Below are 113,921 nucleotides of genomic sequence, written 5' to 3'. Positions count from 1 at the left end.
CTGCGCGAGGCACCGCCGATGCTGGAGGAGGTGACCGGCGGGCGCACCGATATCGGGCCGATGGTCGCCCGCATCGCCGCCGCGATCGCCTACGAGCAGGAGCCGGACGTGTTCGCCGTCTCGGTCGACGGCGGCTTCGGCAATGCCGACATCGCCGAGACCGGGCCGACCGTGCTGGTCACCTGCCAGGGCGATCTTGCCCGCCATCGCGCCTTCGCACACGGCCTCGCCCGCGACATGTGGGACCGGCGCCACGAAAGCCCGAACGTCTTCCTGACCGTCGAGGCCGCGGCCGCCGAGGCGCGCGACTTCGATGCCGCCAGCGGCCCGCTGGTGATCGCCGACTATGCCGACAATCCCGGCGGCGGCGCCTATGGCGACAGCACCACGCTGCTCGCCGCGCTGCTCGCCGCCGGCGTGGAGGATGCCGCGCTTGGCGGGCTTGTCGATGCGGAGGCCGTCGCCGAACTGGCGCGCCATCCGGTCGGATCGCAGGTGCGCGTCGCGCTCGGCGGCAAGACTGATCCGCGCATCGGTGGCGGCCCGCTGGTGCTGGAGGGCGAACTGCGCCACCTCTCGGATGGCCGCTATGTCGGCGAGGGGCTGATGATCGGCGGGCTCGAAGGCAGCTTCGGGCCGACCGCTGTGCTGCGCGTCGGCGGTCTCGACCTGCTGGTCATTTCGAACGCGGCGCAGATGCTCGATCTCGGACAGTTCCGCGCCTTCGGCATCGTGCCCGAAGACAAGCGCGTGCTCGCGGTCAAGTCGATGCAGCATTTCCGCGCCGCCTTCGAACCGATCGCCGGCCGCGTGATCGTCTGCGACGGCGGCGGCCTGTGTTCGCCCGACCTGACCAAGCTCCCCTACCGCCGCGTCCGCCGTCCGATCTATCCGCTCGACGCCGCCGCGGCCTGGCCGGCCTGATTGCCGCATGGCGTCCCTGCCGTTCCGCCGTGGCCGCCGGCTTGACGAACCGGCGGGGCTGGCGCACCGATGGCTTCAGGCCCGGATACCGCTGGCCGACAAGGGGCCGGCCGGCGCTTGACGGCGGCCTGCGGCATGCGCGTCCGCATGAGGCGGGTTCCGGGAGCCGGTGCCGATCGAACAGACGGACGTCATGGAAAAGAAGCGCATCAGTCGCGGCACATTGGGGATGATGACCCGTCATCGGCCGACCATGCGCGCGCCGACCGTGCATCCCGGACCGGAGCGCGGGCCGGAGGATCCCGGACGTACCAAGACCAACGAGGCGCACGCGCTCGCCAGCTCGGTCGGCGAGCAAATCCGCTCCCTGCGACGGGCGGCCGGGTTGACGACGGTCGAACTGGCGGCCCGGGCGGGCCTGTCCAACGGCATGCTGTCGAAGATCGAGCGCGGGACGGCACACCCCTCCTTCATGTCGATCGCTTCGATCGCGCGAGCTCTGGAGGTGCCGGTCGCGCGCCTCTTCGCGAGCTATGACAACCGGCGCGACTGCTCTTTCGTACGGGCAGGACAGGGCTTGATTGTCGATCGGCGCGGATCGAAATCGGGCCATTCCTACGAACTTCTGGGCCATCTTCTGTCAGGCGAAATCTATGTCGAACCCTATTTCGTGAAGATCGAAAAGACCGGTTCCGGCAGTGCAAGCTTCCAGCATACCGGCATAGAGTTCATGTATATTCTGTCCGGGTCGATGAAGTTCCGCTATGCCGACCGCATGCTCGACGTGGGGGCCGGGGACTCTCTTCTGTTCGATGCCAACGCAGTGCACGGGGCCGAGGAAATCCTCAAAGGTCCGGTCAACCTGCTGTCGGTCGTGATCAATCTGCGCGCCTAGAATATCATCCGATCTGAAAGGATCGGACGATGCGCGTTCCATCATGGGCTGCGCACGCCCTTTCTCCGATCAGGGCGGGTCGCTCAGATCGGACCGTGCTCCCGCTTCCGCTCGGTCCTGCAGGCGATGGGCAGGCGACCAGGAAAGCCCGCAGCAGGCTGGCGGCCGAGACAAATTCTTCATGCCATGAAAATTTATCTTCCCATGTTGACGCCGCGCCATGGCGTCCAGCACCCTGGTCTCCAGTTTTCGGAATCCGGAGCATAGCGAAAGCAATTTCGCGGCCCGCTCCGAATTGTTCTCATGCGAGGGCAAGGAGAGATCGATGCGAAATACTCGTCACGGCATGTCGATCGCCGCCTCTCTGGCGGCCATGATCATGATATTCATGATGACGGCGGTTTCTGCTCAGGAACGCCTGAAGCTTGCAACCGAAGGAACCTACCCGCCGTGGAACTACCGGGAGACGTCCGGCAAGCTGGTCGGCTGGGATATCGATATCGGCAACGCGATCTGCGACCGCATGAAGGTGCAGTGCGAATTTATCGCGCAGGACTGGGACGGGATCATTCCGGGGCTGAACGCCAAGAAATACGATCTCATCGTCGCCAGTATGGGAATTACTGCGAAACGGAAGGAGCAGGTTGCCTTTTCCAACCGGTACAAGGAAACCATCTCCCAGTTCGTCGCACGCAAAGGCGCCATCAAGGATGCCTCGCCGGACGGCCTGGCCGGCAAGCGGATCGGCGTGCAGCGTGGATCGATCCAGCACGACTTCCTGATCAAGACCTACCCGAAATCGGAGATCGTCGTCTACGACAAGACGACCGATGTCGAGCTTGATCTCCTGGCCGACCGTATCGATCTCATGCTTCAGAACAAGCTGACGAGCTATTCCGGTTTCTTCAAGAAGCCCGAGGGCGCCGATTACGAGTATGTCGGCCCGGATCTGAAGGGCGGCCTCCTCGGCGAAGGCAACGGCATTGCCATGCGCAAGGAGGATACCGACCTGCGCGACCGGGTGAACAAGGCACTCGCCGAGATCATCGCCGATGGTACCTACGAGACCATTTCCAAGAAGTACTTCCCCTTCAAGCTGATGGGCGAATAAGGATGCGGAGAGCCGGGACCTTCCGGCTCTCCTTTCCTCAAAAAGATGGGGAGATGCTCAGTGATCACTTTCGCAACGCTCGGCCCGAGCGGAACCAATCATGAGTTGGTAACGAAGCGATATATCGATTTTCATCGCATTGTCGGTGCCCGGATCGTCTTTGTCGACGACTTTTCTGTGGCGGCAGACGGTCTTTTGAACGGGCGGATCGACTACATCATCCAGTGCGCGGTGCATCCGGATACTCCGAAAACAATGGGAGCGCACTTCAAATCCATGTTCGTGGTCGACACCTTCATTTCGCCCAGCAAGGAATTGGCGATCCTGACCCGGAAGTCGGTCGAGACCCCGACATCCATCGGATTGTTGCGGCCCGCGACCGAAAGCTACGCCGATCTGTCGCGCTGGACGCATCGGTTCCACGAAAGCTCGATCCCGTTCATCTACGAGAAGCTATTGTCCGGGGAGTACGACTCCGGCCTCGTCTATCTCGAATATGCCAGCCAGCATCCGGATCTCTTCCGGATCGACGAGGTCATCGGCAGCCCGGACGATGCCTGGATCGTCTACGGCCGCGAGCGGACCTATCGCGACCGTGTCCTGGCCTGGCCGGACAGCCCGGTCGTCGAGCAGTTCCGCCGTCTCGAAAAGCGGGATGCGGCCTGAGGCCGACCCGTCCCTCCTTCCAGCAAGGCACGGCCGCACCGATGGGTTATCTGCCGCAGCTGATGTTTGGCGCGCTGATCACGCTGGGCGTCGCGCTATCCGCGATCCTCTTCGGCGCGGCCTTCGGCCTCTTGGGCGCGATGGCGAAGCTCTCGACGTCGCGTCCGCTGCGCACCGTCGCGGAGGCCTATACGATCGTGGTCCGGGGAACGCCCGATCTGATCATCATCCTGATCGTGTTCTTCGGCGGCACCATCGCCCTGACCCGGCTGTTCGGCCGCACCGTGGAGGTGAGCGAGTTCGCTGCCGGGGTCGCGTCGCTCGCCTTCGTCTTCGGAGCCTACGCAACCGAGATCTTCCGCGGTGCCATCCTGGCCGTCCCGATCGGACAGATCGAAGCGGCGCGCGCCCTCAGCCTGCCGGCTCCCATCCTCTTCCTGCGGATCGTTCTGCCGCAGGCGTGGCGGGTCGCGTTGCCGGCCTTCGGCAATCAATCGATCATCCTGCTCAAGCAGACATCGCTGATTTCGGTCGTCGGCCTGGAGGAATTGATGCGCTCGGCATCGATGGCCGCCGGGGCCACGCGCGAGCCGTTCAAGTGGTACCTCGCTGCGGCGTGCCTCTATCTCGTCATGACGGGTCTCTCGACAATCCTGCTCCGGTATGCGGAGCGCCGGGCCAACCTCGGTTTCGAGAGGCGCTGAGATGCTCGACTTCAGCCTGATGGTCGAAGTGCTGCCGAAGCTCTGGCAGGGCGTCGGCATGACCGGCCGCCTTTCGCTTCTGATCCTTCTGCTCGCACTCGTGATCGCCGTCCCGCTCGCCTTCGCGCGCAACGCACGGACGCCGCTCCTGAACGTTCCGGCACAGGCCTATATCCTGTTCTTTCGGGGCACGCCGGCGCTGATCCAGGTCTTTCTCGTCTACTATGGCGCCGGCCAGTTCGTCTGGGTCCGGACTTCCTTCGCCTGGACGGTCCTGCGCGATCCCTTCTGGTGTCTGATCATCGCATTGGGGCTCAACGGCGCGGCCTATAGCGGCGAGCTGTTCGCCGGCGCCATGCGCAACGTGCCGTCCGGTCTGGTCGAAGCCGCCCGCGCCCTCGGTCTCAGCTGGTATTCGACCATGCGGACCGTTGTCTTGCCGCTGGCGATCCGCTCTGCGCTTCCCGCCTACAGCAACGAGATCGTGCTGACGATCAAGGCGACTTCGCTCGCCAGCACGATCACGATTCTCGACCTGACCGGAATGGCACGGCTGGAAGTGGCGCGAACCTACGCACCCTATGAAGTTTTCCTGGTGGCGGGCCTGATCTATCTCGCGATCATCCTCGTTCTGACCCGCGGCCTGCGGGTGCTGGAACGCAGATGGACCGTGACGCGCTGAGGATCATCATGTTCGGCTCCGGGCGGGCCGGAACGGTATCGGGGGGCGACGCGCCGCCGTGGACGATCGGCGTCACGCCGGCCCGACGCCGATCGTCGGCTGCAAGTCTGGCGCCGGTCGATTGTGCATGGGCATGCGACTCGAACCGCCTGATCAGGCGCCTATGGCCGCAGCGTCCTGCCGAGACAGGGTCCGGGCGCCGCTCTGCACCGCCTCAAGTCCGGCCCTGAGCAGGCGCAGGAAGTTGCGGGCCGGGATCGACAACTCCCCTTCGCTGGAGGTGATCAGGCCGAATTCGTAGCGGATGGCCGGCACGAAGCGGCGGAATACCGCCCGGCCCGCGTAAGTGCCGGCCGTGATCGGATCGATAATGCCGACGCAGTTGCCGTCGGCGATCAGCGCGGCGGCCGACATGAAATACTGCACCTCGGCCACCACGCGTCGCTGGGCGTTGGCGGTCTGGAAGGCGGCGGCGATCTGCGGAAAGGTCATGTGGTCGCGCAGGATAGAGACGAACGGAACGCCATCGAGATCGTGCGGCGTGATCGTTTCCCGGGATGCCAGCGGATGGCCCAGCGGCATCATGCACAGGCATTCGAGCGCGACCGGCTCGATCGCCATTTCGGAGTGGGACACCGGCAATTCGCTGATCGTGATGTCGAATTGCCTGGCCGAAGCGAAATCCCGGATGACATGCGAACTGCGGGTGACCAGCCGAATCTCGATGTCCGGATGGTCGCGACGGAACTGTGTCAGGAGGCTCGGAACGAACGCCACCGAGATGCTTGGATAGGCCGCGATGGCCAGCGTGCCGAGGCGGCCTTGGCGAATCTGGTCGGCCGCCAGCCGCGTCTGGCTCATCGCCTCCAGCGACCGGATCGCATAGGTGAAGAGGTTGCGGGCCTCCTCCTTCGGCACCAGCCGGCCTCCGCGCCGGTGGAACAGGGCAAAACCCAGATCGCGTTCGAGGCCGGCAATCGCGACGCTGACGGCCGGCTGGGTGATGCCGAGCAGTTCCGATGTCCGGGTCATGGTCCCGGCGGTCATCAGGGTGCAGAAGACTTCGAGCTGATTGAACTTCATGGGACCGAACTATTAGCAGAGTTTATAGCGACCTCGGAATCCGGAATTGGAAATGAGTGTCGCCCTGTGGTCACAATCGACGCCGTCAGAGGGTCCGCCCGCGAATGGGGATCCGCGAGCCAGGCAGGAGGGCGACATGAGTGACGTAACGCCAGATCAGGAGATGCGGGACACCGCTACGGAGGGACAGAATCGGCGCGAGGCACTCGGCTTGGCGCTCGGCTTCGGCACCCTCGCCTCCCTTGCGGCGGCGGCGCCGGCGAAAGCCCAAGTCGCCACGGATTCGACCTTTGAGCGGGTCCGCTCCAGCAAGGTGGTCCGGATCGCTGTGCTGCCGGGCGAGCTGCCCTATTTCCAGAAGAACCTCTCGACCGGCGAATGGTCCGGCTTTGCCATCGAGATGGCCAAGGACATCGCCAAGACGCTCGACGCCAAGCTTGAATTCACCGAATCCACCTACGGCAATTCCGTTCTTGAGCTGCAGTCGGGCAAGATCGACATCGCCTTCGCCTTGTCGGCCACGCCGCAGCGCGCGCTGGTGATCGATTTCACCCGCCCGGTCTTCAACCATCCGTTCGGTGCGATCCTGCGCAAGGGCCTCGATCTGAAGACCTGGGGCGAGATCAACAACCCCGATCTGCGGCTTGCCGTGGATGCGGGGTCGGCCAACGAGACGGCGGCCCGGCGCTTCGCCCCCAAGGCGCAGATCAAGACGCTCAAGACGCGCGACGAGGTCATGCTCGAGATCGCCTCGGGCCGTGCCGACGGCACCGTGATCGCGCTGATCCTCGGCCTCACGGCCGTTGCCAAGAACCCGAATCTCGGGACCTACCGCATCCTCGACAAGCCCAAACTTGCCATTGCCAGCTGCATGGGCATCCGGCGCGAGACGGACCAGCGCTGGCACGACTTCCTGTCGACCTGGGTCGACTACAATCGCGGTATCGGCCAGATGCGCGAGTGGTTCCAGTCGGGTCTGCAGCTGAGCGGCGTCAGCCCCGACGCGCTGCCGGTCGATCTCGACATCTGATGCCGCCGGTCCGCGATGCCGAGGCACCGGACCGGCGAAACCACGCGGATGTCTCTCCTGCGATGGCGGCCTGAGACATTCGCGTGCCGAACGACCGCCGCCCCCTCGGCGGCCTCGAAACGACCTCCGGCGACGGATCGCCGGAACTTCAACGCCAGGACGACACTTCGGGCGATGCTGGACCGGATGGCGGCGCGGACCCACACTGCTCGATGCCGCGATCGGCGCGGCGTCGAAGGCGCGGCGGAACCATGAATTACATTTGGGACTTCGGCATCCTCTGGAAGTACTCGCACCTGTTCTGGCTCGGGGCGGCCTACACATTCCTGTACACGATCGGCACGGCCTTTCTGGGGATGATCATCGGCTTCCTGTGCGCGGCCATCCAGTTGAAGCGCTGGCGGCTGGCGAACTGGCTGGTAATGGGCTACGTCGAGATCTTCCGCTGCACGCCGCTGCTCGTGCAGATCATCTGGTTCTACTATGCCTTCCCGGTCGTCATCGGGGTCAACATCCCGCCCCAGGTCGCGGCCGTGGGGGTGCTCTCGCTCTATGTCGGCGCTTTCTATGCGGAAATCTTCCGCGGCGGCATTGAATCGATCGAACGCGGCCAGTGGGATGCGGGACGGGCGCTCGGCCTGCGGCCCTGGTATGTCCTGCGCCTGGTCGTGTTGCCGCAGGCGGTCAAGCGGATGCTGCCGCCCTTCGTGAACCAGACTATCATCCAGCTGAAGAACACGTCGCTGATCTCGGTGATCGCGGTTCCCGATCTGGTCTACAATGCGACGCTGATCACGGCGGAGACCTACCGGCCGCTCGAAGTCTACACGATCATCGCCGCTATTTACTTCCTGATCCTTTTTCCCGCCACGCTTATCGCACGCCGGCTCGGAAACGCGCTGTCCGGCCAAAGAGAGACCGCATGATCTACGCAGACACGATCCGCGCCCTCGACGTCCGTTTCGTTCGCTGGCCTCTGAAGATGAAACGGCGCCACGGCGTCGGCGATGTCGAGAAGGTGCTGCCGGGTGTCGTCCTGCGGCTCGAAGCCGAGGACGGCAGCGTCGGCTGGGGCGAGGCGGCGCCCTGGGCCGTCTTCTCGGGCACCGCGGAGGCGAACGCGGCCGCGATTGACGTCTATCTCAGACCCTTGCTGATCGGTCGGCGGGCCAGCGAGGTCGCGCGGATCATGGACGAGGCAGCCCATGCCATCGTCGGTCATGGCGAGGCCAAGGCGGCCGTCGAAATGGCGCTCTACGATCTGTGGGGCCGGATTGCAGGCGTTCCGGTGGCGGCACTGCTCGGCGGGGTCTTTCGGGATCGGATTCCGCTTTCCGTCTCGATCGCCAATCCGGACTTCGAGGCCGATCTTCTGTTTCTGGAGGAGCGGCTGGCCGACGGAGTCCGTCTTTTCAAGGTCAAGACCGGCTTCCTGACGCATCGGGAGGACCTCGTCCGCCTGGAGGCTTTGAAGACGCGGCTGCCCGACGATGCCGAGATCCGGATCGACTACAACCAGGGCCTCGAACCCTATGGGGCGGTCGCCAAGCTGCGCGACATGGAGCGTTTCGCGCCGGGCTTCATCGAGCAGCCGGTGAAGCGCGACCAGCGCGATGCGATGGGCGATCTCGCCCGCGCGATCGACACGCCGATCCTGGCCGACGAGAGCGTCTTCTCGCCCGCGGAGGCGATCGATCTGGTCTCGCGCCGCTATGCGGATGCGGTGTCGATCAAGCTCATGAAGGCCGGCGGCTTCACAGCGGCGCGCACGATCGCCGCCATCGCGGGCGCGGCCGGCATGCCGGCCTATGGCGGCACGATGTACGAGGCCGGCATCGCGCTCGCGGCCGGCATCCACCTCGTCGCCGCGACGCCCAACATCTGTCTCGGTGCGGAATTCTACACCTCGCGCTACGTGCTCGGGGTGGAGATCCTGCGCGAGCCGATCCGGCTCGATGACGGCGCCTCGCATCTGCCGGCCGGATCCGGCTTCGGCATCGAGGTCGACGAGGAGGCGCTTGCAAGCGTCACGGTCGACAGGCGGACCTGACCAGGCCCGGCACGGAGCGGCGAGGCATGGCCTGCGCCGCCCGGTCAGATGGAGAGGCCGCCAAGCGACTTGCCGCCGTCGACGAACAGCGTCTGGCCAGTGACGAAACGCGTCGCCGGATTGGCAAGAAAGGCGATGGCGTGGGCGATCTCGGCGGGGCTCGCGGCCTTGCCGGACGGCTCAAGCGCCTCCCAGGCGGCAAACATTTCGGTCGGGGCCGAGCGGGTCATCGGCGTGTCGGTGAAGCCGGGCGCGACGGAATTGACCGCGATGCCGGCCGTGCGCAGTTCCATCGCCATGGCGCGGGTAAGCCCGATCACGGCTGCCTTCGAGGCGACATAATGGGCGAAGCGGGTGCCGCCGAGCGCACCGCGCGACGAGATGGTGACGATCCGCCCGCCGGGCTTCATCCGTCGTGCGGCCTCCTGGGCCGGGATGAAGGTACCGACCACATTCACGTCGAGCATGCGGCGGAAGGAGTCCTCGTCGAGGTCGAGGAAGGCGGCGTCCTGGTAGAGGCCCGCGACCGTGACCATGACGTCGACGCGCGCCTCGGCGGCGAGCACGGCGGCAACACCCGCGCGATCGCAGATGTCGACCGGACGGGCGACGATGTCGAGGCCCGTGGCGGCAAGCCCGGCGACGGCTTCGCCGAGCCGTTCGGCCGAACGGTCCATGGCGACGACCCGGAAGCCGTCGCGGGCCAGCCGTTCGGCGGTGGCCCATCCGATGCCCTGGGCGGCACCGGTGACGAAGGCGGTCTCGATGGTCGGTTCGGACATCGCAATCTCACTCGTAGCCGAACAGGTGCGGCAGGAAGAGGGTGATCGACGGGAACAGCGTCAGCATCGCCAGCACGCCGCCGAGCGCGAGCACGAAGGGCCAGATCTCGCGGATGATCAGCACGAGGGGCACCCGGGTCAACGAGGCCATGACGAAGAGCAGCAGGCCGTAGGGCGGCGTGATCAGCCCGATCATGAAGTTCAGCGTCACGATGATGCCGAAATAGGTCAGGTCGATGCCCAGCGCCTTCGCGCTCGGCAGGATCAGCGGCACGAAGACCAGCATCATGACCGACCCGTCCAGGAAGCAGCCGAGCACCAGGAAGAGCAGGTTGACGAGCCCCATGAACTGCAGGGGGCCGAGCTGCAAGTCCGTGATGGCGAGCGCCAGCCGCGCGGCGAGGCCCTCGTTGGCGATCGCGTAGTTGAGGATGAAGGCGCTGGCGATGAGCAGCATGGTGCCGGCCGACTGGCGCGCGCTCTCGCCGAACACCGAACCGAGCGTCGCGAAGCCGATGCGGCGATAGACGGCCGCGCCCAGGATCAGGGCCCAGAAGGCTGCCACCGCGGCGGCTTCCGTCGGCGTGAAGATCCCGGTCCAGATGCCGCCGAGCAGCACGACCGGAAGCGTCAACGACAGGGCGGCGCGGCCGAACACCGCCGGCATCTCGCGGATCGGCACGACCTCGCCGACCGGAAGGTCCCGGCGCCCCGCCACGGCCCGGATCGCCAGCATCAAGGCCCCGCCCATCAGGACACCGGGCACCAGGCCGGCGAGGAAGAGCGCACCGATCGAGGCGCCGGAGATCAGCGCGTAGATGACGAGCGGAATCGAGGGCGGGATAATAGGCGCGATGGTCGCCGAGGCCGCCGTGATGGCGCAGGCGAGACCGGCCGGATAGCCGCCGATCTTCTGCATCTGGCGCGTTGCGACCAGGCCGGGACCGGCCGCGTCGGTGACGGCGCTGCCGCTCATGGAGGAGAAGATCATGCTGACCACGACGGTCACGTGGCCCATCCCGCCGCGGAACCGGCCAACCAGGGCATTGGCGGCGGCCCAGAGGCGATCCGAGATCGAGGCTGCATTCATGAAATTGGCGGCCAGGATGAACATCGGGATGGCGACCAGGACATACATGGCCGTCATCTGGTTCATCACCTGCCCGACCAGCAGGCCGATATCCTGCCTCGTGGCGAAGAGATAGGCGGCCCCACCGGCGAACATGACCAGCGCCAGCGGCAGCCTGACCAGTCCACCGATCACCACGGTGGCGAGGAGCGTCCAAAGGCCCGTGGTCATGCGCCACCTTCGCTTGTGTTGCGTGTCGTGTCGGGGCCGTCGTCGCCGCCGTCGAGGTCCGCGCCCGACCAGTGCGCCACCTCGGCACGCCAGCCTGCGCCGACGAGGCGGCGGATGACGAGGACGAAGCGCAGGAGCATGACGGCGAAGAAGGCGGGGAAGACCGCGTAGACCCAGTCGAGGCGGAGCAACATGACGTCGGTCCGCTCGCGCCAGAGGAACAGCGTGTAGTCGACCATGCCGGGCATCGCCGCGCCCATCAGGATCACGAAGCCGGTCGCCCCGGCGAGGAGGAGGACCCGCTGCGCCGGCGCCGCGACGTTCGCATAGACCACGTCGAAGGCGATGTGCTCCGGCCATTTCAGCACGAAGGCGGCGGTCCAGAAGGTCGACCAGACGCTGATCAGCGTGACCGCCTCGTCGACGAAGCCGACCGGGCGGTCGAACAGGTAGCGCATGGCGACGCCGTAGACGAAGAGCGCGAAGACGACTGCGATGCCGGCGGCGGACAGGAAGCCGGCCGCGCGGCGAAACGAGGAGGCGAGGCCGCACCCCCTCGTGCCGGCCGCCGTCACCGGATTGCCGTGATGCGGTCGAGGAGGCCCGCCTTCCACTTCTCGGTCATGCCGGCCTTGCGGTATTCGTCCATGACCGCGGCCCGGAAGGCCGGAACGTTGGGATCGACCACCTTGATGCCGGCCTGCGTGAAGGTCTCGATCGCCGCCTTTTCGTCGGCGAGCGTCTTGGCGATCTCCTGGTCGGCCGCCTCGCGGGCCGCCGCGCGCAACTCCGTCTGCTGGGCGGGCGAGAGCCTGTCGAAGGCCGGCTTGGCCATGGCGATGAAGACCGGCTGGACGAGATGACGGGTCAGGATCACCTGCTTGGTCACCTCGTGGAACTTCCAGTCACGGGTCATGTTGGTCGGGTTGTCCTGGGCGTCGATCGAACCGGTCTTGAGGCCGAGATAGACCTCGGTGATCGGCATCGACACCGCCGTGGCGCCGAGCGCCTTGGCGAGCGTCTGGAAGGCCGGCCCGGGCGGCATGCGCATCTTCACGCCGGCAAGATCGACGGGTTCCTTGACCGGCTTGTCGTTGCGCAGATTGACGTTGCGGGTGCCGAGATAGGCGGTGTCGAGGATGACGATGCCCATCTTGTCGGCGACGTCTTTGGTGAACTCGGCACCGATGTCGGACCGGAAGGTCTTGATCAGGTGGTCGGCGTCGCGGAACAGATAGGCGGCGCTGAAAACCCCGTATTCGGGAAGTTGCGCCTCGATCTCGAAAGTGACTGGGCTCGCCATTTCCAGGTTGCCGCGCTGCATGGCGGGCAGTTCGGTGCCCTGGCGGAACAATGCGCTGGCGGTATGGACGGAGATCTTGAGTTCACCCGGGAACTTCGCCTCCATCCGGGCCTTGATGGCACGGAAGGCATCCGACAGCGGCGACTGGTCGGGCGCGGCGGTGGAGATGCGGATCTCGGTTTCGGCGGCGGCGGGTGCCGCGCCGGCAAGGCACAGCGGAGCCGTCAGAACGACGGCAGCGGCGGCGAAGGCGAGGAATTGTCTCATCGGTCTACCCCTCTCGGATATTCGCCGCCGGACGGATCTCGTCGGGCAGCCTGGCCGCTTCCGCGGCCGCTGGCAGCCTTTGCCGCTCGGGCAAGGCCGCCGCTTGAGTTCCTCGAGCCGCTCCCGCCTTTCGAACCGGACCGATCCGAGCGGAATGGGCTCTCCTGGTTCAGGCGTGAGCGGCTCGGTGCCATCCGTCTCGGCATCCGAACCGCTCACGCCATGACTGCGTCGTCCGTTCAACCCGACCTTTGCCGGACGCAAGATCGCGGGCCGATCGCTAGCGCGGCGCCTGGATCGTGACGGAAAGCCGGCCGATCGCCTCGATCTCGGCATCGACCCGATCGCCGACCTTGAGGAAGGTCTGCTTCGGCATGCCGACGCCGGCCGGCGTACCGGTCAGGATCAGGTCGCCCGGGTCGAGCGTCATGATCCGCGACGCGATCGAGATCTGTTCGGCGATCGAGAAGATCATGTCGGCGGTACTGCCGTCCTGCTTGATCTCGCCGTTGACCGAAAGCTTCAGCCCGATCGCCTGCGGGTCGGCAAACGTCGAGGCCGGCACCAGCCGAGGACCGATCGGACAACAGGTGTCGTTCGCCTTCCCGGCCACCCAGTCGAGCTTGTAGAAGGTCTCGGGCGCCCGATTGTGGTCTCGGGCGGAGAAATCGACCGAAACCGTGTAGGCGGCGACGTGGTCGAGCGCCGCTTCCGGACTGACATTGCGGGCCGTGCGGCCGATCACGGCGGCCAGTTCGATTTCCCAGTCGAAGGCACGGGTGCCGATCGGCATATGCACGGTCGGGCCCTCGCCCACGATGGCGTTGCGCGGCGGCTTCATGAAGAAGAACAGGCGCTGTTCCTCCTTCTTGGCCCCCGGCATGCCCATCTCGGCGAGATGGTCGAAATAGTTCGCCCCCGCGCAGAGGATCTTGCCCGGATACTGCAGGGGCGCGAGGCGGCGGTCGAAGGCGATCCGGTCGGTCTCGTCGACCAGGCTGGCGGCGCGGTCGAGCGCGGTGCTGGAGCGGTCCCAGTCGTCGAAGAGGTCGATGACGCGGGTCATGCCCGCAAGGCCGGCCCTGGCGAGGCTCGGCTCCAGCGCATAGGCGGCGTCCCCGACTTCCAGGCACGCGATCGCGGTTCCCGCGCGGTCCACGGTCGCAAGCGACCAGCGGCCCGGGGCAATGTCGTTCGGCATGTCGATTTTTCCTTTGCTATGAAGGAAGGATGATTTTATAAAATCTGACTGTCAACACAAATTCTGCCGGAACCGGATTCGGCCTGCCATGAACGGCCTGCTCAACACGGACGACCTCGAATCGCTCTCACAGGCCGAGCGGGCCTATCGCCGCCTGCGCGGCGAGATCCTGCATGGCGACCTGATGCCCGGCGAGCGTCTGCGCGCGGCCGACCTGCAGGACCGCTACAGCCTGGGCCTGACGCCGATCCGCGAGGCCTTGATGCGCCTCGCCTCGGAGAGCCTGGTCGAGGGCGAGACCAATCGCGGCGCGCGCGTGACGGATGCTTCGCTCGACGAACTCGCGGACATCATGGCGACCCGCCGGGCGATCGAGCGTTTGTGCCTGACCGCCGCCATGGCGCGGGGTGGGGCGGACTGGGAGGCCGAGATCGTCGCCAGCATGCATCTGCTGTCACGCACGCCGCTGCCTGCCGATCCGGGCGACCGGGAGGCCGCCGCGCGCTGGGAAGCGCAGCATCGGCGCTTCCATCTCGCGCTGGTGTCGGCCTGCGGATCGAAGTGGCTGCTCCGATTCTGGGCGACGCTGGCGGACCACTCCGAGCGCTACCGCAAGGTCCGGCTTCTGCATCATCACGAGGCAGAGGCGGAAGTGCGCGACATCAACGCGGAACATGCCGCCATCATGGCCGCCGTGCTCGACCGCGACCCGGTCCGTGCCACCGATCTGATGGACCGCCACCTGACCAACACCGAGACGTCGGTCGCCCGTCTCCTCGCCCCGAAGGGATCGAAGCCTTGATCATCCGTACCGCCGTCCTGGAAGGCACCGTCCCGCCAGCCGAACGCGCCGGCTTCGACGCCCGCATGCGCGACGGCGTGCTGCCGGCCATCGCCCGCTATCCGGGCCTGCGCCGCGCGACGCTCCGGCGGGCGGCCGAGCAGGAGCCCGGCGCGCCGAGCGTCTACATGACCTTCGAACTCTGGTTCGACGATCTCGCCGCCATGGAGGCCGCCCTGGCGAGCCCGGTCCGCCAGGAGGTGCGCGCGCGCATCGCCGAGGCGATGGGGCCGTTCGATGGGCGCGTCTATCATCTGGTGATGGAGGAGGCCGGCGAAACCGGTCCAGTCGCGTGACGATCCTGGTCACAGGCGCCGGCCTGATCGGCCGGCTGACCGCCGAGCGGTTGGCGGCGCGCGGCGAGGCGGTCGTGCTCGCCGACGTGAAACCGCCGCCGCCGGTCGCCGGCGATGTCACGGCGGTCGTCGCGGATGTGACCGACTTCGCCGCGCTGGCGGCGATCCTCCACCATCACCGCATCACCCGCATCGTCCATACGGCCGCCATGCTGTCGACCGGCATCCGCCAGGACCCGCGCCGCGGCGTCGAGGTCAACGTGCTCGGCACCACCAACGTGCTGGAGGCGGCGCGGCAGGCGGGGATCGGACGGGTGGTGGTCGCCAGCTCGACCACGGTCACCTACTCGGTCTTCGGTTCGCTCGGGCCGGAGCCGATCGGCGAGGATGTCCGCATGGCGGTCGTCTCGGAGCGGCCGGGTAGCATCTATGCCGCGACCAAGCTTGCCGGCGAGCATATGGCGCTGGTCTATCACGACCTCTACGGCCTCGACGCCATCGTTCTGCGCTACGGCGCCGTGATCGGTTCGGACGGCGGGCCGTCGACCAGCGTGCCCGGCCGCCTGCTCGACAGCCTGATCGCGGCCGGCCGGTGCGGTCGGCCGATGGCGCTCGACGATCCCTATCTGCTCTGGGGCGGCGAGGAGGAGTTCGTCGACGCGCGCGACTGCGCCGATGCCAATGTGGCGGCCCTGGATGCGTCGCACCCGGAAGCCCGGGTCTATACCATCGCGACGGGTCGGACGGTCACGCTTGCCGGCTTCGTCGATGCGGTGCGGACGGTCCTGCCCGACCTTGCGGTCGAATGCGGCCCCGAACCGTCGACCGGCTTCGCCGGCTTCCGCCATCGCCGCCCGGCACCGTCCTCTCCGGACGCGGCCGCCCGCGATCTCGGCTTCCGCTGCCGCCACGATCTCGCCTCCACAATCCGCTGGACCGCCTTCGGCCGCGAGCAGCCGACCTGAAGCAAGGCCCGACCAGAACGACCGGCTCCGATCGGAAAACGCTGGCTGCATCGGGAGCGCCGGGGAGCATGTGCGGATCCGGCAGCCAGGGTCGCATCGGACGGACAGGCGCCTGAGAAAAGTTAGCCGCCCGGGTAACTGTCTCTTCCACACCGTCCATCGACGTGATAGTTAGCTGTATGACTAAGCATGATCCCGATCTCTCGCAGGTCTTCCATGCCCTCGCGGATCCGACCCGACGGACGATGCTGACCCGGCTCGCCCGCGGGCCGGCGCCGGTCAAGGAACTGGCCGATCCGACCGGACTGCGCCTGCCGACGGTGATGCGTCACCTCTCGGTCCTGGAGGCGGCGGGATTGATTGCGACGTCCAAGGATGGGCGGGTCCGAACCTGCGCACTCGTGCCCGAAGCCTTGTCGGCACCGCGGACCTGGATCGACGACCAGAGGGCGCTCTGGGAAGCCCGGCTCGATCGTTTGGACGCCTGCGTGATGGCCTTGATGAAGGAAAGCCGGACATGATGACGACCCTGAGCCTTGGACATGCGCCCGGCTGCGGTGCACCGCCTTCGTCCTCCGCCCGTCGCGGCGCATTACAAAGCCAGAAGACGCGCACGGCAGGGAGCACCGGCCGTGGCCGGACGATGCGACGGCGGGACGCCGATGCGGAAGGGGCGAGCCGATGAGCGGCCGCTTCGCCACGCTCTCTTTCGAACGCTCGGTAGCCGCGCCCGTATCGGCACTGTGGGCCGCGTGGACGGCACCGGCTGCGCGGGCGCTGTGGGCAGCGCCTGCGGCATCGGTCACGATCGAATGGCTCGAGGCCGACACCAGGGTGGGCGGTCGCGAGGTTTCGCTGTGCAAGATCACAGGCGAACCCGCCATTCGCTGCGAGGTGCGCTGGCTGGTGCTGCAGGCCGAAGCCCGGAGCGTCAATTCCGAGGCCCTTTCCGTCGACGGCGTCCCCCAATCGGCGGCGCTGGTGACCGCCGATCTTACGCCGGCCGGCGACGGAAGTCGGATCGCCGTGACGGTACAGCTCTCTTCGCTCGCCGAAGATATGGAAGCGGGTTATCGGCAGGGCTTCGGCGCGGGGATGGACAATCTGGCCGACGTGGCGGCGCGAACCATGGTGCTGCGACGGGTCATTCAAGCGCCGCGCGCCGTGGTCTGGGGTGCCTGGATGAACCCCGAGACGCTTCCGCTCTGGTGGGGGCCGGATGGGTTCTCGTGCCGGACCCAGCGGATCGACCTCCGCGCGGGCGGCGAATGGGTCTTCGATATGATCGCGGCGGACGGTACCGTCTATCCGAACCACCACCGTTATGGCGAAGTCCGGCCGCTGGACGGTTTCGCCTATACGCTGCACTGGGGCGAGAACGGACCGAAACATGCCGATGCCTGGGCCTCGTTCGAGGAGCAGGACGGTGCGACCGTGGTGACGCTCGGCATGGTCTTCAACACCGCTGCGGAATTCCGGGAAGCCAAGGGATTCGGCGCGGAGACCCTGGGCCTTCAGACGCTCGGCAAGCTGGCCCGCTTCGTCGGTGCGACTTGACCGCGCGCTGCGTCAAGCGATCGCGCTCCTCGACGATGATCGGTTTGCTCCAGAGCGGTCACGCATCGTGCATCGAACCGCCGCCCGGGCCGCAGCGGTCCGGCCCAGGAGGGGTTGGCCCGGGGGGACCTGATCTGGGCGTGGCGTGAGCGGCGAACCGGCAGGTCCGGTCAGGCCGGGCCGGAGATCAGCAGACGAGCAGGCGGGCCTGGCGCAGGGCCGCTGGGTTCGGCGAGGCGGTGCAGAAACAGGCGGCGCGGAGCTGGTCTTCCATGATGCGAAAATGCGCCATCACAGCCTCCGTGGAGGCGACCGCGCCGTCCAGCACGGCGGCCGCCTGACCGACCAGATCGGCGCCGAGCGCGATCGCCTTGGCGGCATCGAGCCCGGTGCGGACGCCGCCCGATCCGATCACGACCGCACCCGGCACGGCCTCGCGCACCGCGCGGATCGCCATTGCGGTCGGGATGCCCCAGTCCGAGAAGACCGCGGCGACCCGGCGCTGGTGCTCGGTCTCGGCCCGTTCGCCCTCGATCGCCGCCCAGCTGGTGCCGCCGGCACCAGCCACGTCCAGGATGCCGACCCCGGCCTCCGACAGCCGGCGCGCAACGGGGGCAGACAGGCCGCAACCGACCTCCTTCACGACGATCGGCACATCGAGGGCCGTCACCAGGCGTTCGATGGCGGCGAGCGCTCCGCGCCAGCGGCGGTCGCCCTCCGGCTGCAGGATCTCCTGCAGCGGATTGAGATGGATGATCAGCGCGTTGGCATCGATCATCTCGACGGCGCGGCGGGCTTCGTCCAGGCCGTATTCGGCGACGATCTGCGCGCCGCCCAGATTGGCCAGGAGCGGGATGGTCGGCGCGAGGCGACGCAGTTCGCGCGTCACGCCGCCGTCGCCCGAACCCGACAGTGCGACCCGCTGCGAGCCGACCGCCAACGCGAGGCCGAGGGCCTCGGCGGCCTCCGCAAGATGCCGGTTGATGGCGGCCGCGCGCTGCGGGCCGCCGGTCATGGAGCTGATCAGGAACGGCGCCTGCAGCGTCCGGCCGAGGAACGGCGTGGCGAGGTCGATCTCGTCGAAATCGAGTTCGGGCAGGGCGCAATGCTCGAAGGCGATCGCCTCGAAGCCGGTTTCGGCCTGCCGGTAGCGGGCCGTCCGGCCATCGAGCACGATGTCGAGATGCTGGTCCTTGCGGTCCAGGATGCCGCCCTCCGCGCCGCCGGCCAGACGCAGGGCCGCTGGCTTGCCGGACCGGTCGCGGTCCGGGCGGCTCACGGCCGGGTTCCCCAGGGCGTGATCATGCCGAACAGATGGGCGAAGTCCTTCATCATGATGCGCAGATGGGTGCCGAATTCATGGCGCACCAGTTCCTTCTCCAGATAGGAGGACCAGGTCAGCCGCTGCACGTCGGGATCGCGGCAGATGCTGACGAAGCGCTCGCGGCGCTTGTCGGAGCCGTACCAGAAATGCTGCATGATGCGCAGGATCAGGAACACCTTGCCGTGCTGGCGCATGAAGCCCCGGCGCGCCTCGGCGAGCCGGCGCGGATCGTTGCGGGTCAGCGCTGCATCGACCGCCTCGGCGGCGAGCCGGCCGGTCGCCATCGCGTAGTAGATGCCCTCGCCGGAGGCCGGCGCGACCACGCCCGCGGCGTCGCCGGCGACCACGACATCGCGGCCGTTGTCCCAGCATTTCAAGGGCTTCAGCGGCAGCGGCGCGCCTTCATGGCGGATCAGACGGGCCTGGTCGAGGCCCATCCGGCAGCGCAGCCGCGCGATCGTCTCGCGCAAGGGGAAGCCCTTCTGCGCGCTGCCCGTGCCGATGCTGGCCGTGGCGCCATGGGGGAAGATCCAGGCGTAGAAGTCCGGCGAGACGGAATCGCCATAGAGAATGTCGCAGCGCGTGCGGTCGTAGTCGGCCGGCATGACGCCGTCGGTGGCGACGATCTCGTGATAGGCGAAGACCAGCGGCGGCCGGGCCTGCGCGGGCAGCAACTGGCGGGCGACCTGCGAATTGGCGCCGTCGGCGCCGATCACCTGGTGGGCCAATGCCGAGACTTCGCGACCGGCCGCGTCGGCCCAGACGATGCGCAGGCGACCACGCGCGTCGCGCTCGCACCGCTTGAACGTGCCGGTCCGCCGCTCGGCGCCGTCTGCCTCGGCCCGCTCGCGCAGGAATTCGTCGAAGCTCTCGCGGTCGACCATGCCGACCTCGCCGCGTTCGATCGCCATGTCGACGGTCCGCCCGGACGGCGCGACGATGCGCGCGGACCGTGCCTTGGCGACCAGGAGCCGATCAGGGATGTCGAAATCGCGGATCGCCCGCGGCGGGATGGCGCCGCCGCAGGGCTTGATCCGGCCGCCGCGGTCGAGCAGCAGAACGGCCCGGCCGGCGCGCGCCAGATCGGACGCCGCCGTCGCTCCGGCCGGGCCGCCGCCGATCACCACCGTCTCGAAAACATCCTCGGTCATCGGACCCTCCCGGTCGTCATTCCGCGGGCGTGATGCGCTCCCCCGCGCCGAGCGCCGTCTGGTCCGTCGATGGGCGCGCCACGATGGCCAAGGCCAACAGGGCGGACGCCAGGAACATCACGGCCTCGGCCAGAAAGACCGCCTGATAGGCCGTCACGGTGAGCCCGGTCGCCCATCGCACGGCATCGACCGCGACCGTTCCGGCCAGCCCTCCGGCCCCGAAGGCGATCGCCTGCGCGGCGCCCCACAGGCCCATGCGGGTGCCGCGAGACTGCTGCGGTCCGCTGCCGGCGAGATCCATCATCATGCTGATCGCCGCCACCGCGAAAGCGCCGTTGGCGAAGCCGAGCGCGGCGACCAGTGGCCGGATCGGCAGATTCAGCGCCGGGCTCTCGGCAATCGCCGCCAGCGCGGCGGCCGAGGCGACGCAGCCGGCGATCATCATCGCGCCGATGAAGCCCGGACGCCGGCCGGCGAGATGTCCGGCCAGACCGACCGTGACCATGCCGGCCAGGACGCCGCCATTCTGCAGGCCGCCGAGGCGCGTCGTTTCGCCGGGCGTCATTCCGAAGACGATCCCGGCATAGGGCTCCAGGATCAGATCCTGCGCGCTATAGGCCAGCATCGAGGCGAAGATGAAGAGCGTGAACCGGCGCGCGACTGGATCGGCCCAGACTGTCCGCAGCATGGCCGAGAAGCCGCCCTCGCGCTCTGCCCGGTTCGCGGTCGCCCCGGGCACCCGGGCGCGGACCGGTCCTTCAAGCCCGGCGACGGCGAGTACGGAAAGCAGGAAGGCGAGCAGGCCGACCACCGCCGCGACCTCGATCAGCCGCTCCGGCGAATAGGGATCGAGCGCGCGGCCGCCGAGCGCGGCGGTCACGATGAAGCCGGCGATCATCATCACCCAGACGATGGTGGCGGCCGGTGCCCGGCGGTCGTCCCCGACCCGTTCCGCGAGCAGGATCAGTGTGTTGGTCCCGGCGGCGCCGACTCCGAGCCCGATCAACGTGAAGGCCGCGACGGCCAGGACGAGCCCGGCCGCCGGTGTCGTCGCCATCCAGGCGGTCGCGATCGCTGCGAGCAGGCCGCCCGCGGCCAGCACGGCCATCCCGCCGACGATCCAGGGCGTGCGCCGGCCGCCGCGATCGGAGGCGTAGCCCCAGCGCGGGCGCAGCGCCTGACAGGCATGATGGAGGGCGACGAGCAGGCCGGGCACCGCCGCCGGCATGGCATATTCGACCACCATGACGCGGTTGAGGGTCGAGGTGGTCAGCACCAGGATGGCGCCGAGCGCGGTCTGCAGGAGGCCGAGACGGAGGATGCCGAGCCAGCCGAGAGGGTGCGGGGTCATGGGGCCGCTCCATTGAGCGTCGAGATGGCGAAGGCAGCGGCCAGCATGCCGAGCACGTAAAGCGTGGTGCCGGTGGCGTTGTACCAGGGCGCCCGGGCGCGTGGGGAAGCCAGAAGCCGAGCCATCAGGACGATCTGGACGGCAAGCAGGAGGCCGATCAGCGCCGCATGGTACGGCCGGCCCCAGGATATCAGGAGCAGGATCACCACGCCCTGCGGCACCGCCATCACCCAGCAGGCGAAGCGGGCGGCCTGGTCGACCCCGAGCTGGGCCGGCAGCGAGCGGATGCCGGAGCGCAGGTCGCCCTCGACCGACTTGAAATCGTTGAGCGTCATGATGCCGTGCGCGCCGACACTGTAGAGCAGCGCCAGGGTAACGGCCTGCGGGGTCGGCATGGCGGCGGACGCCAAGGCGGCGCCGACGAACCATGGTAGGCCCTCGTAGCAGACCGCAACCGCAGCATTGCCCCACCAGCCGTTCTGCTTCAGCCGGAACGGCGGCGCGCTGTACGACCAGGCGAGCACGAGACCGAATACAGCGGCGGCGAAGATCATCGAGCCGAGTGCGGCCGAAACGACGAGCGACAGGACCGTCCAGGCGAGCGCGATATAGAGCCCCCAGCGGCCCGGAATGCGGCCGGACGGGATCGGCCGGTTCGGTTCGTTGATGGCGTCGACATGCCGGTCGAACCAGTCGTTCGCCGCCTGGCTGGTCGCGCAAACGAGCGGGCCGGTCAGAAGGATGCCGCCGGCAACCAGAACCCAGTGTTCGCCGAGCGGCCGCCCTGCCGAAGCGAGGCCGCAACCGAAAGCCCACATGGGAGCGAACCATGTGATCGGCTTGAGGAGCTCAACGCTTGCCTTGAGGGAAGGGAGGGACATAAGGACATGGTAGACTTGACAGTCATGAGCGTCAAGTCAACCTTACAGTCAGGCGTCGATCCAATGCGACATGATGATGCCCGCCGCAACTTTTCCCTGCCGAATAAAATCGTCTCAGGCTAGTCCTGACTTGAAAGGTCGCCGAGCCCGAAACGATGCAGCTTCGCATAGAGGCTTTGCCGGCTGAGGCCGAGAATCTGGGCGGCAGACGCGCGGTTGTCGTCGGTCAGCTTCAAGGCGGCTTCGATGCACATCTGCTCGATCATGTCGGTGGTCTCGCGGACCAGATCCTTGAGCGGCATGGTTCCGATCAAATGGGACAGGTTCTCGACCGTCGACTGGACGCCGGCCTCGCGGACCAGCGGCAGGGCCGAGCGACGGCGCACCGGCCGGATCAGCATGCCGACGCAGGGTTCGTCGACATCCTGAACATAGACTGCCGTCACGTCGACCTCTTCGCGGGCGCCGAGCTCGCCTCGGATGAGGGTGGCGAAATCGCGCAGCGAGCCATAGTCGCGCAGGTTGGTGGCGATCAACGAGTAGTCGATGCCCGGCCGTCCGAGCCAACGCTCCAGATGGGCACCGCGCGCTAGGTCGGCGGATGCGAGCTGGCAGAGGTCCACGAAGGCGTTGTTGACCTCGAGAATTTCGCCGTCGAGTTTGAAAGCCACAAAGGCGTCCGGAAGACGTTTCAGGACTTCAAGCGCCGTCGACGGGAAATCCGTCTCGCCTTCCGGCGTATTCGTCACGGAAAGCCGCATCAGCAGGAATTGGCGGTTATCCTGCCGGTATTGCGACACCGCCATGATGATTTCCCGCCCGGAATCGGCGAGGCGCAGCGATTGGTCCTGCAGTTTTCCCATCGACCGGGCGATGGTCATGGCGCTCTGAAGACCGCTCGCCGAGGTCGGTTCGAACAAGTCCCGAACGGACTTGTCAACCAGACGTGACGGTGCCACGCCGAGGAAACGGGCGGCCGCCGGGTTGGCTTCGGTGATCCGACCATTCTCGGCGTCGATGACCAGCACCGGCTCGCTCGCCATATGGAAGAGCAGGCGGTAGCGCGATTCCGCGTTGCGGAGCCGCGCATAGTCGGCCTCCATCTCGCGCTGGATGTCGATGACGCGCTGCTGCAGGCGGGCTTCGGTGGCGAGATCCCGGCCGAACAGCACGACATCCCCGTCCGCTGAAAGGCGAACCGCGGTGAAATTTAACGGGATGCTGCTGCCCGACGGGATCACGACATTCACTTCACGCCAGCGCGTGCGGGCGTCAAAGGTGGCATCGCGCAACAGCGCCGCTGCCTTGCTGCGACTGTCGATATTGACGATGTCGTGCAGCGTCTTGCCAATCCAGGATTCAAGGTCAAGCGGATAGTAATCTTCGTTGCCGAGGGCGATATCCTGGACGACACCTTTGCCGTCGATGATCAGACTGACATCGGACGAGGCGGCGAACAGTGCGGCTGCATGGCGCGCGTCGACGGCCGAGAACCAGGATTCGGGCGATTTGAACCGCTGCAGCGACTTCAAGGCGGTCGTATCCATGACGGTGTCAGCCTTCTCGCCTCAGGATCTGTCCGAGATGTACGCTTCCTCTGACATATAGCTGTGTATGTGGCTGATCGCCTGACTTCCGTCAATGGCGGTGAAATCCGCCCCCACCGCTTTCACCATGTCGGGGTTGTCGACGAAATAACGACCGCCGACCATGATCACGGTGCTATTCGCCTCGGGGAGGCTACGTAGTTCCGCGATCAATCCCTTCATTTCTTCAAAGCGCTCGTCCGTGGAAAGCGACAGCCCGATGGCGCGGGCGGGGAGACTTTTCATTGATGCGATGATGTCCTCCCGTGTGCATCCAGGCAGGCATTCCACGTCCCAGCCGTCACGCCGGAAGAACTCCTCAAGCATCAACAGGCCAAAGACATGTTGTTCCGACGGAACCGTCGCCAGAATGATGCGCCCGCCGGGCCTGAAACGATCGGCCGCGGCAGACATCGAGTTGGCGAGATTCCGCATCAGGCGCTGAAGACGGCTCAGTGCCATGGTGACTTCGGTGAAAGACAGTTCGTCCTCGCTCCAGCCATGTCCGAGCCAACGGGCCGTCGGCGCGAGCAGGTCCAGAAATACAGATTCGAGTGGTAGGCCACTGGCCAGCAGTTGATAGATAAAATTGAGCGCCGCGTCGTCGTGGCGCTTCAAAACAATGCGCGCAAGTGTCTCAGGTGTCGAAGCATCAAAGTCGACGGCCTCAACGTCGTTCGCCGTGTGACGCAAGTCGCTCCGGTAGGTCAAGAGCAGCCGCGGAATGATGCCGCTTTCTATGGTCCGGGCCAGATGCATCCAGCGATCCGGGGAACCAACACGGTCGTCGTTGCAGCGTACATGACCTTCGCGCGGTCGCGGCCTCGCCGCTGGCGCTTCGAAACAACCCGTGTCAACGGACGCCAGGTCAACATCGACCATTGGTGTCCTCCCATGGATCCCGACTTTTCAATGGCGCGGGAATGACCACTAGGGCACACCCGTCCAGTCATCCTGTCAAGGTGGGGAATCGCAGGCGTCGCTGCAGGTGACAAAAAAACATGACAGTCTCACTGTCAGATGAGCGATCGAGTGTCATTTTAAAAAAACGTCAAACCAGATTGACACTCGTGCCCCCTCGGTCCTAGCCTTCATAAAACGGCTAGGGAGGCCGCGTGATGAACCGGCAGCCGAAGCAGGGACAGACAGGTGGGGGGCTCTACAGCGCGGCGGAACGCGTCCGCCGGGACGCCTCGCCCTGGACGCTGGTGCAGGGCATCCTGGCGCCGGTCCAGTTCGCCGTCTTCCTCGTCAGCCTCGGCCTGGTGCTGCGCTTCCTGGCCACCGGCGAGGGCTATGCCGCCGCAACCGCCTCGATCGTGCTGAAGACCCTCGTGCTCTACACGATCATGGTCACCGGGGCGATCTGGGAGAAGGACGTGTTCGGCCGCTACCTGTTCGCGCCGGCCTTCTTCTGGGAGGACGCGGTCAGCATGGTGGTGATCGCGCTGCACACCGCCTATCTGGCCGCCCTGTGGACCGGCACGCTTGATGCCGCCGCCCAGATGGGCCTCGCGCTCGCCGCCTACGCCACCTATGTGGTCAATGCCGCGCAATTCCTCTGGAAGCTGCGCATGGCCCGCCTGCAGGCGTCCGCCGCACAGACCGAGACCCTGCTGGAGGTGCGGACATGACGGCGCAACCGCTTCTCGCCCCCCGTTCCGCCTGCGATCTGCCGGTCCTGCGCCAGCGCGGCCAGCGCGAGGTGTTCTGCGGCCTGACCGGTATCGTCTGGCTGCACCGCAAGATGCGCGACGCCTTCTTCCTGGTCGTCGGCTCGCGCACCTGCGCCCATCTGCTCCAGTCCGCCGCCGGCGTGATGATCTTCGCCGAGCCGCGCTTCGCCACCGCCGTGATCGACGAGCGCGACCTCGCCGGGATGGCCGATCTGCATGACGAACTCGACCGCGTCGTCGGCCGGCTGATCGACCGGCGCCCGGACATCCGGACGCTGTTCCTGGTCGGCTCCTGCCCGTCGGAAGTGATCAAGCTCGACCTGTCCAAGGCGGCCGCGCGGCTCTCGCTCGGCTTCGGCAACCGGCCCCGGGTCCTGTCCTATTCGGGCAGCGGCATCGAGACCACCTTCACCGAGGGCGAGGACGCCTGCCTGGCCGCGCTGGTGCCGGATCTGCCGGCCGAGAGCCGCGATGCGGAGGCCTCGCTGCTGGTGGTCGGCACGCTCGCCGACGTGGTCGAGGACCAGTTCCGCCGCCTCTTCGCCGATCTCGGCATCGGCCGCGTCGCCTTCCTGCCCGGCCGCCATCGCGAGGATCTCCCCGCCGTCGGCCCGGCGACCCGCATGCTGCTGGCGCAGCCCTATCTCGCCGAGACCGCCCGGCGGCTTGAGGATCGCGGCGCCCGCCGGCTCGCCGCGCCGTTCCCGCTCGGCGCGGAAGGCACCACCGACTGGCTCTGGGCCGCCGCGACCGCCTTCGGCGTCCCGGCCGAGCGCTTCGAGACGGTCATCCGTCCGGCGCGCCAGCGCGCCCGCGCCGCCGTCGCGCGCCACCGGGCCGCGCTGGAAAACCGCCGCATCTTCTTCTTTCCGGACTCGCAGCTCGAGATCCCGCTCGCCCGGATGCTCAGTTGCGAACTCGGCATGATCCCGGTCGAGGTCGGCACGCCCTACCTGCACCGCGCCCATCTGGAGCCGGATCTGTCGCGCCTGTCGCCCGATCTCGTCCTGTCCGAGGGGCAGGACGTGGAGGCCCAGCTCGACCGCTGCCGCGCGGCCAAGCCCGACCTGGTGGTGTGCGGCCTCGGCCTCGCCAATCCGCTGGAGGCGGAGGGGTTTACGACCAAATGGTCGATCGAGACCGTCTTCACGCCGATCCAGGGCTACGAGCAGGCCGGCGATCTCGCCGAGCTGTTCGCCCGCCCGCTGGACCGCCGCAACCGGCTGGAGGTGTGACATGCAGCTCACGGTCTGGACCTATGAGGGACCGCCCCATGTCGGGGCCATGCGGGTCGCCACCGTGCTGACCGATGTCCACTACGTGCTGCATGCGCCGCAGGGCGACACCTATGCGGATCTGCTGTTCACGATGATCGAGCGGCGCGGCGCCCGCCCGCCGGTCACCTACACCACCTTCCAGGCGCGCGACCTCGGCGGCGATACCGCGGAGCTTTTCAAGCAGTCCGTCCGCGAGGCCTGCGAGCGGTTCAGGCCTGCGGCCGTCCTGGTCGGGGCCTCCTGCACGGCCGAACTGATCCAGGATGATCCGGGCGGGCTCGCCCGGGCGCTCGGCCTCGGCATCCCGGTGATCCCGCTGGAGCTGCCGGCCTATCAGCGCAAGGAGAACTGGGGCGCGTCGGAGACCTTCTATCATCTCGTCCGCGCGCTGGCCGGCCCGTCCGCGCCGCCGCCCGGCACGCCGCGCCCGGCCCGTCCGGCCGACCGTCGGCCCCGCTGCAACCTGCTCGGGCCGACCGCGCTCGGGTTCCGCCATCGCGACGACGTGGTCGAGGTGACCCGCCTGCTCGCCTCGATGGGCGTCGACGTGTCCGTGGTCGCCCCGCTCGGCGCCTCCGCGGCCGATGTCGCCCGCCTGGGCGAGGCCGATTTCAACGTCGTGCTCTATCCGGAGACCGGCCGCCAGGCCGCGACCTGGCTGGCGCGCAGCTTCTGTCAGCCGATGGTCGATGTGGTGCCGATCGGCGTCGGCGCGACGCGCGACTTCATCGCCGCCGTCGCCGCCGTGGCTGGGGTCGACCCGGCGCCGGCGCTGGCCGCCGAAACGGCGCGCAGCCCGTGGTACGCGCGCTCCGTCGACAGCACCTACCTGACCGGCAAGCGCGTCTTCGTCTTCGGCGATGCGACCCACGCCGTCGCGGCTGCTCGCGTCGCCCGCGACGAACTCGGCTTCACGGTGGTCGGCCTCGGCACCTACCAGCGCGAATTCGCCCGCGAGGTGCGCACGGCCGCCGCCCTCTACGGCCTGGAGGCGCTGATCACCGACGACTATCTCGAAGTCGAGGCGAGCATCGCCGGCCTGCATCCGGAACTCGTGCTCGGCACGCAGATGGAACGCCACATCGCCAAGCGGCTCGGCGTGCCCTGCGCGGTCATCTCCGCGCCGGTCCATGTCCAGGACTTCCCGGCGCGCTACTCCCCGCAGATGGGTTTCGAAGGCGCCAACGTGCTGTTCGACAGCTGGGTCCATCCGCTGATGATGGGCCTCGAGGAGCATCTCCTCGGCATGTTCCGGGACGATCCGGAATTCGCCGATGGCGCCGCGCCCTCGCATCTCGCCTCGGTGGCGCCGATCGCCGCCGCGCCCGCCGAGCCGATCCTCGCGCCGGTCGCAGCATCCCCCGTGCCCGTGCCCGCGCCGGTACCCGTGACGGGCCCGGTCGCCGCTACGGGACCGGACTGGACCGCAGAGGCGGAGCGCGAGCTGCGCAAGATCCCCTTCTTCGTTCGGGGGAAAGCACGCCGGAACACGGAAATCTTCGCCCGCGACAAGGGTTGCGCGTCGATCACGGTGGAGACACTTTACGATGCCAAGGCACATTTCGGTCGCTGACCCGACGCCTGTGCGCGTCGTCATCGTAACGCTCGACCACCACCTCTCCAGCGTGGTCGACCGCGCTGCCCTTCGGCTCGCCGCCGAACTGCCCGGCCTCGTGCTCGACCTGCACGCCGCGGCCGACTGGGAGGGCGACCCGGCGTCGCTCGACGCCGCCCGCGCCGCCGTCGCCAAGGCCGACATCGTCATCGCCAGCATGCTGTTCATGGAAGACCACGCCCGCGCCATCCTGCCGGCGCTGCAGGCGCGCCGGGATGCGTGCGACGCCATGGTGATCTGCATGTCGGCCGCGGAGGTGACGCGCCTGACCCGGATCGGCGGCTTCGACATGTCGGCTCCGAAGGGCGCGGCCATGTCCTTCCTGAACAAGCTGCGCCCGAAATCCTCGCAGACGCGCGGCGGCGCCGGCCAGGGCCAGCTCAAGATGCTGCGCCGGATCCCGCAGTTCCTGCGCTTCATCCCCGGCACGGCCCAGGATGTGCGCGCCTATTTCATGGCGCTGCAATACTGGCTCGCCGGGTCCGAGGACAACATCGCCAATCTCGTGCGGATGATGGTCGAGCGCTATGCCGCTGGCCCGCGCGCCGGCCTGCGCCGCGCCGTCAAGGCCGGCGCGCCGGTCGAGTATCCGGATGTCGGCCTCTACCATCCGCGCCTGCGCGGTCGCATCGGCGCGGAAGTGACCGCGCTGCCGCGTCCGGCCGGGCCGGTTGTCGGCACCGTCGGCGTGCTGGTGATGCGCTCCTATGTGCTCGCTGGCAATACCGGCCACTATGACGGCGTCATCGCGGCGCTGGAGGCGCGCGGCCTCACCGTCGTGCCGGCCTTCGCGCACGGCCTCGATGCCCGGCCGGCAATCGAGCGCTTCTTCGTCGCCCCCGGCCCGGGCGGCAAGCCGCGGCCGATCGTCGATGCGGTCGTGTCCCTGACCGGCTTCTCGCTGGTCGGCGGCCCGGCCTACAACGACGCCAAGGCGGCGGAAGAGGTTCTGGCAGGGCTGGACGTGCCCTATGTGGCGGCCCAGCCGCTGGAGTTCCAGACGGTCGAACAGTGGCGGGAGTCGCCGCGTGGCCTGCATCCGGTGGAATCGACCATCATGGTGGCGATCCCGGAGCTCGACGGCGCGGTGGTGCCGATGGTGTTCGGCGGCCGCTCCTCCACGTCGGCCCCCGGGGCAGCGCGCGACATGACGGCCGATCCCGAGCGCGCCGCCATGCTGGCCGCCCGGGTCGCGCGCCTGGTCGCCCTGCGCCGGACGCCGGCCGCGGAGCGGACGCTCGCGATCGTGCTGTTCAACTTCCCGCCCAATGCCGGTGCGACCGGAACGGCCGCCTATCTGTCCGTCTTCCCCTCGCTCTTCAACACGCTCAAGGCCCTGGCGGCGGAAGGCTACCGCGTCGACCTTCCGGCCGACGCCGAGGCGCTGCGCTCTGCCATCCTCTACGGCAATGCCGCCTTCGCCGGCACGGCCGCCAACGTCCATTGCCGCATCCCGACCGACGACCATGTCCGCCGCGAGCGCCATCTGCGCGAGATCGAGGCGCAATGGGGCCCGGCGCCGGGACGCCAGCAGGCGGACGGACGCGGCATCCAGGTCCTGGGCGCGCGTTTCGGCAACATCTTCGTCGGCGTCCAGCCGGGCTTCGGCTACGAAGGCGATCCGATGCGGCTGCTGTTCGAGCGCGGCTTCGCCCCGACGCATGCCTTCTCGGCCTTCTACCGCTGGATCCGCGAGGATCTCGCCGCCCACGCCGTGCTGCATTTCGGAACCCACGGCGCGCTCGAATTCATGCCCGGCAAGCAGACCGGCCTGTCCGGTGCCTGTTGGCCCGACCGGCTGATCGGCGACCTGCCGAACATCTACCTCTATGCCGCCAACAACCCGTCGGAAGGCCTGATCGCCAAGCGCCGCGGCTCCGCGACCCTGGTCAGCTACCTGACCCCCTCGATCACCCGGGCCGGCCTCTATCGCGGCCTCATCGACCTGAAGGCGGCCATCGCCCATTGGCGGGCGCGTGACGGCGAAGCGGGTGCCGCGGATGCGGCCGATACGGCCGAGCTGATCCAGGCCCTCTCCGCCGCCGTCGACCTGCGCCCGGCCGAACCGGCCTGGACGCTGGAGGCCGCGGACGCGGAGATCGCCACCCTCGCCCGCGAGGTCTACGAACTCGAGAACACGCTCGTCCCGCACGGCCTGCATGTGGTCGGCAGCCCGCCGGCGACGGCGGCCCGGGCCGACATGCTGATCTCGATCGCGGAGGCGAGCCATGGCCGCCGGCTGGAGCCGCGCCTCGCCACCGATCTCGCCGAGGGCATCCCGGCCGCTGATCTGGTCCATGCCTTCCCGGCCGAGGAGCGCGCCGCGGTTCGCCCGATCCTGGAGGAACTGGCCCGCACCGCCGACCTGCTGGCGCGCGACGCCGAACTTCCGGCCCTGATGCGCGCCCTCGACGGCCGCTTCATCCGTCCGGCCCCCGGCGGCGACCTGCTGCGCACCCCGGCCATCCTGCCGACCGGGCGCAACGTGCACGGCTTCGATCCGTTCCGCATTCCGTCGAGCGTGGCGATCAAGGACGGCACCCGGCAAGCCGCCCGGCTGATCGCCCGGCATGTCGCTGACGGTCATCCGTTCCCGGAATCGGTCGCTCTGGTGCTGTGGGGCACCGACAATCTGAAGAGCGAGGGCGGCCCGATCGCCCAGGCGCTCGCCCTGATGGGCGCGCGGCCGCGGTTTGACGGCTACGGCCGGGTCAGCGGCGCCGAGCTGGTGCCGCTCGCCGATCTGCGCCGGCCGCGGGTCGACGTGGTCATCACCCTGTCGGGCATCTTCCGCGATCTGCTGCCGATGCAGGTGCGGCTGCTGGCCGAGGCCTCCTACCTCGCCGCCGCGGCCGAAGAGCCGGTCGAGGAGAATTTCGTCCGCAAGCATGCGCTCAGCGTCGCCGGCGCCAAGGGCTGTTCGCTGGAAGACGCCGCATTGCGCGTCTTCTGCAATGCGGATGGCGCCTATGGGGCGAACGTCAATCATCTGATCGAGAGTTCGGCCTGGGATCAGGACGGCGAACTGGCCGAGACCTTCACGCGCCGCAAGGGTTTCGCCTACGGACGGGACGGCCGTGCGATGCGCCGGCCGGAGCTCTTCGCCAGCGCGCTGGCGTCGGTCGAGATCGCCTATCAGAATCTTGAGAGCGTCGAACTCGGGGTCACCACCCTCGACCAGTATGTCGACACGCTTGGCGGCATAGCGGCAGCATCGCGCCGGGCAGGGGGCACAGCGCCCGCGGTCTATATCGGCGATCAGACCCGCGGCGAGGATCGTGTCCGCAGCCTGGCCGAGCAGGTCGCGCTGGAGACGCGGACGCGGCTTCTCAACCCGAAATGGTTCGAGGCCATGCTGGAGCATGGCTACGAGGGCGTGCGCCAGATCGAGGCGCATGTGACCACCACTTTCGGCTGGTCGGCGACCACGCAGGCGGTGGCGCCCTGGGTCTACCAGCGGGTGTCCGAAACTTTCGTGCTCGATCCGGCCATGCGGGCGCGGCTCGCGGAGCTCAATCCGACCGCGGCGGCCCGTGTCGCCAGCCGGCTCATCGAGGCGAGCGATCGCCAATTCTGGTCACCCGACGCGGCGACGCTGGATGCGTTGCGGCAGGCCGGGGAGGAACTCGAGGACAGGCTCGAGGGCGTGTCCGTCGAGGCCGCGGCTTAAGGAGACGAAGCTCATGAACTATCAGCTCCCGATCCGGAAGCCGGTGCCGCGCCAAGACGGCGAAGGCAGCGTCCAGGTTCATCTCGACCCGTCCCTGAGGATCGACACCGCCAAGGTCTTCGCCGTCTACGGCAAGGGCGGCATCGGCAAGTCGACGACCTCGTCCAATCTCTCGGTCGCCTTCGCCAAGCTCGGCAAGCGCGTCCTGCAGATCGGCTGCGACCCGAAGCACGACAGCACCTTCACGCTGACCAAGCGCATGATCCCGACGGTCATCGATGTGCTGGAAGGCGTCAATTTCCACACCGAGGAACTGCGGCCCGACGACTTCATGGTCGAAGGCTTCAACGGCGTGATGTGCGTGGAGGCGGGCGGGCCGCCGGCCGGCACCGGCTGCGGCGGCTATGTCGTCGGCCAGACCGTCAAGCTCCTGAAGGAACACCACCTTCTGGAGGATACCGATATCGTCGTGTTCGACGTGCTCGGCGATGTCGTCTGCGGCGGTTTCGCCGCTCCGCTCCAGCATGCCGACCGCGGCCTGATCGTCGCCGCCAACGACTTCGATTCCATCTTCGCGATGAACCGGATAGTCGGCGCCATCCACGCCAAGGCCAAGAACTACGGTGTTCGCCTCGGCGGCGTGATCGCCAACCGCAGCGCCGGCGTCGACCAGATCGAGCGCTACAACGACCGCGCCGGGCTGAAGACGATCGCCCATTTCCCCGATCTCGACGCCATCCGCCGCTCCCGCCTCAAGAAGCAGACGCTGTTCGAGATGGACCCGACGCCGGAGGTGGTTGCGGTCCAGGAAGAATATCTGCGTCTCGCCGCCTCCCTGATCGTCGGCAGCGAGCCCTATGAGGGCCGGCCGCTGAAGGATCGCGAAATCTTCGACCTGCTGGGGTACGACTGATGACCACGCAAACCTACGCCGCGCGGCGACACCAGCTCGAAACCTATTTCGACCGCACCGCCGTGGACGCCTGGGCGCGGCTGACCTCCGACGCGCCGGTCGGACGCATCCGCCGCACCGTCCGCGCCGGGCGTGACGAGATGCGCGCCACGCTCCTGTCCTGGCTGCCGCATGACCTGTCGGGCATGCGCATCCTCGATGCCGGTTGCGGCACTGGGGCCTTGGCGGCGGAAGCCGCCCGGCGCGGCGCCCGGGTGGTCGGCGTCGACATCTCGCCCAAGCTGATCGAACTCGGCCGCGAGCGCCTCGCCGGCGTCGGCCCCGGATCGATCGACCTGGTCGTCGGCGACCTGCTCGACCCCGCGCTCGGCGTCTTCGACCATGTCGTCGCCATGGACAGCCTGATCCACTACCCCTCGACGGATGTCGAGGACGTGTTGGCGAGCCTGGCGCAGCGCACCCGCCGCTCGATCCTGTTCACCTTCGCGCCGTCGACGCCGCTGCTCGCCAGCATGCATGCCGTCGGCCAGCTCTTCCCGCGCAGCGACCGTTCCCCGGCCATCGAACCGATCGCGGCGGCGCGTCTCGCCCGCCGCATCGACGACCATCCGGGCCTCGGCGGCTGGCTGCGCGGCCGCAACCGGCGCGTCGCGCGCGGCTTCTACATCTCCCAGGCACAGGAGCTCGTCAGGACATGACCGGCCCGTCCCTCCGGCTCGCCCGGGCGTGGAGCAAGCTCGGGCTTCGCTACCTGCCCTTCGCGGATGCGGCCAGCCCGGCGCTGCCGATGGGGCGGCTGCTGCGCCTGTCGCTGTTCCAGGTCACCGTCGGCATGGCGACCGCGCTGCTGGTTGGGACGCTCAACCGGGTCATGATCGTCGAACTGAGCCTGCCGGCCGTGCTGGTCTCCACCATGGTGGCGCTGCCGATCCTGTTCGCGCCGCTGCGCGCCTTCATCGGCTTCCGGTCCGACAACCATCGCTCCGTGCTCGGCTGGCGCCGCGTTCCCTATCTGTGGTTCGGCACCCTGCTGCAATTCGGCGGCTTCGCCTTCATGCCTTTCGCATTGCTTGTCCTGTCCAGCGAGGGCGACGGCCACGAGGTGGTCGGTTCGATCGCGGCGGCCCTGGCGTTCCTGATGGTCGGTGCCGGTCTGCAGACCACGCAGACGGCCGGGCTGGCGCTCGCCACCGATCTCGCCCGCGAGGAGGACCGGCCGCGCGTCGTGGCGCTGCTCTACGTGATGCTGCTGGTCGGCGTCGTGACCGCCAGCCTGATCTTCGGCTGGGTGCTGAAGGACTTCAGCGAGGTCCGTCTGATCCAGGTCGTCCAGGGTGCGGCGGCCGCCACCATGGCGCTGAACCTGGTGGCGCTCTGGAAGCAGGAGGCGCGCGAACCCGGCCGCACCCGCTTGGACGTGCCGATGCCGCGCTTCCGCGACGAATGGCGCGCCTTCACGTCCCGCCCGGGCGCGCGCCGCCTGCTGGTCGTGGTCGGGCTCGGCACCGCCGCCTTCTCGATGCAGGACATCGTCCTGGAGCCCTATGGCGGCCAGGTGATGCATCTCTCGGTTTCCGCCACCACGCTCCTGACCGCGCTTCTGGCGGTCGGCGCCCTCGCGGCCTTCTCGTTCGCCGGCTGGCGGCTCGGCCACGGCGCCGATCCGATGCGGCTCGCCGGGTTCGGCGCGGTGATCGGCCTGCCGGCCTTCGCGGCCGTGGCGCTGGCGGCACCGCTCGAAAGCGGACCCTTGTTCCTGGCCGGAACGCTGCTGATCGGGCTCGGCGGCGGGCTCTTCTCGGTCGGCACCCTGACGGCCGCCATGTGGCGCGACGACGCCCAGGACAAGGGCCTCGCGCTCGGCGCCTGGGGCGCCGTCCAGGCGACCGCACTCGGCCTCGGCACCGCTGCCGGCGGGGCGATCCGCGATCTTGTCGGCGCCGCAGCCGAACGCGGCCTGCTCGGGCCCGTCCTGTCGGACCGCGCGACCGGCTACTCGGTCGTCTACACGATTGAAATCATTCTGATCTTTGCAACGCTCGCCCTCGTCGGCCGGCTCGTCACTTATGAGCAGACCGCCGGACGGCGCTCTTCCCGCGGCTTCGGCCTCGCCGAACTGCCGGGATGACGCAAGCTCGATCCGGCCCGCCGCGGCGGGCCGGCCGGAACTGCGGTCCGCGCGCGCGGACCGTCGCCTGACCGAACAGGGCCGCGGAGGCGGTCCGGGAGGAAGTCATGGGTATTCCCAATATGGACCTGGCGCAGGTCGTCCTCTACGTCTTCTGGCTCTTCTTCGCCGGCCTGATCTTCTATCTCCATCGGGAGAACAAGCGGGAAGGCTATCCGCTCCAGTCCGACCGCAGCAACGAGCGCGTCTCGATCGTCGGCTTCCCGGAGCCGCCGCCGTCGAAGACTTTCCATCTGCCCCATGGCGGCACCGTCACGGTCCCGGACGACAAGATCGATCGCCGCGCGGTCGCCGCCGTGCCGGTCGCGCCCTGGCCGGGCGCGCCGCTGACCCCGACCGGCAACCCGATGCTCGATGGCGTCGGCCCGGCCGCCTGGGCGGAACGGCTCGACGAGCCGGATCTGACCGTCGACGGCGATCCCAAGATCGTGCCGCTGCGGGTGGCGACGGATTTCTATCCGGCCCCGCAGGATCCCGATCCGCGCGGCATGACGGTGATCGGCGGTGACCGCAAGGTGGCCGGGACCATCGTCGACGCCTGGGTCGACAAGTCCGAGTTCATATTCCGCTACTACGAGGCGGAACTGACCGGCTCCGGTCGCCGGGTGCTGATCCCGGTCAATTTCGCCGCCCTCGACGGCCGGCGCCGGATCCTTCGCGTCGACGCGATCTTCGCGGCCCAGTTCCAGTCGGTGCCGGGCCTGCGGAATGCCGACCTCGTGACCTTCCTGGAGGAAGAGAAGATCTGCGCCTATTTCGGCGGCGGGCTGCTCTATGCCGAACCGAAGCGCACGGAGAGCTGGCTGTGACCGACGCTCCCGCTCCCGATGGCCTGCCGGAGGCGCTGCCCAGGGGCGAGCGCATCCTGTGGCGCGGCCGGCCCGACCCGCTGGCCCTGATGTTCGCAGCCTTCCGGATTGGCTGGGTGGCGGCCTATTTCGCGGCGCTGTTCGTCTGGCGCGGCGCGGGCCGGCTCTATGCGGGTGCCGGGTGGCTGGACGCGCTCGGCTATGCCGCCTTCATCCTGCCGATCGCGGCAGCCGCGATCGGCATCCTGGCCCTGCTCGGCTGGCTCGCCGCGCGGACGACGCTCTACACCGTGACCGACCGGCGGCTCGTCCTGCGCATCGGCATGGCCCTGCCGATGACCGTGAACCTGCCCTTCGACGTGATCGCCGGGGCGGCCGTGAAGCCGCGCAGCCGGGGGTGTGGCGACATCGCCTTCGCCCTGAAGCCGGACGCCCGGGTCAGCTATCTGGCGCTTTGGCCGCATGTCCGGTCCTGGCGCTTCGCCCGGCCCGAGCCGTCGCTGCGCGCCGTTCCGGACGTCGATGCCCTGGCGTCTCGGCTGGCCGAGACGCTGCAGCGTACCGAGCGGCAGGCGACCGGCCCGGTTGCCAGGCCGATGCGGGACGGCATGCCGGCCGGCATCGCCGTGGCGGCGGAATGACCGGCGGGGAGAGAGGACCATGAGTGAGATCTTCGCCGAACACCCCATTCCCCGCGCCGCCATCGTGGGAGCCGGCCTGCTCGTCGCCGTGACGGTGGTGGCGGCCGGGATCGGCCGGCATACCGGCCTCGGCACCCAGGCCCATCCCGAAATGGCGATGGTCCAGGCTGTCGATCTCATCTTCCGCGACCGCCCCAACGGTGCGATCGCGGTCACCGGCCCGCACGGCACCGTCGTGCTGGAGTCCGGCGAAAACGGTTTCGTCCGCGGCATCCTGAGGGGGATGGCCCGCGAACGGAAAACCTACGGCGTGGGCACCGAGGTGCCTTTCCGCCTGATCCGGCGCGTCGACGGCCGGCTGGTGCTGGAGGATCCGGCAACCCGCCAGACGCTCGACCTGGGAGCGTACGGATCGGGCAATGCGGAGGCGTTTGGGCGCCTCCTGCACGGCTGAAGACGACCCATCCGAACCGTCCTGCGAGGGGCGGCGAAGACTGGCATCGAGGGAGGAATGAACATGATGTCGGACTGGTTCGAACCACAACGGCCGCGTCGTGTCGGCTGCACGGTTGACATCGAGAACACCGCCGAAAGACTGCACGCCCATGTCTCGCTCGACGGCTACGAGCCCGAGCCGGGCGATGAGGTGATCGTCCACGACGCCCCGGTCGACGTGCCGTTCGGCGCCCATATCGTGGTGCGCCGCGAGGCGACCGTGATCCCGGCCTCGCGCCTCGGCTGGTTGTTCAGCAAGGCCGCCGGCTATCTCGAACTGACCGAGCTCTACGAGGTCGGCTTCCAGGAAGGGAGGCCGTCATGATCCCGATGGAGGGTGGCGCAGTCGCCACGACCAGTACCAACGAGATGGCGCAGACCGACACGATCCTGTCGCCGCGCTTCTACACCACCGACTGCGAGGCGCTTGACGCGCTCAACGTGGAGACGGTCCGGGCCGAGTGGGACGAGATCATGGCGGAGATGCGCGCCGATCTGAACCGCGGCCATTTCCAGAAGAACGCCGAGTTCGACGACTTCAAGATGGAGGACCTGCCCGAGGATCTGCGCAAGGAGTTCACCGACTTCCTGGTCAGCTCCCTGACGGCGGAATTCTCCGGCTGCGTGCTCTATGCAGAGATCAAGCGGCGGATCAAGAACCCCGAATTGCGCGAGCTGTTCGGCTTCATGACGCGCGACGAATCCCGCCATGCCGGCTTCATCAACGAGGCCCTCAAGGATGCCGGGATCGGCATCGACCTGGGCTTCCTGAAGCGGGCGAAGAAATACACCTATTTCAAGCCCAAGTTCATCTACTACGCGACCTATCTGTCCGAGAAGATCGGCTACGCGCGCTACATCACCATCTACCGGCAGTTCGAGCGTCATCCGCAATTACGGTTTCACCCGATCTTCAAGTGGTTCGAGAAGTGGTGCAACGACGAGTTCCGGCATGGCGAGGCCTTTGCGCTGATCATGCGGTCGGACCCGAAGCTGACATCCGGTCTGAACGAATACTGGGTGCGTTTCTTCCTGCTCGCCGTTTACGCGACCATGTATGTGCGTGATCACATGCGCCCGGCCTTCCACAAGGCGATCGGGGTCGATCCGACCGACTACGACTACCAGGTGCTCCGGCTGACGACCGAGATCTCGCGCCAGGTGTTCCCGATCACGCTCGACATCGAGAGCCCGGCCTTCCGCCAGGGTTTCGAGAGGCTCTGGCACCTGGCCGAGCGGATCGAACAGGCGCGCCGGCAGGGTGGCGTGATCGGCTGGGCGAAGCGGATGGTGTGGGCCTCCGGCGCCGCCGTCACCTTCGCGCGGCTCTATCTGAGGCCGGTCAACCGCAATGCGGTGCCGGCCCGGGTGCGGCTCGCCCCGGCCTGGTAGGCCCGGCGCCCGCTTCCGCCTACGCGCGTGACGCCGCCCCGCTGACGGGGCGGTGGATTTCCGGGAGGGAGGCCCGAGATCCGTGAACGCAACCGGCCTGGCCATCGCCCATGCCCTGTTCCTGTGGTGGTTCGGCACCGGCATCGTCCTCTATCTGGACGGGCTGCCGCGCCGGACCTTTCCGTGGACCGTGGCAGGGGCCACGGCGCTCCTGGGGCTGGCGCTCTGGGGGCTGGCGGCGACGCGGGACGACAGCTCGGTCGCCGGCGCACATCTCGCCTTCGCGGCGGCCATCGCGGTCTGGGGCTGGAACGAGATCCTGTTCCTGACCGGCTTCGTCACCGGTCCGCGCCGCGGCCTGCAGGCTGCGGGGGATCGCGGCTGGCGCCGCTTCACCGGCGCCGCCGGCACGGTGCTCTATCACGAGGTCCTGCTCGCCGCCTCTCTCCTGGTGGTCGCGCTGGTCGTCGCGGGGGGGACCAACCCGGTCGGCTTCTGGACCTTCCTCACGCTCTGGGGCATGCGGCTGTCGACCAAGGTCAACATCTTCCTCGGCGTCCGCAATCTCAGCGAATCCTTCCTGCCGGACCATCTCGCCTATCTGGCCAGCTACTTCCGGCGGGCGCCGATGAACCCCTTCTTCCCCGTCTCATTGCTCGTGTCCGCGGCCCTGTTTGCGGGCCTGGTCGCGGCGGCGATCGCGCCGGAGACGGGACCCTTCCTGGCCACCGCCGTGACCCTGGTCGCGACCCTGGTCGGGCTCGCGATCCTCGAACACGGTTTCCTGGTTCTGCCGCTCGATGTCGCCGCTCTTTGGCGCTGGGGCTTCCGATCCCGCCGTGCGGGTGCCTGCGGGCATCCGCCTGTTCTGACATGCGATCCGCCGCCGCGTGCGGCGGCCGACCATCCACCGAGGTCAGTCTGATGGATTACGAAGCCTTTTTCCTCAGCGGTCTTCAGTCCCTGCGCGCCGAGGGCCGCTACCGTGTGTTCGCCGATCTGGAGCGCCATGCCGGCGCCTTTCCGAAGGCGAGCCGGCACAGCCCGAACGGCATCCATGACGTGACCGTCTGGTGCTCGAACGACTATCTCGGCATGGGCCAGCATCCGGCCGTTCTGGCGGCGATGCACGAGGCGATCGACAGCTACGGCGCCGGTGCCGGCGGGACGCGCAACATCTCCGGCAACTGCCACACCCATGTCCTGCTCGAACGCGAACTGGCGGACCTGCACGGCAAGGAAGCCGCGCTGCTGTTCACCTCCGGCTTCGTCTCCAACTGGGCCGGCCTCGGCACGCTGGCGGCGCGCCTGCCGAACTGCGTCGTCTTCTCCGACGCCGGCAACCACGCCTCGATGATCGACGGCATCCGGCAGAGCCGCTGCATCAAGCGCGTGTTCGCCCACAACAACCCGCGCGATCTCGACCGGCAGTTGTCCGAAGTCGCGCCCGACGTGCCGAAGCTGGTCGCCTTCGAGTCGGTCTATTCGATGGACGGCGACATTGCGCCGATCGACGAGATCTGCGCTGTCGCGGAAGCCCATGGGGCGATGACCTATCTGGACGAGGTTCATGCGGTCGGCCTCTACGGTCGGCGCGGCGGCGGCGTCTCCGAGGCGACCGGTCAGGCGCACCGGCTGACCGTCATCGAGGGCACCCTCGGCAAGGCCTATGGGGTGGTCGGCGGCTATATCGCGGCCTCGCGCGCGCTCTGCGACTATGTCCGCAGCTTCGCCTCCGGCTTCATCTTCACCACCGCGCTGCCGCCCGCGGTCGCCGCCGGCGCGATGGCGTCGATCCGGCACCTCAAGGAGAGCGAGGTGGAACGCCTGCGCCAGCGCGATCGCGTCGCGCGTGTCCGCCAGCGGCTCGATGCGGCCGGCCTGCCGCATCTCGACAATCCCAGCCACATCATCCCGGTCATGGTCGGCGACGCGACGCTGTGCAAGCAGATCTCCGATCGCCTGCTCGACGACTTCGACATTTACGTCCAGCCGATCAACTACCCGACCGTCCCGCGCGGCACCGAGCGGCTCAGGATCACGCCTTCGCCGTTCCACAGCAACGAGGACATCGAGCACCTCGTCTCCGCCCTGTCGGAGATCTGGGCGGACATCGGACTGGAGCGGGTCGCCGCCTGAAGGACCGGGCGAGAGACCAAGGGGGAACCGACATGCTGACCCGCGTCGACGAGACGGACGAAACGGCCGCGACGGGCCCGGCCCGCGGCCGGACCCACTTTCCCTTCACGGCCATCGTCGGCCAGGAAGAGATGAAGCGCGCGCTGATGCTGGCGGCCGTCGACCCGGGTCTCGGCGGCGTGCTGATCCTCGGCGATCGCGGCACCGGCAAGTCGACCGCGGTCCGGGCCCTGGCGGCGTTGCTGCCGGAGCGCCGCGCCGTGGCCGGCTGCCGGTTCGCCTGCGATCCCGACGACCGCGACGGCCAGTGCGCGGATTGCGCCGCCGCGGGCCCGCGCAGCCTGCGCGTCGTGCGAGTGCCGATCCCGGTCGTCGACCTGCCGCTCGGCGCCACCGAGGACCGCCTGGTCGGAGCACTCGACCTGGAACGGGCCCTGACCCGCGGCGAGAAGGCCTTCGAACTCGGCCTGCTTGCCCGGGCCAACGGCGGCTTCCTCTATATCGACGAGGTCAACTTGCTCGAGGACCATCTCGTCGACCTTCTGCTCGACGTGGCCGCCTCGGGCTCCAACGTCATCGAGCGCGAAGGCCTCAGCCTGCGCCATCCGGCCCGCTTCGTGCTCATCGGGAGCGGCAATCCGGAGGAGGGCGAGTTGCGCCCGCAACTGCTCGACCGGTTCGGCCTGGCGGTCGATGTCGGCACCCCGGCGACGGTGGCGGAGCGCGTCGAGGTCGTGAAGCGGCGCACCGCCTTCGAACGCGATCGGGCCGGCTTCGCGGCGGCCTGGAGCAAGGACGAGGCGAAGGCGCGCCGCCGCATCGTCGTCGCACGCAAGGCGCTCGAATCCGTCGCGGTGCCGGATGCCGCCATCGAGCGCGCCGCCCGGCTGTGCATCGCGCTCGGGACCGACGGCTTGCGCGGCGAACTGACCATCATCAGGGCCGCCCGGGCGCTGGCGGCGCTGGAAGGCGCCGAGGCGGTCGGCGACGACCAGATCCGCCGGATGGCCCCGTCGGCGCTGCGCCATCGGCTGCGCCGCAACCCGCTCGACGATGTCGGCTCGACCGCCCGGGTCGAGATCGCGCTACGCGAGGTGTTCGCGTCATGACCGCCCCCGACCGGTCCCAGCATGCCTTCGCGGATGCCTCTCTGGCCGCCGATCTGATCGCGGTCGATCCGGTCGGGCTGGGCGGTCTCATTCTCGGCGGCGGGCGCGGCGCGACCGACCCGATCGTCGAGCGCCTGGTCGCGCAGCTTGGGCCGGACGTTGCTGTGCGGCGCCTGCCGGCCTCGATCGATCCGGGCCGCCTCGACGGCGGGCTCGATGTCGCCGCGACGCTGGCCGCCGGCCGTCCGGTCGACAGGCCCGGTCTTCTCGCCGAGGCGGCCGGGGGCCTCCTGGTGGTGCCGTCGGCCGAACGGCTCGGCACGGCCACGGCCGGCCGGCTGGCCGCCGCGCTCGACCGGTCCGACACCGCCCCGCCGGCCACCGCCCGGCGCTCGGCCCAAACGCTGCCCCCGATCGTCATCGCGCTCGATGAAGGCGGCCCGGACGATCCGCCGCTGCCCGGCGCGCTCACCGACCGGCTCGCCTTCCGGGTCGATCTGTCCGCGGTGCGGCTGGCCGATCTGGTGCCCGAGGACGAGCCGGACATCGAGGAGGCGCGGGCGCGGCTCGGTGCCGTCGACCTGCCGGATCCGCTTCTTCACGCGCTTGCCGAAGCCGCCATCGCGCTCGGGGTCGCCTCGCCGCGGGCTCTCATTCTGGCCGTGCGCGCCATGCGGGCCTCCGCCGCCCTGGCGGGCCGGCCGGTGCCGGCCGACGAGGATGTCGTGGTTGCCGCCCATCTGGTCCTGGCGCCGCGCGCCACCCGGTGGCCGACGCGCGAGCCGGAGGCCGCCGAACCGCCGCCCCCGCCGGCGAATGCCCCGGACGACGCCGCCGAGACGGGCACCGATCCGTCGGATCGCCCGCTCGCCGACCGCGTGATCGAGGCGACGGCCGCCCTGTTGCCGCCCGACCTGCTCGCCCGTCTCGCCACGGCCCGCTCGGCCCCCCGCTCCGGCGCGGACGGCCGGTCCGGTCCCGACCGCAAGACGCTGCGCGGTGCCGGCGGCCGCCCCCTGCCGAGCCGGTCCGGCCGTCCGACCGGCGGCGCACGGCTCGATCTCCTCGAAACCCTACGCCGCGCCGCGCCCATGAAGCGCCTGCGTGCCGCGCCGCCGCCCGGCATGATCGTCGCGGTGCGACCGGCCGACATGGCGATCCGCCGGCATCGCCGACATGCCCGCTCGACCACCGTCTTCCTGGTCGACGCCTCCGGGTCGTCCGCCCTGCACCGGCTCGCCGAGGCCAAGGGGGCGGTCGAGATCATCCTGTCGGATTGCTATGTCCGGCGCGATCGCGTCGCCCTGCTCATCTTCCGCGGCCGCTCCTGCGAGACCGTGCTGCCGCCGACCGGTTCGCTCACCCAGGCCCGGCGCCGCCTTGCCGACATGGCCGCCGGCGGCGGTACGCCGCTCGCAACCGCGATCGAGGCTGGGCTCGCGCTGGCGCTGCGTCTGGGACGGGCCGACGAGGCGCCGAACCTCGTCTTCCTGACCGACGGGCAGGGCAACGTCGCCCTTGACGGCGCCGGCGGGCGGGCCCGGGCGGAGGCCGATGCGCTCGCCGCGGCGGCAAGGCTGCGCGTCCACGCCGTTCCGACGCTGATGCTGGACATTTCCGATCGCCCCAATCCACGCGCCGGTCGTCTCGCCGAGGCGATGGGTGCCACCTACCTGCCGCTGCCGCGCGCCGATGCCGGTGTCGTCGCCGCGGCGGTTCGCTCCAGGGTGCCGGCCCGTCGCGCCGGCTGACAGGCGGGCTTCCCCGCCGAATTGCGGGTCCGTCCCGCCGACATGCGGGTTCGTCCCGCCAGATCGCGGGCTGGTCCCGCCAGAACGCGGGGTCGTCCCGCCAACACGCGGGCTCGCCCCGCCAATGAGGTGCTGACATGGCCCCGGAAGGAAACGCTCTCCTGTCCCACATTGCCGTGCCGGCCGACATCCGGGCGCTCGACCCCGCGCTGCTGCCGCGGCTCGCCGACGAGTTGCGGGGCACGCTGGTCCGCTCGGTGTCGCGAACCGGCGGCCATCTCGGCGCCAGCCTCGGCGTGGTCGAGCTGACCATCGCGCTGCACCGGGTGTTCGATACGCCCGAGGACATCCTGATCTGGGATGTCGGCCACCAAGCCTATCCGCACAAGATGCTGACCGGCCGGCTCGGCCGGCTGGAGACCATCCGCCAGGGCGGCGGCCTGTCCGGCTTCACCAAGCGGGACGAGAGCGCCTACGACCCGTTCGGCGCCGGCCATTCCTCCACCTCCATCTCCGCAGCACTCGGCTTCGCGGCCGCCCGCCGCCTGCTCGGCCGGCCCGGGCGGGTAGTCTGCGTGATCGGCGACGGCGCGCTGTCGGCGGGTCTCGCCTATGAGGGCCTGAACAATGCCGGCGCCTCCGGGCTGCCGGTCACGGTCATCATCAACGACAATGCCATGTCGATCTCGCCGCCGGTCGGCGCCCTGTCGGGCCATCTCGACGCTCTGGCCGGTGGCGCCAATGCGCCCGAGAACCTGTTCACCGCGCTCGGCTTCACCTATCGCGGTCCGGTCGACGGCCACGACATGGCGGCGCTGGTCGAGGCGCTCGAGGTGGTCCGGGATTGCGGCGGGCCGGTCGTCCTGCATGTGCGCACCGAGAAGGGCCACGGCTATGCCCCGGCCGAAAAGGCGGCCGACCGGCTGCACGGCGTCACCGCGTTCGATCCGGCCACCGGCGTGCAGGCCAAGCCGAAGGCGATCGCGCCGAGCTTCACCCAGGTCTTCGCCGACGCGCTGATCGCGGAGGCGCGCGACGACCGCCGCATCGTCGGGATCACGGCCGCGATGGCCTCCGGGACCGGCATCGAACGCTTCGCCAAGGCCTTCCCGGACCGCGCCTTCGATACCGGCATCGCCGAGCAGCATGCCGTCACCTTCGCGGCCGGGCTCGCCTGCGAGGGCATGAAGCCCTTCTGCGCGATCTACTCGACCTTCCTGCAGCGGGCCTACGACCAGATCGTCCATGACGTGGCGATCCAGCATCTTCCGGTGCGCTTCGCCATCGATCGGGCCGGCCTGGTCGGGGCCGACGGGGCGACCCACGCCGGCAGCTACGATCTGGCGATGCTCGCCTGCCTGCCCGGCATGGTCGTGATGGCGCCGGCCGACGAGGCCGAACTGCGCGACATGGTCGCCACGGCGGCGGCCTATGACGAGGGTCCGATCGCCTTCCGCTTCCCGCGCGGCGACGGCTTCGGTGCCGATCTTTCCGAGCCGGCGCGCGTGCTCACGATCGGCCGCGGCCGCATCTATGCGGAGGGCGAGGATGTCGCGATCCTGTCGCTGGGCACCCGGCTCGCCGCCGCCAGCGATGCCGCCGACCGGCTGGCCCGCGACGGCATCTTCGCCACGGTGGCGGATGCCCGCTTCGTCAAGCCGCTCGATGCGGAGCTGATCCTGTCCCTGGCGCGCCGGCATCGCGTCCTGATCACGGTCGAGGAGGCTGCCGGCGGCTTCGGCACCGCGGTCCTGAGGCTGCTCGCCGAAGCCCGCATGCCGGTCGGTCGGCTGGTCGTGCGCACCCTCGCCCTGCCGGACCGGTTCCTGCCCCATGACGGCCCCGGTGTCCTGCTCCAGGCGGCCGGGCTCGACGGGGCCGGCATTGCCGAGACGGCCCGGTCGGCACTCGAACAGGTCCGTCCGCGCATGGCCGCGCGGCCCGTTCTGGTCGCCGCCGGCATGCCGGGATTCGTGTCATGACCCCTTCGGGCTCGGTGGCGGCAGCCTCACCGTCGGCGCGGCGCTCGCTCGCCACGCTGGCGCGCCTGCGGTTCGACCGCGACGGGCAGGACTGGCCGAACCGGGCCGCGAGCCGCTTCGTGCGTGCCGACATCCTGTGGCATGTCCAGGTCATGGGAACCGGACCGGCGGCCCTGCTGATCCACGGCACCGGCGCTTCGACGCATTCCTACGCGGCGCTGGCGCCGCTGCTGGCCCGGCATTTCACGGTCGTGCTGTGCGATCTCCCCGGCCACGGCTTCAGCGAGCCGTTGCCGCCCGGCCGCACCAACCTGCCCGGCATGGCGGCGACCTTGGCGGCGCTGCTGCGCGCGCTGGAGGTCGATCCGGTCCTCGCCGTCGGCCATTCGGCCGGGGCGGCGATCGCGTTGCGGCTCTGCCTCGACGGCGCCATCCATCCGGGTCTCGTCGTCAGTCTGAACGGTGCGCTGGCCGGCTTCGGCGGGCCGCTCGCCCGGGCCGTGTCGCCGGTCGCGCGGTTCCTGGCGCTGAACCCGCTCCTGCCACGCTTCTTCGCCCGCCGGGCGCGCGATCCTGCCGTGGTCGATCGTCTCCTGGAGCGCACCGGCTCGCGGCTTGATCCGGCCGCCGCGTCCTTCTACCGGCGGCTGGCCGCCGATCCGGACCAGGTCGCCGCCGCCTTCGGCATGATGGCCGGCTGGGATCTGGAACCGCTGCTGCGCGACCTGCCCCGTCTGAAGGTGCCGGTGCTGCTGATCGCCGGCGCCTGCGACGGCATGGTGCCGGCGCGTCAGGCCGGCGAGACGGCCCGCCGCCTGGCCAGGCCCGAGATCGTCGAACTGGCCGGGCTCGGCCACCTCGCCCATGAGGAGGCGCCCGGCCGCATCGCGGCGCTGATCGAGGCCGCGGCGACGCGCCATGGACTTATGCCGGAGGTCTCGCCATGAGCGGACACGACGCCTCGCTGCATCGCGCCGAGCGCCCGGTCCGCCGCCAGCCGCATGCGGTGGTGATCGGCTCCGGCTTCGGCGGGCTCGCCGCCGCCATCCGGCTCGGCGCGCGCGGCTACCGCGTCACCGTCCTGGAACGGCTTGACCAGTCCGGCGGCCGCGCCCGGGTCCATCGGCAGGACGGCTTCACCTTCGATGCCGGCCCGACCATCGTCACCGCCCCGCATCTCTTCGCCGAATTATGGGCTCTGTGCGGTCGCGACATGGCCGCCGATGTCGATCTGCGGCCGATCGATCCCTTCTACCGCATCCGCTTCCATGACGGCTCGACGATCGACTGCTCGGGCGATCCGGCCCGCATGCGCGCCGAGGTCGACCGTCTGGCGCCCGGCGACGGCCCGGGCTACGAGCGCTTTCTCGCCCATGCCGAGGCGATGTTCCACATCGGCTTCGAGAAGCTCGGCGACGTGCCCTTCGACCGCGCCGCCGACATGGCGCGCGTGCTGCCCGAACTGGTCCGGCTCGGCGGCTGGCGGTCGGTGCATGCCCTGGTCTCGTCCTATGTGAAGGACGAACGCCTGCGCATCGCGCTCGGCTTCCATCCGCTGTTCATCGGCGGCAATCCCTTCACGGCCACGGCTGTGTTGGTCCTGGTCTCCGCACTCGAACGGCGCTGGGGCGTGCATTTCGCCATGGGTGGGACCGGCCGCCTGGTCGCCGGGCTGGTCGGGCTGATCGAACAACAGGGCGGGCGGATCCGTCACGGTGTCGACGTCGACCGCATCCTGGTCGAGAAGGGGCGCGCCTGCGGGGTGCGGCTCGTCGGCGGCGAGACGATCCCGGCCGATATCGTCGTCTCCAATGCCGATGCGGCCGCCACCTATCGCCAGCTCCTGCCGGCGGCGGCGCGCCGTCGCTGGACCGACCGCAAGGTCGGCCGGATGCGGCAGTCGATGAGCCTGTTCGTCTGGTATTTCGGGACCGACCGGACCTATCCGGAGGTGCCGCACCATACGATCCTGCTCGGCCCGCGCTACCGCGAACTGCTTGCAGAGATCTTCGGCGCCCGCGCCCTGCCGGCAGACTTCAGCCTCTACCTGCATCGCCCGACCGCGACCGATCCGAGCCTGGCGCCGCCCGGCTGCGATGCCTTCTACGTCCTGGCGCCGGTGGCCAATCTGGATGCGCCGATCGACTGGACCCGGGCCGCCGAGCCCTATCGCCAGGCGATCGCGGCCGAGCTGGAACGGACGGTCTTGCCGGGGCTCGGCGCCGCGCTGGTCACCTCGAAGGTCACCACGCCGCTCGATTTCGCCGCCGATTTCCTGGCCGAGAAGGGCGCGGCCTTCGGGCCGGAGCCGGTGCTGACCCAGTGCGCGTGGTTCCGGCCGCACAATCGCAGCGAGGATGTGGACGGGCTCTATCTGGTCGGTGCCGGCACCCATCCGGGCGCCGGCCTGCCGGGCGTGCTGTCCTCGGCCCGCATCCTCGACCGGGTGGTGCCCCATGCCGATGCTCTCGTCCGCTGACCGGCGCGCCTGCCGCAGGAGCCTCGCGGAGGGCTCGAAATCCTTCTTCGCGGCCTCGCTGCTGCTGCCGCCGCGGCTGCGCGGGCCGGCGACCGTGCTCTACGCCTTCTGCCGTGCCGCCGACGATGCGGTCGACGGCAGCGCCGATCCGGCCGCCGCGGTCGCCGACCTGCGCCGCCGGCTCGATCGCATCTATGCCGGCCGGCCGGGGGCCTGCCCGGTCGAGCGCCTTTTCGCCGATCTCGTCGAGACGATCGATCTGCCGCGCGCCCTGCCCGAGGCCCTGATCGAGGGCTTCGCCTGGGACGCGGACGGCCGCCGCTATGCCGATCTGGCCGCGCTGGAGGCCTATGCGTTCCGGGTTGCCGGCGTGGTCGGGATGATGATGTCGGTACTGATGGGTCGCCGCTCGGAGGCGGCGCTGGCCCGTGCCGCCGATCTCGGCATCGCCATGCAATATACCAACATCGCCCGCGATGTCGGCGAGGATGCCCGGGCGGGGCGGCTCTATCTGCCGCTCGACTGGCTCGCCACCGAGGGGCTGGACGGCGCGGTGCTGATCGGCGCGCCGGTCCCGTCGCCGGGCCTCGCCCGGGTGGTGGCCCGGCTGTTGGCGGCGGCCGAGACCCATTATGTCCGGGCGGAAGCCGGCATCGCGCTGCTGCCGCCGGATTGCCGCCCGGCGATCCATGCCGCCCGCCTCGTCTACCGCGAGATCGGCCACCGCCTGGCCGCCGCCGGTCACGATTCGGTCTCGACCCGCACGGTGGTGCCGGGCCGGCGCAAGCTGGTTCTGATGGCCGACGCGGTGGTGGCGGCGCTGAAGCCCGCGGCGGCCATGCCCTTCGCGCCGGTATCGGTCCCCGCGGCCGCTCCGGACAGCGCGTGCGACCTGATCGCCCGGCTCGCCGCCGACCGGCCCGGCCCGACCGCGGCGCGGCCCGGATCTGCCGCGCGGCTGATCGAAATCCTGACCATCCAGGAAGAGCGCCGGCGCGCGTCGCGGCAGCCGATGCCGGTGCGCGTCGGGGTCAGGTCATGACCGAGGCCGACGGCAGCAACTGGGCGCTCTTCTCGGCCTTCGAGATGATGCTGGTGTTCCTGCCCGCCCTGGCCTTCGCCTGGTGGGAGCTCAGGTCGCTGAAGCGGTTGCGCGAGGCGCGCGAACGCCAGGAGCGCGAGCGCGCTGCCGGGACTTCCGACGCGGGCTACCCTTCGGGCGAGCCGCGGCCATGACCCGCTCAGGCGCGCCGCGGCATGCGGAAGGGCAGCATCATCTGCACGACCGGATGGCGGAATCGATCCAGCGACAGGCTCTCGTGGATGCCCACGGCGGGCTGCCCGCCGATCGTCGCGGCGACCAGCGAGCGGGCATAGAAGGGCGCATCCTCGAGCGTCTTCAGGATGCGCGTGGTGCTCGCATCCTCCGAGGCGACCGGGCGCGCGATCCGCCACAGGGTCGGCGGCAGGGCGACGAAGGGCGGCAGCGGTCCGGGCGCCGGGGGGCCGGCCGGCGGGAAGGCCAGCGCAAAGCCGCGTGGTCCCTCCCGACGGCCCTCGACCGCGTAGCAGACCGTGGTGCCGGCCGGGTTGGTCAGGCGCGCCCAGGACCAGGACCGGAAGCCGTCCTCGATCGGCTCCATGCCGCGATTGTGGTCGAGATAGGCGTTGCCGCGCCAGGCGAGGCGCGGTTGCTCGAATTCGACCTCGATCCGGGCGACCGGCGCGATCGGCCGCCAGACATGGCGCTCCTCGTCGTCGAGGGCGTAGCCTTCGGTGCCGAGCGCCGGCAGGTCGAGCCGGATGATGCCCCGCAGTCGGCGCGGCCAGGGCACGGCGATCTCGTCGATCTCCACGATCAGCTGCTGCCCCGCGCGCCGCATCCGGCTCGGCCCGACCTGCAACAGGTCCGGGCCGCGCTTCAGGCTGCGGCGGCCACGCTCGGTCATCGCCCAGGCGGCCCCGCGCCCGTAGAGCGCGACATTGATGGCGACATGATTCTCCGGATCGGCGGCCCCGCGCCGGCGCGCGAAGGCGTAGTAGGGCGAGAACACGCTGCCGACGAAGCCGATCACCGTGATCGCCGACGCGCCGTCGTCGCTTACGCCGTCGAGGTACCACCAGGCATAGCCGCCCGGTGGGACCGGGCGGTCGAAGTCCAGTCCCGGATCGCCGACAGGGCCGCCAGCCGTCCCGACAGAGCCGCCATCGGCAGGCCCGGTCCCGGATGAGCGCTGCCGCCCGCCAGATAGAGACCCGGGATCGAGGTCCGCGGACCGGGCCGCCGGAAGGCCGACGACCAGCCGTGGGTCGCCCGCCCGTAGAGGGCTCCCCCGGTCGCCGGAAAGCGCCGGGCGAAGTCCGCGGGCGTCGTGATCCGGCTCTCCGCCGCCGTGATGGTCAGGCCGAGCCGCTTCAGATGGGCGAAGGTCGCGGTCTCGCATCGCGCGAACTCCTGCGGTTCGAGGGGGCGCAGATCGCCGTCCGCCGGCGCGTTGACGAGGACCAGCAGCCGTTCCGGGCCGCCCGGTTCGCGGTCCTGCTCGCGATCCTGGGCGCAGACATAGACGGTCGGCTCGGTCGGCAGGCGCCGGTGATGGAACAGATCCTCGAATTCGCGCCCGTAATCCGACGAGAAGAACACGCTGTGGCGGACCAGCGGAAAGCCGGAGGCCTCTCCGGCGATCGCCCAGGTGACGGCCGACAGCGACCGGGTCAGCCGCGGCATCGCGGGCGCGGCCGGGGCGGCGCCCGCGCCGAGCAGGCCGGCGCCGAGCGCGGCGATGTCGCCATTGTGGACCACGATGTCGGCCGGCAGGACATCGCCGTCGGCAAGCCGCACCCCGACGGCGCGGCCATGGGCGACGACGATCTGCGTCGCCTCCGCGGCGAAGCGGAAGCGCGCGCCGCAGCGCTGCGCCAGGTCCGCGACCGCCCGGGCGATCGTGCTCATGCCGCCCTCGACCGCGAAGACGCCGAGGCGCTCGACATGGGCGACCAGCATCAAGGTCGCCGGGGCGGCGAAGGGCGAGGAGCCGCAATAGGTCGCGTAGCGGGCGAACAGCTGGCGCAGGCGCGGGTCCTGGAAATAGCCGCCGAGCGCCTTCCAGAGCGACGTGAACGGGCGCAGGGCGATCAGGTCGGGCAATCCGCTCAGGCCTGCCCGGCGCAGCAGCCCGGCGAGGCTCGCCCCGTCGGCATTCAGATAGGGCTGGTCGAGCGTGTCGAAGACGTGCCGTGCGGCGCGGCAGAAGTCGAGGAAGCGTCCGGCCTCGCCCGGCCCGGCGAAACGGCCGATCTCGTCGGCGGTCTCGAGCGGATCGGCAAGCAGGTCGAGCCGCTTGCCGTCCGGCCAGGCATGCCGCGCCAGCACGTCGACCGGCACCAGCCGGACATGGTCGTCGAGCCGCGCACCGCCGCTGGCGAACAGCGCCTCGAAGATCGGCTTGAGGGTGAAGACGGTCGGGCCGCAATCGATCGGACCCGCCAGGGTGTCGATCACGGCGAGCTTGCCGCCCGGCCGTCCGGCGCGTTCGAGCACGGTTACGTCCATCCCGGCAGTGGCCAGTTCGACCGCCGCCGCGAGACCTCCCATGCCGCTGCCGATGACGACCACGCGGGCTGACATGGCCAGGCTCCCAGGATTGACACTCTCTGCCTTGCAGTGTCATATTTTTTGGACAGATATGAAAGTCAAAAATATCTGACAGTCACGGAGGAGCGCTCGCCATGGACGCTGCAGGCCGCATCGAGACCGCCCTCGAACTGGCACTGGCCACGGCCAGGGACGGATGTCCCCCGCGGCTCGGTGCCGCCCTGCGCGACGCCGTGATTCCCGGCGGCGCGCGGCTCCGGCCCCGGCTGACCCTCGCGGTCGCCTTCGCCTGCGCCGACGACCAGCCGGCCGCGGCCGACGCCGCCGCCGCCGCCATCGAACTGCTGCATTGCGCCTCGCTGGTCCATGACGACATGCCGTGCTTCGACGATGCCACATTGCGCCGCGGCCGCCCGTCGATCCATGCCGCCTATGGCGAGAATGTCGCGCTTCTGACCGGCGACGCCCTGATCGTGCTGGCCTTCTCCGAGCTGGCGCGGCGGGTTGCCGACCCAGTGCGGCTGCGGCGGCTGATCGGCATCGTCGCCGATGCGGTCGGGGCGCCGAACGGAATCGTCGCCGGCCAGGCCCAGGAATGCGAACCGAGCATCGGGCTTTCCGACTATCACCGCCGAAAGACCGGCTCCCTGATCTCGGGCGCCACCATGGCGGGCGCCGCCGCGGCCGGTTTCGAGCCGGAGCCCTGGCGGGCGCTCGGCATGGCGATCGGCGAGGCCTATCAGGTCGCCGACGACATCCGCGATCTGGTCTGCGAACCCGCCGAACTCGGCAAGCCGGTCGGCCGCGACGCGGCGCTCGGGCGGCCGAGCGCGACCCGGGAATTCGGCATGGTCGGCGCGATGGACCGGTTGAGGGTGCTGGTCGCCCGCGCCGTCGACGTGGTGCCGGTCTGTCCGGGCGACGCGATGCTCAAGGCCATGATCCTGCGCGAGACGCGCAAGTTCCTACCGGCAGAACTGGCGGCCGAGGCGGCGTGACATGACCGCCCAGACCGATGGCTGGGCCGGCAGGGTCAGGGACGGACCGTTCGCGCGTCTGCGCGACCGGCTCGCCCGCTGGCGCAACCGGCTGGTCGAAAGCCCGCGATTCCAACGCTTTGCGGCCGACCTACCTGTCGTCCGGCGGGTCGCCAGCCGGCATGCGTCCGATCTCTTCGACCTGTGCGCCGGCTTCGTCTATTCGCAGATCCTGCTCGCCTGCGTGCAGCTTCGGCTGTTCGATGCCGTCGCCGGGGAGGCGCTCGCGCTCGACGCGCTCGCCCTGCGCCTTGGGCTCGATCCCGAGCCCACGGCCCGGTTGGCGGATGCCTCGGTGGCGCTGGGGCTCCTGGAACGGCGGCCGGACGGCCGCTACGGGCTCGGCCTGCTCGGCGCCGCCTTGCGCGGCAATCCCGGCCTGCAGCGGATGATCGAGCATCACGCCCTGTTCTATCGCGACCTCGCCGATCCGGTCGCGCTCCTGCACGCGCCGCCCGGAGGGACCGAACTGGCGCAATTCTGGCCCTATGCGGCCGGTCCGGGCACGGAGGCGAGCCCGGCTGCGGCCTATTCGGAACTGATGGCCTCGACGGTCGGCTTCGTCGACGGCGACGCCATCGACGCCTACGATTTCGGCCGCCACCGGCGCGTGCTCGATGTCGGCGGCGGCACGGGCGGCTTTCTGGCCGCCCTGGCGGCGCGCCATCCGGCGCTCGACCTGGTGCTGTTCGACCTGCCGCCGGTGGCCAGGCTGGCCGAGGCGCGATTCGCCGGCCTCGGGCTTGGCCATCGCGCCCGCGTGGTCGCGGGCGACTTCCGCGGCGATCCGCTGCCCGCGGGGGCGGATCTGATCACGCTCGTCCGCGTCCTGCACGATCATCCCGACGAGATCGTCCTGACCCTGCTGCGCGCCGCGCGGGCTGCGCTGGCGCCCGGCGGCCGGCTCCTGGTGGCCGAGCCGCTCGCCGGCACGCCGGGCGCGGAACGCATGGGCGACGCCTATTTCGGTTTCTACCTGATGGCCATGGGACGGGGGCGGCCGCGCTCGGCCGACGCACTCGGCCGCCTTTTGGTCGAGGCGGGCTTCGCGGAGATCCGCCGTCATCAGACCCGCAGGCCCATGCTGGTGTCGCTCCTGTCAGCGACAGCGGACACAAAAGCGATCCCAGAACGTAAATAGGAATTGACACAAGAGACCGTCAGGCGTCTCTTACAGTCAATGTCATGTGTCGCCTCCGGGGAGGAGAAGCGTCATGGAAACCGTCGCCGTTGTCCTGCGAAATCCCGGTGCCCTGGCGCTTGAGCGCGTCGGGTGCCTACCCGCCGGCGCGGAGGACGTGCTGGTCGAGACCGCCTATTCGGGCATTTCCACCGGCACCGAGAAGTTGCTCTGGTCGGGTCGGATGCCACCTTTTCCGGGCATGGGCTACCCGCTCGTGCCGGGCTACGAGACGGTCGGCCGGGTGGTCGATCCGGGCTCGAGCGGGCTCGACGAGGGCACCTTCGTGTTCGTGCCGGGGGCCCGCTGCTACGGACCCGTCAAGGGCCTGTTCGGCGGCGCAGCGCAGCGGCTCCTGGTCGATGCCGGGCGGATCACGCCGATCGACGAGACGCTCGGCGCGAACGGGACCCTGCTGGCCCTGGCGGCCACGGCGCGGCATGCGCTCGCCGGCGGCCCGCTGCCCAAACTGATCGTCGGCCACGGGGTGTTCGGACGGCTGCTGGCCCGCCTGACCGTCGCCCTCGGCGGCCATCCGACCGTGATCGAGCGCAACCCCAGCCGCCAGATCGGCGCGCGCGGCTACCGCGTGCTCGACCCGGACGAGGATCCGCGCCGCGACTACACGGTCATCTATGACGCCAGCGGCGACAGCGAGGTGATCGACAGCCTGGTCGCCCGCGCCGCGCCCGGCGCCGAGATCGTGCTCGCCGGCTTCTATGAGGGCCGCCCGAGCTTCGCCTTCCCGCCGGCCTTCATGCGCGAGATCCGACTGCGCATCGCGGCCGAATGGCGGCCGGACGATCTCGCCGCCGTCCTGGCCCTGCTTGCCGAGGGGCGCCTGTCGCTCGACGGCCTGATTTCCCACCGGGCGCCCGCCGCCAATGCGCCGGAGGCCTATCGCACGGCCTTCAGCGATCCGGGTTGCCTGAAGATGATCCTCGACTGGAGGGCTACGGCATGAACACGATCGTCAAGACGCCGGATGCGGCCACGCCGACCCACGACCCGGACGAGCTGCCGGTGATCCCGGCCACCAAGACCACCCAGATCATCGCCATCTATGGCAAGGGCGGCATCGGCAAGAGCTTCACGCTCGCCAATCTCAGCTACAACATGGCGCAGAACGGCAAGAAGGTTCTGCTGATCGGCTGCGATCCGAAGAGCGACACGACCTCGCTCCTGTTCGGCGGCCGCGCCTGCCCGACCATCATCGAAACCTCGGCACGCAAGAAGCTGGCCGGCGAGGATGTGAAGATCGGCGATGTCTGCTTCAAGCGTGACGGCGTCTTCGCCATGGAGCTGGGCGGACCGGAGGTCGGCCGCGGCTGCGGCGGCCGCGGCATCATCCACGGCTTCGAACTGCTCGAGAAGCTCGGCTTCCACGAATGGGGCTTCGACTACGTCCTGCTCGACTTCCTCGGCGACGTGGTCTGCGGCGGCTTCGGCCTGCCGATCGCCCGCGACATGTGCCAGAAGGTGATCGTGGTCGCCTCCAACGACCTGCAGTCGCTCTATGTTGCCAACAATGTCTGCTCGGCGGTCGATTACTTCCGCAAGCTCGGCGGCAATGTCGGCGTGGCCGGCATGGTGATCAACAAGGATGACGGCACCGGCGAGGCGCAGGCCTTCGCCGATCGGGTCGGCATCCCGGTGCTTGCGGCCATCCCGGCCGACGAGGACATCCGCCGCAAGAGCGCGAACTACCAGATCGTCGGCCGTCCGGGCGACCGCTGGGCGCCGCTGTTCGACGACCTCGCCGGCAATGTCGCCGACGCGCCCCCGGTCCGTCCGCGGCCGCTCGGCCAGGACGACCTGCTCGGCCTCTTCAAGAGCGAGGATGTCGGCCGCGACTGGGTGCTGGAACCGGCCACGCTCGAAGACATGTGCGGGCTTTCCGATCTGTCCCGGCCGTCGCTCGAGATCGTCTATCAAACCGCTTGACCGGTGCAGCCATGACCGTCGTCCTCGATGAAGCAGGACCGTCCCCGGTCGCCGACAGCGTCGTCAATGACGGCTGTCACGGCGGGGCGGAGACCCTCAGGGCCGCCGCCCGTGCCGCGGGCGGATCGGAACTGCTCGACCGCCTGGCCGAGGACTATCCGGTCGGCCCGCACGACCGGCCGCAGAGCATGTGCCCGGCCTTCGGTTCGCTGCGGGTGGGCCTGCGCATGCGTCGCACTGCGACCGTGCTGTCCGGCTCGGCCTGCTGCGTCTACGGACTGACCTTCACGTCGCATTTCTACGGTGCCAAGCGCACGGTCGGCTACGTCCCGTTCAATTCCGAGACGCTGGTCACCGGCAAGCTGTTCGAGGACATCCGCGACGCCGTCCATGCGCTGGCCGATCCGGCCCTCTACGACGCCATCGTGGTCACCAATCTGTGCGTCCCGACCGCCTCCGGCGTGCCACTCCGGCTGCTGCCGAAGGAGATCAACGGCGTCCGCATCGTCGGCATCGACGTGCCCGGCTTCGGCGTGCCGACCCATGCGGAAGCCAAGGATGTTCTGGCCGGCGCGATGCTCGCCTTCGCCCGCCGGGAGGCCGAGAACGGCCCGGTCCTGGCGCCGCGCGGCGGTCCCTCGGACCGGCCGACCGTGACGCTGCTCGGCGAGATGTTCCCCGCCGATCCGGTCGGCATCGGCCGCATGCTGGAGCCGATGGGCCTCGCCGCCGGCCCGGTCGTGCCGACGCGGGAATGGCGCGAGCTCTATGCCGCCCTCGACAGCGCCGTGGTGGCGGCGATCCATCCCTTCTACACGGCTTCGGTGCGCGAATTCGAAGCGGCCGGGCGTCCGGTGGTCGGCTCCGCGCCGGTCGGTGTCGACGGCACCATGGCCTGGCTCGATGCGATCGCGGCGGCCGCCGGCGTTCCGGCCCGTCTCGCCGACGAGGCCAAGAACCGCCAGCTCGGCGCCATCCGCGGCGCGCTCGCCGGCTCTCCCGTCAAGGGCCGGATCACGGTCTCCGGCTACGAGGGTTCCGAGCTTCTGGTCGCCCGCCTGCTGATCGAGAGCGGCGCCGAGGTGCCCTATGTCGGCACCGCCTGCCCGCGCACGCCCTGGTCGGAGGCTGATCGCAACTGGCTCGAGGCCCGCGGCGTCGAGGTCGTCTACCGCGCCTCGCTCGAACGCGATGTCGCCGCCGTCATGGCCATCCGCCCCGATCTCGCCATCGGCACGACCCCGGTCGTGCAGAAGGCCAAGGAGATGGCGATCCCGGCGCTCTATTTCACCAACCTGGTCTCTGCGCGCCCGCTGTTCGGCGCGGCCGGCGCCGGTTCGCTGGCCCATGTCGTCAACGGCGCGATCGGCAACAAGGCGCGCTTCGACCGCATGGAAGCCTTCTTCGACGGGGTCGGGGAGGGCGACACCGCCGGCGTCTGGTCCGGCGAGCCGCTGAAGCGCCCCGCCTTCCGCGAACAGATGCGCCGCCGGCGCGAATCCGCCTCCAAGGCGAAGAAGGCCGAGGAGATGATCTGATGCTCGTCCTCGACCATGACCGGGCCGGCGGCTACTGGGGCGCCGTCTATGTCTTCACCGCCATAAAGGGTCTGCAGGTGGTCATCGACGGCCCGGTGGGCTGCGAGAACCTGCCGGTCACCTCGGTGCTGCACTATACCGACGCGCTGCCGCCGCATGAGCTGCCGATCGTCGTGACCGGGCTCGGCGAGGAGGAACTCGGCCAGCACGGCACCGAGGGCGCGATGAAGCGGGCCCGCCGGGCGCTCGATCCCGACCTGCCGGCCGTGGTCGTCACCGGCTCGATCGCCGAGATGATCGGCGGCGGCGTGACGCCGGAAGGCTCCAACATCCAACGCTTCCTGCCGCGCACCATAGACGAGGACCAATGGCAATGCGCCGACCGGGCGCTGACCTGGCTCTGGAAGGAGTATGGTCCCAAGAAATTAAAGCCGGCTAAAGAACGCGCCGCCGATGCACGGCCGAAGGTCAATATCATCGGCCCGAGCTACGGCATGTTCAACATGCCGTCCGATCTCGCCGAGATCCGGCGCCTGATCGAAGGCATCGGCGCGGAGGTCGGCATGACCTTCCCGCTCGGCAGCCATCTGGCGGATGTCCCGCGGCTTGCGGAGGCGGAGGTCAATGTCTGCCTCTATCGCGAGTTCGGTGCGGCCCTGTGCGAGCAGCTCGACCGGCCCTGGCTGCATGCGCCGATCGGCCTGCACACCACCACCGCCTTCCTGCGCGCCCTCGGCGCGACGCTCGGCCTCGATCCCGAACCCTTCATCGCCCGCGAGAAGCACACGACGATCAAGCCGTTGTGGGATCTCTGGCGCTCGGTGACGCAGGATTTCTTCGGCACCGCGAGCTTCGCGGTGGTCGCCTCGCAGACCTATGCGCGCGGCATCCGGCAGTTCCTGGAAGACGAGATGGGCCTTCCCTGCACGCTGCAGACGGCGCGGATTCCCGGTGCCAAGACCGACAACGAGGCCGTCCGCAAGTCCCTGAAGGCCACGCCGCCGCTCGTCCTGTTCGGTTCCTACAACGAACGCATGTATGCGGCCGAGGCCGGCGGGCGCTCGATCTACATCCCGGCCTCGTTTCCGGGCGCGATCATCCGCCGGCATACCGGGACGCCCTTCATGGGCTATTCGGGCGCCGTCTACCTGGTCCAGGAAGTCTGCAACGCCCTGTTCGACGCCCTGTTCCACATCCTGCCGCTCGGTACCGATCTGGACCGCATCGATCCTACGCCAGCTAAACATCTTGCCGAACTGGCCTGGGACCGCAATGCGGAGGAGGCTCTCGAGGCGGCCCTGGAACGCCATCCGGTGCTGGTCCGCATCTCGGCGGCACGTCGCCTGCGCGACGGCGCCGAACGCGACGCCCGCCGCCGCGGCGATCTCCGCGTCACCACCGCATCCGTCTTTCGCGCGACCAGCGAACTCGAAGGCGCCGTCTGACGACGGCGGCCCGCGCCGCCGAGGGCGGCATCAGAGAACGACAACACGGGGGAAGTTTCGATGTCCACCGCCCTGCCGATCGGGCTCCGGCCCGAATTGCGCCGCCAGCGCGAGGCCACCGCCTATCGCGTGCTGTTCTTCGCGACCTTCCCGGTCTTTCTGATCGCCGCGCTCTGGCAGATCGTCCTGGAAGCTGCCGGCCTCGTGCCCGGCGCGCCGGGGCCGCGCTCCCTCGTCGGGCGTGCCCGGTCGATGGCCCGCGCGGCCATCCCCTACTGTTTCATGGGCTGAAACGAGCCCTCCAGAATTCGGTCGGGACCGCCCGACCGAATGCCGCTCCGGGACGTCCGGCGCGGCAGAACCCAGCCGCGCGGGCCTGCGCGGCAACGGCAAGACATTTGCGGAGGCCGACATGGCAGAGGCAAAAAGTTCGTTGTCCGGGCTGACCGACCAGGAAGCACAGGAATTCCACGGCATCTTCATGAAGAGCTTCATCGGCTTCGTGATGGTCGCTGTGGTCGCCCATGTGCTCGTCTGGATGTGGCGGCCCTGGTTACCCCCGCTGAAGGGCTACGCCTCGACGCTCCTCGACGGAGCCGAGCGGCTCGCCCAGCACGCGACCACGTTCCTGACCTGAAGGAGAGAAGACCATGTACAAGATTTGGCTTCTCTTCGATCCCCGGCGGGCGCTCGTCGCGCTGTTCACCTTCCTGTTCGTGCTCGCAGTGCTGATTCACTTCATCCTGCTCAGCACGGACCGGTTCAACTGGATCGAGGGCCCGCGCAAGAAGACGGCCGAGATTCAGCACGTGATCACCCCGCCGACCGCTTTGGTGGGTTGACCCGTCCCGGACGGCTGCCGGATCGCCCCCGGCAGCCGATCCATCCGCCGCAATTCCGCTGCGCGCGCAAACCCGAGAAGACAACGCCGGCCCGCCTGGCCGATCGTTGCCGGTGGAGGGCATCCTCATGGCCATGCTGAGCTTCGAACGGAAATACAGGGTCCGAGGAGGAACGCTCGTCGGCGGCGACCTTTTCGACTTCTGGGTCGGCCCGTTCTATGTCGGTTTCTTCGGTGTCACCACGATCTTCTTCGCGGCCCTCGGGACCGCGCTGATCGTCTACGGCGCCGCGCTGGGTCCGACCTGGAACATCTGGCAGATCTCGATCGCACCGCCGGATCTGAAATACGGCCTCGGCCTGGCACCCCTTCAGGAAGGCGGGCTCTGGCAGATCATCACGGTCTGCGCCATCGGCTCCTTCGTCTCCTGGGCGCTGCGCGAGGTCGAAATCTGCCGCAAGCTGGGCATGGACTATCATGTGCCCTTCGCCTTCGGCGTGGCGATCTTCGCCTATGTCTCGCTGGTGGTGATCCGGCCGATCCTGCTCGGCGCCTGGGGACACGGCTTCCCGTATGGGATCTTCAGCCACTTGGACTGGGTGTCCAACGTCGGCTACCAGTATCTCCATTTCCATTACAACCCTGCGCATATGATCGCGGTGTCGTTCTTCTTCACGACGACCTTCGCGCTGGCGCTGCACGGCTCGTTGATCCTGTCGGCTGCGAACCCGCCCAAGGGCGAGGCGATGAAGACCGCGGAGCACGAGAACACCTTCTTCCGCGACACGATCGGCTATTCGATCGGCACGCTCGGCATCCACCGGCTCGGCCTCCTGCTCGCCCTCAGCGCGGGCTTCTGGAGCGCCGTCTGCATCATCATCAGCGGCCCGCTCTGGACGCGCGGATGGCCGGAATGGTGGGGCTGGTGGCTCGACCTGCCGATCTGGAACTGAGGGAGGCCGGACATGAGCGACTTTCGCAACATCTTTACCCGTGTCCAGGCCCGCGGGCCCGCCTATGAGGGCGTGATCGACGCTGGCGCCGCCTGGTCGCGCCAGGGCGGCATGGGCTTCTCCCATCTGCTCGGCCGCTTCGGCGACGCCCAGATCGGCCCGATCTATCTCGGCTGGACCGGCCTTGCCGCGCTGATCTTCGGCATCACCGCCTTCGAGATCATCGGCCTCAACATGTGGGCGTCGGTGAACTGGGATCCGATCCAGTTCGTCCGCCAGCTGCCCTGGCTCGCCCTTGAGCCGCCGTCGCCGAAATGGGGCATCTCGATTCCGCCCATGGCGGAAGGCGGCTGGTGGCTGCTCGCCGGCTTCTGCCTGACGGCATCGATCCTGCTCTGGTGGGTCCGCGTCTATGTCCGGGCTCGCGCCCTCGGCATGGGCACCCATGTCGCCTGGGCCTTCGCGGCGGCGATCTGGCTCTACCTGGTGCTTGGCTTCATCCGGCCGCTGATGATGGGTTCGTGGTCCGAGGCCGTGCCCTTCGGCATCTTCCCGCATCTCGATTGGACGGCCGCCTTCTCGATCCGCTACGGCAACCTGTTCTACAACCCGTTCCACTGCCTCTCGATCGCCTTCCTGTATGGCTCGACGCTGCTCTTCGCGATGCACGGCGCCACCATCCTGGCGGTCGGTCGCTACGGCGGCGAACGCGAACTGGAGCAGATCGTCGATCGCGGCACGGCTGCCGAACGGGCCGCCCTGTTCTGGCGCTGGACGATGGGCTTCAACGCCACGATGGAATCGATCCATCGCTGGGCGTGGTGGTTCGCGGTGCTCTGCCCGCTCACCGGCGGCATCGGCATCCTGCTCACCGGCACGGTCGTCGACAACTGGTTCCAATGGGCCGTCGACCACGGCGTGGCCCCCGCCTATCCCCTTCCCGACAAGCCGGTGGTCAACCCGGCGGCTGGAGGCTGATCATGACGCCATCCTCGAAACGCGCCGCCGCCGCCCTGATGCTTCTTCTCGGCGCCGGCCTGCTCGCCGGCTGCAAGGAGCAGGTCGAGAGCAAGCAAAGCGGCTATCGCGGCACCGGCATGGTGCAGCTGTCCACCGCGAAGCAGACCGCGGCGCTCGCCGCGGCCAACCAGGTTCCCGAAGCGCAGCCGCCCGCCTCGCAGGAGGGCAAGCGCGCCAAGGAGGTCTACAAGAACGTCACCGTTCTCGGCGACCTCTCCGAGGAGGAGTTCAACCGGACCATGCTGGCGATCAACGAATGGGTCGCCCCCGAAGCCGGCTGTGACTTCTGCCACAACACCGACAAGATGGAGGACGACTCCAAGTACCAGAAGGTCGTCGCGCGTCGCATGTTCCAGATGACGCAGCATATCAATGAGAAGTGGAAGGCCCATGTCGGCGAGGTCGGCGTGACCTGCTACACCTGCCACCGCGGCAACGGCGTCCCGGCCTATAGCTGGGTGCAGAATCCGGGGCCGGCCGAGGCGCAGGGCATGGCGGCGACCGGCACGGGCAAGAACAAGGCGTCCTGGACCGCCGGCATCACGGCGCTCTACGACGATCCGTTCACTCCGCTTTTGACCGATCCGAGCAAGATCCGCCTGCAGACCACCTCCGCCCTGGCGCCCGCCATGTCCAAGTCGATCCAGGACACGGAGATGACCTACTCGCTGATGTTCCATCTGTCGCAATCGCTCGGGGTCAATTGCGACTTCTGCCACAACAGCCGCTCCTTCTCGAACTGGAGCGAAAGCAATCCGCAGCGTGTCACAGCCTGGCACGGGCTGCGCATGGTGTCGGAGGTCAACAAGGACTACATCTCGCTCCTGGCTGCGGTCTTCCCCGACAACCGCAAGGGTCCGCTCGGCGACCCGGCCAAGGCCAACTGCCAGACCTGCCACCAGGGTGCCAACAAGCCGCTGCTCGGAGCATCGATGCTGAAGGACTATCGCCCGGCACTGGCGACCGAAACCACGCCGAAGTAGCGGCGCGGTTCCTTTCGAAGGGCGGGGCGGGACCGTTCCCAGCATGGTGCCACCCGCGGTTCAGGACCTGCCGGGACCCCCCTCGATGCCTCCGGCACGGTGGTCACCCGCCATCGAAGCGACGCCCTCCGGTCCTGAACCCCGGGGGGCGTCTTCCTGTCCGGTCCCGGCCTCAACATGGGATTGGCGCAATCTCGACGGCGGCCCGTGGCGGGCGCGACGTGCCTCCGCCCGACGATGACGCCGCCGCGCGCGACGTCTCTCGGGGCGCCGACCTCTGGGCGCCGAACCGCGGCGATTGAAACTCCGAAGGAGCGGGCATGCTCGACAGTCTGTTCGCCGGCGGCCGCATGGCCGATCTGGCGCTCGCCGCCCTTCTCCTCGAAACCCTCGTGTCGCTGTGGCTCGGCCGGCGCCTTGGCCGCGGGCCGGGCGTCGCCGCGATCCTGTTCAATGCCGGCGCCGGCGCCGGGCTGCTCCTGGCGCTGAGGGCCGCCCTGACCGGTGCCGGCCCTGCCATGGTCGCCGGCGGCCTGATCCTCGCCCTCGCCGCCCATCTCGGCGAGGTGGTCCTGCGCTGGCGGCGCCGGGACGGCTGAAACGCCACCATGGAAGGCGGCCTCGGAGACTCCGGAGGTCCGCAATGGACGGTACTAGGCGCCCGGCCCGACCCGTGTTTGATTGGTGTCAAATTGAATTGACGCATCAAATGTCAATCTTAAATGACACCCGGGAGGCAGGCCATGCGGATCCTTTTCGTCCATCCCAACTACCATTCGGGCGGGGCCGAGATCGCCGGAACCTGGTCGCCCGCCTGGGTCGCCTACCTGACCGGCCATCTGCGCCAGGCCGGCTTCGACGACATCCATTTCATCGATGCGATGACCGACGACATCGCCGACGAGGAGCTGGCGCGGCGGATCGCGCGGCTGGCACCGGATGCCGTCGGCGTCACGGCGATCACGCCGTCGATCTACAAGGCCGAGGGCGTGCTGAAGATCGCCGCGGAGGTCGTGCCGGCCGCGGTCCGGGTCCTCGGCGGCGTGCACGCCACCTTCATGTACAAGCAGGTGCTGAGCGAGGCGCCGTGGGTCGATGTCATCGTCCGCGGCGAGGGCGAGGAGATCTGCACCGAACTGATGAGCGCCATCCGCGACGGCCGCTGGCCTGCCGACCGGCGTGCCATCAAGGGTCTCGCCTTCCGCGACGGCGACGAGATCGTGGCGACCCCGGCGGCGAGCACCGTCAAGGATCTGTCCAAGATCAAGCCGGACTGGTCGATTCTGGAGTGGGAGAAATACATCTACATCCCGCTCGGCACCCGCGTGGCGATCCCCAATCTGGCGCGCGGCTGCCCGTTCACCTGTTCGTTCTGTTCGCAATGGAAATTCTGGCGTGACTACCGGGTGCGCGATCCGAAGGACGTGGTCGATGAGATCGAGGATCTGGTCGTCAATCACGGCGTCGGCTTCTTCATCCTGGCCGACGAGGAACCGACCATCAACAAGAAGAAGTTCGTCGCCTTCTGCCAGGAACTGATCGCGCGCGACCTGCCGCGCCGGGTCAAATGGGGCATCAACACGCGGGTCACGGACATCTATCGCGACCGCGAGGAGCTGAAATTCTATCGCAGCGCCGGCCTCGTCCATGTCAGCCTTGGCACCGAGGCGGCGGCGCAGATGAAGCTCGACACCTTCAACAAGGAGACCAAGGTCGACGAGAACCGGACGGCGATCCGGTTGCTGCGTGAGGCCGACATCCTGGTCGAGGCGCAGTTCATCGTCGGGCTCGACAACGAGACCCCCGAGACGCTCGAGGAAACCTACCGGATGGCCTGGGACTGGCAGCCGGATCTGGCCAACTGGTCGATGTATACGCCCTGGCCGTTCACCCCGCTGTTCCAAGAGATCAAGGACCAGGTCGAGGTGTTCGACTTCAGCAAGTACAACTTCGTCACACCGATCATGAAGCCGGCGGCGATGGAGCGCGGCGAGCTGCTCGACGGGGTGATGAACAACTACCGCCGCTTCTACATGAAGAAGGCCCTGTTCCACTATCCCTGGCGCGGTACGGGGTTCCGCCGCCGCTATCTGCTCGGCTGCCTCTATGCCTTCCTGAAGGCCGGCTTCCAGCGGACCTTCTACGATCTCGGCAAGGCGGGCTATTGGGGGCCGCAGACCAAGAAGACCGTCGACTTCCATTTCGACGAGACGCGGACGCTGGCCGAGGCGCAGCTCGACGACTGGGATGCCGCCGCCGACCGCGCCGCGCGGGCAGCCGAGCGGCGGGAGGCCGTTCGGTCGCAGATGAAGGATCGGGCCGAGGTCCGGGCCTGCGGCGGCGGCGATCGGCAGCTCGAACAGGCCTGACCATGACGCCCGCGCGCCGGGACCGGATCGGGCCCAACGCCATCCTGCAGCTTCTGCCGGTGATCGACCGGCAGGACGGGCCGGAGGGGACGCGGCGGATGCTGGCGGCCGCCGGTCTTGCGGGGACCCCGGACGGGACCCGGATGATCCCGGAGACCGAGGCGGCCGGCCTGCACCGGGCGTTGCGCCGCCTGATGCCCCGACAGGCCGCCGGCATGGCCGCCGAGGCCGGGCGCGGCACGGCGGACTACATCCTCGCCCATCGCATCCCGAAGCCGGCGCAAATGCTGCTGAAGGCCCTGCCGGCGCCGCTCTCGGCCCGGCTTCTGGCTCGCGCGATCGCCGGCCACGCCTGGACCTTCGCAGGGACGGGGGAATTCCGGGTCGTGGATCCCTGGACCTTCGAGATCCGCGACAATCCGCTGATCCGCGGCGAGACTGCGGCGACGCCGCTTTGCGCCTGGAACGCCGCCGTGTTCGGGCATCTCTACGCCACCCTGGTCGACCGGACCTGCCGCTGCGTCGAGACCGACTGTGCGGCGGCAAGCGGCTCCCATATCTGCCGCTTCAGGATCCGGCGCGGCCAATGAGCCGCCAACGTCTTAGTGCGGCCGAGGACGGGTCGACCAGGCCGATCTCCGTTCGAGCCGAGTGCGTCGGTCCAGAAACCGGGCGCGCATTGCCGCTGGATCGATCCGAACCTGCGATCCGCCCGTCCGGCGGCGGGCGGGCGCAGCGGGCGATCAGGGGTGGGCGATCAGCAGCACGGCACCGGCGTTGCGGTCGATCGCGGCCAGACAGCTTTCGAGATTGTCGGGATCGAGGGCCGCAAAGCTCTCGTCCAGCACGGTCAGCGGCGCGCCCTGGAGCAGCGCACGCGCGAGATGGACACGGCTCTTCTCACCCTGCGACAGCTGCCATGCGGTCTCGCCGACGGGCTGCATCAAGCCCGCCGGCATCCGGTCGATGAGCTCGCCGAGCCCGAGCCCGTGCTCGCGGCACAGCGCCTCGGCAGCGGCGAGATCCGCCGGCTGCGCCGGCCAGGTCCGCCCCATCAACAGGTTGAATGCGAGACTGCCGGTCAGAATGTGATTCTCATGAAACTGCGGCGCTTCGGTCGCAAGGCGCCGCCAGCCGTCGCCGAGCGTCGCCTGATCGAGACCATCGATCGTGACCAGACCGGCGTGAGGCCGGCGCAGGCCGGCAAGACCGACCGGCAGCCAGCCGCCCGGTATCAGGGCCAGAAGCCTGCCGCCGGCGGCATCCATGCGCGACGACATGGCGAGGTAGTGGTTGGCGGCGTGGTCGTCGTGCCTGTCGCGCCGCCCGGCCTGCTCCTGCGCCAGCGCCGTTCGATGGCCGACCATGCGCTCGACCAGGTTGCCGGTCAGGGCGAGACGATTGGCGGTCCATTCGGCCTGACGGTTCCAGGACCGCAGCGCCAGGACGCCCGCCACGACGAGCCAACCGGTGAGGAGCATGAACTCGAGACCGCCGCCCGCGCCCTTGGCCAGGACCCAGAAGGCCAGCCCGATCTCGACGATCCCGTCAGGGTCGCCAGCCCGCCGCCGATGGCGACCGCCTCGAAGGCCTGCCCCTCGATCACCCGGCCGAGCAACTGGCCGGCACCCTCGCGGCGGACGGCATCGACATCGAAACGCAGCGCGCCGGCGAGCAGCCGGCCTTTCAGGAACGCGGCCAGGTCGATCGACAGCGTTCCGGCGATCCACTCGCCGACGGCCCGCGCCGGCACCATGGTGAGCATCAACAGCGTCCAGGCGGCAAGCCAGCCGAGATTGAGTTGGCCCTCGAGAACCGCGGAGCCGATCAGGATCCACCCGAGAATCTCCAGGCTGAAGACCGAGGCGAGCAGTAGGACGGTCAGGGCCAGCCGGCGATAGGCATGGGCGTCGGCGAGATGGCGATGCAACGACGCTTCGGGCGGAAGCCGCAGCGTCCACAGGCCGGCAATCGGAACCGATCCCAAGCGTTCGCGCAGCATCGCGCGGCGCACAATTCCGCGCCGTTCCGCAGGGATGCCGACCCGTTCGATGACCCGATCGACCTGACCGGCTGCCGTCCGTTCCAGGTGGCCGGCAATCAGGTCCCGCATACGGGCAACCGGCACCCGGACCTCGCGGAAATCCGGCGCGATCAGGCGAAGGTGCAGCCCGCGCCTGCCGACGAGGGCGAACAGGGCCGGGCGGCCGTCGAGCTCGGTGCGCACAAGCGCGGAACCGAAGGCCAGCAGCACATCGTCGAGGTCGCCGAGGGGAGCCCGGACGCGGCCGTCGCGCACCTCGCTGGCGACCCTCGTGACAGTGGCCGGCGCGGTCCCGAAACGGGTCCACGGAAAGCCGTCGAGACGAACCACTGCATGCTGGCCGGCCCGGATACGGCCAACCGTGGCGGCAGGGTCGAACTCCCCGACAGCGATCAGGCCGCCCTCGGGTATGATCGTGGCGACGCGCTGCCCCTCCGCCACGTAGGCGCCGCGCGACAGGGGCAGGGCATCGCCGATCCGCCCGAAGACGGGCGCGCGCACCCGATGGGTCTCGATCGCCGCTGCGAGGCGCCGTGCCGCGCTGCGGCTGGCGGCGATCTCGCCCTCGAAGCCGGCCACCGCTTGCAGCAGTCCCTCGATCTACGCGTTGCGCTCGGCCGACCGCATGCGCGCGGCGATCTCGGTCCGCCAGGTCTCCGCCACGAGGCCATCCCGGACAGCCGCGAGCCTGAGCGCATCGGCCGCCGTCCGACTGGCCTCGACCGTCGAGGCGCTGCCGCTGGCACTCAGCTTGGCAACGCGCTTTTCGCCGTCGCGGGCGAGTTGAAGCGCGATGTCGGCTTCCAGGATGCGGCTGCGACCGCCCTCCGCGGCGGCGCAGGACCGCGTCAACGACCGTCTCGGTCGGGCCGCTCCGGCACGCGCCTTCGCCTCGGCCGACGTCGGCATCCACAACCGCCTGCAGGGGGGCGAGCGGCCGCGGCTGCCGTATCTGCTCGACGACCTGGCGGACCTCTTCGGGATCGGTCTTTCGACCAGCCGGGAGGGCATCGAGATCGGAGCGGCCCAAGGAACGCCGCAACCATGGAATTCGGCCGGCGCATTGCCGGCCGGACAACAGCACTGAACGTGCCACGAGGACCCGCAGCGGGCTCGACCGGATCGTCGGCCAGTCACCACCGGTTCTGCAATTGAAGCAACGCATCCGGTTTCTGATCCAGGCCGAGCGCAGCGGCGACACGGCAGCCACCCAGCCTGGCCTGCCGGTCCTGATCCTGGGCGAGACCGGCACCGGCAAGGAACTGGTTGCCCGTGCATTACATTTCGACGGTTCCCGGGCGACCCAGCCCTTCATCGAGGTCAATTGTGCGACCCTGCCCGAGCAGCTTGTCGAATCTGAACTGTTCGGGCACGAGCGCGGCGCGTTCACGGGCGCGGGCGACCGCAAGATCGGGCTGTTTCAGGCGGCCGACGGCGGCACCCTGTTCCTCGACGAAGTCGGCGAACTGCCGCCGTCGCAGCAGGCCAAGCTGCTCAAGGCGCTGGAAGAGCGCGTCATCCGGCCCGTCGGCGGCGTCCGAGACCGACCGATCAACGTGCGCTTCGTCGCCGCCACGAATGCGGCTCTTGAGGATCGGGTCCGCCAGGGCGAGTTCCGCTCGGATCTGTTCTATCGGCTGAACACGATCACACTCGACGTGCCGCCGCTGCGCACCCGTGGCGACGACGTCATCCCGATCGCCGAGACCTTCATGGCCGAGTTCGGCCGGCGCTACGGCCGCGCGGGATTGCGTCTGTCGGACGGCGCGCGCCGGGCGCTCTTGCGCCACGTCTGGCCCGGCAATATCCGCGAATTGCGCAATGTCATCGAGCAGGCCAGCCTGATGCGCGCCCGCGACCAGATCGAGGATGCCGACCTGGCGCTGCGCGAGCCGGCGCCGCTGATCGCGCCGGCGGGCCGACAGCCGGCCGATGCGATCGGGCTGGTCGATGCGGAGCGCACGCTGATCGTGGAGGCGTTGCGGCAGCAGGGTGGCAACGTGACGCTCGCGGCGCGCCGCCTCGGGGTCTCGCGCGATACGCTGCGGTACCGCATGGACAAGTTCGCTCTGCGCCGATCCGATTTCGTCTGGCCGCCGGGACTTCTGACCCTCGGCACTCGGCGCCGGTACCGGTCTTGGCCGGGGCGTGTCGCCGGATGGCCGATCGGGGTTTCAAGGCAGACCGGGTCGTTCCGATCTGCCGCCCGACGCCGCTTCTCATACCCCGGTCGCGCCCGTCCTTGCGGTCCACCCGGATCAGGCTTTCGGCGCCGCCGGCGGCTCGGATCGGTCCTCGATCACACGGGACCTGTCGCCGCCGCCCGGCTCATCGTGCCGGTTTCGCCGACCGAGGGGCGATTGGGGCGAGGTCATTCGCCGCGCGGGAAGCGCTGCTTTTCCTCCAGGACGTTGAGGTCCATGTGGTTGCGCATGTAGCGCTCGGAGGCGCGCTGCAGCGGCTGGTAGTCCCACGGGAAATAGGCGCCGTTGCGCAGCGCGCCGTAGACGACGTGCCGGCGGGCCTGACTGGCGCGTACCTGGGCGTCGAACCTGTCGAGATCCCAGCGCGCGGCCATGCGGCCGGCGAGGTCGGCCAGGATGCCGGCGCATCCCGGATCGGCAGCGCGATTGACGGTCTCGTCGGGATCCTCGGCGAGATTGGTCAGAAGCGGCGGATCGGCCGCGCACAGCACGAGTTTCCACGGGCCGTCGCGCAGGGCGACCAGCGGCGCGATCGAGCCCTCCGCGGCATATTCCATCGGCACCGGCCCGCGCGCGGCCGTGCCGGAGGCGAGCCCGACCAGAGACTCGCCATCCGTCCAGGGGCGCAGTTCGTCGAGATCGATCCCGGCCAGGGCAGCAAGGGTCGGTACCACGTCGAGTGTCGAGACCGGCGTGTCGATCCGGCCGGGAGCGAGCCCGGCCGCTGCGATCATCAGCGGGACTCGCGCCGAGCCCTCGAAGAAGTTCATCTTGAACCAGAGACCGCGCTCTCCGAGCATATCGCCGTGATCGGACACGAACAGGACGATCGTGTTGTCGGCCATCCGGCCCCGATCGAGGATGTCGAGGAGCTCGCCGATCTTCTCGTCGACATAGGAGATGTTGGCGAAATAGGCGCGCCGCGCGCGCCGCACATCCTCCGGCGTGATGGTGCTGGCGGCATGGTCGCTCGCCAGCATCAACCGCTGGGAATGCGCATCCTGGTCTTCGAAGGGGATCGGCGCGACGACGGGATCGAGCGCCGGGCAATCGGCATAGAGATCCCAGAAACGGCGCCGTGCCACGTAGGGGTCGTGCGGATGCGTGAAGCTGACGGTCAGGCACCAAGGCCGGCCGTCCTGCCGGCGCGACAGGTCGTAGAGCTTGCGCCCGGCATGGTAGGCGACCTCGTCGTCATATTCGAGCTGGTTGGTGATCTCGGCCACGCCGGCGCCGGTGACCGAGCCGAGATTGTGGTACCACCAGTCGATCCGCTCGCCCGGTCGGCGATAGTCGGGCGTCCAGCCGAAGTCGGCGGGGTAGATGTCGGTCGTCAGCCGCTCCTCGAAGCCGTGCAGTTGGTCGGGCCCGACGAAATGCATCTTGCCGGACAGTACTGTGTGATACCCCGCCCGCCGCAGGTGATGGGCGAAGGTCGGCACGTCGGAAGCGAATTCGGCTGCATTGTCGTAGACGCCGGTACGGCTCGGCAACTGACCCGACATGAAGGCGGCGCGTGCCGGCGCGCAAAGCGGGCTCGCCGTATAGGCATGGGCGAACCGGGTCGACCGGGCCGCGAGGGCCTTCAGATGCGGGGCATGCAGGAAGTCGGCCGGCCCATCCGGAAACAAGGTTCCGTTGAGCTGGTCGACCATGATGACAAGGAGATTCGGGCGGGGCTTGGCGGCAGACATCGGGTTCGTCCTGACCGGGGTCGCGCCGCCGCCGGTCCGGCAGCCGGCGGCGGCGCGGCGTTCACAATCCGAGAGCCGCCTTGACGGCCGGCAGACCGGGGCGGCCGTCAAGCGTGGTGACGCCGGCGAGCCAGGGGCCGAGCGCGTCCGGATGCTCCTTGATCCAGGCGCGCGCCGCCTGTCCGGCCTCCTGCCCCTGATCCAGGATCTTTCCCATCATGGCGTTCTCGGTGGCCAGATCGAACTTCAGGTTCTTGAAGAAGGCAGCGGCATTCGGGCACTTGGCGGTCCAGCCGGTGCGGGCCAGGGTGCGCACTTCGGCGCCGCCGTAGTTCGGGCCGAAATACTCGTCGCCGCCGCTCAGATAGGTCAGCTTGAAGGCGTCGTTCATGGGATGCGGCGCCCAGGCCAGGAACACGACCCACTTCTTGCGGCCTTCCGAACGCTTCACCTGCGACAGCATCGCCTGCTCGCCGGATTCCACCAGCTTCCAGCCGGTGAGACCGAAACTGCCGGCATTGATCATCTTCTGAATGTTCTGATTGGCGGGCGCGCCGGACTCGATGCCGTAGATCTCGCTGCCGAACTTTTCGGCATGCGCGGCCAGGTCCTTGAAGTCCTTGACTCCGGCCTCGGCGACGTAGTTCGGCACCGCGAGCGTGAACTTGGCACCGGCAAGGTTGGTCCCCACCACCTCGACGGCCTTGGCGGCCGTGAGATCATCGATGAAGCGCTGTTGCGCCGGCATCCAGTTGCCGAGAAACACGTCGAGTTCGCCGTTCTTCATGGCCTGATAGCCGATCGGCACGGAGAGCGTCTTCACGTCGGGCTCATAGCCGAGCGCCTTGAGAAGCGTCGACGCGATGGCGTTGGTCGAGGTGATGTCGGTCCAGCCCGGATCCGACATGCGGACGGGCTTGCAGGCCGGGTCGTCGGCCGCGGTCGCGGGCAGGCCGGCCAGAACCGAAACGGCCGCGGCGAGGAGGAAGCGCTTCATCGGATCACCTCGGGTGTCGCTCGTGCTGCGGGATCGTGCGGCAGGACGATCGGCCCGTTCGCTCTGGGCGGCGTCTTGCTCGGAGAGACATCAAACAGCCAAATAGCCTATGCTGTGCAGAGGCCGAATTTGAATGATTGGCATAGAGTGGCTTTATGGCTGACTGTCCGCTGGATCTGGGCTGGATGCGCGTCTTCGAGGCGGTCGGCCGGCTCGGCAGCCTCACCGCGGCCGCCGGCGAACTCGGGCTGAGCCAGCCGGCGGTCAGCTATGTCGTGCGCGCGCTCGAGGCGCAGGTCGGAACGGCGCTGATCGTCCGCCAGCACCGGGGCAGCAGCCTGACGCCCGCCGGCGCGGCCATGTACCGGGCCGTCGGCGTCGCGATCGCCCAGTTGCAGGGTGCAGCCCGGGAAATCCGCAACCTGCAGAGCCAGTCGGTGGTCCGACTGTTCACCGACTACGGTTTCGCGTCGCTCTGGCTGATGCCGCGTGTCGCCGCCTTCAGGAAGGCTTGGCCTGAAGCGGACGTGCATATCGTTGCGTCGGCATCGCTCGATCCCGGCCAGGCCGATGCGGTCGACCTGTCGATCCTGTTCGGCGCGCGCGCCGATTTCGGACCCACCGCGGTCCAGCTCTTCGAGGAAGAGGTGGTGCCGGTCTGCAGCCCCGCATTTGCGGCGCGGCATGGGCTGTCCCCCGCCGGGGACGGGATCGCCGGGTTGCCGTTCCTGCATCTCGACAGCACGCCGCGACCGCGTTGGTTCATCTGGCGCGATTGGCTTGCCGCCATGGCGATCGAACGCCGCCCCGGCCCCGCCGATCTCAGCCTCAGCACCTACGGGCTGGTCGTGCAGGCCGCGATGGCCGATCAGGGCATCGCGCTCGGCTGGACCTGCCTGATCGGCGATGCGCTGGCGGCCGGCACGCTGGTGGCGGTCGGACCGCCCATCGTCCGTCCGCAGAGCGGCTACTGGATGGTGCCCGCGGCGAGCCTTTCGGCGCCGGCCGCAGCCTTGGCGGACTGGATGGTGCGGGAAGCCGGAACCGTTTCGTGATGGGCGCGGTCGCCGAAATCGATCGCCGGGCCGGTCGCTCGACGGCTCGGGCGGCCGTCCCCGGCGTCACAAGCCCAGACGGTCCATGATGCGGCCGTGCCAGACCGCGGCGACGACGCCGAGCGGCCAGAAGCCGTGAAAGGCGATCGGTTTCGGCGGGACGATCGGAAGGTCGATTTCGGATCCGAGGCGCAGGCGGGCGGCGAGCTGTTCGGCGAGGGCCGTGCCGAGCGCGACCCCGCGACCGTTGCAGCCGAGATAGGCCAGCAGGCCCTCGGCCGGTTCGTGGACATGGGGCCAGTGGTCCTTGGTCACCGCAAGGCGGCTGTTCCAGCCGTGTGTCCAGCGCAAGCGTCCGAGTTCCGGCCACAGCTTCGCAGCCGCGTCGGTCAGATAGCCGATGGCGTCGGCCGAGGCGATCGGCGTCATCGGGCCGCGGCCGCCCATCAGAAGCCGTCCCCGGGCGTCGAGCCGGTAATAGACGGTGATCCGGCCGCTCTCATAGACGCTCGGTCGGTCGGCCATGATCTCTCGGGCCCGCTCCCCGAGCGGTTCCGTCGCCGCGATGGCGCTGTAGACCGGCACGATCGTCTGCCGCAGGCCCGGCCAGAGGTCGTCGGTGAAGCCGTTGGTGGCGATAAGGATCTTTTCGGCCGTCACGGTCCCGCGCGGCGTGGCGATGTCCCACCCGCCGGCCTTGCGCCGGACGGCCGTCGCCGGAGTGGCACCATGGATCCGGGCCCCCGCGGCGATCGCCGCCCTGGCGAGACCGCGGGAATAGGCGAGCGGATTGAGATTGCCGCCGCGGCGATCGAGCATGGCACCGTGATAGGCCGGTGTTCCGGTCCGCAGGGCGGTTGCGGCGGCGTCCAGATAGTCGACCGGCATCGACCGGGACATGCACTGGCGCGCCGTCGTCTCGACGCCCACTCGTGCCTTGGCGCCGCGCGCGACCCGCAATGTCCCGCCGCGATGCGCCTCGCAGTCGATGCCGAGGCGCTCGATCAGCGCGAAGGTCCGGTTCGGGCTGTCCCAGGCGAATTCGACCATGCGCCGGCCACGCTCGGCTCCCCAGACCGCCTCGACCGCGTCGGGATCGAACTTCAGGCCCGGATTGACCTGCCCGCCATTGTTCCCCGACGCTCCCCAGCCTGGTTCCTGTGCCTCCAGGACGACCACGTCGGTCCCGGCTTCCGCCAGATGCAGGGCCGTCGCAAGTCCGACGATCCCGCCGCCGATCACCGCCACCGAAGCGCGGCAGGACCCGTCGAGCGGCGGCGCGGCCGGGGCGGGCGGCGCGTCGAGCTGGTAGATATTCGGGGGCAGGGGCTGCAGCATGGTCTTGGTCTTGTTCAGGAGCCGGCGGCCGTGTGGGCGGCGCGGGTCACAAGGCTGGCGTCGAGATCGGCCGGGCTTCGGCAACCGATGAGACCGAGGGTGGCGTCCATTTCGCGGCGGAGGATGTCGAGCGCCTGATGCGCGCCGGCCATGCCGGCCGCCGAGAGGCCGTAAAGGGGCGCGCGGCCGATCATGACCGCGTCGGCCCCGAGTGCCATCAGCTTGAGGACATCGGCGCCGCGACGCACCCCGCTGTCGGCGAGCAGCGTCGCCCGGCCGGCGACGGCCTCGGCGATCCCCGGCAGGACCTGCATCGGCGGCACCGCCGCATCGAGATTGCGGGCGCCATGGCTGGAGACGACGATGCCGTCGACCCCGGCCGCCACGGCCCGAACGGCATCGTCCGGCCGCAGAATGCCCTTCAGGATCAACCGGCCCGGCCAGCGGCGGCGCAGGTCCCGGAGGTCGTCCCAACCGAGCGTATCGGCGAGGCGGACCTGCTCCCAGGTCGCCTTGCGGGTGATCTTCGAGCGGAAACCCTCCGGATAGTGGCGGTATGTCGGCACACCCTCGGTCAGGATGGTGCGCAAGAGCATGCCGAACACCCATCTGGGATGCAGCAGCATGTCGATGCCGCCGCGCAGGGTGGCCCGGATCGGCACCTCGTAGCCATTGCGCGTATTGTATTCGCGGATCGGCAGGGCCGGCGTATCGACGGTCAGCACCAGCGTTTCGATCCCGGCCGCCCGGGCCCGATCGACGAGATGAAAGGACAACGGCCGCTCGTGCCACATATAGAGCTGGAACCACAGTTCGCCGGAACTGGCGGCGCGGATCCGCTCCATCTCGGTGATCGAGCCGGTGGCGATGGTGAAGGGTATGCCCGCGGCGGCGGCCGCACGGGCCAGTTCGATCTCGCCTCGGAAATGCACCAGGCCGGCGGCCGCGGTCGGGGCGATCACCAGCGGCAAGGCCTGCTGCCGACCGAACAGCGTGGTGGAGAGATCGCGGTTGCCGACATCGACCAGGATGCGGGGATGAAAGACGAGATCGTCGAAGGCGCGGCGCAGACGGGCGATGCCGACTTCGTCCTCGGCGCCGCGGTCGACATAGTCGAAGATGCCGCGCGGGAGGCGCCGCCGAGCCAGGGCGCGCAGATCGTCGATGTTCAGGGCGCCGGTCGGCATGGCGTCAGGCTTCGGTCGCCGGCAGGAACAGCTTGCCGGGATTCATCCGGTTGTCCGGGTCGAGAAGGGCCTTGATCTGGCGCATCAGGGCCAGTTCGTCCGGATTCTTGGTGCGCGCCAGGCGCTTGCGATAGGTCCGCCCGACGCCGTGCTCGGCCGTGATCGAGCCGCCGAGCTCCATGGCGACATCATCGATGATCATGTCGATGGCGTCGGAGGCGGCCTCGAAATCGTCCGCGGTGGCGAAGCGCTCGTGCGGGAACAGGACCACGACGTGGATGTTGCCGTCGCCGATATGGCCGACCATCATCACGTTGGCATCCGGATAGGCGGCGAGAATCCCGGCCTCGACGCGCTTGACGAAGTCCGGCTGCTCGGCGACCGGCACGGACGTGTCGTGCGACATGGTCTTGCCGGCCAGCTTGAATTCGCCGGTGACACCGTGGCGCAGCTTCCAGATGGCCTCCTCCTGGGCGAGGCTGGCGGCGATGATCGCATCGGAGACGAGGCCGGCCTCGAAGGCCTCCGCCAGGAAGCCCTCCATGGCGGCGGCGAGCGGTGCGTCCGGCTGCGAATCCCCGGCTTCCAGCAGCAGGTACCAGGGCGCCTTGGCGGCGAAGGGCATGACCGTGCCGGCGACGTAGCGCAGCACGAAGTCCATGTAGGACGAGCCGATGATCTCGAAGCTCGAGATGCGTTCGCCGAACACCGCGCGGGCCCGGGCGAACAGAGCCAGCGCGTCCTCGACCGAGGCGACCTGCATCAGCGCGATGGAGCGGGTACGGATCGCCGGGAAGAGCTTCAGGACCGCGGCCGTGACGATGCCGAGCGTGCCTTCCGCGCCGATGAACAGCTGCTTCAGATCGTAGCCGGCATTGTCCTTGCGCAGCCGGCGCAGGCCGTCGAGGACGGTGCCGTCGGCCAGCACGACTTCGAGGCCGAGCACCAGCTGGCGCATGTTGCCGTAGCGCAGGACCGCGATGCCGCCGGCATTGGTCGAAATGTTGCCGCCGATCTGGCAACTGCCCTCCGCGCCGAGGCTGAGCGGGAACAGAAGCCCATGCGCCGCCGCCTGGCCCTGAATGGCCTGCAGGATGCAGCCGGCCTCGACCGTGATGGTCTCCTCTGCCGGCGAGATCGCCCGGATGCGGTTCATCCGGTCGAGCCGGACGACGATGGTCGGGCGCGGTTCCAGAGGCGTCGCGCCGCCGCACAACCCGGTATTGCCGCCCTGGGGCACGATCGCCGTGCCGGCAGCCGCGCAGGTCCTGGCCAGTTGCGCGACCTCCGCGGTCGAGCCCGGCCGCACCACGGCGAGCGCGCTGCCATGGTAGCGCGCCCGGTGATCGGTCAGGAATCCGCCCGTGTCGACCGGATCCGTCAGCACGTAGCGCTCTCCGACGATCGACTTCAGTTCGGCCAGAAGGGCTTCGGACGTAACGGCTTCGGAGGGCATGAGACGGGACCGGGATGGAGACGGGTGAAGGGGATCCTGCCCCGGATGTCCCGGGGCAGGTCGCCGGATGCGATCAGGTGAGCATCCACTCGGCATAGCGCTTCTGCATGGCGGTGTAGTTCTCACCCCACCAGGCCGAGTTGACGACGACGTTCTTGCCGTTGTTGAGATCCGGCAGGAAGTCGCCCGACGGCGATTTGCGCACCTCGTCGATGGCCGCAACATTGTTCGGCAGATAGTAGCCGCGCACCGCCCAGGCAACCTGGCGGTCGGCGCGCAGGCAGAAGTCGATGAAGCGCATCGCCGCTTCCTTATTCTTCGTGCCCTTCGGGACGGCGAAATAATCGAGCGAGTTCACCGTCTGCTCGAACGAGAAGGCCAGTGCGGCGCCGGACTTCTGGGCGGACTTCACGCGATTGAAGTAGCTGTAGGAGAAGTCGCCCTCGTTCTGGACCACCGCGTTGACCTGGTCGGGGGTGGTCGCCGCCCATTTGGTGACGTGCTTCTTCATCCGGTCGAGGGCCCGGAAGGCGCGCTCGACATCGAGCGGATAGAGGTCCTTGGGCGCGACGCCGTCGGCGACGAGCGCCACTTCGAGCGTTTCGGAGGCGAGCGAACGCATGACCCGCCGGCCGGGGAAGCGCTCGAAATCGTAGAAGCCGGCGAAATCGACCGGATGCTTGCCGTCCGGGGTGCGCTTCGCATCCCACAAGAGGCCGCCGCTGTAGAGATACATCGGCATGTAGTCGGGTGCCGGCTGCGAAACCAGTGCGCTCGGCTTGATGATCGCCATGTCGAGCGGTTCCCAGAGCTTGTCGCGGGCACCCGAGGTGGCGAAGGCGGCGGGAGCGTCGATCACGTCCCATTGCACCGCATTGCCCAGCACCTGCGCCTTGACCTTGGCCATGTCGCCGTTGTCGACCAGCGTCACCTTGATGCCGGTCTCCGCCGTGAAGGGATCGGCGAAGACCTCGCGCACCGACTTGTTGTAGTCGCCGCCCCAGGACGTGACCGTCAGCGTGGTGTCGGCGGCGGCCGAACGGCCGGTGAAGACCGCCGGCGCGGCGATCAGGCCGAGGAGGCCGGCCGAACCGCCGCGCAGCAGGCCGCGGCGCGAAGTCGAAAACGTCATCATGGTCATGGCAGCAGTCCTCTCCGGATATCGGGATGGGATCGGCAGTCGGGGCCCGCCCGCAGGGATCACCCGGCGGGCGGTGCCGGCAGGAGCCGGCCGTGCTGGGGCAGCCAGCCGGCCGCGACCTCGTGGCCGCGTTCGGCATCGACGCGACCGGGCTGGTTCAATTCCTGGACGATGATCGTCGAACCGTCGGCGCAGCGGACGAAATGCCGGACGACGCCGCCGAGCAGAATCGAATCCTCGATCCGGCCGGTGACATGGACCGTGTCGCCGCCGCGCAGGAGGGTCATGTTCTCGGGCCGCAACAGCAGCACGGCCTTCGCCCCGCGTTCGATCGGCCGATCGGGAGCGGGAACCGGGAAGGTCCCGAGCGCCGTCCTGAGCACCGCCCCGCCGTCCGGACCGGCATCGAACGTTCCCGCCAGGAGGTTGGAACTGCCGATGAATTCGGCCGAGAAGACCGTTTCAGGACGGAAATAGAGCGTGTCCGGCGTTCCCTGCTGCTCGATGCGACCCCCGTTCATCAGGACGATGCGGTCCGACATGGTCAGCGCTTCGTCCTGGTCGTGCGTCACATACAGCATGGTGATGCCGAGTTCGGCATGCAGCCGCTTGATCTCCAGCTGCATCTGCTCGCGCAGCTTCTTGTCGAGCGCGCCGAGCGGCTCGTCCATCAGGATCAGGGCCGGATTGTAGACAATGCAGCGGGCCAGCGAGATGCGCTGCTGCTGGCCGCCGGACAGTTCCCGCGGCCTGCGTTTGGCAACATGGCCGAGTTGGATCAGGTCGAGCACCGCGCCGACGCGGCGTTTGATTTCGGCCCTCGGCACCCTCCGGACCTGCAGCGGGAACGCGATGTTCTCGAACACCGTCATGTGCGGCATCAGGGCATAGTTCTGGAACACCATGCCGAGGCCGCGCCGGTTGGTCGGCAGCGTGGTGGCGTCGCGCCCGTCGATCACGATGCGCCCGGAACTCGGCGCGACCATGCCGGCGATCAGGTTGAGCAGCGTCGACTTGCCCGAGCCGGAGGGGCCGAGCAGAGTGACGAACTCGCCCTTGGCGATGGTCAGGTCGACCGGGTGGAGGGCGTCGACATCGGCGTAGCGCTTGCTCACGCCCTGCAGTTCGACCATGGCCGGAGCGGTGGTGACGGTCATGACGAGGCCTCGGTCTTGCGCTGCAGGGCGATGATGCCGAGCGCAATCAGCAGCGACAGCACGGTGAGCAGGGTGGAGACGGCGGCCAGCACCGGCGTCAGCTCCCAGCGGATGGAACTGAACATTTTCACCGGCAGCGTCATGGCCTGCGTGCCGGTGAGAAAATAGGCGACCACGACCTCGTCGAGCGACATCAGGAAGGCGAACAGCGCGCCGACCGCGATCGCGGCTTTCAACTGCGGCAGCACGACCCGGAAGAAGATCGTGACGCGCGACGCGCCCATGATCGCCGCAACCGTTTCCAGGGCGATGTCCGAATGCTTCAGGCCGGACAGCACCGAGACCATGATGTAGGGCGTGGTCAGCATGATATGGGCAAGGACGATGCCGGCCGTGGTGTCGAGCAGGCCCCAGCTCGAGAATTGCAGATAGAGACCGAGGCCGAGCACGATCACCGGGACCAGCATCGGCATCATGAACAGCCCCTGCAGGCCGCCGCGCCCGGGCAGATGCGAGCGCGCCAACGCATAGGCGGCCGGAACCGAGAGCAGCAGCGACAGAAGCGTGGTCACCACGGCGACGAGCAGGCTCTGCACCATCGAGCCCCACCAGGCCGGATCGGTGAAGAACTGGCGGTAGAGGTCGAGCGTCAGCTGGCGCGGCGGAAATTCGATCTGGCCGGGATTGCCGAACGAGATCGGGATGACGATCAGGCTCGGCACCAGCAGGAAGAGATAGCATAGCCAGGCGAGCGTCGCGGTGATAATGCGCGCCGAGCGGCTCGATCCGAACAACTCGTTCATGCTCCGGCTCCCGAAAGGCCGGCCGCGCCGCGCACGCGGCCAAGCAGGGCGACGAGCAGGCCGGACAGCACAAGCAGCACGACGGCGCTGGCCGAGGCGGCGGTCCAATCGAGCGTCTGGCGCGTGTAGAAGTCGACCAGGTTGGCCACCATCATGTCCTGACGCCCGCCGAGCAGGGCCGGCGTGATGTACATGCCGATCGACAGGGTGACGTTGATCAGGATGCCGGCGATCATGCCCGGCATGGAAAGCGGCAGGGTGATGCGCCAGAAGATGCGCAGCGGTCCGGCCCCCATGGTCTCGGCGGCCAGGATCAGGCGCCGGTCGATCGAAAGCAGGCTGCCGAGGATCGACAGAATCATGAACGGCAGCAGGAAGTTCAGCATGCCGAGGATGACGCCGACGCGGTTGAACATCATCGGCAGCTTGATGGCGCCGCCGCTCAGGAATCCGAGCAGTTGGTTGACGAGTCCCTGGTTGCCGAACACCGCCACCAGAGCGAAGCTCTTGACGAGGATGCTGGTCCAGAAGGGCAGCATGACCATGATCAGGTAGGCCGTGCGCCGGGTCGGGGGCTGGGCCGCGAGATGCATGGCGACCGGGTAGCCGATGACGAGGCTCATCAGCGTGCCGCCGATCGCGATCTCGAAGGTGTTGCGCAGGACCTTCAGGAACAGCGTGCTCTGGGCGAGGTCCGCATAGGCGGACAGCGTGAAGCCGCCATTGTTGACGCTCGTCCAGACGATCACGCCCAGCGGATAGAGCAGGATCGCCGCCATCAGCACGGTCAGCGGGGCGAGCAGCAGGAGCGCCGTACCGGGACCGAGATCCGATGCTGAAGTGGATGAGGCCACGGTCGGCGCGTCCTTCGAAAATCGGGTCTGGGCGACCTGCCAGGATCGCCGGTCGGCGCCGGGATCCGCCCGGCCCTGGCATCTGCCGGTTCGTCGGGGAAGGCCCGGGGATGTCCTGCCGAAATATGGCAGAGCGATTTTCGAAGCGCAATGCGGGATTTCAAAATTCTGAAATTAGGCCGGAGGAATGTCCGCATTCACCCAGAATACGGTGGCCGGTCGGGGGCCGGCATTGGCGAAGGAGTGCGGCTTCTGGCTGGAGAAGGCGAAGCAGTCGCCTTCGTTCAGGCTGAAGGTCTCGCCGTCGATCTGCAGCTCGAGCGAACCGGCCAGCAGGAAGCCGATCTCCTCGCCCTTGTGCGAATAGGGTTGCGCGCCGGAGTTGCACCCGGGCTGGATGACCATGAAGAAGCCGCGCAACCGGTCGCTCGCCGCCGGAGAGGCGATGTCCTTGCGGATGCCGTTGAGGTCGAGCAGGCGGGATCGCTGTCCGGCCCTGACGATATAGCGACTTTCAGCACTCGGAACAGGCATTTGGGATGGGTCGATCAACCAGGCCGGCATCACCCCGAGGGCGTTGGCGACGGTATAGACCGTGCGCACGGTCGGCGAGACCAGGCCGCGTTCGAGCTGGGATAGCGTCCCGATCGAAACGCCGGTGGCCTTGCCGAGATCGGCCAGCGTCATGCCGGCCTTCAACCTCAGATCGCGAATGCGCTGACCCAGTTTCAGCGATTCCTCGTCCGGATTGGGTGTCGCGGGAGACATGCGGGCGGCGGTGTCGGGGATCGTCATGGGCGCCATGAGGTTGGTAAATCCGAAGTCGTCCGGCCACGAAGCCGCCCCGTCGGGCCAGCTTGCACAGTCGGGGAGGATAGCGTTGCGGCGCCGGACTGCCAATTCATTTTTCAGAAATCCAAAAATTCGAGTGGTGCCCCTCTGGCGAACAGCCTATCATATTCCGCGTCCGGCTTCGGCCATCCTTTCCGGGAACCGTCCACATGTCCGCTCCGATCGACTGGCGCCAACGGGCCGCCGCGCTCACCCTCAACGGCCAGGCCTTCGTCGGCGGCCGCTACGTTTCGTCCCGGTCCGGCGAGACCTTCGAATGCGTCAACCCGGCGACCGGTGAGGTTCTGGTCGCGGTGGCGGCCTGCGACCAGGCGGATGTCGATCATGCGGTTGCGGTCGCGCGGGCGGCGTTCGTGTCGGGCGTCTGGTCCCGGATGGCGCCGCGCGAGCGCAAGAAGCGGTTGAAGGCCTTCGCGGATCTGATTGCGCGCCACACCGAGGAGCTGGCGCTGCTGGAGACGCTGGACATGGGCAAGCCGATCCGCGACAGCCTCGCGGTCGACCTGCCGCTCTCAGCGCAGTGCATCGATTGGTATGCCGAGGCAATCGACAAGATCTACGACGAGGTCGCTCCGACCGCGCCGACCGCGATTTCGCTGATCCGCCGCGAGCCGCTCGGCGTGGTGGCGGCCGTCGTGCCGTGGAACTTCCCGCTCCTGATGGCCGCCTGGAAGATCGGTCCGATCCTGGCCGCCGGCAATTCGGTCATCCTGAAGCCGGCGGAGCAGTCGTCGCTGACGGCGATCCGGCTCGGCGCCCTGGCCAGCGAGGCCGGCATCCCGGACGGCGTCTTCAACGTGCTGCCCGGCTTCGGCGAAACGGCCGGCCGAGCGCTCGGTCTGCACATGGATGTCGATGCCGTTGCGTTTACCGGCTCGACCGAGGTCGGCAAGTATTTCCTTCAATATTCCGGCCAGTCCAACATGAAGCGGGTCGGCCTGGAATGCGGCGGCAAGAGCCCGAACATCATCCTGGCCGACGCGCCCGATCTCGACGAGGCCGCAACGGCCGCAGCCTGGGGTATTTTCTACAATCAGGGCGAGGTCTGCAACGCCGGCTCGCGCCTGATCGTCGAAGCCTCGATCAAGGACCGGATCGTCGAAAAGGTGATCGAAGTCGGCAGCGCCATCAAGGTCGGTGACCCGCTTGATGCCGCAACCGAGATGGGCGCCATGGTCGACGCGCGCCAGACCGAGCGGGTGATGGGCTACATCGAGAAGGGTCTTGCCGAAGGCGCCACGCTCAGGCTCGGCGGCAAGCGCGTGGCCGCGCCGGGCTGCTTCATCGAGACGACCCTGTTCGACGACGTGACCAACGACATGACCATCGCGCGCGAAGAGATTTTCGGCCCGGTGCTGGCGACGATTGCCGCGAAAGACATCGACGACGCGATCCGGATCGGCAACGACACCACCTACGGCCTCGCTGCTGCGGTCTGGACGCGCGACATCAACAAGGCATTCAAGGCGTCCTCGGCGCTCCGCGCCGGCGTCGTCTGGGTCAACTGCTTCGACCACGGCGATATCTCCTCGCCTTTCGGCGGCTTCAAGCAGTCCGGCTTCGGACGGGACAAGTCGCTGCACGCTCTGGAGAAATATACCGAGCTGAAGGCGACCTGGATCCATCTCGGCAAGTGAGGCCGCCCATGGCAGAACTGATGTTTCGCGGCCTCATTCCGGCCTTTCCGACGCCGCTCGCGGCCGACGGTTCGCTCGACGAGGATGGTCTCGGCCGCATCGTCGAATTCCAGATCGCCCGGGGCGTCTCGGGCCTCGTCCCGCTCGGCGGCACCGGCGAGGCGACCTCCTTCGATCTCGCCACGCGGCGGCGCATCATGGAGATCACCGTCTCGGCCGCGGCCGGCCGCGTGCCGATCATCGGCGGCGTGCTCGACCCCGGTCTTGGCGGCGCCGTCGACACTGCGCGCCTCTGCCGCGAGGCCGGGGCGGACGGCCTGATGGTGATCGCGCCCTACTACGCCCGCCCCGACCAGGAGGGCGTGCTGCGCTATTTCCGCGCCCTGGCGCCGGAACTGAAGCTGCCCGTGCTCTACTACGACAATCCGTTCCGCACCCATCTGGTGACCGCACCCGACACGATCGCCAGGATGGAGGCGGAAGGCCTGATCGTCGGCATGAAGGCGTCGAACACCGACCTCTACCATTTCGCCCAGGTCGCCGACCGGGTCAGCGATCGCTTCTGCCTCCTGTCCGGCCAGGACACGCTGTTCGTCGAACAGGCCATGCTGGGCGCGAAGGGCGGCGTCCTGACATCCGCCGCGTTGGTACCGGGCCGTTGGGCGGAGATCTTGCGTCTCGTCGAGGCCGGTCGCGTGCCGGAGGCGCTGGCCCTGCAGCGCAAGCTGCATCCACTGATGGACGCCCTGTTCGCCGAGCAGTTTCCCGAAGGCGTCCGCCGCGCCTTCGCGATGATCGGGCTGCCGATCGGCGCGTCCCTGCCGCCGGTCACGGACCTGTCGCAGGCTGCGGAACACCGGTTGGCCGCGGCGATCGATGCGCTCGTCGCGGACGGAACGCTGATCGGCGCCGGGGCATAGCCGGGCCGTTTCTCATCCCTCCTGCGGAAACCGGACGTCCACAAGCATCGGCCCGGGGTGGGAGAGAGCGCGTTTCAGCGCCGCCGCGAGATCTTCCAGCGTCGCCACCGCCTCGGCGGCGACGCCGAAGCCGCGGGCGATGGCCGACCAGTCGATCGCCGGCCGGTCGAGGCTCATCATGTCGCGTGCGGTCGGGCCGGGTTCTGCGCCCACCTTGGCATATTCGCCGAGCAGGATCGCATAGGCGCGGTTGTTCAGGAGCAGGGTGGTCACCGGCAGGCTTTCGCGCGCCTGCGTCCAGAGTGCCTGGATCGTATAGGCGGCCGAGCCGTCCGCCTGCAGGGTCACGACCCGGCGGTCGGACCGTCCATCCGCACGCGCGCCGATCGCCGCACCGGTCGCCAGGGGCAGGCCGCCGCCGATCGCGCCGCCGGTCACCGTCAGCCAATCGCAGGGCGCGGCATGGGGCATGACCGCCGCGAAGCCGCCGCCCAGCGTGATCGCCTCGTTGACCACGATCGCCTCGGCCGGCAGGGCCTCGGCAACCACCGCGGCGAAGCCCGCCGGGGTGATCGGGCCGGACAGTTCCGGGACGGGCGCGGCGGGCGGCGCCGGCACCGGCAAGGGCGCGACGCCGAGTTCGGACGCCAGCGCATGAAGCGCCGCCGCCGCATCCTGGTCCGCGCGCGACAGCACGAGTACGTCGGCATCGGGCCGATGCAGCAGGCTGCGCCGGCCGGGATAGAGGAAGAAGCCGATCGGCGGCGGACAGTTGACCAGCACGACCACATCGAACGGGTCGAGCCGCGCGATCGCGTCGTCGACCGGGTAGGGCACCGCCGGCAGGACCAGACGGCCGCGGCCGCGCGGCTGGCGGGCGATGGTCGAACTGCCCATCAGCGTCGCGCCGGTCGCCGCCGCCAGCCCGGCGAGGAGCGGATGCAGGTCGGCCGCCACCGCCGGCGTGCCGAGGATGATCACCGCCCGGCGCCCCGAACGCAGGGCGCGCGCGGTTCGGCCGATCATGGCGGGATCAGGCACGCGCGGCGGCCGCGGTACTGCTGGGCGGGCGGAGACGCCGCCGGCGCTCCAGGAAATGTCGGCCGGCAGCACCAGCGCGGCGACCTGGCCGTAGCCGTCGCCGGCCGCCTCGATCGCCCGGGCCGCGTCGATGCCGATCCGCTCGGGCGCGGTCGAGAAGGCGTGCCATTCGGCGGTCGCGCCGACCAGCGCGTCGACATCCGCCGTCAACGGGCTGTCGTGGGCGACATGCGCCACCGCATGGTCGCCGACGATGTTGACGATGCCACTGCCGGCCCGGCGCGCGTTGTGCAGGTTGGCGATGCCGTTCGCATAGCCCGGGCCGCAATGCAGTAGCGTCGCGGCGGGCCGGCCTGTCACCCGGAAATAGCCGTCGGCCATCCCGGTCACGACATTCTCCTGCAGGCCGAGCACGCAGCGGATGCCCGGGATGCGATCCAGCGCGGCGACGAAATGCATCTCGCTGGTACCGGGATTGGCGAAGCAGGTGTCGACCCCACCTGCGATCAGGGTGTGGACGAGCGCTTCGGCCCCGGTTTGCGGCTGACCGGTCTGGTCCTGTGCCATGGCCTTGTCTCCTCGCTTGGTTCCTGCCGTGATGGCTCCGACGGCCCTGCGGCCTACGCCCGGCTGCGGCGCTCCGCCGACGGCATCCGCAGCATCGGCTCAGTCCGGCCTCGGCACTTCGACGATCAGCGCGTCGACCGCCACGGCGCCGGACGGCCCGACCATCAGCGGGTTCACGTCCAGTTCGACCAGACTGTCGAGATTTGCGCCGGCATAGGCCGCGATGGCCATGACGGCGTCGACGACCGCCGTAAGGTCGGCGGCCGGCCGGCCGCGGAACCCGTCGAGCAGGGGGAAGCACTTGAGGCCCCGTAAGGCCTTCTCGACATCCTCCCGTCCGACCGGCAGCAGCAGCGGGACGGCATCCTTGATCAGTTCGACCAGGATGCCGCCGGCACCGATGACCAGCACCATGCCGAACAGCGGGTCGCGCTTGACGCCGACGATCAGTTCGGCGAGCGGCGGCGCCTGCATCGGCTCCAGGAGAAACCGTTCGAGCCGGATCGCGGGTGCGTGGCGGGCGACGCTGTCGCTCATCCTGTCGGCCGCGGCCAGGATTTCGGCCCGGCCGCGCAGGTTGAGCGCGACGCCGCCGGCCTCCGTCTTATGCGGCAGGTCGTCATGCAGGGCCTTGAGCGCCATCGGCGCGGCGACCGCCTCTTCCGGCAGTTCGGCAAGCTCGGCGCGCGACAGGACGCGGCCGTCGGGGACCGGGAGACCGTGGGCGGCGAGGCGGCGCTTGGAGTCCGCCTCGTTGACGGTCCGCGGCGCACCGGTGAGCGCCGGCACCGCATGGGGCACCAGACGGTCGAGCGCGGCGGCGCCCTCGGCGGCGTCCCGGCGCATCCGCTCGCCATGGGCGGCCCATCGGGCGATCACCTGCGCGGCATCGTGCAGGCCCTGCAGCGGCACGATGCCTTGGGCGATCATCCGCTGGCTGGCCTCCGGCGTGATCCCGCCGGTATTGACCGAGGCATGGTAGACCGGCTTGCCAGTCGCCTTTCCGGCCGCGGCCAGCGCGCGATCCATCGCCTCATGCGCGGGGCTGCTCCGATAGGGCGAGCCCGCCGGTGCGTAGTCGACCACCAGCATGCCGGCATCGACATCGCCAGACAGAAGTGTGGTCAGCATCGGGGTCAGCAGCTTCTCGTTGCCCCAATTGCCGGCGGTGAAGTCGAACGGGTTGGAGACATGGCCGAATTCCGGCAGCAGCGGCTCGATCGCGGCGACCTCGGCCTCCGTCGGCGGCGGCAAATGCAAGCCGGCAAAGGAACAGTAATCCGCCGCCAGCCCGTTGTCGCCGCCCGAACTCGACGAGACCGTCAAGCGCGTGCCGCCGAGCGGGGCCGACAGCGAGGCGATCTTCATCATTTCCAGGAATTGCGGCACCGTGTCGGTCTCGATCACACCGAGCCGCGCGAACAGCGCCTCGTAGAAATCGTTACGGCCGGCGAGCGAGCTGGTATGGCTGGCCGCCATGGCGGCGCCCAGGTCCGAGCGGCCGGAACGGCAGACGATGACCGGGATGGCCTTCGAGCGGGCCAGCAGGCAGGCCCGGGCAAAGGCGGGGATGTCCCTGATGCCCTCCATGAACAGCCCGAGACAGGTCACGTTGGGGTCGTCGACGAGGCCGTCGATATAGTCCTCGAAGCCGAGCACCGCCTGGTTGCCGGCACTGATCAGATAGGAATAGGGCACGCTGCGGCCGTTCGAGACGATGTGTCCGGTGACGTTGCCGCTCTGCGAGATGACGGCGGCGCCGCGTCCCGTTTCCAGGACCGGGAAGGGCGATGGCCAGATGCTGCCGTGGTTGACGTAGTTAACCAGGCCGTAGCAGTTCGGCCCGACCACGGCCATGTCGCCGGAGGCCTGGATGAAGGCCCGGTTGCGCTCGGCGCCGGCCTCGCCGATCTCGGCGAAACCCGAGGCGTAGCAGACGACGCCGCCGGCATCGATCCGGCGCAGTTCGTCGAGCGCCCGGATGGTGGCATCCGCGTTGACGGCCAGAAAGACCGCGTCGGGCGGGTTCGGGATGTCGGCGATCCGCGGCACGCAGCGATAGCCCGCGATCTCCGTCCGCTTGGGATGAACGACGTGAACCTCGCCGGCGAACTGACGGTCGCGCAGCGTGGTCAGCGTGCGCTCGACCTGGGTGCCGCCGATGAAGGCCATGCGCTGCGGCGCCAGCAGGCGCCGGAAGTTGCGACGGAGGGTCGGTCGCATCCGCGCGCCCGCCACATCCAGGGGGAAATCGTGCATGTGTCTCTCCAGGCGTCCGACCGCTTGCCGCGGTGCCTTCGGTGACGGCCTCCGCATCACTCCGGATCGGGAAGCGGGGCGTCGGTCTCGAAGTTGACGAGGTCGAAATCGGGTGTGAGCGGGTATTTCTCGGGGTCTTCGCGGAATTGGTCGCACAGCCACTGGCGCAGGATCCGCCGGCAGTCCTCCTGCGTGTAGCTCTCCTCCATCACCCAGCCGAGCCACAGTCCGTCGGCGAGCTGGGTCAGCGTGATGGCGGCGAGGCGGGTGTCCATTTCCAGTCCGCGCTCGCGCGCCGCGGCGGCGATGCGCCGCTGGATGTTGGCGCGGTAGCGGCCCCAGATCGCCCGGTGCATGTCGAGCACCTGCGGCAGGATGAAGGCCGCGCTCATGTAGTGGATCAGCATCCTCTGATAGCCGGTGTCGCGCAGGAACGGCACGAAGACGGAGTGCAGCAACTTGCCGAAGTGCCCGCTCTTGGTCGAGATCACGACATGACGAAAGAAATCGTCGACATTCTGCAGATAGTATTTGTGGGCGACGATCAGAAGGTCGTCTTTATTGTCGAAATAGTGATTGATCAGCCCGCGTGACAACCCGGACTCGTCGGCGATCGTGTTGATCGTCGAGTTCAGGTAGCCGTGCTTGCGGAGCGACTTGAGGGTCGCAACGATCAGTTCGGTCCGTCGCGTCTCGCCGGCCTGGCGGTGCTTCGTCGCCCGTTTCATCTTGTTCCTTCCGGCCGCCGGCCGATGGTTCTGCGGTCGTCAGTTCCGATAGGGCCGCAGCAGGTCCTTGGCGATGACGTCCTGGTGGATTTCGGATGTTCCCTCCCAGATCCGCTCGATGCGCGCATCGCGCCAGAAGCGCTGGATCGGGAAATCCTCCATCATCCCCATGCCGCCGAAGATCTGGACCGCGTTGTCGGCGACCCGGAAGACCATCTCGGAACAGTAGTAGTTGACCATCGACGCCTCGGTCCGGTTCATCTGGTCGTTTTCCATCTTCCAGGCGGCCTCCTTGACCATGAGGTCGCCCAGCTTGATGTCGATCGCCATGTTGGCGATCTTGAAGCCGATGCCCTGGAACTCGCCGATCGTCCGCCCGAAAGCCTTGCGGGTGCCGGCCCATTCCTTGGTCATCTCGAAGATGCGTTCGGCCCGCCCGACGCAATGCGCCGATAGGGCGACGCGCCCGTCATACAGCCACTCGTTGGCGGTGTTGAAGCCCTCGCCCTCGCCGCCGAGAATCTTGCTGTCGGGCACGCGCACATTGTCGAAATAGACCATGGTCGGGTTGTAGCCGTGGGTGACGATCGACTTCATCGGCTCGACGCGCAGGCCCGGCGAGGTCTTGTCGACCAGGAAGGCCGTAAAGCGCTTGCGCGGCCCCTTCGGCGTCTGATCGGTGCCGGAGACGGCGATCAGGATGATGAAATCCGCGATGTCGGCCGCCGAGATGAACTGCTTGACGCCGTTGATCACCCATTCGCCGCCCTGACGTTCGGCCCGGGTGACGATCGCGCGCGCATCCGATCCGGCGCCCGGTTCGGTCAGCGCGAAGGCGTTCTTGCGCTCGCCTCGGATCGACGGCAGCAGATACTCCTCGATCTGCTCGTCCCGGCACTTGAACAGGATGCCGGTGACGCCGCGATTCATGCACTGGCCGAGCGCTGTGGACGGTTTGCCCATGACCCGTTCGGCCTGCATCTTGGTCTGCTTGTCGAGGCCCGGGCCGCCCCACTGTTCCGGCAGGTTCATGCCGTCGAAGCCGGCCTCCTTCGACTTGCGGCGGATCTCCTGCCGGATCTCGTCGGGGACGTAGCGGAGCTCCTCGACCACCGCCTCGTGCGGGTAGAGCTCCCGCCGGCAGAATTCCTCCAGCGAGTTCACCAGCGCCTGCTGCTCGAAATCCAATGCGAAATCCATGTCCGTCTCCTCACGCGCCGACGAACCGGGGGGCGCGGCGCTCGTTGGCGGCCGCCAGCCCTTCGGCATGGTCCTGGGTCTGGGCGCAGATCTTGCCCGCGGCGACCTCCTCGAGCTGCTGGTCGGACAGACTGCGGCTGTGCGCGCTGTTGAGGAGCTTCTTCGCCTGGGCGATGGCCACCGTCGGCCCGGCGGCGAGCCTCTGGGCGAAGGCGAGCGTGTCGTCAAAGAGCCGGTCGGTCGGGCTGACATGGCTGACCAGGCGGTTCTCCAGGGCGACGGCCGCCGTCCAGAGGTCGCCCGTGAAGGCGAAGCGCTTGGCTGCCTCCAGGCCCATGACGCGCGGCATCAGCCATGTGCCGCCGCAGTCGGGGTTGTAGCCGACATTGGTGTAGGAGCAGATGAACTTGGAGCGCTCGGACGCGTAGCGGAAGTCGCAGGCGAGCGCCATGTCGAGCCCGGCCCCGACGGCCGCGCCGTCGATCATCGCGATGGTCGGCTTCGGCATGTCGTGGACCTGCTGGACCAGCCGCAGCGATTCCTCGACCCAGTTCATGTCCGGCCAGGGATTGTCGCCCTTGCTCTTGTCGGCCCATTCCTTGACATCCGCGCCGGCCGAGAAGGCCCCGCCGCGCCCGGTCAGAACGAGCGCCCGCATGGTCCGATCGGCGGCCGCCTCGCGCAGGGCCCGGCGCAATTCGATGGTGATGCCCATGCCGAGCGCATTGCGCGCCTCCGGCCGGTTGAGCGCGATCAGCCCGACCGCGCCGTGACGTTCCGTCTCAAGAAACCTGTACATCCCTGCCTCCCGGAAATTTCCCGCTGCCGCCCTTTGCGGGGCGGCGGCCGCCCTCTGCGGGGCGCCTCGATCGCCGGCCTGCCGGCTCAGTTTCCCGTCCCTAGCCGGCCGTGCCGGCTCACTGTCCCGTCCATCGCGGCGCGCGCCTTTCCAGGAAGGCGCGCTGACCCTCGATCATGTCGTCCGACTTCAGCATGCGTTCGAAAACGGTCAGGTCGGCCCCCGGCAGGCCGCGCATGGCCATCGCCTGGCGATCCGGCAGGCCGTCGACGGCGCGCAGGGCTTCCTTCAGCGCCTGCTGCGCCAGCGGAGCGCCGCGGGCCACCCGCCGGGCGACCTCCCGGGCTACGGCGTCGATCCGGTCGCGCGGCGCGGTCCGGTAGGCGAGACCCCAGCGCAGCGCATCCGCCGCCGACATCGGTTCGCCGGTCCAGATCATGGCGGTCGCGACATGGTACGGAATCCGCCGCGGCAGTCGCTGCAATCCGCCGCCGTCGGGGATGAGCCCCCGCTCCAGTTCGGGCAGGCGCAGATAGGCCTCGTCGGCCATCAGGATGATGTCGCAGGCGAGCGCCAGTTCGAGCCCGCCGCCGATCGCAGGTGCCGCGATGACCGCAATCAGCGGCTTCTTCAGCGACCACAGCGTGGTGATGCCGCCGAAGCCGCCCTCCTGCGCGCCCGGCTCGCGCGGCGCCCCGGCCGGCGCGGTCGATTGCCGGAAGTCGAGCCCGGCCGAGAACGCCTTCTCGCAGCCGCTGGTCAAGAGCCCGACACGCAGTTCCGGCTCGTTCTGGAGGTAAAGCGCCGCCTGCTCCAGGCCCCGGCTGAAGCGCCGGCAGATCGCGTTGACGGGCGTCTTGACCATCCGGATTTCGAGGATGGGGCCGTCGCGGTGCAGTTCGACGAAGCCGGCCAGCGCCCGGTTGAGATCCGCCAGCATGTCAGGCGTCCTCGCGCTTGGAGCGGGTCGTGACGATGTGCAGGATCAGCGGCGGCACCGAGGTCATCACCAGCATCAGCGTCGAGACCGCCGCGAGCGTCGGATCGACATCGTCGCGCAGCGTCGCGAAGGTCACCCGCGACAGTGTCGAGACCGGCCCCGAGGAGACCATCAGCGAGATGATCAGTTCGTCGAAGGAGACCAGGAAGGCGAGCAGCATCGCGGTCGCCACCGAGAATTTGAGCTGCGGCAGGGTGACGGTCATGAAGGCCTTGAACCGGCTCGCCCCCAGGCTGCGGGCGACCATCTCCTGGCTCATGTCGAAGCTCTCGAAGCCGGCGCTCATGGTCAGGATGACGAACGGCATGGCGACGACCGCATGGCCGAGGATCAGGCCATGGATGGTGTTGAGCAGGCCGCCGAGGCGGGCGAAGACGAAGAAGATGCCGACCGCGATCAGGATCGCCGGCACCGCCAGCGGCGAGACCAGCGTCGCCCGGATGGCGGTGCGCAGCCGGAAACCCGACATGTGCAGCGCGTAGGATGCGGCGATGCCGGTGACGGTGGCGAGGATCATGGTGCCGAAGGCGACGCGCAGCGACACCCAGAGCGATCCGATCCACTTCTCCTGGCCGAAGAAGGCCTCATACCAGCGCGTCGACCAGCCGGCCGGCGGGAAGGCCAGCGAGGTCGTGGAACTGAACGAGACCGGCACGACGATCAGCGCCGGGGCGACCAGATAGAAGACGACCAGGCCGACGAAGATGTAGAGCCAGAGCCGGTTGCGATGGGAAACGTGGGATTCCATCGTCGTCCCCCTCAACGGTCGGTGCTGAGCCGCCGCACCAGCAGCATGCTGGCGGCGAGGCAGATAGCGGTGACGACCAGGAGCAGCACGGCGAGCGCCGCCGCGGGTCCCCAGGTCGGATAGAGCGAGATCGATTCCTCGATGCGCTGGGCGATCATCTTGACCTTGCCGCCGCCGAGCAGCGCCGGGGTGATGTAGAAGCCGAGGCACATCACGAAGACCATGATGGTGCCGGCGACCAGGCCGGGCATCGAGAGCGGCAGGAAGACGCGCAAGAAGGCATGGGTCGGCGTCGAGCCGACGCTGGCGGCGGCGCGCATCAGGTTGCCGTCGATCGCCTTCATCGAGGCGTAGAGCGGCAGGATCAGGAACGGCACCATGATGTGGACCATGCCGATGATCGTGCCAGTCATGTTGTGCACCAGCGGGATCGGCCGTTCGATCAGCCCGGTGGCGACCAGCGCCTTGTTCACCAGCCCGTTGCGCTGCAGGATGATCAGCCACGAGAAGGTGCGCACCAGCCCGGACGTCCAGAACGGCACCAGCACGGCGAGCATCAGGAGGCCGGACCAGCGCGGCGGCAGGATCGCCAGCACGTAGGCGACCGGATAGCCGAGGATCAGGCACAGCGCCGTGACCGCGAAGGCGATCGCGAAGGTGTTGACGAACATCTGGACATAGGCCGGCTCCGAGAAGAACAGCGCGTAATTCTCGAAGCCGAGCCCGCCGTCGGCGCCGATGAAGGACATCGACAGGAGCCAGCCGATCGGCACGACCATCAGGATCGCCACGATCGCGAGCGCCGGCACGGTGAGCCGGAACATCAGCCGGTCCTCGGCGCGCGCCGCGCGGTCGAGCGCGCGCTGGTTGGCGGCGAGGTCGGCTTCGGTAACCGGGGCGAGGGCGGACGCCGGCTGCATGGCCTAGTCCTCCGCCTGCACGATGCGCGCATCGGCGCGGTCGAGGCTGAGCGTCACCCGCGCGCCGGCCTGCGGCAGCCGCCGGAGGTCCTCGGCCCGGTTGGGCAGGCGGGCAAAGACGGTGTCGCCGCCGTCGAGACGGACCTCAAAGAGCAGGCTGTCGCCCTGGAACACCACCGTGACGACCTGGCCCGGAAAGGCGTTGCCGCCCTCCGGCAGACCCGCCGGGTCGGCTTCGGCGATCTTCAGCCGCTCCGGGCGCAGCATCAGGAGCGCCTTGCCGGCGGCCGGCCGCGGCCCGTCGGCGGTCTCGATCGGTCGTCCCGCATAGGCGAGGCCGTGGTCGGTTGCCGTCAGCGGCAGGAAGGCGGATTCGCCGATGAAGGCCGCAATGAAGCGGTTGGCCGGCTTCTCGTAGAGATCCGTCGGCGAGGCGATCTGGGCGAGCCGGCCATGCGAGAACACCGCGATCCGGTCCGACATGGTCAGCGCCTCGCGCTGGTCGTGCGTCACCGAGATGGTGGTCATGCCGAGGCGGTCGTGCAGCTTGCGGATCTCGATCTGCATGGTCTCGCGCAACTGCTTGTCGAGCGCGGACAGCGGCTCGTCCATCAGGAGGATGCGCGGTTCGAACACGATGGCGCGGGCGAGCGCGATGCGCTGGCGCTGGCCGCCGGAGAGCTGGCTGACCTTGCGGTCCTGGTAGCCGCCGAGTTGGACCAGATCGAGCACATGGCGCACGCGCTCCTCGATCTCGGCGCGTCCGCGCTTCCTGAGCCGGAGCGGATAGGCGATGTTCTCGCCGACCGACATGTGCGGAAACAGGGCATAGTTCTGGAACACCATGCCGATATTGCGCTTGTGCGGCGGCAGGTGGACGATCTCCTGATCGGCGATGCGGATCGAGCCCCGGGTCGGACGGCTGAACCCGGCGATCATCATCAAGAGCGTCGTTTTACCGGATCCGGACGGACCCAGAAGCGTGAGGAATTCTCCCGCCCGGATGTCGAAGGAGACATCCTCGACGGCGCGCAGGGACCCGAAATGCTTCGACAGCTGTTGGATTCGCACCGGCAGGGCCGGCGTCGCAGGTTGGTTCATCGCCATATCCCGAATGGAACCCGTGCAGGACAGGACCGGCCGGCGCGGACCCCTCCGCGCACATGATCGGCCAGGCCCTCCCCGCCGGCGGGGAGGGCGATCGCGAAATCCGGCCCGGCGCCCGCGGGCGCCGGGAGGCTACGGGATGGCGCTACTGCATCGCCGCATCCCACTTGGTCTGCGCCTCGATGATGTGCGCAGCCCAGTAGGGCATGTCGGTGATCAGCTGCTTGGCGATGTTCTCGGTGCTGGTCACCACCTTGGCGGCCTTCTCAGGCGAGATCAGTCCGAGCTTGAAGGCATCCTGGTTCATCGGCCCGTAGGGAATGTAGTCGGGCAGACGGGCCTGGTATTTCGGATCGAGCAGATGGTTGATCAGCCGCATCGCGCCTTCGGGATTGGGCGAGTTGCGCGGCACCACCAGGCACTCGACGTCCATCACCGCGTCGTTGAGCGTATAGGCGTAGGGCGCGCCTTCCTTGATCGCGGCGTCGATGCGGGCCGCCCAGATGGTCAGCATGTCGACCTCGCGGGCGGTGGCGAGCTGCGTCGCCTGCGCGCCGGTCGCCCAGCGGATGGTGATGTTCGGCTTGAACTGGGTCCACTTCTTGATCGCGCGCTCGATGTCGACCGGATAGATCTTCTCCTTCGGCACGCCGTCGGCCAAAAGGGCGATCTCCAGATTGGTCGACGGATAGGTGCCGCCGATCGCCCGGGTTCCCGGGAATTTCGCGACATCGAAGAAATCGGCCCAGTTCTTCGGGGGATTCTTGCCGTAGACGTCCTTGTTGTAGGCCAGGACGGTGGTATAGGCGGTGAAGCCGACCCAGTTCTTGTTGCGCAGATGCTCCGGAACGCCGGACGCATTGGGGATCTTCGAATAGTCGAGCGGGACGATCAGCTCTTCCTTGGCCGCCTGGTCACACAGGCCGCCGTAGAGCTCGGCCACGTCGATGTCGACCGCCTTGGCCTTGACCTTGGTGCGGATGTCGCGAATGCCGCCGGCCAATACGTAGTCGACGACCTTCATGCCCTTCTCGGCCGGCAGGCGGTCGAGGATCGCCTTGCGGACGCCCTCCTGATAGGCGCCGCCATAGGATGCGTAGCTGACCGTCTCCTGGGCCATGGCCGGCACCGTCAGCGCAAAGGCCGAGGCCGCCAGAATCAAGCGAAGTTCCATGGTTTCCTCCCGTTTTCTGGACCCACTTGTGTGGATCCGTTGCTTGACCCGGATTGACACCCGGTTTTCTTGGACCGGAACCCCGGTCGGTCGTCGTGCGGCCGGATCGCGCCGGCCGGGTTGCCGGATCGGGCCGCCGTCGGTCGAGACCGCCGGGATCAGGCCGCGAAGGCCCTGAGCCCGTTCAGCATCGCCTCCCGGCACTCGCGCACCATCCGGTCGATCAGTTCGGCACAGGTCGGGATGTCTTCGACCAGGCCGACGACCTGGCTGGCCCAGACCAGACCCTCGTCGACCTCGCCCGACTGAAGCGCGCCGCGTCCGCGAGCGCCGGCGACGAGCGGCTGGAGATCGGCGAAGGTGCATCCGCCAGGCCGGGTCTCGAGTGCGACCACCTCCTGCGAGATCCTGTTCTTCAACACCCGGCCGGTGTTGCGCAGCGTCCGGAAGATCAGCTTTGTGTCGCATTCGGACGCATCGAGCAGGGCGCGCTTGATGGCGTCGTGGATCGGGGCTTCGCGCGTGGCGCAGAAGCGGGTACCCATGTTGACCCCCTCGGCACCGAGCATCATCGCCGCCGCCATGCCCCGGCCGGTGCCGATGCCGCCGGAGGCGATCAGCGGCACCTTGACGGCCCGGGCGGCGGCCGGGAACAGCACGAGGCCGCCGACATCGTCCTCGCCGGGATGGCCGGCCGCCTCGAAGCCGTCGATCGAGATCGCGTCGACGCCGGCCCGTTCCGCCGACAGGGCATGCCGGACCGCCGTGCATTTGTGGACGATGACCGCGCCGGCCGCCTTGGCCTTGGCGATGAATTCCTTCGGGCTGCGTCCCGCCGTCTCGATGATGCGGACGCCGGAGTCCAGCGCGGCATCCAGATAGGCCTCGTAGGGTGGCGGCTGGGTCGACGGCAGGATGGTCAGGTTCACGCCGAAAGGTGCGTCGGTCATCTGCCGGCAGCGGGCGATCTCTGCCCGCAGCGCCTCCGGATCGGGCTGCGTCAGCGCGGTCAGGATGCCGAGGCCGCCGGCATTGGAGACGGCGGCGGCGAGTTCGGCGCGGCCGACCCACTGCATGCCGCCCTGGATGATCGGGTATCGGATGCCCAGGAGTTCGGTGACCCGCGTCTTCATGCCGTCCTCGGCCTCGTCCGATCCGCCTATGGAAAGAGGTTAGTGCCGGGATGCCGGTCCTGTAAACAGAAAATATGCTGGCCGTCCAACTTATATAAAGATAGCATTCCAAAACGTTGGACGAGCGTCCAACATTCTGCGAATCCCCGCTTTAGGGTGCGTCCTTGCGCCATCTCGATCCGACATCGCGTCCCGGGCCGGCATGCCCGAACCCGTGCCCGCGCCCGCACTGCCGCCCGTCTTCCGAGCCCGGCTTCGCCGATCCCCGGACGCCCTGTCCGCCGCCGGACGCGGCCCGATGACCGCCTCACCCGGGGTGATCCGCGCCATCGCCATGATGTGCTTCGGCTCGCTGTGCTTCACGCTCAACGACACGATGACCAAGTTCCTGATCGACCGTTACGAGGTGCCGGTGATCATCCTCGTGCGCAGCATCCTGGCGATGCCGCTGCTCGCGTTCATGGCATTCGCGATCGGCCGGGATCGGATCCGCTGGTCGGCGCATGCGCCGCTCTATGCCCTGCGCGGGGCCATCAATCTGCTGGCCGCCTATCTCTACATTCACGGACTGAAGTATCTGAGCGTCGCCGAGGCGACCGTCATCCTGTTCGCCTCGCCCTTCATCATCACGGTGGCATCCGCGACCGTCTTCCGGGAGGCGGTCGGTTGGCCGAAATGGATCGCCGTTCTGGTCGGCTTCACCGGCGTGATGATCGCGATGCGCCCAGGCTCCGCCGCCTTTCAGCCGGCCTCGCTCCTGATCCTGGCCTGTGCCTTCCTCTATGCGTCGATTTCGTTGTCGGCCCGCTGGCTCAAGCCCGACGATACGATCTGGACCATCAGCTTCTACGGTGCGGCCTTCTCGGCGGTCTTCATCGCACCGCTGGCGATCGGTCATGGGGTGGCGGTGCAGCCCGGGGACATCGCCCTGTTCGTCGGTGCCGCGCTCTCGTCCAGCTTCGGGATCGGCTTTGCAACCCTCGCCTATCGCTCGGCGCAAGCGTCGGACCTGGCGCCTTTCGCCTATTCGGGTCTGATCTGGTCGACGGCGATTACCTGGATCGTCTGGGGTGCGATGCCGAGCTTCTGGACGCTCGTCGGCGCCGGCGTGGTGGCGAGCAGCAGCCTGTTCCACCTTATCTCGCGATCCAAGGCCGAGCGGACCGGCTGACGGCGGATCGCGCCAACGGCACGGTGCGCCCGGGACCGGGACCCGTCGATCCATGCCGGTGGCCGGCCGTTCCCGCCCCGGCGCGGTCCCAACCGCGCGCCTATCCGGCCAGGTGACAGGCCACCCGGCGGCCGGGCCGCACCTCGCGCAGGTCCGGCTTCTCGCTCCGGCAGCGATCGACGGCGATCGGGCAGCGCGGGTGGAAATGGCAGCCCGGCGGCGGGTCTACCGGCGACGGCGGCTCGCCTTCCTGGAAGGCCATGGCCACGGCGCGGGCAGGATCCGGTTCCGGCGAAGAGAGTTTCAGGAGCCGGGTATAGGGATGCAGCGGGTCGACGAAGATGTCCGGCACCGGGCCGGTCTCGACGACGCGGCCGAGATACATGACCACGACGCGCTGGCAGAAATAGCGGACCACGCCGAGGTCGTGCGAGATGAACACGAAGGCGAGGTTGCGTTCGCGCCGGAGCGTCTCGAGCAGTTTCAGGATCTGCGCCTGGACCGACACGTCGAGCGCCGACACCGGCTCGTCGGCGAAGATCAGGTCCGGGCCGAGCGCCAGGGCGCGGGCGATGCCGATGCGCTGGCGCTGGCCGCCCGAGAATTCGTGCGGATAGCGGTCGACGGCGCTCGGCGGCAGGCCGACCTCGTCGAGCAGCCGGACCACCGCGGGCTTGACCGCGGCGCCGCTGGCGATGCCATGGACACGCAGGGGCTCGCCGAGGGCGTCGATGATCCGCTGCCGCCCGTCGAGCGAGGAGGCCGGGTCCTGGAACACCATCTGCATGCGCCGGCGCAGGGCGCGGAGATCGGACTTGCCGGCGGCGAGCACGTCGGTGCCGTCGAAGCGGACCGCGCCGCCGTCGGCCTCCTGCAGCCGCAGCGCGACGCGGGCGACGGTCGACTTGCCGCAGCCGCTTTCGCCGACCACGCCGAGCGCCTCGCCACGGCCCACCTCGAAAGAGACCCCGTCGAGCGCACGCACCAGCGCGGTCTTTGGGATCGGCCAGCCGCGCCGGGTCTTGTAGATCTTGCGCAGGTCGCGCACGTCGAGCAGGGGCGTGGCGGTCATGGCGACATCCTCGCCCAGCAGCGGACCAGATGATTGGGATCGTCGCCGACCGGGGTCAGCGGCGGCAGTTCGGCGCAGCGGTCGTGGCGCAGCGCGCAGCGGGTCGCGAAGCGGCAGCCGGTCGGCATCTGCGTCAGCGTCGGCACCTGCCCGGCGATCGGCTGCAGCGGCGTGTCGCCGTCGATGCGCGGCATGGCGGCGAGCAGCGCCTCCGAATAGGGATGCGAGGGCCGGGCGAAGAAGGCTCGCACCGGGCCGCTCTCGACCACATCGCCGCCATACATGACCATGACCCGGTCGGCGACCGAGGCGACCACGCCGAGATTGTGGGTGATGAGCAGCAGTGCCAGACCCTCGCGCTTCTGCACGTCGGCCATCAGCGCCAGCACCTGCGCCTGGATGGTCACGTCGAGCGCGGTGGTCGGTTCGTCGGCGATCAGCACCTTCGGATCGCAGGCGAGCGCGAGCGCAATCATCACGCGCTGGCGCATGCCGCCGGAGAACTGGTGCGGATAGGCGTCCAGGCGCTCGGCCGCGGCCGGTACGCGGACCAGTTCGAGCAGTTCGCGTGCGCGGTTCAGCGCCGCCTTTTTGGACAGGCCGCGATGGCGGATCAGCGATTCGGCGACCTGGAAGCCGATCGGCAGGACCGGGTTCAGCGAGGTCATCGGCTCCTGAAAGATCATGCCGATCCGGTCGCCGCGCATGCTTTCGCGCGTCGGCTCGTCGGCGGCGGTCATGTCGACCCCGTCGACGACAATGCGCCCGCCGGCGACCCGGCCGACGCCGGCCGGCAACAGGCCCATGACCGAAAGGGCGGTCAGGCTCTTGCCGCAGCCGCTTTCGCCGACCAGGGCGAGCGTCTCGCGCGGCCGGACCGCGAAGGAGATGCCGCGTACGGCATCGTACCAGGTGCGGCCGACGCGGATCTGGGTGGTCAGCTCCTCGACCACCAGCGAGGGCGGTTCGGCGTCGGGGACGAAATCGTCGCGCAGGGCAGCGGTCATTGCGGCGACCTCGGGTCGGTGGCATCGCGCAGGCCGTCGCCGATCAGATTGAGCCCGATCATCACGGCCAGGATGGCCAGGCTCGGGAAGATCGACATCCAGGGCGCATCGAGCAGGTTGTCAAAGCCCTCGCGCACGATGCCGCCCCAGGTCGAGGTCGGCGGCGGCACCGACAGGCCGATGAAGGCCAGAGTCGATTCGGTGCGGATGGCGGTGGCCAGCCAGAGCGAGGCCATCACGACCAGTTCGTCGAGAATGTTCGGCAGCACATGCAGGAACATGATGCGCATGTCCGAATAGCCGAGCGCCCGGCAGGCATCGACGAAGTCGCGCTCGCGCATCGCCAGGGTCGAGCCGCGCGCCATGCGGATGAAGGCCGGCACCGCCGTGACCGCGATCGCGATGATCAGGTTGGTCAGCGTGGCGCCGAGCACGGCGACCAGCAGGAGACCCATGATCAGCTGCGGGAAGGACAGGAGCACGTCGGTCGCCGCCACCACCAGCCGGTCGACGACCCCGCCGTAGTAGCCCGACACGACGCCGATCACCGTGCCGATCACCACGCCGGCGAGCGTCGCGACGAAGCCGACATAGAGCGAGATGCGCGCGCCCCACAGGATGCGCGAGAGCACGTCGCGGCCGAAGGCGTCGGTGCCGAGCGGATGCAGCCCGTCAGGCGGCGACAGGACGAGCAGCACGTCCTGTGCGTTCGGATCGAAGGGCGCGATCCAGGGCGCGGCGACGGCGGCCGCGATCGAGGCGACCACGATCAGCACGCCGAGGGCGAGACCGCCGGAGCGGGTCGCGCGGGCGAAGGCCGAGGAGCGTGGCGCGGCGGCGGTCGGGGCTGGCGAGCTCATTGCGTCTTCACCCGCGGGTCCACGAGGCCATAGGTCAGGTCGGTCAGGATGTTGGCGAGCACGATCGCGAAGGCCGAGACGACCATCAGCCCCTGCAGCAGCGAATAGTCGCGCTGGTTGAGGGCGGTCACGATCAGCTTGCCGATGCCGGGTCGGTTGAACACGATCTCGGTCAGCACGGCATTGCCGATCAGCACGCCGAGATAGAGCCCGACCACGGTGACGATCGGCACCAGCACGTTGCGGAAAGCATGGCGCCAGACCACCGTCCGGTAGGGCAGGCCCTTGGCGCGGGCGGTGCGGACATAGTCCTCGCCGAGCGCCTTGAGCATGCCGGACCGGGTCACGCGGGTGACATAGGCGACCATCAGCAGGCCGAGATTGAGCGCCGGCAGGACCAGGGCGCGCAGGCGCTCGACCGGATCGGCCGCGTTGGCGGTCGAGATGACCGGAAACCAGCGCAGTTCGACCGCGAAGACCAGCAGCAGCAGGATGCCGGAGACGAAGGCCGGGAAGGAGACACCGGCAAGCGAGAAGATGCGGGCGAACCAGTCGGCGAAGCCGTTGCGGTTCTGCGCCGCCAGGACGCCGAGCGGCACGCCCAGCACGGTGCCGACCACCAGCGCGGCCAGCGTCAGCTCGATCGTGTAGGGCAGCACCGCCAGCACGTCGTCGGCGATCGGCCGGTTGGTCGACAGCGACCGGCCGAGATCGCCGGTCAGGATCTGGCTCATGAAGTCGACATATTGCGCCAGGATCGGCTTGGACAGGCCGAGCTTGTCGCGCAGTTCCGCGCGCGCGGCCTCGGAGGCCTGGTCGCCCAGGATGGCGATGGTCGGATCGCCGGGCACCACCCGGACAAGGACGAAGACGGTGGTCAACACCGCCCAAAGGGTCGGGATCGCCAGGATCAGCCGTTTGATCACGAAACGCAGCATCGCCCCACCCTAAGTGATTCTCCGAGGATTGTTCACCGGCCGCCGTCGCGGACGGTGGCGGTCGGGCGGCGACGGTGCCGCCGCCCGGCCGATCCGGATCACTTCTTGGTGGTGGCTTCGGTGATCACCGGGCCGAGATGGATCGCGCCCTTGAACTGGTAGCCGTAATCCACGTTGGTGTGGCGGGCCCAGACCTGCAGCTGCTCGAACAGCGGCACGGCGCAGACATCCTCGATGATCTTCTTCTGCGCGGCGTACCAGAGTTCCTTCTGCTTGACCGGATCGACCGCCACGGAGGCCGCATCGATCTCCTTGTCGGCCACGTCGCAATGCGAGAAGTTGGTCACTGCGGTCGGCTTGAGCACGGTCGCGGAGGAATGGAAGAACTGCTTCAGATAGACGTCCGCGACGGGGAAGCGGGCGGCCGAATAGTAGTTGGCGCCGGACAGATCCTTGCGGATCTGGGCGTGCCAGGACTGGTGGTCGACCACTTCCATCTGCAGGTCGATGCCGACGGTCTTGAGCTGGGCCTGCAGGATCTGCATGGAGTTCAGCATGGTGGGCAGGCTGGTCTGCAGGACCTTGATGGCGACGCCGTTCGGATGGCCGGCCTCCGCCAGCAGGGCCTTGGCCTTGGCCGGATCGAACGGATAGAGCTTGGCCTTTTCGTCGGTGCCGAGATAGCCGGTCGGGATGACCGAGACCGGCGGCAGGGCCGTCGCCGCACCCTTGAAGGCGACCATCTGCTTGCTGTCGACCGCATAGGCGATCGCCTGGCGGACGCGGATATCGTCAAGCGGCTTCATGGTGCGGTTCAGGTGGAACAGCGACAGCTCGGACGGCTGCACCACTTCGACGACGACATTCGTCTCCTTCTTGAAGCGCTCGACCCAGCGCTGATCCTGCCGGCCGTAGACCACGTCGAGCTCACCGGACGTGAAGGCGAGATCGCGCGAGGCGTCCGCCGGGATGAAGCGGTAGACGATCTTGTCGATCTTCGGCGCGCCGCGGAAATAGGCCTTGTTGGCGACGAAGGTCAGGCTCTCGTTGGATTTGTATTCGACCAGCGCGAAGGGACCCGTACCGACCGGCTTGGTCTTGAAATCCGGGCCGATCGCTTCGGCGGCCTTCTTGGAGACGATATTGCCGCCGTGATAGTTGGCGACGATGCCGAGCAGCGCCGGGATCGGCTGCTTCAGGACGATCTTCACCGTGAGGGGATCGACCGCCTCGATGGCGGCCACAGCGGCATAGTCGGAGGCGAAGGACGAGGTCTTGGTGTCGGCGGCGCGCTTCAGCGAATAGACCACGTCTTCCGAGGTCATCTCGCCCCAATCGCCGTGGAACTTGACGCCCTTGCGCAGCTTGAAGGTCCAGGTCAGGCCGTCGGCGCTCTTGTCCCAGCTTTCGGCCAGGTCGGGCTCGAGTTCCTCAAGGCTCGACGAGCCCGGCTTGAAGCGCACCAGACCGTTGAACATCCAGGAGACGACCGGCTTGTCCTGAGTGGTGGTGGCGCGGTGCGGATCGAGCTGGCCGATATCGGCAGCGGCCATGCCGACGGTCAGGACGGATTCGGCCGAAGCCGGCAACGCCACGCCCATGAGGAATGCGGCGGCAGTGGCGGCAAGGATATGTCGCTTCATCGGTGCTCTCCTGTCTCGCGACCGTGATCGGCCGTCGTTCTCGGTCTTCCGGCCCGGCTGGATGCCGCCCCGGCAGATATCAGTGTTCCGTATGCACCGGCCCACTCGCCGGCGCCGCGCCGTCCCATCCGGCGAAGCGCTCGATGCGGAAGGGCGCGATTGGGCTTTCGGTGCGGCCCGACAGGACCAGCTCCGAGAGGATCAGTCCGACCACCGGCCCCAGCTGGAAGCCGTGGCCGGAAAAGCCGAAGGCATGGACCAGCCCCGGCGTCGTCGAGGACGGCCCGATCACCGGGATGTGGTCCGGCATCTGGCCGTCGACGCCGCTCCAGCTGCGGATCACCTGGGCATGGGTCAGACCGGGGACCAGCTGCAGCGTGCGCAGCATCCCACCGATCGACTGTTCCGTCACGGGGCGTGCGAGACCCTTTTCGGCATCATGCCATCCGGAGCCGCCGCCGAAGATGACATTGCCGCGTCGGATCTGCCGAACATAGACATCGCCGCCGACCACGCCGATCGAGCGCTCGACGAAATAGGGCAACGGCTCGGTGACCAGCATGTTGGGATTGAGCGGCGTCACCGGCGCAGCCTCGCCGAAGGCGGCGGCCAGAAGCCCGCCGCCGGCGCCTGCGGTGTTGATGAGATGCCGGCTGGTGACCGTCAGCCCGGCTGCTTCCACCGTGAAGCGGTCCGTCCCGGATCGGGCCGCAGCGACGACCGCGGTCATCTCGCGGATGTCGACGCCGAGCCGGCGGGCGAGACGCGCATAGGCGGGGCCGACGACGCGCGGATTGGCCTGACCGTCGGTCGGCGAGAGCGAGGCGCCGACCACCTTCTCGCCGAGCCAGGGCAGTGCGTCGCGCACCGCATTCGGCCCGAGCATGGTCAGTTCCAGCCCCCACTCGGCGGCATTCTTCGCATAGCGCTCGAGTTCGGCGAGGTCGGCCTCGGACCGCGCCAGCTTGATGTGCCCGGTCGCCTCGAACTCGACATCCTCGCCGAGAAAGGCATTGAGCCCGTCCCACAGCCTGCGCGACCGTGCGGCGAGCGGCAGTTCGACCAGTTCGCGGCCCTGCTGGCGCACGCCGCCGAAATTGACGCCGCTCGCTCCGGCGCCGCAGAGGCGCTTTTCCAGCACCGTCACGCTCAGGCCGCTTTGGCGCAGGGCAACCGCGGCCGCCAGGCCGGCGATGCCGCCGCCGACGACGGTCACGTCGCAATCGAGCCGCTCGCTCATGTCAGCGCCTCCCGGATCGGAATCGGCTTGACCGGCGGATTGCCGCGCAGCCGGCCGACCGCGGCGACATCGCGATCGAGCGCGCGGGCCAGCACCTCGGCGGCGGCCTGCCCGCAGACCCGCCCCTGGCAACGTCCCATGCCGAGCCGGGTCAGAGCCTTGAGCCGGTTCATTTCGCCGGCGTCGCGGTCGCGTGCAGCGGCGCGCACGGTACCGGCCGTGATGCCCTCGCAGCGACAGAGGATCTCGTCGTCGCCGATGACGTCGACCAGATGCGCCGGGAACGGATAGGCCCGCTCCAGCGCCGCGCGGAAGCGCGCCTGTCGGGCGAGCCGTGCGTCCAGCGCCGCGACGCGCGCGGCATCGATCGGACGCCCGACATCCTCGAGCAGCGCCAGCGCGGCGCGGGCGCCCTGCAGTTCGGCCGCATCGGCGCCGCCGATGCCGGCGCCGTCGCCGGCCAGATAGACATCCGGCCGGCTCGACCGCCCGGCCGCGTCCCGGTCGGGGATCCACTGCCGGGTGACCGGCTCGAAGACGAAATCGAGCTTGGCGAGATCGGCGAGTTGCGCCTCGCTGCGCAACCCGAACGAGGCCCCGACGGCATCGCAGGCGACGCGATGCTCGCGGCCTTTCGCGTCGCGCCAAACCAGCGCCTCGACGCGATCGCGCCCCTGCGCGGCGATCGCGTCGACCCCGGATCGGATCGCAAGCCCGGCCACCGCATTGCGGGCGGTGTACCAGAGCCCCTTGGCGAGCGTCACGGGCTCGGCCAGCAGGCCCGGCAGCGCCGCGACCTTGGCGGTGAAGGGCGTCACGTCGAGCGCGGCAACGACGGTCGCGCCGGCCTTGCGGTATTGATGCACGATCAGCGGCAGCAGCGGTCCGGCGCCGACCAGCGCCACCCGGGCGCCGATCGCCATGCCCTGCGCCTTCAAGGCGATCTGGGCGGCGCCCAGCGTGAACACGCCCGGCAGGGTCCAGCCCGGAAAGGGCAGGATACGGTCCATCGCGCCGGTCGCCAGGATCAGGCGGTCGAAGTCGAGCCGCTCGAAGCCCTTGGGGCCGAGCAGGTCGATGCCGTTGTCCTCGATCGCCCAGGCGAGCGTGCCGGGGCGGTAGTCGATCGCGGCGCCGAGTTCGGCCGGCAGCGCGTGCAGGGCGCGCGCCTTGCCGGCCTCCAGTCCGTAGAGCGCCTCCGCCGGACGCTCGGCACCGACCGGCGGCTGGCGGTAGATCTGGCCGCCCGGCCGAGGCGCCTCGTCGACCAGTACGGGACGCAAGCCGGCCCGCGCCAGCACCTCGACCGCCCGGAGTCCGGCTGGGCCGGCTCCGATCACCACGACGCGGGGAGCGGCCGGTGCCGTCATGGCCGGGCTCCGTCGATCACGACCGCCATGCCGGGCTCGACCGGCGTCGTGCAGGCGCGCAGGCGCCGCCCGTCGGCGAGGTCGACCCAGCAATCCTGGCAGGCGCCCATCAGGCAGAAGCCGGCGCGATGGCTCTCGCCGAACTCGAACCGGCGCAGCGCGCCGCCGTTGAGCAGGATCGCAGACAGGAGCAGGTCGCCCACCTGAGCGGCAGCCGGCCGGCCGTCGATCGTGAAGGCGACCGTCGCGCCGGCGCGCGGATGCAGGCGGCGGAACAGCGGCGCGGCGTCGGCGGTGGCGGGCTGGGCGGGCGGGACGGCGGTCACAGCATGTGCTCGTAGCGGCAGTTGACGAGAAGTTCGGCGACGGCGGCGGTGTTGGGCAGTCCGACCACGGTGACGACCAGCCGGGCGAGATCCTTCGGGTCGGTCATGGCTTCCGGCGGCGGATCGGAGACCGCTGCGGTCAGGTCGGTCGCCACATAGCCGGGGCACAGCGCCGTGGCGCGGATGCCGTGCTCCCAGCCGAGCCGGCGCACCGCATGTGTCAGCGCCACGACCGCATGCTTGGCCATCTGGTAGCCAGCATTGAGCCCCATCACGCGCTTGCCCGAGAGCGAAGCGACATTGACCACGCGGCCGGCGCCCGAGGCCTTCAACGCCGGTAGGGCGGCCCGGATCAGCAGGAAGGGCGCCTTGACGTCGACGGCGAAGAGCCGGTCGAGTTCGTCCGGATCGCCGTCCTCCAGGCCAACGAAGGTGGCGATGCCGGCATTGTTGACGAGCACGTCGATGCGGCCGAAGCGGTCTAGCGTCGCCGCCACCCAGGCCGGGGCCGCCGCCGGATCGGTCGCCTCGTAGGGGTGGACCAGGAGATCGGGGCCGTCCGCACCGAAGCGGTCGCGCACGGCTTCCGGCCGTCTGACACCGAGCGAAAGCGCATATCCGGCCTCGGCGAGCGCGGCCGCGATCTCCGCGCCGATCCCGCGCGAAGCCCCCGATATCATTGCCACCTTGCGTCCGCCGTCCATGCCCACCGCCCGATCCGATCGCCCTGATGACGGCATCGTGACGACGGCGAGTCAACGCCGGCTCTCGACATGCGGAAGAAACTTTTGAAAAATTCCGATATACGGAATTTCTCGCGCAACGTGCCTAGGTCTGTTCCGAATGCAGAAAACCGCCGAGGAGCCGAAAGGCCCGACCAGCCTGCAGCGCGGGCTGCGCCTGCTGCGCGTTCTGGCCGGTGCGCCGCCGGACGGGATGCGGCTGTCCGATCTCGCCCGTCTGGCCGGAGAGACCGAAGCGACCGCTCACCGGCTGGCCCGCGACCTGACCGCGGAGGGCTTCGTCGAACGCACGGCCGACCGGCGCTACCGCGTCGGGCTCGATTTCTTTTCGATCGCCGCGCGGGCGGAGACCGCCGACAATCTGCGCGACATCTGCCGGCCCGCATTGCTCAGGCTCTCGGCGACGCTCAACGACACGATCTTCCTGCTGGTGCGGTCCGGCCTGAACGTCGTCTGCCTCGACCGCGCCGACGGTCCTTTCCCGATCCGCAGTTTCACCGGAGATATCGGCGGGCGCATCCCCCTCGGCATGGGCCAGGGCTCGCTGGTCATTCTGGCCTATCTGCCGCCGGACGAGCGTGAGGAGGTGATCCGATTCAACCTGCCACGCCTGATCGATCGCGGTCCGATCGATGAAGCCTTCCTGCGCACCGAGATCGAGAAGGTCCTGGCCAGCGGTCATGCGGCGACCGACTACGGACTGCTGACCGGCATGATCGGCGTTGCCGTGCCGATCTTCGATACCACACGGCGGGTCGTCGCCGCCCTGTCGGTCGGTACACTGACCGAGCGGTTGACGGCGGAACGGCGTGCCAAGGTGGTCGAACTGCTCAACCGCGAAGCCGAGGCGATCGGTCGCCGCCTTTCGCCGTTCGATCCCGCCTTGCGCCACCCGGCCCGGTTCCTGGGCGGGGTCAGGGCACCAGGCTGACCGGATCGACGCGCGCGGCGTCGCTCCGGCCACCGGCAGGACTTCAGTCGGCGGGGTTGCGTTCCGAACCGGCTTGTGGAGGCCGCCGGCCGGCCGCATCGCGCGCCGCCGTCAGATAGGCCTCGACCGCCGTCCCGGGCGGTAGGTCGAACAGCGTGCGCACCCGCTCGGGCGCCAGAACCGTCTCTGGCGAGCCGAATTCGGCCGCCCGGCCGTTCTGAAGGGCCAGAACGCAGTCGGAATAATGCCCGGCCGCCCAGAGGTCGTGGACCACGGCCAGGACCGCATGCCCCTCGTCCGCGAAGGCGCGCGCGGCCGCCATCGCGGCGACCTGATGCTTCAGGTCGAGCCCGGCCAGCGGCTCGTCGAGGATCAGTAGCTGCCGGTCGTGGACGGTGCGGCCGGCTTCGAGCTGGGCGAGAATGCGGGCGAGGCGGACGCGCTGGCGCTCGCCGCCGGACAGGGTCGGATAGAGCCGCGCGGCCAGATGGATGGCATCGGCGACGCTGAGGGCGCGTTCCAGGATGGCGAGCCGCCGGCGTTCGGTCAGGCCGCGGCCGCGCCCGTCCATGCCGAGTTGCACCACCTCGTGCACCGCGAACGGAAAGGCGAGCGCATCGCTCTGGATCAATACGGCCCGCTTGTCGGCGAGCGCCGCCAGCCGCCACTGTCCGAGTGGGCGGCCGTCGATCGCGACCGACCCGCGGCGCGGCTTGAGCGTACCGGCGGCGACCGCCATCAGGGTCGACTTGCCGGCCCCGTTGGCGCCTACGACGCCGGTCAGCGTGCCCGCCATGCAGGTGAGCGAGACATCCTCGATGAGATTGCGGCCGCCGATCGTGACCGTGATGCCGTTCATGTCCAGAATGGGCGTCATGCGAGCCGGGTCCCGCGGCCGATCAGCAGATGCAGGAAGACCGGCGCACCGATCAGGGCGGTGACGATGCCGATCGGCAGTTCGGCCGGTGCCACGATGATGCGCGCGATCGTGTCCGCCCCGGCCAGTAAAGCCGCGCCGAGCAAAGCGGAGGCGGGCAGAACGCGGCCATGGGCCGGGCCGACGATCAGGCGGACCAGATGCGGCACCACGATGCCGACGAAACCGATCACTCCGGCGGTGGCGACGGCGGCCCCGACCGCCAGTGCCGTCAGCACGACAGCTGCGGCCTTCATCCGCTCGACCGGGATGCCGAGATGCTGCGCCTCGGCCTCGCCGAGCACGAGCGCGTCGAGCGCGCGGGCCAGTGTCAGGGCGCCGAGTAGCGCCAGGGCCAGCAGCGGGCCGGTCGCGGCGAGTTTGGACCAGGTGGTGCCGCCGAAGGAGCCGAGCGACCAGAAGGTCAGGTCGCGCAATTGCCGATCGTCGCTCAGATAGACCAGGATTCCCGTTCCGGCGCCGGCCAGCGCCGAGACCGCGATACCGGCCAGCAGGAGGATGGTCACCGAAGTCCGCCCCTCGCGCGTAGCGACCGCGTAGAGGAGGGCGGTGGTCGCGAGCCCGCCCAGGAAGGCGCCGAAGGGCAGCGCCATGGCCGGTAATGCTGATGCGCCGACCAGGCGGTCACCGAGTACGATGACCAGGGCCGCGGCGAGTCCGGCGCCGGCCGAGACGCCGACCAGCCCCGGATCGGCCAGCGGATTGCGGAAAAGTCCCTGCATCAGGGCACCCGCGACGCCGAGGGCGCCGCCGGCCAGAAGTGCGGCGAGCGTCCGCGGCAGCCGGACCGCCAGCACCACGGCGGAATCGGTTCCCGGGACGACCCGCCCGGTGGCGGCTTCGGCCAGGATGGCGACGACGCGGTCCGGCGCGATGGCGAGCGGCCCGGTGCCGAGCGACAGCACCAGGGCGGCGGCCGCGAGCAGGCCGAGTCCGATCAGCGCGATCCGGCCGGTCCGGCGGCGCGCCCGGGTCAGGTCGGCGACGGCGACAGTCCCCGCCGCGCTCACTTCGACGCCCCGGCAAGATGCCGGTCGAGCGCCGCCATCAGGTCGCGGGCGGCGGCCGGGGTGCGCGGACCGAAGCCGAGCAGGTAGAGCCCGTCCATGCCGAAGACCGCGTTTCTGCGACCGGCCGGCGTCGCCGCGATGGCCGGCAGGGCGAGCAGGTCGGCGGCGGTCAGGCCGGGGCGGTCCATGAAGACGACCGCGTCCGGCGCGGCTGCGACGATCGCCTCGTCGGAGAGCGGCTTGTAGCCGTCGAAACCCGAGACGGCGTTGTCGGCACCGGCGAGCAGCATCATGGCGGCGGCCGCAGACTTCGCGCCGGCCGCCATCGGCCGTCCGTTCTGTAGCGCGATGACGAACAGCACCCGCGGATGGGCGGTTCGCATCGCGCGTTCCCGCGCCAGGGCCGCAAAGCCCGCCTCGATCTCGGCCGTCAGCGCCTCGCCCTCGGTCTTGCGCCCGACCAAAGCCGAGATCGACCGCACCTTCGCCAGCAGGCCGGCCGGGCTCGGTTCGTCGGCGACCCGGTCGATCTTCACGCCGGCCTCGGCGAGCAGTTTCAGCACGTCGGGCGGTCCGGCGCCTTCGACCGCGATCACCCGCACCGGCCCGAGCGCCAGGATGCCCTCGGCGGACAGCTGCCGCATGTAGCCGACATTGGGTTTGCCGGCGACCGCGGCCGCCGGATATGTGCTGGTGGTGTCGACCGCGCGGATGCGCTCGGCTGCACCGAGACTGGCGATGATCTCGGTCACGGCCCCTCCGACCGAAACGATTGGCGTGTCGGCGAGGTCGACCGCGGCGGCCGGATCCGGCATCGCACCGGCGAGAAGGGTAACCAGGGCGATCGCGAGGCGCAGGGAGCGGGTCATTTGGTCAGGATCAGTTTGCGGTTGCTGGTGATGCGCAGGCGATAGGCCTGGCCCTCGTGCAGGATCACGGCTTCGCGGCCGATACCGACCAGTTCGCGGGAATCGAAGGTCGGCAGGCCGCGGTCGGCCTCCGGGCGGGGCACGGAGGCTGTCGATGACGGCTGCCGGGCAGGGGGCTCTTGTACTGGCACAGTCGAGTCCTTGTCGTCGGCGTGAATTTCGATTTTGAGGAATTCAAAACTACAGAACGTCGAGTCATTGTTCAGTTCTTGTAGTTTGGAATTCGTATAATTCAGTGCATCTACAGAGAGGCTTGACGGATTTATTCGGTCTCGTTATCGCATTGTCAAGCAGGCGGGTGAATTGCCCGTTCGAACACTCAACGACGCCAGCCAGAAGCGGGATGCTTCCAGCCAGCCGACATCCGATGGGGCTGGTATGATGTTTCGATCCTTCCGACGTGCCGTAACACCGTTGCGGCTCGCCTTGCTGGCGGGCACCGCAATCTCGGGTCTGGCTGCGTCCGCCGACGCTCAGGCGGAATCCTCAAACAATTATAATGGGTTCGACGAGATCACCGTCTCGGCGGAACGCGAGCCGACCAAACTCTGGGACACGCCTTCGACGGTCTCCGTGAAGAAGTCCGGCGACATCGACGCCAAGCAGATCAAGCGGCCGCAGGATCTGGTCTTCGACGAGCCCGGCGTTGCGGTCGGCAACCAGCCGACCCGGACCGGCACGACCAACTATGTCATCCGCGGCATCGGCGAGAATCGTGTTCGCCTGCAGATCGACGGCGTCGAAATCCCCGATGCCCCGTCGATCCTGATCGGGCCCGGCACCTATACGCGCGACTATGTCGATTTCGACTCACTGAAGTCGGTCGAGATCGTGCGCGGGCCGGCCTCCGCGCTCTACGGCAGCGATGCGATCGGCGGCGTGGTTTCCTTCGTCACCAAGGATCCGTCGGACTTCCTGCGCATCTTCGAGAAGGATTGGTATATCGGCTTCAAGGCCGCCTACGATTCCGCCGATCACTCGATCGCCGGCACCACCACCGTCGCCGGGCGTTCCGGGCCGGTCGAGGGCATGGTGATCTATACCCGCCGGGTCGGCGAGGAATTGCGCCCGAACGGCTCGATGAAGCCCAATCCGCAGGACCAGACGCTCGATAACGTGCTCGCCAAGTTCGTCTTCGGCACGCCGGACACCGGCATCGCCAAGCTGACCTTCGAGAGCTTCCACAAGCGTACGACGACGGAAATCCTGACCGATCGTGTTATCGGGACGACCTCGGTCTTCGACAGCGACGGCATCGACACGACCGACCGCAAGCGCGTCAGCCTCGAATGGTCGAAGACGATCGACCAGTGGTTCGCCGACGACGTCAAGGCCAATGTCTTCTATACTGGTGTCGACCGGACCGAGATCAGCAAGCAGTATCGCGGCGTCAGCGGCGCCACCTCGCCGAACCGCTACCGCTGGACCAGCGGCGCCTTCCATCAGGATATCGTCGGCGCCGACGCGCAGGCCTCGCTCAGCCGCACGTTCTGGGGCTTCGACCACGACCTGACCTACGGGGCGAGCTTCACCTCGACCGAGACCTCGCGGTTGCGCAAGCGCACCGAGACCAATCTCACCACCGGCACGACCACCAACGTGATCGCCGGCGAGACCTATCCGAACAAGCAGTTCCCGGATACCCGCACCACCAAGGCGGCCGCCTATGTGCAGGATGTCGCCCGCTACGGCGCCTTCCGGCTGATCCCGGCCGTTCGGTTCGACGTCTACCATCTCGACCCGCAGCCCGATCAGGCCTTCGCCGCCGGCAATGCCGCCGGGTTCAAGGTCAAGGAGCAGACCGAGTTCGCCATCTCGCCGAAGCTCGGCGCGACCTATGACCTGAACGACCAGCTCCGGCTCGTCGCCCAGTATGCGCATGGCTTCCGGGCGCCGCCCTACGACAATGCCAACTTCGCCTATTCGAACCCGCTCTACGGCTACGAGATCCTGCCCAACGGGAACCTGAAGCCGGAGACCAGCGACGGCTTCGAGGCCGGCCTGCGCGGAAAGCTCGACGACGGCTCGAGCTTCCAGCTGACCGGGTTCTACAATCTCTACCGCGACTTCATCGATACCGAGATCGTCGGCACCAGCTCGGGCGGGCTGATCCAGTATCAATACCGCAACGTCAACCGCGTCACGATCAAGGGTGCCGAAGCGCGCGGCGAGTGGAAGGTCCGCAAGGACTGGTCGCTGTTCGGCGCCGTCGCCTATGCCTACGGCACCAACGAGGAGACCCACAAGGGCATCGACTCGGTCGATCCGCTGACGGCCGTCGCAGCCCTGCGCTGGAGCCCGGACGAGAGCTGGCGGCTGGAGGCGCGCATCAAGGGCGTCGCCGGCAAGGACCGCGTCAGCGACCCGACGGTGTTCAAGCCGGGCGGCTACTCGGTCGTCGACGCCTTCGCCAGCTGGGAGCCGAACAAGAACTTCTCGCTCAATTTCGGCGTCATGAACATCTTCGACCGCAGCTACTTCAACGCCCGCGATGTGGCCGGCCTGCTCGCGACCAACACCCAGCTGGAACTCTATCGCTCGCCCGGCCGTACCTTCGCTGTCAACGCGACCGTCCGGTTCTGACGGTCATGAGCGCGACGCGCCGAAGAATGGCCGAGCTCCCGCCGCATCGCCCCGTGCCCGGTCTCGATCGACCCGGCGCGGCCGATGCGGGCGTGCCCCCGGTCGTGCGGCTCGTCGTCTCGCCGCCGGCCGCCCGGCCCCCGCCCCGGCCCGGG

108 protein-coding genes (1 of these 108 cut by a window edge) are annotated in these 113,921 nt (G+C 68.8%); 57 read left to right on the top strand and 51 right to left on the bottom strand.

What is annotated here, in order from left to right; all coding sequences use genetic code 11:
- The 6 genes from KL771_RS10525 to KL771_RS10500 all read left to right on the top strand — a co-directional run.
- Positions 1–924, top strand: partial view of a M81 family metallopeptidase gene (locus KL771_RS10525; protein ID WP_261968490.1) — the 3' portion only. The gene continues 576 nt to the left of window position 1, outside the view; only the last 924 of its 1,500 coding nucleotides appear in the window; its start codon lies beyond the left edge, outside the window; it ends in the stop codon at positions 922–924.
- 193 nt (positions 925–1,117) lie between these two features.
- Positions 1,118–1,819 carry a helix-turn-helix domain-containing protein gene (locus tag KL771_RS10520; RefSeq protein WP_261968489.1) on the top strand — a complete coding sequence of 234 codons (702 nt, stop codon included), beginning with the start codon at positions 1,118–1,120 and terminating at the stop codon, positions 1,817–1,819.
- A 325-nt stretch (positions 1,820–2,144) separates the two neighbouring features.
- On the top strand, positions 2,145–2,930 hold the full coding sequence (locus tag KL771_RS10515) for a transporter substrate-binding domain-containing protein (RefSeq protein ID WP_261968488.1): 786 nt from the start codon (positions 2,145–2,147) through the stop codon (positions 2,928–2,930).
- Between the two features lie 60 nt (positions 2,931–2,990).
- On the top strand, positions 2,991–3,596 hold the full coding sequence (locus KL771_RS10510; RefSeq protein WP_261968487.1) for a hypothetical protein: 606 nt from the start codon (positions 2,991–2,993) through the stop codon (positions 3,594–3,596).
- Between the two features lie 41 nt (positions 3,597–3,637).
- Complete coding sequence (locus KL771_RS10505) at positions 3,638–4,300, top strand: ABC transporter permease (protein WP_261968486.1); 663 nt, start codon at positions 3,638–3,640, stop codon at positions 4,298–4,300.
- Position 4,301: 1 nt separating this feature from the next.
- The gene (locus tag KL771_RS10500) at positions 4,302–4,982 is read left to right on the top strand and encodes an ABC transporter permease (protein WP_261968485.1); all 681 of its coding nucleotides are present in this window, start codon (positions 4,302–4,304) and stop codon (positions 4,980–4,982) included.
- A 153-nt stretch (positions 4,983–5,135) separates the two neighbouring features.
- On the opposite strand, the gene KL771_RS10495 is transcribed toward KL771_RS10500, so the two are convergent.
- Positions 5,136–6,065 (bottom strand): LysR family transcriptional regulator, encoded by a 930-nt coding sequence (locus KL771_RS10495; protein WP_261968484.1) that lies wholly within the window; start codon positions 6,063–6,065, stop codon positions 5,136–5,138.
- A gap of 136 nt (positions 6,066–6,201) precedes the next feature.
- On the opposite strand from KL771_RS10495, the gene KL771_RS10490 reads away from it, so the two are divergent.
- From KL771_RS10490 to KL771_RS10480, 3 genes are all read left to right on the top strand, one after another.
- Positions 6,202–7,095 (top strand): transporter substrate-binding domain-containing protein, encoded by an 894-nt coding sequence (locus KL771_RS10490; protein ID WP_261968483.1) that lies wholly within the window; start codon positions 6,202–6,204, stop codon positions 7,093–7,095.
- Between the two features lie 251 nt (positions 7,096–7,346).
- Complete coding sequence (locus KL771_RS10485) at positions 7,347–8,021, top strand: amino acid ABC transporter permease (RefSeq protein WP_261968482.1); 675 nt, start codon at positions 7,347–7,349, stop codon at positions 8,019–8,021.
- Positions 8,018–9,145 (top strand): enolase C-terminal domain-like protein, encoded by a 1,128-nt coding sequence (locus KL771_RS10480; RefSeq protein ID WP_261968481.1) that lies wholly within the window; start codon positions 8,018–8,020, stop codon positions 9,143–9,145. The genes KL771_RS10485 and KL771_RS10480 overlap by 4 nt, the downstream gene beginning before the upstream one ends.
- Before the next feature lie 44 nt (positions 9,146–9,189).
- Here KL771_RS10480 and KL771_RS10475 read toward each other — a convergent pair whose 3' ends face one another.
- From KL771_RS10475 to KL771_RS10455, 5 genes are all read right to left on the bottom strand, one after another.
- Positions 9,190–9,927 (bottom strand): SDR family NAD(P)-dependent oxidoreductase, encoded by a 738-nt coding sequence (locus KL771_RS10475; RefSeq protein WP_261968480.1) that lies wholly within the window; start codon positions 9,925–9,927, stop codon positions 9,190–9,192.
- 7 nt (positions 9,928–9,934) lie between these two features.
- Positions 9,935–11,227: a TRAP transporter large permease gene (locus tag KL771_RS10470; RefSeq protein WP_261968479.1), complete on the bottom strand. Its 1,293-nt coding sequence runs from the start codon at positions 11,225–11,227 to the stop codon at positions 9,935–9,937.
- Entirely contained in the window at positions 11,224–11,802 is a 579-nt protein-coding gene (locus tag KL771_RS10465; RefSeq protein ID WP_261968478.1) for a TRAP transporter small permease, read from the bottom strand. Before KL771_RS10465 ends, KL771_RS10470 begins: the two co-directional genes overlap by 4 nt.
- Positions 11,799–12,797, bottom strand: a complete 999-nt coding sequence (dctP, locus tag KL771_RS10460) for a TRAP transporter substrate-binding protein DctP (RefSeq protein WP_261968477.1) — start codon at positions 12,795–12,797, stop codon at positions 11,799–11,801. Before dctP ends, KL771_RS10465 begins: the two co-directional genes overlap by 4 nt.
- A gap of 280 nt (positions 12,798–13,077) precedes the next feature.
- Positions 13,078–13,998 (bottom strand): fumarylacetoacetate hydrolase family protein, encoded by a 921-nt coding sequence (locus tag KL771_RS10455; RefSeq protein WP_261968476.1) that lies wholly within the window; start codon positions 13,996–13,998, stop codon positions 13,078–13,080.
- A gap of 88 nt (positions 13,999–14,086) precedes the next feature.
- Between KL771_RS10455 and KL771_RS10450 the strand changes: the two genes are divergently transcribed.
- The 5 genes from KL771_RS10450 (at position 14,087) to KL771_RS10430 (ending at position 17,657) form a co-directional block, all read left to right on the top strand.
- The gene (locus tag KL771_RS10450; RefSeq protein ID WP_261968475.1) at positions 14,087–14,800 is read left to right on the top strand and encodes a GntR family transcriptional regulator; all 714 of its coding nucleotides are present in this window, start codon (positions 14,087–14,089) and stop codon (positions 14,798–14,800) included.
- Entirely contained in the window at positions 14,797–15,135 is a 339-nt protein-coding gene (locus tag KL771_RS10445) for an EthD family reductase (protein WP_261968474.1), read from the top strand. The genes KL771_RS10450 and KL771_RS10445 overlap by 4 nt, the downstream gene beginning before the upstream one ends.
- Positions 15,132–16,100 (top strand): NAD-dependent epimerase/dehydratase family protein, encoded by a 969-nt coding sequence (locus KL771_RS10440; RefSeq protein WP_261968473.1) that lies wholly within the window; start codon positions 15,132–15,134, stop codon positions 16,098–16,100. Before KL771_RS10445 ends, KL771_RS10440 begins: the two co-directional genes overlap by 4 nt.
- 179 nt (positions 16,101–16,279) lie before the next feature.
- Positions 16,280–16,621 (top strand): ArsR/SmtB family transcription factor, encoded by a 342-nt coding sequence (locus tag KL771_RS10435; RefSeq protein ID WP_261968472.1) that lies wholly within the window; start codon positions 16,280–16,282, stop codon positions 16,619–16,621.
- Between the two features lie 160 nt (positions 16,622–16,781).
- Positions 16,782–17,657, top strand: a complete 876-nt coding sequence (locus KL771_RS10430) for an SRPBCC domain-containing protein (protein WP_261968471.1) — start codon at positions 16,782–16,784, stop codon at positions 17,655–17,657.
- Positions 17,658–17,844: 187 nt separating this feature from the next.
- Here KL771_RS10430 and fni read toward each other — a convergent pair whose 3' ends face one another.
- The 6 genes from fni to KL771_RS10400 form a co-directional block, all read right to left on the bottom strand.
- Positions 17,845–18,864: a type 2 isopentenyl-diphosphate Delta-isomerase gene (gene fni, locus KL771_RS10425; RefSeq protein ID WP_261968552.1), complete on the bottom strand. Its 1,020-nt coding sequence runs from the start codon at positions 18,862–18,864 to the stop codon at positions 17,845–17,847.
- A 68-nt stretch (positions 18,865–18,932) separates the two neighbouring features.
- The gene (locus KL771_RS10420; protein ID WP_261968470.1) at positions 18,933–20,132 is read right to left on the bottom strand and encodes a geranylgeranyl diphosphate reductase; all 1,200 of its coding nucleotides are present in this window, start codon (positions 20,130–20,132) and stop codon (positions 18,933–18,935) included.
- Between the two features lie 16 nt (positions 20,133–20,148).
- Entirely contained in the window at positions 20,149–21,483 is a 1,335-nt protein-coding gene (locus KL771_RS10415) for a BCD family MFS transporter (protein WP_261968469.1), read from the bottom strand.
- On the bottom strand, positions 21,480–22,364 hold the full coding sequence (chlG, locus tag KL771_RS10410; protein ID WP_261968468.1) for a chlorophyll synthase ChlG: 885 nt from the start codon (positions 22,362–22,364) through the stop codon (positions 21,480–21,482). Before chlG ends, KL771_RS10415 begins: the two co-directional genes overlap by 4 nt.
- Before the next feature lie 119 nt (positions 22,365–22,483).
- Positions 22,484–23,911, bottom strand: a complete 1,428-nt coding sequence (ppsR, locus tag KL771_RS10405; protein WP_261968467.1) for a transcriptional regulator PpsR — start codon at positions 23,909–23,911, stop codon at positions 22,484–22,486.
- 21 nt (positions 23,912–23,932) lie between these two features.
- Complete coding sequence (locus KL771_RS10400) at positions 23,933–24,832, bottom strand: cobalamin B12-binding domain-containing protein (protein ID WP_261968466.1); 900 nt, start codon at positions 24,830–24,832, stop codon at positions 23,933–23,935.
- A 236-nt stretch (positions 24,833–25,068) separates the two neighbouring features.
- On the opposite strand from KL771_RS10400, the gene bchF reads away from it, so the two are divergent.
- The 21 genes from bchF to KL771_RS10295 all read left to right on the top strand — a co-directional run bounded on the left by bchF (position 25,069) and on the right by KL771_RS10295 (position 49,322).
- A complete protein-coding gene (gene bchF, locus KL771_RS10395) occupies positions 25,069–25,584 on the top strand; it encodes a 2-vinyl bacteriochlorophyllide hydratase (protein ID WP_261968465.1) in 516 nt (171 codons plus the stop codon).
- Complete coding sequence (locus KL771_RS10390; RefSeq protein WP_261968464.1) at positions 25,581–26,861, top strand: ferredoxin:protochlorophyllide reductase (ATP-dependent) subunit N; 1,281 nt, start codon at positions 25,581–25,583, stop codon at positions 26,859–26,861. Before bchF ends, KL771_RS10390 begins: the two co-directional genes overlap by 4 nt.
- Position 26,862: 1 nt before the next feature.
- The gene (gene bchB, locus KL771_RS10385) at positions 26,863–28,476 is read left to right on the top strand and encodes a ferredoxin:protochlorophyllide reductase (ATP-dependent) subunit B (RefSeq protein ID WP_261968463.1); all 1,614 of its coding nucleotides are present in this window, start codon (positions 26,863–26,865) and stop codon (positions 28,474–28,476) included.
- Entirely contained in the window at positions 28,451–32,188 is a 3,738-nt protein-coding gene (locus KL771_RS10380) for a magnesium chelatase subunit H (RefSeq protein ID WP_261968462.1), read from the top strand. The genes bchB and KL771_RS10380 overlap by 26 nt, the downstream gene beginning before the upstream one ends.
- Before the next feature lie 13 nt (positions 32,189–32,201).
- On the top strand, positions 32,202–33,101 hold the full coding sequence (gene bchL / locus KL771_RS10375) for a ferredoxin:protochlorophyllide reductase (ATP-dependent) iron-sulfur ATP-binding protein (protein ID WP_261968461.1): 900 nt from the start codon (positions 32,202–32,204) through the stop codon (positions 33,099–33,101).
- On the top strand, positions 33,101–33,799 hold the full coding sequence (gene bchM, locus KL771_RS10370) for a magnesium protoporphyrin IX methyltransferase (protein ID WP_261968460.1): 699 nt from the start codon (positions 33,101–33,103) through the stop codon (positions 33,797–33,799). The genes bchL and bchM overlap by 1 nt, the downstream gene beginning before the upstream one ends.
- Positions 33,796–35,229, top strand: a complete 1,434-nt coding sequence (locus KL771_RS10365) for a PucC family protein (protein WP_261968459.1) — start codon at positions 33,796–33,798, stop codon at positions 35,227–35,229. The genes bchM and KL771_RS10365 overlap by 4 nt, the downstream gene beginning before the upstream one ends.
- Positions 35,230–35,336: 107 nt before the next feature.
- Positions 35,337–36,098: a photosynthetic reaction center subunit H gene (puhA, locus tag KL771_RS10360; RefSeq protein ID WP_261968458.1), complete on the top strand. Its 762-nt coding sequence runs from the start codon at positions 35,337–35,339 to the stop codon at positions 36,096–36,098.
- The gene (gene puhB / locus KL771_RS10355; RefSeq protein ID WP_261968457.1) at positions 36,095–36,739 is read left to right on the top strand and encodes a photosynthetic complex putative assembly protein PuhB; all 645 of its coding nucleotides are present in this window, start codon (positions 36,095–36,097) and stop codon (positions 36,737–36,739) included. Before puhA ends, puhB begins: the two co-directional genes overlap by 4 nt.
- A 19-nt stretch (positions 36,740–36,758) precedes the next feature.
- Positions 36,759–37,193 (top strand): photosynthetic complex assembly protein PuhC, encoded by a 435-nt coding sequence (gene puhC, locus KL771_RS10350; protein ID WP_261968456.1) that lies wholly within the window; start codon positions 36,759–36,761, stop codon positions 37,191–37,193.
- A gap of 66 nt (positions 37,194–37,259) precedes the next feature.
- A complete protein-coding gene (locus tag KL771_RS10345) occupies positions 37,260–37,559 on the top strand; it encodes a hypothetical protein (protein WP_390866585.1) in 300 nt (99 codons plus the stop codon).
- The gene (gene acsF, locus KL771_RS10340) at positions 37,556–38,626 is read left to right on the top strand and encodes a magnesium-protoporphyrin IX monomethyl ester (oxidative) cyclase (protein ID WP_261968454.1); all 1,071 of its coding nucleotides are present in this window, start codon (positions 37,556–37,558) and stop codon (positions 38,624–38,626) included. The genes KL771_RS10345 and acsF overlap by 4 nt, the downstream gene beginning before the upstream one ends.
- Before the next feature lie 82 nt (positions 38,627–38,708).
- On the top strand, positions 38,709–39,551 hold the full coding sequence (puhE, locus tag KL771_RS10335; RefSeq protein WP_261968453.1) for a putative photosynthetic complex assembly protein PuhE: 843 nt from the start codon (positions 38,709–38,711) through the stop codon (positions 39,549–39,551).
- Positions 39,551–40,765, top strand: coding sequence for a 5-aminolevulinate synthase (hemA, locus tag KL771_RS10330; protein WP_261968452.1), 1,215 nt, complete (start codon positions 39,551–39,553; stop codon positions 40,763–40,765). Before puhE ends, hemA begins: the two co-directional genes overlap by 1 nt.
- Positions 40,766–40,797: 32 nt before the next feature.
- Positions 40,798–41,874 (top strand): magnesium chelatase ATPase subunit I, encoded by a 1,077-nt coding sequence (bchI, locus tag KL771_RS10325; RefSeq protein ID WP_261968451.1) that lies wholly within the window; start codon positions 40,798–40,800, stop codon positions 41,872–41,874.
- The gene (locus KL771_RS10320) at positions 41,871–43,625 is read left to right on the top strand and encodes a magnesium chelatase subunit D (protein WP_261968450.1); all 1,755 of its coding nucleotides are present in this window, start codon (positions 41,871–41,873) and stop codon (positions 43,623–43,625) included. The genes bchI and KL771_RS10320 overlap by 4 nt, the downstream gene beginning before the upstream one ends.
- Positions 43,626–43,762: 137 nt before the next feature.
- The gene (gene dxs / locus KL771_RS10315) at positions 43,763–45,607 is read left to right on the top strand and encodes a 1-deoxy-D-xylulose-5-phosphate synthase (RefSeq protein WP_261968449.1); all 1,845 of its coding nucleotides are present in this window, start codon (positions 43,763–43,765) and stop codon (positions 45,605–45,607) included.
- Entirely contained in the window at positions 45,604–46,554 is a 951-nt protein-coding gene (gene bchO / locus KL771_RS10310) for an alpha/beta fold hydrolase BchO (protein ID WP_261968448.1), read from the top strand. The genes dxs and bchO overlap by 4 nt, the downstream gene beginning before the upstream one ends.
- The gene (locus KL771_RS10305) at positions 46,551–48,086 is read left to right on the top strand and encodes a phytoene desaturase (RefSeq protein ID WP_261968447.1); all 1,536 of its coding nucleotides are present in this window, start codon (positions 46,551–46,553) and stop codon (positions 48,084–48,086) included. Before bchO ends, KL771_RS10305 begins: the two co-directional genes overlap by 4 nt.
- Positions 48,064–49,128, top strand: a complete 1,065-nt coding sequence (locus KL771_RS10300) for a phytoene/squalene synthase family protein (protein ID WP_261968446.1) — start codon at positions 48,064–48,066, stop codon at positions 49,126–49,128. Before KL771_RS10305 ends, KL771_RS10300 begins: the two co-directional genes overlap by 23 nt.
- Positions 49,125–49,322, top strand: coding sequence for a hypothetical protein (locus tag KL771_RS10295; protein WP_261968445.1), 198 nt, complete (start codon positions 49,125–49,127; stop codon positions 49,320–49,322). Before KL771_RS10300 ends, KL771_RS10295 begins: the two co-directional genes overlap by 4 nt.
- A 5-nt stretch (positions 49,323–49,327) precedes the next feature.
- Here KL771_RS10295 and KL771_RS10290 read toward each other — a convergent pair whose 3' ends face one another.
- Together KL771_RS10290 and crtD are read right to left on the bottom strand one after the other, a co-directional pair.
- A complete protein-coding gene (locus KL771_RS10290) occupies positions 49,328–50,161 on the bottom strand; it encodes a hydratase (RefSeq protein ID WP_261968444.1) in 834 nt (277 codons plus the stop codon).
- A gap of 26 nt (positions 50,162–50,187) precedes the next feature.
- Positions 50,188–51,714: a 1-hydroxycarotenoid 3,4-desaturase CrtD gene (crtD, locus tag KL771_RS10285; RefSeq protein ID WP_261968443.1), complete on the bottom strand. Its 1,527-nt coding sequence runs from the start codon at positions 51,712–51,714 to the stop codon at positions 50,188–50,190.
- Positions 51,715–51,815: 101 nt separating this feature from the next.
- On the opposite strand from crtD, the gene KL771_RS10280 reads away from it, so the two are divergent.
- The 15 genes from KL771_RS10280 to bchJ all read left to right on the top strand — a co-directional run bounded on the left by KL771_RS10280 (position 51,816) and on the right by bchJ (position 65,581).
- Entirely contained in the window at positions 51,816–52,679 is an 864-nt protein-coding gene (locus KL771_RS10280; RefSeq protein WP_261968442.1) for a polyprenyl synthetase family protein, read from the top strand.
- Position 52,680: 1 nt separating this feature from the next.
- On the top strand, positions 52,681–53,859 hold the full coding sequence (locus KL771_RS10275; RefSeq protein WP_261968441.1) for an acetylserotonin O-methyltransferase: 1,179 nt from the start codon (positions 52,681–52,683) through the stop codon (positions 53,857–53,859).
- A 73-nt stretch (positions 53,860–53,932) separates the two neighbouring features.
- Positions 53,933–54,862 carry a chlorophyll synthesis pathway protein BchC gene (gene bchC / locus KL771_RS10270; protein WP_261968440.1) on the top strand — a complete coding sequence of 310 codons (930 nt, stop codon included), beginning with the start codon at positions 53,933–53,935 and terminating at the stop codon, positions 54,860–54,862.
- Positions 54,859–55,842 (top strand): chlorophyllide a reductase iron protein subunit X, encoded by a 984-nt coding sequence (locus tag KL771_RS10265; RefSeq protein WP_261968439.1) that lies wholly within the window; start codon positions 54,859–54,861, stop codon positions 55,840–55,842. The genes bchC and KL771_RS10265 overlap by 4 nt, the downstream gene beginning before the upstream one ends.
- A gap of 11 nt (positions 55,843–55,853) precedes the next feature.
- Entirely contained in the window at positions 55,854–57,380 is a 1,527-nt protein-coding gene (gene bchY / locus KL771_RS10260) for a chlorophyllide a reductase subunit Y (RefSeq protein ID WP_261968438.1), read from the top strand.
- Positions 57,380–58,825 carry a chlorophyllide a reductase subunit Z gene (gene bchZ / locus KL771_RS10255; protein ID WP_261968437.1) on the top strand — a complete coding sequence of 482 codons (1,446 nt, stop codon included), beginning with the start codon at positions 57,380–57,382 and terminating at the stop codon, positions 58,823–58,825. Before bchY ends, bchZ begins: the two co-directional genes overlap by 1 nt.
- Before the next feature lie 60 nt (positions 58,826–58,885).
- Complete coding sequence (locus tag KL771_RS10250; protein ID WP_261968436.1) at positions 58,886–59,116, top strand: hypothetical protein; 231 nt, start codon at positions 58,886–58,888, stop codon at positions 59,114–59,116.
- Positions 59,117–59,237: 121 nt separating this feature from the next.
- Positions 59,238–59,462 (top strand): light-harvesting antenna LH1, beta subunit, encoded by a 225-nt coding sequence (gene pufB, locus KL771_RS10245; RefSeq protein ID WP_054359608.1) that lies wholly within the window; start codon positions 59,238–59,240, stop codon positions 59,460–59,462.
- Positions 59,463–59,475: 13 nt separating this feature from the next.
- The gene (gene pufA / locus KL771_RS10240; RefSeq protein ID WP_261968435.1) at positions 59,476–59,667 is read left to right on the top strand and encodes a light-harvesting antenna LH1, alpha subunit; all 192 of its coding nucleotides are present in this window, start codon (positions 59,476–59,478) and stop codon (positions 59,665–59,667) included.
- A 127-nt stretch (positions 59,668–59,794) separates the two neighbouring features.
- Complete coding sequence (gene pufL / locus KL771_RS10235) at positions 59,795–60,619, top strand: photosynthetic reaction center subunit L (RefSeq protein ID WP_261968434.1); 825 nt, start codon at positions 59,795–59,797, stop codon at positions 60,617–60,619.
- A gap of 12 nt (positions 60,620–60,631) precedes the next feature.
- Positions 60,632–61,597 carry a photosynthetic reaction center subunit M gene (gene pufM, locus KL771_RS10230; RefSeq protein WP_261968433.1) on the top strand — a complete coding sequence of 322 codons (966 nt, stop codon included), beginning with the start codon at positions 60,632–60,634 and terminating at the stop codon, positions 61,595–61,597.
- A 2-nt stretch (positions 61,598–61,599) separates the two neighbouring features.
- Positions 61,600–62,622, top strand: a complete 1,023-nt coding sequence (gene pufC, locus KL771_RS10225; RefSeq protein WP_261968432.1) for a photosynthetic reaction center cytochrome PufC — start codon at positions 61,600–61,602, stop codon at positions 62,620–62,622.
- 320 nt (positions 62,623–62,942) lie between these two features.
- Entirely contained in the window at positions 62,943–63,221 is a 279-nt protein-coding gene (locus KL771_RS10220) for a hypothetical protein (RefSeq protein WP_261968431.1), read from the top strand.
- Between the two features lie 144 nt (positions 63,222–63,365).
- Positions 63,366–64,991, top strand: coding sequence for a magnesium-protoporphyrin IX monomethyl ester anaerobic oxidative cyclase (bchE, locus tag KL771_RS10215; protein WP_261968430.1), 1,626 nt, complete (start codon positions 63,366–63,368; stop codon positions 64,989–64,991).
- A gap of 2 nt (positions 64,992–64,993) precedes the next feature.
- Positions 64,994–65,581: a bacteriochlorophyll 4-vinyl reductase gene (bchJ, locus tag KL771_RS10210; RefSeq protein WP_261968429.1), complete on the top strand. Its 588-nt coding sequence runs from the start codon at positions 64,994–64,996 to the stop codon at positions 65,579–65,581.
- Between the two features lie 153 nt (positions 65,582–65,734).
- Here the strand turns inward: bchJ and KL771_RS10205 are convergent, their stop codons facing one another.
- From KL771_RS10205 to KL771_RS10195, 3 genes are read right to left on the bottom strand one after another with little or no spacing between them, the layout of a single operon-like run.
- Positions 65,735–66,472: an ATP-binding cassette domain-containing protein gene (locus KL771_RS10205; protein WP_261968428.1), complete on the bottom strand. Its 738-nt coding sequence runs from the start codon at positions 66,470–66,472 to the stop codon at positions 65,735–65,737.
- Entirely contained in the window at positions 66,379–67,614 is a 1,236-nt protein-coding gene (locus tag KL771_RS10200; protein ID WP_261968427.1) for an HlyD family secretion protein, read from the bottom strand. Before KL771_RS10200 ends, KL771_RS10205 begins: the two co-directional genes overlap by 94 nt.
- A 21-nt stretch (positions 67,615–67,635) precedes the next feature.
- The gene (locus tag KL771_RS10195) at positions 67,636–67,887 is read right to left on the bottom strand and encodes a hypothetical protein (protein WP_261968426.1); all 252 of its coding nucleotides are present in this window, start codon (positions 67,885–67,887) and stop codon (positions 67,636–67,638) included.
- 299 nt (positions 67,888–68,186) lie between these two features.
- Between KL771_RS10195 and KL771_RS10190 the strand changes: the two genes are divergently transcribed.
- The gene (locus KL771_RS10190) at positions 68,187–69,473 is read left to right on the top strand and encodes a sigma-54 interaction domain-containing protein (RefSeq protein ID WP_261968425.1); all 1,287 of its coding nucleotides are present in this window, start codon (positions 68,187–68,189) and stop codon (positions 69,471–69,473) included.
- On the opposite strand, the gene betC is transcribed toward KL771_RS10190, so the two are convergent.
- Both betC and KL771_RS10180 read right to left on the bottom strand, forming a co-directional pair.
- Positions 69,407–70,933, bottom strand: a complete 1,527-nt coding sequence (betC, locus tag KL771_RS10185; protein ID WP_261968424.1) for a choline-sulfatase — start codon at positions 70,931–70,933, stop codon at positions 69,407–69,409. The genes KL771_RS10190 and betC overlap by 67 nt on opposite strands.
- A 61-nt stretch (positions 70,934–70,994) precedes the next feature.
- Positions 70,995–71,930, bottom strand: a complete 936-nt coding sequence (locus KL771_RS10180; protein ID WP_261968423.1) for a choline ABC transporter substrate-binding protein — start codon at positions 71,928–71,930, stop codon at positions 70,995–70,997.
- Between the two features lie 155 nt (positions 71,931–72,085).
- Between KL771_RS10180 and KL771_RS10175 the strand changes: the two genes are divergently transcribed.
- Positions 72,086–72,985, top strand: coding sequence for a LysR substrate-binding domain-containing protein (locus tag KL771_RS10175; protein ID WP_261968422.1), 900 nt, complete (start codon positions 72,086–72,088; stop codon positions 72,983–72,985).
- A gap of 66 nt (positions 72,986–73,051) precedes the next feature.
- Here the strand turns inward: KL771_RS10175 and KL771_RS10170 are convergent, their stop codons facing one another.
- The 8 genes from KL771_RS10170 to KL771_RS10135 form a co-directional block, all read right to left on the bottom strand.
- Entirely contained in the window at positions 73,052–74,323 is a 1,272-nt protein-coding gene (locus KL771_RS10170; RefSeq protein ID WP_261968421.1) for an NAD(P)/FAD-dependent oxidoreductase, read from the bottom strand.
- A 14-nt stretch (positions 74,324–74,337) separates the two neighbouring features.
- A complete protein-coding gene (locus KL771_RS10165; protein ID WP_261968420.1) occupies positions 74,338–75,510 on the bottom strand; it encodes an alpha-hydroxy acid oxidase in 1,173 nt (390 codons plus the stop codon).
- A 4-nt stretch (positions 75,511–75,514) separates the two neighbouring features.
- Positions 75,515–76,966, bottom strand: a complete 1,452-nt coding sequence (locus KL771_RS10160) for an FAD-binding oxidoreductase (RefSeq protein WP_261968419.1) — start codon at positions 76,964–76,966, stop codon at positions 75,515–75,517.
- 73 nt (positions 76,967–77,039) lie between these two features.
- Entirely contained in the window at positions 77,040–78,107 is a 1,068-nt protein-coding gene (locus KL771_RS10155; RefSeq protein WP_261968418.1) for a polyamine ABC transporter substrate-binding protein, read from the bottom strand.
- Between the two features lie 59 nt (positions 78,108–78,166).
- On the bottom strand, positions 78,167–79,264 hold the full coding sequence (locus tag KL771_RS10150; RefSeq protein ID WP_261968417.1) for an ABC transporter ATP-binding protein: 1,098 nt from the start codon (positions 79,262–79,264) through the stop codon (positions 78,167–78,169).
- Positions 79,261–80,067 (bottom strand): ABC transporter permease, encoded by an 807-nt coding sequence (locus KL771_RS10145; RefSeq protein WP_261968416.1) that lies wholly within the window; start codon positions 80,065–80,067, stop codon positions 79,261–79,263. Before KL771_RS10145 ends, KL771_RS10150 begins: the two co-directional genes overlap by 4 nt.
- Entirely contained in the window at positions 80,064–80,921 is an 858-nt protein-coding gene (locus KL771_RS10140) for an ABC transporter permease (protein WP_261968415.1), read from the bottom strand. Before KL771_RS10140 ends, KL771_RS10145 begins: the two co-directional genes overlap by 4 nt.
- Before the next feature lie 174 nt (positions 80,922–81,095).
- Positions 81,096–81,821: a cupin domain-containing protein gene (locus KL771_RS10135; protein WP_261968414.1), complete on the bottom strand. Its 726-nt coding sequence runs from the start codon at positions 81,819–81,821 to the stop codon at positions 81,096–81,098.
- A 101-nt stretch (positions 81,822–81,922) separates the two neighbouring features.
- Here KL771_RS10135 and KL771_RS10130 point away from each other — a divergent pair, with 101 nt between their 5' ends.
- Entirely contained in the window at positions 81,923–83,410 is a 1,488-nt protein-coding gene (locus KL771_RS10130) for an aldehyde dehydrogenase (protein ID WP_261968413.1), read from the top strand.
- 8 nt (positions 83,411–83,418) lie between these two features.
- The gene (locus tag KL771_RS10125) at positions 83,419–84,330 is read left to right on the top strand and encodes a dihydrodipicolinate synthase family protein (protein WP_261968412.1); all 912 of its coding nucleotides are present in this window, start codon (positions 83,419–83,421) and stop codon (positions 84,328–84,330) included.
- 12 nt (positions 84,331–84,342) lie between these two features.
- Here the strand turns inward: KL771_RS10125 and KL771_RS10120 are convergent, their stop codons facing one another.
- The 11 genes from KL771_RS10120 to KL771_RS10070 all read right to left on the bottom strand — a co-directional run bounded on the left by KL771_RS10120 (position 84,343) and on the right by KL771_RS10070 (position 97,006).
- A complete protein-coding gene (locus tag KL771_RS10120; RefSeq protein WP_261968411.1) occupies positions 84,343–85,938 on the bottom strand; it encodes an acetolactate synthase large subunit in 1,596 nt (531 codons plus the stop codon).
- A gap of 99 nt (positions 85,939–86,037) precedes the next feature.
- A complete protein-coding gene (locus tag KL771_RS10115) occupies positions 86,038–88,197 on the bottom strand; it encodes an acetate--CoA ligase family protein (protein WP_261968410.1) in 2,160 nt (719 codons plus the stop codon).
- A 56-nt stretch (positions 88,198–88,253) separates the two neighbouring features.
- The gene (locus KL771_RS10110) at positions 88,254–88,925 is read right to left on the bottom strand and encodes a TetR/AcrR family transcriptional regulator (protein ID WP_261968409.1); all 672 of its coding nucleotides are present in this window, start codon (positions 88,923–88,925) and stop codon (positions 88,254–88,256) included.
- Between the two features lie 39 nt (positions 88,926–88,964).
- Positions 88,965–90,125: an acyl-CoA dehydrogenase family protein gene (locus tag KL771_RS10105; protein WP_261968408.1), complete on the bottom strand. Its 1,161-nt coding sequence runs from the start codon at positions 90,123–90,125 to the stop codon at positions 88,965–88,967.
- A 10-nt stretch (positions 90,126–90,135) separates the two neighbouring features.
- Positions 90,136–90,924, bottom strand: coding sequence for an enoyl-CoA hydratase/isomerase family protein (locus KL771_RS10100; protein ID WP_261968407.1), 789 nt, complete (start codon positions 90,922–90,924; stop codon positions 90,136–90,138).
- A 118-nt stretch (positions 90,925–91,042) separates the two neighbouring features.
- On the bottom strand, positions 91,043–91,864 hold the full coding sequence (locus KL771_RS10095) for an enoyl-CoA hydratase-related protein (protein WP_261968406.1): 822 nt from the start codon (positions 91,862–91,864) through the stop codon (positions 91,043–91,045).
- Between the two features lies 1 nt (position 91,865).
- Positions 91,866–92,672, bottom strand: coding sequence for an ABC transporter permease (locus KL771_RS10090; protein ID WP_261968405.1), 807 nt, complete (start codon positions 92,670–92,672; stop codon positions 91,866–91,868).
- Between the two features lie 11 nt (positions 92,673–92,683).
- Positions 92,684–93,592: an ABC transporter permease gene (locus KL771_RS10085; RefSeq protein WP_261968404.1), complete on the bottom strand. Its 909-nt coding sequence runs from the start codon at positions 93,590–93,592 to the stop codon at positions 92,684–92,686.
- Positions 93,593–93,595: 3 nt separating this feature from the next.
- The gene (locus KL771_RS10080) at positions 93,596–94,693 is read right to left on the bottom strand and encodes an ABC transporter ATP-binding protein (protein WP_261968403.1); all 1,098 of its coding nucleotides are present in this window, start codon (positions 94,691–94,693) and stop codon (positions 93,596–93,598) included.
- Positions 94,694–94,844: 151 nt separating this feature from the next.
- Positions 94,845–95,873: an ABC transporter substrate-binding protein gene (locus tag KL771_RS10075; RefSeq protein WP_261968402.1), complete on the bottom strand. Its 1,029-nt coding sequence runs from the start codon at positions 95,871–95,873 to the stop codon at positions 94,845–94,847.
- A gap of 158 nt (positions 95,874–96,031) precedes the next feature.
- Positions 96,032–97,006, bottom strand: a complete 975-nt coding sequence (locus tag KL771_RS10070; RefSeq protein WP_261968401.1) for an NAD(P)H-dependent flavin oxidoreductase — start codon at positions 97,004–97,006, stop codon at positions 96,032–96,034.
- A gap of 298 nt (positions 97,007–97,304) precedes the next feature.
- Between KL771_RS10070 and KL771_RS10065 the strand changes: the two genes are divergently transcribed.
- Positions 97,305–98,177 (top strand): DMT family transporter, encoded by an 873-nt coding sequence (locus KL771_RS10065; RefSeq protein ID WP_261968400.1) that lies wholly within the window; start codon positions 97,305–97,307, stop codon positions 98,175–98,177.
- A gap of 100 nt (positions 98,178–98,277) precedes the next feature.
- Here KL771_RS10065 and KL771_RS10060 read toward each other — a convergent pair whose 3' ends face one another.
- From KL771_RS10060 to KL771_RS10020, 9 genes are all read right to left on the bottom strand, one after another.
- Complete coding sequence (locus KL771_RS10060; protein ID WP_261968399.1) at positions 98,278–99,249, bottom strand: ABC transporter ATP-binding protein; 972 nt, start codon at positions 99,247–99,249, stop codon at positions 98,278–98,280.
- The gene (locus tag KL771_RS10055; RefSeq protein ID WP_261968398.1) at positions 99,246–100,256 is read right to left on the bottom strand and encodes an ABC transporter ATP-binding protein; all 1,011 of its coding nucleotides are present in this window, start codon (positions 100,254–100,256) and stop codon (positions 99,246–99,248) included. The genes KL771_RS10060 and KL771_RS10055 overlap by 4 nt, the downstream gene beginning before the upstream one ends.
- On the bottom strand, positions 100,253–101,116 hold the full coding sequence (locus tag KL771_RS10050; protein ID WP_261968397.1) for an ABC transporter permease: 864 nt from the start codon (positions 101,114–101,116) through the stop codon (positions 100,253–100,255). Before KL771_RS10050 ends, KL771_RS10055 begins: the two co-directional genes overlap by 4 nt.
- Positions 101,113–102,054 (bottom strand): ABC transporter permease, encoded by a 942-nt coding sequence (locus KL771_RS10045; RefSeq protein ID WP_261968396.1) that lies wholly within the window; start codon positions 102,052–102,054, stop codon positions 101,113–101,115. Before KL771_RS10045 ends, KL771_RS10050 begins: the two co-directional genes overlap by 4 nt.
- Positions 102,055–102,152: 98 nt before the next feature.
- Complete coding sequence (locus tag KL771_RS10040) at positions 102,153–103,697, bottom strand: ABC transporter substrate-binding protein (RefSeq protein WP_261968395.1); 1,545 nt, start codon at positions 103,695–103,697, stop codon at positions 102,153–102,155.
- A gap of 79 nt (positions 103,698–103,776) precedes the next feature.
- Positions 103,777–104,937: an NAD(P)/FAD-dependent oxidoreductase gene (locus KL771_RS10035; protein WP_261968394.1), complete on the bottom strand. Its 1,161-nt coding sequence runs from the start codon at positions 104,935–104,937 to the stop codon at positions 103,777–103,779.
- Positions 104,934–106,307 carry an FAD/NAD(P)-dependent oxidoreductase gene (locus KL771_RS10030; protein ID WP_261968393.1) on the bottom strand — a complete coding sequence of 458 codons (1,374 nt, stop codon included), beginning with the start codon at positions 106,305–106,307 and terminating at the stop codon, positions 104,934–104,936. Before KL771_RS10030 ends, KL771_RS10035 begins: the two co-directional genes overlap by 4 nt.
- Positions 106,304–106,633, bottom strand: a complete 330-nt coding sequence (locus KL771_RS10025; protein WP_390866575.1) for a (2Fe-2S)-binding protein — start codon at positions 106,631–106,633, stop codon at positions 106,304–106,306. Before KL771_RS10025 ends, KL771_RS10030 begins: the two co-directional genes overlap by 4 nt.
- Complete coding sequence (locus KL771_RS10020) at positions 106,630–107,313, bottom strand: SDR family NAD(P)-dependent oxidoreductase (protein WP_261968550.1); 684 nt, start codon at positions 107,311–107,313, stop codon at positions 106,630–106,632. Before KL771_RS10020 ends, KL771_RS10025 begins: the two co-directional genes overlap by 4 nt.
- A gap of 163 nt (positions 107,314–107,476) precedes the next feature.
- On the opposite strand from KL771_RS10020, the gene KL771_RS10015 reads away from it, so the two are divergent.
- Positions 107,477–108,307 (top strand): IclR family transcriptional regulator, encoded by an 831-nt coding sequence (locus KL771_RS10015; RefSeq protein ID WP_261968392.1) that lies wholly within the window; start codon positions 107,477–107,479, stop codon positions 108,305–108,307.
- A 43-nt stretch (positions 108,308–108,350) separates the two neighbouring features.
- On the opposite strand, the gene KL771_RS10010 is transcribed toward KL771_RS10015, so the two are convergent.
- From KL771_RS10010 to hemP, 4 genes are read right to left on the bottom strand one after another with little or no spacing between them, the layout of a single operon-like run.
- A complete protein-coding gene (locus KL771_RS10010) occupies positions 108,351–109,184 on the bottom strand; it encodes an ATP-binding cassette domain-containing protein (RefSeq protein WP_261968391.1) in 834 nt (277 codons plus the stop codon).
- Entirely contained in the window at positions 109,181–110,254 is a 1,074-nt protein-coding gene (locus KL771_RS10005; protein WP_261968390.1) for a FecCD family ABC transporter permease, read from the bottom strand. Before KL771_RS10005 ends, KL771_RS10010 begins: the two co-directional genes overlap by 4 nt.
- On the bottom strand, positions 110,251–111,123 hold the full coding sequence (locus KL771_RS10000) for a heme/hemin ABC transporter substrate-binding protein (protein WP_261968389.1): 873 nt from the start codon (positions 111,121–111,123) through the stop codon (positions 110,251–110,253). The genes KL771_RS10005 and KL771_RS10000 overlap by 4 nt, the downstream gene beginning before the upstream one ends.
- Positions 111,120–111,266 carry a hemin uptake protein HemP gene (gene hemP / locus KL771_RS09995; protein ID WP_261968388.1) on the bottom strand — a complete coding sequence of 49 codons (147 nt, stop codon included), beginning with the start codon at positions 111,264–111,266 and terminating at the stop codon, positions 111,120–111,122. Before hemP ends, KL771_RS10000 begins: the two co-directional genes overlap by 4 nt.
- A gap of 331 nt (positions 111,267–111,597) precedes the next feature.
- Here hemP and KL771_RS09990 point away from each other — a divergent pair, with 331 nt between their 5' ends.
- On the top strand, positions 111,598–113,766 hold the full coding sequence (locus KL771_RS09990; protein WP_261968387.1) for a TonB-dependent hemoglobin/transferrin/lactoferrin family receptor: 2,169 nt from the start codon (positions 111,598–111,600) through the stop codon (positions 113,764–113,766).
- Positions 113,767–113,921: the final 155 nt, after the last annotated feature.

This window comes from Prosthecodimorpha staleyi, from assembly GCF_018729455.1.
Classification (GTDB): Bacteria; Pseudomonadota; Alphaproteobacteria; order Rhizobiales; family Ancalomicrobiaceae; genus Prosthecodimorpha; species Prosthecodimorpha staleyi.
Note: the sequence above shows the minus strand (reverse complement) of the source record. Positions and strands in the feature narration are given on the sequence as shown.

Bases quoted from the DNA above. Each gene is read 5' to 3' on its own strand.
- KL771_RS10520 (WP_261968489.1), top strand. From the start codon at position 1,118: ATGGAAAAGAAGCGCATCAGTCGCGGCACATTGGGGATGATGACCCGT.
- KL771_RS10515 (WP_261968488.1), top strand. From the start codon at position 2,145: ATGCGAAATACTCGTCACGGCATGTCGATCGCCGCCTCTCTGGCGGCC.
- KL771_RS10505 (WP_261968486.1), top strand. From the start codon at position 3,638: ATGGGTTATCTGCCGCAGCTGATGTTTGGCGCGCTGATCACGCTGGGC.
- KL771_RS10500 (WP_261968485.1), top strand. From the start codon at position 4,302: ATGCTCGACTTCAGCCTGATGGTCGAAGTGCTGCCGAAGCTCTGGCAG.
- KL771_RS10495 (WP_261968484.1), bottom strand. From the start codon at position 6,065: ATGAAGTTCAATCAGCTCGAAGTCTTCTGCACCCTGATGACCGCCGGG.
- KL771_RS10490 (WP_261968483.1), top strand. From the start codon at position 6,202: ATGAGTGACGTAACGCCAGATCAGGAGATGCGGGACACCGCTACGGAG.
- KL771_RS10485 (WP_261968482.1), top strand. From the start codon at position 7,347: ATGAATTACATTTGGGACTTCGGCATCCTCTGGAAGTACTCGCACCTG.
- KL771_RS10480 (WP_261968481.1), top strand. From the start codon at position 8,018: ATGATCTACGCAGACACGATCCGCGCCCTCGACGTCCGTTTCGTTCGC.
- KL771_RS10475 (WP_261968480.1), bottom strand. From the start codon at position 9,927: ATGTCCGAACCGACCATCGAGACCGCCTTCGTCACCGGTGCCGCCCAG.
- KL771_RS10470 (WP_261968479.1), bottom strand. From the start codon at position 11,227: ATGACCACGGGCCTTTGGACGCTCCTCGCCACCGTGGTGATCGGTGGA.
- dctP (WP_261968477.1), bottom strand. From the start codon at position 12,797: ATGAGACAATTCCTCGCCTTCGCCGCCGCTGCCGTCGTTCTGACGGCT.
- KL771_RS10455 (WP_261968476.1), bottom strand. From the start codon at position 13,998: ATGCCGAACGACATTGCCCCGGGCCGCTGGTCGCTTGCGACCGTGGAC.
- KL771_RS10450 (WP_261968475.1), top strand. From the start codon at position 14,087: ATGAACGGCCTGCTCAACACGGACGACCTCGAATCGCTCTCACAGGCC.
- KL771_RS10435 (WP_261968472.1), top strand. From the start codon at position 16,280: ATGACTAAGCATGATCCCGATCTCTCGCAGGTCTTCCATGCCCTCGCG.
- KL771_RS10430 (WP_261968471.1), top strand. From the start codon at position 16,782: ATGAGCGGCCGCTTCGCCACGCTCTCTTTCGAACGCTCGGTAGCCGCG.
- KL771_RS10420 (WP_261968470.1), bottom strand. From the start codon at position 20,132: ATGACCGAGGATGTTTTCGAGACGGTGGTGATCGGCGGCGGCCCGGCC.
- KL771_RS10415 (WP_261968469.1), bottom strand. From the start codon at position 21,483: ATGACCCCGCACCCTCTCGGCTGGCTCGGCATCCTCCGTCTCGGCCTC.
- chlG (WP_261968468.1), bottom strand. From the start codon at position 22,364: ATGTCCCTCCCTTCCCTCAAGGCAAGCGTTGAGCTCCTCAAGCCGATC.
- ppsR (WP_261968467.1), bottom strand. From the start codon at position 23,911: ATGGATACGACCGCCTTGAAGTCGCTGCAGCGGTTCAAATCGCCCGAA.
- KL771_RS10400 (WP_261968466.1), bottom strand. From the start codon at position 24,832: ATGGTCGATGTTGACCTGGCGTCCGTTGACACGGGTTGTTTCGAAGCG.
- bchF (WP_261968465.1), top strand. From the start codon at position 25,069: ATGAACCGGCAGCCGAAGCAGGGACAGACAGGTGGGGGGCTCTACAGC.
- KL771_RS10390 (WP_261968464.1), top strand. From the start codon at position 25,581: ATGACGGCGCAACCGCTTCTCGCCCCCCGTTCCGCCTGCGATCTGCCG.
- bchB (WP_261968463.1), top strand. From the start codon at position 26,863: ATGCAGCTCACGGTCTGGACCTATGAGGGACCGCCCCATGTCGGGGCC.
- KL771_RS10380 (WP_261968462.1), top strand. From the start codon at position 28,451: ATGCCAAGGCACATTTCGGTCGCTGACCCGACGCCTGTGCGCGTCGTC.
- bchL (WP_261968461.1), top strand. From the start codon at position 32,202: ATGAACTATCAGCTCCCGATCCGGAAGCCGGTGCCGCGCCAAGACGGC.
- bchM (WP_261968460.1), top strand. From the start codon at position 33,101: ATGACCACGCAAACCTACGCCGCGCGGCGACACCAGCTCGAAACCTAT.
- KL771_RS10365 (WP_261968459.1), top strand. From the start codon at position 33,796: ATGACCGGCCCGTCCCTCCGGCTCGCCCGGGCGTGGAGCAAGCTCGGG.
- puhA (WP_261968458.1), top strand. From the start codon at position 35,337: ATGGGTATTCCCAATATGGACCTGGCGCAGGTCGTCCTCTACGTCTTC.
- puhC (WP_261968456.1), top strand. From the start codon at position 36,759: ATGAGTGAGATCTTCGCCGAACACCCCATTCCCCGCGCCGCCATCGTG.
- KL771_RS10345 (WP_390866585.1), top strand. From the start codon at position 37,260: ATGTCGGACTGGTTCGAACCACAACGGCCGCGTCGTGTCGGCTGCACG.
- acsF (WP_261968454.1), top strand. From the start codon at position 37,556: ATGATCCCGATGGAGGGTGGCGCAGTCGCCACGACCAGTACCAACGAG.
- hemA (WP_261968452.1), top strand. From the start codon at position 39,551: ATGGATTACGAAGCCTTTTTCCTCAGCGGTCTTCAGTCCCTGCGCGCC.
- bchI (WP_261968451.1), top strand. From the start codon at position 40,798: ATGCTGACCCGCGTCGACGAGACGGACGAAACGGCCGCGACGGGCCCG.
- KL771_RS10320 (WP_261968450.1), top strand. From the start codon at position 41,871: ATGACCGCCCCCGACCGGTCCCAGCATGCCTTCGCGGATGCCTCTCTG.
- dxs (WP_261968449.1), top strand. From the start codon at position 43,763: ATGGCCCCGGAAGGAAACGCTCTCCTGTCCCACATTGCCGTGCCGGCC.
- bchO (WP_261968448.1), top strand. From the start codon at position 45,604: ATGACCCCTTCGGGCTCGGTGGCGGCAGCCTCACCGTCGGCGCGGCGC.
- KL771_RS10305 (WP_261968447.1), top strand. From the start codon at position 46,551: ATGAGCGGACACGACGCCTCGCTGCATCGCGCCGAGCGCCCGGTCCGC.
- KL771_RS10300 (WP_261968446.1), top strand. From the start codon at position 48,064: ATGCCGATGCTCTCGTCCGCTGACCGGCGCGCCTGCCGCAGGAGCCTC.
- KL771_RS10295 (WP_261968445.1), top strand. From the start codon at position 49,125: ATGACCGAGGCCGACGGCAGCAACTGGGCGCTCTTCTCGGCCTTCGAG.
- crtD (WP_261968443.1), bottom strand. From the start codon at position 51,714: ATGTCAGCCCGCGTGGTCGTCATCGGCAGCGGCATGGGAGGTCTCGCG.
- KL771_RS10280 (WP_261968442.1), top strand. From the start codon at position 51,816: ATGGACGCTGCAGGCCGCATCGAGACCGCCCTCGAACTGGCACTGGCC.
- KL771_RS10275 (WP_261968441.1), top strand. From the start codon at position 52,681: ATGACCGCCCAGACCGATGGCTGGGCCGGCAGGGTCAGGGACGGACCG.
- bchC (WP_261968440.1), top strand. From the start codon at position 53,933: ATGGAAACCGTCGCCGTTGTCCTGCGAAATCCCGGTGCCCTGGCGCTT.
- KL771_RS10265 (WP_261968439.1), top strand. From the start codon at position 54,859: ATGAACACGATCGTCAAGACGCCGGATGCGGCCACGCCGACCCACGAC.
- bchY (WP_261968438.1), top strand. From the start codon at position 55,854: ATGACCGTCGTCCTCGATGAAGCAGGACCGTCCCCGGTCGCCGACAGC.
- bchZ (WP_261968437.1), top strand. From the start codon at position 57,380: ATGCTCGTCCTCGACCATGACCGGGCCGGCGGCTACTGGGGCGCCGTC.
- KL771_RS10250 (WP_261968436.1), top strand. From the start codon at position 58,886: ATGTCCACCGCCCTGCCGATCGGGCTCCGGCCCGAATTGCGCCGCCAG.
- pufB (WP_054359608.1), top strand. From the start codon at position 59,238: ATGGCAGAGGCAAAAAGTTCGTTGTCCGGGCTGACCGACCAGGAAGCA.
- pufA (WP_261968435.1), top strand. From the start codon at position 59,476: ATGTACAAGATTTGGCTTCTCTTCGATCCCCGGCGGGCGCTCGTCGCG.
- pufL (WP_261968434.1), top strand. From the start codon at position 59,795: ATGGCCATGCTGAGCTTCGAACGGAAATACAGGGTCCGAGGAGGAACG.
- pufM (WP_261968433.1), top strand. From the start codon at position 60,632: ATGAGCGACTTTCGCAACATCTTTACCCGTGTCCAGGCCCGCGGGCCC.
- pufC (WP_261968432.1), top strand. From the start codon at position 61,600: ATGACGCCATCCTCGAAACGCGCCGCCGCCGCCCTGATGCTTCTTCTC.
- KL771_RS10220 (WP_261968431.1), top strand. From the start codon at position 62,943: ATGCTCGACAGTCTGTTCGCCGGCGGCCGCATGGCCGATCTGGCGCTC.
- bchE (WP_261968430.1), top strand. From the start codon at position 63,366: ATGCGGATCCTTTTCGTCCATCCCAACTACCATTCGGGCGGGGCCGAG.
- bchJ (WP_261968429.1), top strand. From the start codon at position 64,994: ATGACGCCCGCGCGCCGGGACCGGATCGGGCCCAACGCCATCCTGCAG.
- KL771_RS10205 (WP_261968428.1), bottom strand. From the start codon at position 66,472: ATGCTCCTCACCGGTTGGCTCGTCGTGGCGGGCGTCCTGGCGCTGCGG.
- betC (WP_261968424.1), bottom strand. From the start codon at position 70,933: ATGTCTGCCGCCAAGCCCCGCCCGAATCTCCTTGTCATCATGGTCGAC.
- KL771_RS10180 (WP_261968423.1), bottom strand. From the start codon at position 71,930: ATGAAGCGCTTCCTCCTCGCCGCGGCCGTTTCGGTTCTGGCCGGCCTG.
- KL771_RS10175 (WP_261968422.1), top strand. From the start codon at position 72,086: ATGGCTGACTGTCCGCTGGATCTGGGCTGGATGCGCGTCTTCGAGGCG.
- KL771_RS10170 (WP_261968421.1), bottom strand. From the start codon at position 74,323: ATGCTGCAGCCCCTGCCCCCGAATATCTACCAGCTCGACGCGCCGCCC.
- KL771_RS10165 (WP_261968420.1), bottom strand. From the start codon at position 75,510: ATGCCGACCGGCGCCCTGAACATCGACGATCTGCGCGCCCTGGCTCGG.
- KL771_RS10160 (WP_261968419.1), bottom strand. From the start codon at position 76,966: ATGCCCTCCGAAGCCGTTACGTCCGAAGCCCTTCTGGCCGAACTGAAG.
- KL771_RS10155 (WP_261968418.1), bottom strand. From the start codon at position 78,107: ATGACCATGATGACGTTTTCGACTTCGCGCCGCGGCCTGCTGCGCGGC.
- KL771_RS10150 (WP_261968417.1), bottom strand. From the start codon at position 79,264: ATGACCGTCACCACCGCTCCGGCCATGGTCGAACTGCAGGGCGTGAGC.
- KL771_RS10145 (WP_261968416.1), bottom strand. From the start codon at position 80,067: ATGAACGAGTTGTTCGGATCGAGCCGCTCGGCGCGCATTATCACCGCG.
- KL771_RS10130 (WP_261968413.1), top strand. From the start codon at position 81,923: ATGTCCGCTCCGATCGACTGGCGCCAACGGGCCGCCGCGCTCACCCTC.
- KL771_RS10125 (WP_261968412.1), top strand. From the start codon at position 83,419: ATGGCAGAACTGATGTTTCGCGGCCTCATTCCGGCCTTTCCGACGCCG.
- KL771_RS10120 (WP_261968411.1), bottom strand. From the start codon at position 85,938: ATGGCACAGGACCAGACCGGTCAGCCGCAAACCGGGGCCGAAGCGCTC.
- KL771_RS10115 (WP_261968410.1), bottom strand. From the start codon at position 88,197: ATGCACGATTTCCCCCTGGATGTGGCGGGCGCGCGGATGCGACCGACC.
- KL771_RS10110 (WP_261968409.1), bottom strand. From the start codon at position 88,925: ATGAAACGGGCGACGAAGCACCGCCAGGCCGGCGAGACGCGACGGACC.
- KL771_RS10105 (WP_261968408.1), bottom strand. From the start codon at position 90,125: ATGGATTTCGCATTGGATTTCGAGCAGCAGGCGCTGGTGAACTCGCTG.
- KL771_RS10100 (WP_261968407.1), bottom strand. From the start codon at position 90,924: ATGTACAGGTTTCTTGAGACGGAACGTCACGGCGCGGTCGGGCTGATC.
- KL771_RS10095 (WP_261968406.1), bottom strand. From the start codon at position 91,864: ATGCTGGCGGATCTCAACCGGGCGCTGGCCGGCTTCGTCGAACTGCAC.
- KL771_RS10090 (WP_261968405.1), bottom strand. From the start codon at position 92,672: ATGGAATCCCACGTTTCCCATCGCAACCGGCTCTGGCTCTACATCTTC.
- KL771_RS10085 (WP_261968404.1), bottom strand. From the start codon at position 93,592: ATGCAGCCGGCGTCCGCCCTCGCCCCGGTTACCGAAGCCGACCTCGCC.
- KL771_RS10080 (WP_261968403.1), bottom strand. From the start codon at position 94,693: ATGAACCAACCTGCGACGCCGGCCCTGCCGGTGCGAATCCAACAGCTG.
- KL771_RS10075 (WP_261968402.1), bottom strand. From the start codon at position 95,873: ATGGAACTTCGCTTGATTCTGGCGGCCTCGGCCTTTGCGCTGACGGTG.
- KL771_RS10070 (WP_261968401.1), bottom strand. From the start codon at position 97,006: ATGAAGACGCGGGTCACCGAACTCCTGGGCATCCGATACCCGATCATC.
- KL771_RS10065 (WP_261968400.1), top strand. From the start codon at position 97,305: ATGACCGCCTCACCCGGGGTGATCCGCGCCATCGCCATGATGTGCTTC.
- KL771_RS10060 (WP_261968399.1), bottom strand. From the start codon at position 99,249: ATGACCGCCACGCCCCTGCTCGACGTGCGCGACCTGCGCAAGATCTAC.
- KL771_RS10055 (WP_261968398.1), bottom strand. From the start codon at position 100,256: ATGACCGCTGCCCTGCGCGACGATTTCGTCCCCGACGCCGAACCGCCC.
- KL771_RS10050 (WP_261968397.1), bottom strand. From the start codon at position 101,116: ATGAGCTCGCCAGCCCCGACCGCCGCCGCGCCACGCTCCTCGGCCTTC.
- KL771_RS10045 (WP_261968396.1), bottom strand. From the start codon at position 102,054: ATGCTGCGTTTCGTGATCAAACGGCTGATCCTGGCGATCCCGACCCTT.
- KL771_RS10040 (WP_261968395.1), bottom strand. From the start codon at position 103,697: ATGAAGCGACATATCCTTGCCGCCACTGCCGCCGCATTCCTCATGGGC.
- KL771_RS10035 (WP_261968394.1), bottom strand. From the start codon at position 104,937: ATGAGCGAGCGGCTCGATTGCGACGTGACCGTCGTCGGCGGCGGCATC.
- KL771_RS10030 (WP_261968393.1), bottom strand. From the start codon at position 106,307: ATGACGGCACCGGCCGCTCCCCGCGTCGTGGTGATCGGAGCCGGCCCA.
- KL771_RS10020 (WP_261968550.1), bottom strand. From the start codon at position 107,313: ATGATATCGGGGGCTTCGCGCGGGATCGGCGCGGAGATCGCGGCCGCG.
- KL771_RS10015 (WP_261968392.1), top strand. From the start codon at position 107,477: ATGCAGAAAACCGCCGAGGAGCCGAAAGGCCCGACCAGCCTGCAGCGC.
- KL771_RS10010 (WP_261968391.1), bottom strand. From the start codon at position 109,184: ATGACGCCCATTCTGGACATGAACGGCATCACGGTCACGATCGGCGGC.
- KL771_RS10000 (WP_261968389.1), bottom strand. From the start codon at position 111,123: ATGACCCGCTCCCTGCGCCTCGCGATCGCCCTGGTTACCCTTCTCGCC.